This window comes from Rhizobium brockwellii (genome assembly GCF_000769405.2).
In the GTDB taxonomy this organism is placed as follows: domain Bacteria; phylum Pseudomonadota; class Alphaproteobacteria; order Rhizobiales; family Rhizobiaceae; genus Rhizobium; species Rhizobium brockwellii.
Map to the genome: position 1 here is coordinate 1,779,966 of NZ_CP053439.1, position 112,891 is coordinate 1,892,856.

Sequence of the window (112,891 nt, forward strand, 5' to 3'; positions counted from 1 at the left end):
CGAGGGTGACCGCACCAAGATCGATTCGATCAACTTCGTCGGCAATAATGCCTATAGCGCCGGCCGCCTGGCTGCCGTCATCAACACCAAGCGTTCGAACTTCCTGTCGTTCCTGACCCGCAAGGACGTCTACAACGAAGACAAGCTCCACGCCGACGAAGAAGCGCTGCGCCAGTTCTATTACAATCGCGGCTACGCCGACATGCGCATCGTCTCCTCCGATGCCACCTTCGACGACGCGACCAACAAATACACGCTCACCTTCAACATCGAGGAAGGCCAGCGTTACGACTTCGGACCAGTGACCGTCCAGTCGACCGTCGAAGGCGTCGGCTCCGACCAGCTGCAGCCGCTCGTGCGCACCCGGGAAGGCCAGGTCTACAACGCCAAGGAAGTGCAGAAGTCGATCGAAGCGATCTCCGATCAGGTGGCGTCTGCCGGTTATCCCTTTGCACGCGTCACGCCGCGCGGCAACCGCGACCTCAACAACAACACGATCGGTGTCGAATATCTGGTCGACCAGGGCGAGCGCGCCTATGTCGAGCGCATCGAGATCCGCGGCAACAGCCGCACGCGCGACTACGTCATCCGCCGCGAATTCGACATGAGCGAAGGCGACGCCTTCAACCAGCAGATGATCACCAAGGCCAAGCGTCGCCTCGAGGCGCTCGGTTATTTCTCCTCGGTCAACATCTCCACCCAGCCGGGCAGTTCGCCCGACCGTGTCGTGGTGGTCGTCGACGTGCAAGATCAGTCGACCGGTTCGTTCGGTGTCGGCGCGGGTTATGCCGCTGGCGGCGACGGCCTGTTGCTTGAAGCATCGATCGAGGAAAAGAACTTCCTCGGCCGCGGCCAATACATCCGCATCTCGGCCGGCGGCGGTCAGGAAGGCTCGCGCGCCTATGGCGTCAGCTTCACCGAACCCTATTTCCTAGGCTATCGCCTGGCGGCAGGCTTCGACGTCAACCGCAGCGAAACGTCGAGCAACGACAACTACGATTACGAGGAAACCAGCGTCGTCCTGCGCGTCACTGCGCCGATCACGGAGGATCTGGCGACGACCTTCCGCTATAACTACAAGCAGATGAAGTATGATGCGGACAACAACGATCTTTCCGACCTGTCCGCTCCATATCAGCACCTCGTTGAGGACAGCCCGTGGACACGTTCTTCCGTCTCGCAGACGCTGACCTACAACACGCTCGACGACACAGTCTTGCCGCGTGAAGGCATCTACGCCACGGCGACGCAGGAACTTGCCGGCCTCGGCGGCGACTCGCAATTCTACAAGATCTACGGCAAGGCCCGCTACTACCGCCTGCTCGCTGACGATGCCGATATCATTGGCTCGGTTTCGGCCTCGGCTGGTTATGTCGTCGGTTTCGGCGAGCACCTGAACGTCTTCGATCAGTTCACGCTGACCAATGGCGACATTCGCGGTTTCGAGAATAAGGGCATCGGCCCGCGCGTTTCGGGCACCAACGACGATCCGTTGGGCGGTACGACTTATTTCACGGCATCTGCCGAAGCGACTTTCCCGATGCCCGGCTTCCCGCGCGACTTCAACCTGCGCGGCGCGGTCTTCGCCGACGCCGGCACGTTGTTCGGCAACGACGTTGACCTGAGGGGCGACGGAATAGACGGCGAGGACGCCTCCCTGCGCGCTTCCGTCGGTGTCGGCGTCGTCTGGCAGTCTCCCTTCGGTGCATTGCGTCTGGACTACGCGATCCCGGTTCTCAAGGAAGACTTCGACAAGACGCAGAACTTCAAGTTTGGCATCAACAACCAATTCTGATATCGGCAGTCCGGAACTGTAAGACTCAATTCCGTTCTGGAGCATTGCCGATGGAGCAAAACGTTTTTTTTCTGCCCCATGAAGGTCTGAAGCTCGCTGAGCTGGCAGAGTTTCTTGGGGCGGAACTTGCTAGTTCCGACCATGCCGATCTTATCGTCAGGTCCGTTGCCCCCATCAGCCGGGCCCGGGCGGGCGATGTCTGTTATATCCTGTCGCGTCGTAACCGCGATGAGCTGGCGACATGCGAAGCCTCGGCAGTGATCTGCGACAAGGCGCTCGCCGATCTCGTACCCCCCCATATCCCGGTCATCCTGTCGTCCAATCCACATGCGGCTTTCGCGATGGCGGGCGGCCTGTTTTATCCCGCGGCGTTGCGCCCGGTCGTCTTTTCCGGTGAAAGCGAGATCGCGCCAAGTGCGGTGATCGATCCGAGCGCCAAGCTTGAAAAGGGCGTGATCGTCGAGCCGCTGGCCGTCATCGGAGCGCATGCCGAGATCGGCGAAGGGACGCGCATCGGCGCCCACTGCATCATCGGTCCGAGTGTCAAGATTGGCCGGGATTGTTCGATTGCGGCCGGCGCCAGCATTCTCTGCGCGCTGCTCGGTAATGGCGTCATCATCCACAACGGCGCCCGCATCGGCCAGGATGGTTTCGGTTATGCGCCGGGCCCGCGAGGCATGATCAAGATCGTCCAGATCGGCCGAGTGATCATCCAGGATAATGTCGAGATCGGCGCCAACACCTCGATCGACCGTGGCACCATGGACGATACGGTCATCGGCGAAGGCACCAAGATCGACAACCAGGTACAGATCGGCCACAACGTTCAGATCGGCCGCCATTGCGCCATCGTTGCGCAGGTCGGCATCGCCGGCAGCGCGAAGATCGGCAATGGCGTTCAGATCGGCGGCCAGGTCGGTATCAAGGGGCATGTGACGATCGGGGACGGCGTGCAGATCGCCGCCCAAAGCGGTATCATGACCGATCTTGCTGCCGGCGGACAATATGGTGGTACACCTGGGCGCCCGCTGAATGACTATCTGAGAGATGTCGCGCAACAGATGTCAAAGACGAAGCTGCGCGGGACGAAACCTGGAGGCAAGCAAAATGACTGAGGAAGCCACGACAACGCTTTCTTCGGCTGACATCATCGAGATCATGAAACTGCTGCCGCATCGCTACCCGTTTCTCATGGTCGACAAGATCATCGAGATTGACGGCGACAACACGGCGATCGGCATCAAGAACGTCACGGTGAACGAACCGCATTTCACCGGTCATTTTCCGGAATCTCCGATCATGCCCGGCGTTCTCTTGATCGAGGGCATGGCCCAGACTGCGGGTGCGATCTGTGCCAAGAAGGATGGCCAGCCAGGCAACCTCGTCTATTTCATGACCATCGAGAATGCGCGCTTCCGCAAGCCCGTCGTACCCGGCGATCGTGTTGAGTTCCATGTCAGGAAGCACAAGCAGCGCGGCAATATCTGGAAATTCCATTGCGACGCCAAGGTCGACGGCGCCCTTGTCGCCGAAGCCGATATCGGCGCGATGATCGTTCGTAAGGATCAGGCATGAGCACTATCGCCGAAAGCGCCCGCATTCATCCGATGGCTGTCGTCGAAGACGGCGCGACCATCGGTGAGGGCGTCAAGATCGGTCCCTTCTGCCATGTCGGGTCGCACGTCGTCCTCAATGCGAATGTCGAGCTTTTGTCGCATGCGGTCGTGACTGGCCGCACCGTGGTCGGCAAGGGCACACGCATCTTCCCGATGGCGGTCGTTGGTGGTGATCCGCAGAGCGTGCATCACGGTGGCGAGGAGACGACGCTGACGGTCGGCGCCAATTGCACGATCCGCGAGGGCGTGACGATGAATACGGGCACGGCCGATTTCGGCGGCCAGACGATCGTCGGCGACAATAACCTCTTCCTTGCCAATTCGCATGTCGCGCATGACTGCCGGGTGGGCAACCATGTGATCATGTCGAACAACGTCATGCTCGCCGGCCATGTCGTCATCGAAGATCGCGTCATCCTGGGCGGCGGCTCGGCCGTTCACCAGTTTACCCGCGTCGGCCGTCAGGCCTTCGTTGGCGGGCTCTCGGCAGTGAGTTACGACGTCATTCCCTACGGTATGCTGAACGGTAATCCCGGGCTGCTGAGCGGCCTCAACGTCGTCGGCATGACGCGCGCCGGCGTCGACCGCGCCGTCATTCACAGGGTGCGGCGCGCCTACAAGTCGATCTTCGAAGGACCGGGCTCCGTCCGCGAAAACGCCGCCACCATCCGCGAAGAATATGCCGATTGCGAGCAGGCGGTCCACATCCTCGACTTCATCGCCGCCGACAGCGACCGCGCCTTGTCCTCGCCAACCCGCGGGCAGAAGGGCTAGTCCGTGACTCTTTCCGGCGATACCGCTGCGGGCCGGCTGGCGATCATCGCCGGCGGCGGCCTTCTGCCTTCCTATGTCGCCGAAGCTGCGCGCGCGGCGGGCGAAAATCCCGTCATCGTCGCGCTGAAGGACGAAAGCGACCGGCGCTGGGAAGGGTATGACCATGCCGTCATCGGCGTCGGCGATTTTGCAGCTCTCGAGGGCCTCTTGAACCGCTACGGCATCGGCCGTGTCGTCATGTCCGGCAGCGTGCGGCGCCGGCCGGAATGGCGCGAGGTGCGCCCGACGCTGCGCACGCTGATGAAGATGCCGGCCGTGATCCGCACCTTGCTGTCCGGCGGCGACGATACGGTGCTGCAGATGGTGATCCGGCTGATCGAGGGAAACGGCCGCCGGGTCGTCGGCGCTCATGAGATCGCTCCCGACCTTCTTGCCTATGTCGGTCCGCTTGGCGCTGCAGCGCCTGGCGAGGAAGACCGACGCGATATCAGGCGCGCAGCCGATGCCGCTGAGATGCTGGGCCGGCTCGATGTCGGCCAGGGTGCTGTCGCCATCGGCGGGCGCATCGTCGCGCTGGAGGGTCTTGAGGGCACGGACGAGATGCTGGAGCGTGTCGCGGGTCTCAGAGCCGCCGGGCGCATCTCGCCGCGCCGCCGTGGCGCACTCGTCAAGCTCTGCAAGCCGCAACAGGATATCCGTGCCGACCTGCCAGCGATCGGCGTTTCCACGGTTCTGAACGCGAGGAAAGCCGGCCTTGCCGGCGTCGCCGTCGAGGCCGGCCGCTCGCTGGTGCTCGATCGCGCCGCCGTCATCAAAGCCGCCGATGAGGCTGGGCTCTTCGTCTGTGGCATCGACCGCGGCCTCCCGGCATGGGGGCTTGAATGAACGGGGCGCCGCTGAAGATCGCCGTCATTGCCGGCGAGGTGTCGGGGGATCTGCTCGGTGCCGATCTCATCGCCGCCTTGAAGCGAATTCATAGCGGACCGGTGGAGCTCGTCGGCGTCGGCGGCGAGGGGCTGCAGGCGGAAGGCTTGCGATCCCTGTTCGATTTCTCCGAGCTGTCGATCATGGGCATCACCCAGGTGCTGAGCCGGTTGCCAAAGCTCTATACCCTGATCCGACAGACGACGGCTGCCATCATCGCCGCAAGGCCGGATATTCTTCTTATCATCGACAGCCCGGACTTCACTCATCGCGTCGCCAAACGTGTCCGCACCGCGCTGCCCGATCTGCCGGTTGTCAATTATGTCTGTCCGAGCGTCTGGGCCTGGAAGGAATATCGCGCCACGCGCATGCTCGCCTATGTCGATCATGTGCTCGCCGTCCTGCCCTTCGAGCCGGCAACAATGCGTGCGCTCGGCGGGCCTGAGACCACCTATGTCGGCCATCGCCTGACCGCCGATCCGGCGCTGCTCGAAGCGCGGCGGCAGCGCGCCATGCGCACACCCGTCGAGGGAGCCGGCAAGGCGATCCTGATGCTTCCTGGATCAAGATCCTCCGAAATCGCCAAACTGCTTCCGTTTTTCGAGGATGCGGCCAAAGAACTTGTCGCCCGCAACGGCCCGATGCGATTCCTGCTGCCGACCGTGCCGCACAACGAAGCGTTGGTGAAGGGGCTCGTCGCCGGCTGGGCCACGCCGCCGGAGGTGGCGGTCGGGCCGGCGCAGAAATGGAAGGCCCTTGCCGAGGCGGATGCGGCGATGGCAGCTTCCGGCACGGTGATCCTCGAACTCGCCCTTGCCGGCGTGCCGACGGTGTCCGTTTACAAGACGGATTGGATTATCCGCCTGCTCGCCCGGCGCATTAAGGTGTGGACGGGCGCATTGCCCAATATCATCGCCGATTATGCCGTCGTGCCGGAATATCTGAACGAGATCGTCCGCGGCGCCAGCCTGGCGCGCTGGATGGAGCGGCTATCGGCCGACACGTTCCAATTAAAGGCGATGAACGAGGGTTATGATCTCGTCTGGCAACGCATGCAGACCGAAACACCGCCCGGCGAGCATGCCGCCGAGATCCTTCTCGACGTGCTGAAAAAGAAAAAACCCGGTCGTTTCTGACCGGGTTTTCTTTTTTAGGTTCCTTCTGAAGCAATCAGCGCTTCGAAACCGGAATGTAGTCGCGCTTCGGTTCGCCGACATAAAGCTGGCGCGGACGGCCGATGCGCTGTTCCGGATCCTCGATCATCTCGTTCCACTGCGCGATCCAGCCGACGGTGCGGGCGAGCGCGAAGAGCACGGTGAACATGGTCGTGGGGAAGCCCAGCGCCTTCAGCGTGATGCCGGAATAGAAGTCGATGTTCGGATAGAGCTTCTTCTCGATGAAATATTCGTCGGTGAGCGCGATGCGCTCCAGCTCCATCGCCACTTCGAGCAACGGATCGTCCTTGATGCCGAGTTCTCCGAGCACCTCATGCGTCGTCTTCTGCATGATCTTGGCGCGCGGATCGTAGTTCTTGTAGACGCGGTGACCGAAGCCCATCAGGCGGAATGGATCGTTCTTGTCCTTGGCGCGGGCGACATATTCCGGAATGCGGTCGACCGTGCCGATTTCCGTCAGCATGTTGAGGGCTGCTTCGTTAGCACCGCCGTGAGCGGGCCCCCAGAGGCATGCAATGCCGGCGGCGATGCAGGCGAACGGGTTGGCGCCCGACGAACCGGCGAGACGGACGGTCGAGGTCGAGGCGTTCTGCTCATGATCGGCATGCAGGATGAAGATGCGGTCCATGGCGCGGGCAAGCACCGGATTGACCACATATTCCTCGCAAGGCACGGCAAAGCACATGCGCAGGAAGTTCGAGGCATAGTCGAGGTCGTTCTTCGGATAAACGAAGGGCTGGCCGATATGGTACTTGTAGGCCATGGCGGCAAGCGTCGGCATCTTGGCGATCATGCGCAGGCTGGCGACCATGCGCTGGTGCGGATCGGTGATGTCAGTGGAGTCATGATAGAAGGCCGACAGAGCGCCGACGCAGCCGCACATGACGGCCATCGGATGCGCATCGCGGCGGAAGCCGGTGAAGAAGCGGCTCATCTGCTCGTGCACCATGGTGTGGTGCGTGACGCGGTAATCGAAATCCTTCTTCTGCACGGTGGTCGGCAGTTCGCCGTAAAGCAGGAGGTAGCAGACCTCGAGGAAGTCGCCGTGCTCAGCGAGCTGCTCGATCGGATAACCGCGATGCAGCAGGACACCTTCGTCGCCGTCGATGTAGGTGATTTTCGATTCACAGGATGCGGTCGAGGTAAAACCCGGATCGTAGGTGAAGGAAGCCGTGTTCTTGTAGAGGGCACCGATATCGATGACGCTCGGGCCGATCGTGCCGCTTTTGACAGCAAGGTCGACAGACTTGTCACCGATTTTTATTGTAGCGCTTTGATCCGTCATGCTGATCCTCCGAAATGGCGGTGGCGCCATAAAAGCGCCATAGGGGTTAAGCGTCCTCACCGATAGCTATATGATCGCGAAGCTAATGCCAAGTTACCGTGATGGCATTTTGTGCATTGCGGTATCACCTTTTAGGCACTGCAGCGATGAGCCGCACGCATATCGGAAGCCGATGATTCGACTGGTCTTTTGGCGCTCGCGATTTTCCCTCATATTTCAATCGATTATGCTTGCCGGATTTGATTGGTGGTTGCATTCTGCCTGCCTGAGCGGGTGACCTTGGGCGGCGCATGCAGGAGTTGACGACAGTCGAATTGCGGCCGGAAGCAGGCGCCAGCCTTGCCGACACCGCCGGTTTTTCTCCGCCTGCCGTGGTGACTTGGCCGGCAAGGACGCAGTCGGCGACACCGTGGCGCCACCGGCTGCCGGCAGCAGCCTCGCAATCGCTGCGTGCCGGCATGCGCATGCTGAGCGAAGAAGCGGACCATGGCCGCCTGCTGCTGTTCTCGCCGGTCTTCCTCGGCGCCGGCTCAGCCTTCTGGTTTCTTGCGGCATCGGACTTCCCCCTCGTTGCATCGCTGCTCTGCCTGTTGGTGCTGACCGTGGCGGTTCTCATCGCCAGCCGCAGCCGGGCGGCGTTGCGGGCAACGCTGATGGCGCTTTCGCTCGTGGCCTGCGGCATGGTCTCGGCGCAGTTCGAGAGCCGGCGGGCTTCGACCGTGATCCTCGATTCATCAGTGACGACGACGGTGACCGGCCGCGTCGAGCGGCGCGAAGGCGACGGTCGCGGGCGGTGGCGCTATATTCTTGCCGTCACCGGCACGGAGGCACCGGAGGTGAAGCGGCCGCCGGCGCGTATAACCGCGATAGCCCGCGGCGCGGACGCGGCCTTCGAGATCGGTGACATTATCACCGGCAGGGCACGGCTGACGCCGCCGGCAGGGCCAGCGCTTCCTGAGCTCAACGACTTCTCCTTCGGTGCCTATTTCGACGGCATCGGCGCCAACGGCTTCTTCTACGGTGCGCCGACCAAGGTCGATTTGCAGGCAGGTCCGCAGGCCGCCAGATCGACGGTGGAAGCGTTGCTTGAAGGGCTCTACCGGCTGCGCAGCGGCATTGGCGACCGGATAAGATCGATCCTGCCCGGCGACACCGGCGCTTTTGCCGCTGCACTCGTGACGGACGAGCGGCGCGCCATTTCGGATGCGACGACGGAGGCGCTGCGCCAGTCTGGTCTGGCTCATATCATCGCCATCTCCGGTCTCAACATGGCGCTGTCGGCCGGCATCTTCTTCGTCGGCTTCCGGATGCTGCTCAGCCTCTTTCCCGGCATTGCTGAAGCCTATCCGACGAAGAAGATCGCGGCAGCCGGCGCGCTCATCGCGGTCACCGCCTATTTCCTGATCTCCGGCTTTGCGGTCTCTGCCGAACGCGCTTTCATCATGATGGCCATCATGTTGATTGCCGTCTTCTTCGACCGGCCGTCGATCAGCCTGCGCAATGTCGCGCTCTCGGCGCTCGTCATCCTCGCCATTTCACCCTCCGAGGTCTTGGGGCCGAGTTTCCAGATGTCCTTTGCCGCGACATTGGCGCTGGTATCGGGCTATCAGCTGTGGAAGGACCGGCGCGTCCGCGAAAACGCCTTTCTAAAGCTGTCGATCATCAGGCCCTTCGTTACGGTTGCGGGCTTCTTCGGCGGCGTCTTCCTGACCTCGCTGATCGGTGGTTTTTCCACCGCGCTGTTTTCGATCGAGCATTTTCATCGCTTGACCGCCTATGGCCTGCCGGCAAACCTCGCGACAATGCCGATCATCTCCTTCATCATCATGCCGGCCGGCCTGCTGGCGATGCTGCTCATGCCCTTCGGTCTGGACGTTTTGCCTTGGAAGGTCGTCGGATTCGGCCTCGATCTGGTGATCGCGGTCGCCAAGACGGTGTCCGGCTGGGGTGGCAATATCGACGTCGGCCGCTTGCCCGCATGGTATTTCGCGGTCGCCGTGGCAGGCTTTCTGCTGCTGACGCTGCTCCGCACCCGGTTGCGCCATGCCGGCACATCGATCATCGCGGTCGCAACGCTCATCCTGCTGCTTCTACCGGTTCCCCGGCCGCCGGATCTGGTGATTTCGGAGGATGGCAGTCTCGTCGCGGTGGTCGAGGCGGCAGCAATGGCTTCCAACCGTGAAAGACCACCGGATTTCATCTTCGACCAGTGGCAGAGAGCGCTGGTCCTGCCGAAGCATGACCCGCCGAAGATGCTGGATGGTCCTGCTATCCCTCCGGTGGGAGAAGACCACCGCGTCAAGCTTTCCCGCGATCAGCAGAACGAAGCGAGGTCCGCGATGCGGGCGGCCGCAGCGGCCGGTGAAGCAAACCGCTTTTCCTGCGTCAAGAAGGCCTGGTGCACATCAAGGCTTGGCAATGGTCGTGTGGTTGCTGTCATCGACAATGCCGCCTATCTCGGCCCGGCATGCGACGCGGCCGATATCATCGTGACGTCGGTCCGCCTGCGTTTCAACAGCTGCCGCTCAGGTGCGACGCTCTTCACCGGCGAGACGCTGCGCAGGGCCGGATCCGTCGAGTTGCGCTTCACGGACGCCGGCCTGGAGGTCGCAACCGCATTCGACGCATTGTCGCGACCATGGATGCGCCATCGCGCCTATGACTGGCGCAGCAACAGCTTTACCGAATCCGGCCTAACCGATGTCAGTGATAGCGGCGAATGAGGCCGACGAGTTTGCCCTGCACCTTGACGCGGTCCGGCCCGAAAATCCGGGTCTCGTAAGCCGGGTTGGCCGCTTCCAGCGCGATCGAGGCACCCTTGCGGCGGAAGCGCTTCAGTGTCGCCTCTTCATCGTCGACGAGAGCAACGACGATGTCGCCAGGACTTGCGGTGCTGCCATTGCGGATGATCACGGTGTCGCCGTCGAAGATGCCGGCGTCGATCATCGAATCGCCCTTGACCTCCAGCGCATAATGTTCACCGGAACCGAGCATGTCGGCCGGAACGACGATGTCGTGGGTGTTGTTCTGGATCGCCGAGATCGGCACACCGGCAGCGATTCGCCCCATGACCGGCACGGAGACCGAGTTGCCGTTGTCGGCGACGGGTTTTGCGGGAGCAGGGGAGGCGATCGGCTGAGGTTTGCCGAGGCTGCCCTCGATGACGCTCGGCGAAAAGCCGCGCCGCGGCTGGATGCTGGGGCTGTAGGCCTCCGGAAGTTTGATGACCTCAAGCGCGCGGGCGCGGTTCGGTAGGCGGCGAATGAAGCCTCGCTCCTCGAGCGCCGTAATCAGGCGATGAATCCCGGACTTCGAGGCGAGGTCCAGGGCATCCTTCATTTCATCGAAAGATGGCGGAACGCCGGATTCTTTCATGCGCTCATGAATGAAAAGGAGAAGCTCCTGTTGTTTGCGCGTGAGCATCGACGTTGTGACCTCGTGATTGAAACAAATCCAGAACAGACACTATATGTTCCATATGTGTTCCGCAAGTAGCTAAATTTCCGTAAAACTTGGCGCCAACTCGTTGAGATTTTTATTTTCATTCGCCGGATTGGCAAACAAGTCTTGCCTTGGGCGGCACTCTCACACATCTCTGCCGTCTCAGGAGAGGGGATATCATGAACGAGCATTCCGCCAAACCGCACCCGCTGGATCATGTCGTACTGCCGGTCGTCAATATCAATTTGGCGCGCGAGAGGCTCGGCAAGCTCGGCTTCACCGTTGCCGCCGATGCGCGCCATCCCTTCGGAACGGAGAATGCCTGCGTCTTCTTCGCCGACAAGACCTATCTGGAGCCGCTCGGGATTGCGAGTGTCGAGGAGAGCGAGGCATCGGCGCGCCAAGGCAATGTCTTCACCGCCCGCAACCGGGCGTTCCGCTTCCGCTGCGGCGCGGAGGGGCTTTCGGGGCTGGCTTTCGGCAGCAAGGATGCCGGCATCGATCATCAGAATTTCGTCGGCAACGGATCGAGCGCCGGAGAGATTCTGCAGTTCACCCGGCCGATGACGATGCCGGACGGTACCGAGACGATTGCCGGCTTCAAGCTAGCTTTTGCCGGCGACCTGCGCGCGCCTGATCTCCTGCTATTTACCGTCGAGCGCGTCAATCCGCTACCGGCCGACCGCGCCGCGCTGGAGACGCATGCCAACGGCGTCACCGGCATAGTCGAGATCGCGCTTTGCGCGCCGGAACCGGCCGCCTTCGCCGCCTTCGTCAGCTTCGCCGTGGCGCAATCGGCAGTCGAGAAAACCGGTTTCGGCGTCAATATCGCGGCGTCGAATGCAAAAATCAACCTGATGACGCCGGAAGGGCTGGAGGCCTATTTCGACATCTCCGGATCATCCGCAGATCGCGGCCTGCGCGGCCGGGCAATCCTCTTCACTGTGGCCGATCTTGCCGTGACAGAAGCGCATTTGGCTGCTAACGGGGTGACATACGCGCGCAAGAACAATCGCATTCTGGTGAAGCCCGCGCCCGGGCAGGGCACGCTCTTCGCCTTCGAGGAAACACGATGAGCACTGATACGAATTCCGAAGTCAGGATCGGTGAAGGCGAAGGCCAGGTCACCTTTTCCAATACCGGCCGCCTGTCGCTGATTGCCGGTCCCTGCCAGATGGAGAGCCGCGACCACGCCTTCATGGTTGCCGGCACGCTGAAGGAGCTTTGCGGCAAGCTCGGCATCGGCCTCGTCTACAAGAGCTCCTTCGACAAGGCGAACCGCACCTCGCTGTCGGCCGAACGCGGTATCGGGATCGAAAAGGGCATGGAGGTCTTTGCCGACCTCAAGAAGGAATTCGGCTTTCCCGTCTTGACCGACGTTCATACCGCCGAGCAATGCGCGGAGGTGGCAAAGGTCGTCGATGTCCTGCAGATCCCTGCCTTCCTCTGCCGCCAGACCGACCTTCTCATCGCCGCCGCCAAGACCGGCCGCGTCGTCAATGTCAAGAAAGGCCAGTTCCTTGCTCCCTGGGATATGAAGAACGTTCTGAAGAAGCTCAACGCCAGCGGCAATCCGAACGTGCTGCTGTGTGAGCGCGGCGCCTCCTTTGGTTACAATACGCTGGTTTCCGACATGCGCTCACTGCCGATCATGGCGGCGATGGGCGCGCCCGTTGTCTTCGATGCCACCCATTCCGTGGCGCAGCCGGGCGGGCAGGGCGATTCCTCCGGCGGTCAGCGGGAATTCGTGGAAACCCTGGCGCGCGCAGCAGTGGCTGCCGGTATTGCCGGCGTCTTCGTCGAAACCCATCAGGACCCCGACAATGCCCCTTCCGACGGCCCGAACATGGTCTATCTCAAGGACATGCCGCGGCTTCTCGAAAAGCTGCTCGCCTTCGATGCGGTCGCCAAGGCTTGACGTTCAACAGTCTGACATGATCGTGCTATAGGCCAAATCCGAACGCTGGTGCGAAGGCTATTGCAGCATTGTAATTTGCACGCCTTCGACTAAGACAGGTTTCGAACCATTTATCACCCACCGAGCAGGAAGAACCCATGACTGCAATCACCGATATCATCGCCCGCGAGATTCTCGATAGCCGTGGCAACCCCACCGTCGAAGTCGATGTCTATCTCGAAGATGGCAGCATGGGCCGCGCGGCCGTCCCCTCGGGCGCCTCGACGGGCGCGCATGAGGCGGTCGAGCTGCGTGACGGCGGCAAGCGCTATCTGGGCAAGGGCGTCGAAAAGGCGGTCGAAGCCGCCAACACCGAGATCTTCGACGCGATCGGCGGCATCGACGCCGAAAACCAGATCCAGATCGACAACATCATGATCGAGCTGGACGGCACGCCGAACAAGTCGCGTCTCGGCGCCAACGCCATCCTTGGCGTGTCGCTCGCCGTCGCCAAGGCTGCTGCCCAGGCGTCCGGCCTGCCGCTTTACCGTTATGTCGGCGGCGCTTCCGCCAGCCTGCTGCCGGTGCCGATGATGAACATCATCAACGGCGGCGCCCATGCCGACAACCCGATCGATTTCCAGGAATTCATGATCCTGCCGGTCGGCGCCGATTCGATCGCCGAAGCCGTGCGCATGGGTTCGGAGGTGTTCCACACGCTGCGCAAGGAACTTGCCGCGCAGGGCCATAACACCAATGTCGGCGACGAAGGCGGCTTCGCACCGGGCCTGAAGAGCGCGCCGGAAGCTCTCGACTTCATCATGAAGTCGATCGAGAAAGCCGGCTACAAGCCGGGCGACGACATGTGCCTCGGCCTCGACTGCGCCTCGACGGAATTCTTCAAGGACGGCAAATACGTACTCGAAGGTGAAGGCCGCACGCTGGAATCGGGCGCCATGGCCGAATACCTGGCCGAGCTCGCCGCCAAGTATCCGATCATCTCTATCGAGGACGGCATGGCCGAAGACGACTGGGATGGCTGGAAGACGCTGACCGACCTGGCCGGCAAGAAGACCCAGCTCGTCGGCGACGATCTCTTCGTCACCAACTCCGCCCGTCTTCGCGACGGCATCCGCATGGGCGTCGCCAACTCGATCCTGGTCAAGGTCAACCAGATCGGCACGCTGACGGAGACGCTCGATGCCGTCAACACGGCGCACAAGGCGGCCTATACCGCCGTCATGTCCCACCGCTCCGGCGAGACCGAAGATTCGACCATCGCCGATCTCGCTGTTGCCACCAACTGCGGTCAGATCAAGACCGGCTCGCTGTCGCGTTCCGACCGTCTTGCCAAGTACAATCAGCTGATCCGTATCGAAGAAGGCCTCGGCCCGCAGGCCCAGTATGCCGGCCGGTCGATCATTCGCGGCTGATCGGATCTGATTTTCAACGGCTTGACCCGCGCCTCCCGGCGCGGGTTTTTTGTTGCCCGTTTTTTAGAGTCAACGAACGGTTAATCTCTGCGCGTTAGATTGAACGAATTGGTAATGCGTTCAAGAGCATGCGTGTATGTGGACAAAGCATCATAAGAAGAGAAAGATCGGTCGCTTCGTCATTCCGGCCATGACGGTCGCCTTCCTCTCCTATTTCGGTTATCATTGCATTCATGGCGATTACGGCCTGCGCGCGACGGAGGCGTTCGAGCATCAGCGTGTGGCGCGTGAAAAAGAGCTTGCAGTCTTGAAGGCGAAGCGCGAACATCTGGAAAATCAGGTCGCGCTCTTGAGTGACGGCTCGCTCGACAAGGATATGTTGGACGAGAAAGCGCGTTATCAGCTCAATATGTCGCGCGCCGACGAGATCGTCGTATTCAACCACTATTCCAATTAACCGGAAACAGGTTAATTGTAGTTTTCGTAGTTTTTCCAATAATTTAGCACCGAATACGAGCCATGCAATTATGGCATTGCTGTGGTCATATTTCTTCCCTATGGTACGCGCCACCAAGAAACGACAAACCCATAGGGAGGGTTGAATGGCGCCGCGAAAGACCGCGACCGTTTCCAGCCGCAAAACTGCAGCAAAACCGGCAGCCAAAGCATCGAATGGAGGCCCGGTAGCCGACTTCGATCGCAATGAAGAGCTGAAGGCTTATCGCGAGATGCTGCTGATCCGCCGCTTCGAGGAGAAGGCCGGCCAGCTTTACGGCATGGGCTTCATCGGCGGCTTTTGTCACCTCTACATCGGTCAGGAAGCTGTCGTCGTCGGCATGCAGATGGCGCAGAAGGATGGCGACCAGGTCATCACGGCCTATCGCGACCACGGCCATATGCTGGCAACCGGCATGGAAGCGCGCGGCGTTATGGCGGAACTGACCGGGCGCCGCAGCGGCTATTCCCACGGCAAGGGCGGCTCGATGCACATGTTCTCGAAAGAGAAGCATTTCTACGGCGGTCACGGCATCGTCGGCGCCCAGGTCTCGCTCGGAACGGGTCTTGCCTTCGCAAACCGCTACCGCGGCAATGACAATGTCTCCATCGCCTATTTCGGTGACGGCGCTGCCAACCAGGGGCAGGTCTACGAGAGCTTCAACATGGCTGCTCTCTGGAAGCTGCCGATCGTCTATATCGTCGAGAACAACCGTTACGCCATGGGCACCTCGACCGCCCGCGCCACCGCGCAGTCGAATTACTCGCTTCGCGGATCCGGTTTCGGCATCCCCGGCATTCAGGTCGATGGCATGGACGTCCGCGCAGTCAAGGCGGCGGCCGACGAGGCGCTCGAGCATTGCCGTTCCGGCAAGGGCCCGATCATTCTCGAAATGCTGACCTATCGTTATCGCGGTCACTCGATGTCCGACCCGGCGAAGTATCGCTCCAAGGACGAAGTGCAGAAGATGCGCTCCGAGCATGACCCGATCGAACAGGTTAAGGCACGCCTCGTCGAAAAGGGCTGGGCTTCCGAAGACGATCTGAAGGCGATCGACAAGGATGTTCGCGATATCGTCGCCGACAGCGCCGATTTCGCCCAGGCCGATCCGGAGCCGGATGCATCCGAACTCTATACCGACATTCTGCTCTAATCGGGGAGGGAACCCATGCCTATCGATATCCTCATGCCCGCCCTCTCTCCGACCATGGAAGAAGGCACACTGTCCAAATGGCTGAAGCAGGAAGGTGACAAGGTCACCTCAGGCGACGTCATCGCCGAAATCGAAACCGACAAGGCGACGATGGAAGTCGAAGCCGTCGACGAAGGCGTCATCGGCAAGCTTCTGGTTCCTGCCGGAACCGAAGGCGTCAAGGTGAACGCCAAGATCGCCGTTCTTCTGCAGGACGGTGAATCCGCATCCGACATGTCTGCGTCCGCTCCGGCAGCAGCGCCGGCTGCTGCACCGCAGGCCGCGCAGGAGGAAAAGCCGGCTGCCGCAACTCCGGCATCCGCATCCGTTCCCGCCGAGCCGAAAGCCCAGGTGCAGAACGATCCGGAAATCCCGGCCGGCACCGAAATGGTGTCGACCACCGTGCGCGAAGCGCTGCGCGACGCCATGGCCGAGGAAATGCGCGCCGACGAAAACGTCTTCGTCATGGGCGAGGAAGTCGCCGAATACCAGGGCGCCTACAAGGTCACGCAGGGGCTGTTGCAGGAATTCGGCCCCCGCCGCGTCGTCGATACGCCGATCACCGAGCATGGCTTTGCCGGCGTCGGCGTCGGTGCCGCAATGGCCGGCCTTCGCCCGATCGTCGAATTCATGACCTTCAACTTCGCCATGCAGGCGATCGACCAGATCATCAACTCCGCTGCCAAGACGCTCTATATGTCCGGCGGCCAGATGGGCGCTCCGATCGTCTTCCGCGGCCCGAATGGTGCAGCGGCCCGTGTCGGCGCCCAGCACAGCCAGGATTATGCAGCCTGGTACAGCGCCATTCCCGGCCTGAAGGTCGTCATGCCCTACACGGCATCCGACGCCAAGGGCCTGCTGAAGGCTGCGATCCGCGATCCGAACCCGGTCATCTTCCTCGAAAACGAAATTCTCTACGGCCAGCACTTCGATGTGCCGAAGCTCGATAATTTCGTTCTGCCGATCGGCAAGGCCCGCATCCATCGTCCCGGCAAGGACGTCACCGTGGTCTCCTTCGGCATCGGCATGACCTATGCGATCAAGGCTGTCGCCGAACTCGAAAAGCTCGGCATCGATGTCGAACTGATCGACCTTCGCACTATCCGCCCGATGGACCTGCCGGCTGTTATCGAATCGGTGAAGAAAACCGGACGTCTCGTTACCGTCGAGGAAGGCTATCCGCAGTCCTCCGTGGGCACCGAAATCGCCACCCGCGTCATGCAGCAGGCCTTCGACTATCTCGATGCGCCGATCCTGACGATCGCAGGCAAGGACGTTCCGATGCCTTACGCCGCCAATCTCGAAAAGCTCGCCCTTCCGAACGTCGGCGAAGTGGTCGATGCGGTGAAGGCTGTTTGCTACAAATAAGGGGAGGGTGTTTCGATGCCGATCAATATCACGATGCCCGCCCTCTCTCCGACCATGGAGGAAGGCAACCTTTCCAAATGGCTGGTCAAGGAAGGCGACAAGGTCAAGTCTGGCGATGTGATCGCCGAGATCGAGACCGACAAGGCGACGATGGAAGTCGAAGCCGTCGATGAAGGCACGGTCGCCAAGCTCGTCGTCGCCGCCGGCACCGAAGGCGTCAAGGTCAATGCGCTGATCGCGGTTCTCGCCGCCGATGGCGAGGATGTCTCCGCTGCCGCAAGCAGTGCGGGTTCCGCTGCTCCGGCACCGAAAGCTGACGGTGCAGCCGCGCCGAAGGCCGAAGCTGCACCGGCTCCGGCCCAGTCTACTCCGGCTGCGGCACCTGGAGCCGCCGCTGCACCCGCATCGGTGTCATCTGATGGCAGCCGCGCCTTCTCTTCGCCGCTTGCCCGCAGGCTGGCCAAGGAAGCCGGTATCGACCTTTCGGCAGTCGCAGGCTCCGGCCCGCACGGCCGCGTCGTCAAGAGCGACATCGAAGCCGCCGTTGCCGGTGGTGGCGCGAAGGCCGCAGCCCCTGCCGCTGCGGCTTCCGCTCCGCAAGCCTCCGCGGCTCCGGCTCCGGCCGCCGCTGCCCCGAAGGGCGCTTCCGAGGAGGCCGTGCTCAAGCTCTTCGAACCGGGCTCCTACGAGCTCGTGCCGCATGACGGCATGCGCAAGACGATCGCCAGGCGCCTGGTCGAATCCAAGCAGACGATCCCGCATTTCTACGTCAGCGTCGATTGCGAACTCGATGCGCTTCTGGCGCTGCGTGCCCAGCTGAACGATGCGGCTCCGCGCAAGGATAACGCTCCGGCCTACAAGCTCTCGGTCAACGACATGGTCATCAAGGCCATGGCGCTGTCGCTGCGCGACGTTCCGGATGCCAACGTCTCCTGGACCGACAACAACATGATCAAGCACAAGCATGCCGATGTCGGCGTTGCTGTCTCGATCCCCGGCGGCCTGATCACGCCGATCATCCGCAAGGCCGAGGAAAAGACCCTGTCGACGATCTCCAACGAGATGCGCGATCTCGGCAAGCGGGCCAAGGACCGCAAGCTGAAGCCTGAGGAATATCAGGGCGGCACCAGTTCGGTCTCGAACATGGGCATGATGGGCGTGAAGAACTTCGCAGCCGTGGTCAACCCGCCGCATGCGACGATCCTCGCGGTCGGCGCCGGCGAACAGCGGGTCGTCGTCAAGAAGGGCGAGATGGCGATTGCCACTGTGATGTCAGTCACGCTCTCGACGGACCATCGCTGCGTCGATGGCGCGCTCGGCGCCGAGCTGCTCCAGGCCTTCAAGGGCTACATCGAAAACCCGATGGGCATGCTTGTCTGATAGCGTCGCGGAGGCGGAAATGACCAAGACCGTTCTTTGCTATGGTGACTCGCTGACCTGGGGTTATGACGCCGAGACGATCGGCCGTCATGATTACAAGAATCGCTGGCCGAGCGTGCTTCAGGCAGCGCTCGGCAGTGAGGCCCGCGTCATTGCCGAAGGCCTGAACGGTCGCACCACCGCTTTCGACGACCACCTCGCCGATTGTGACCGCAACGGTGCGCGCATCTTGCCGACGATCCTGCAGACGCATGCGCCGCTCGACCTCGTCGTCCTTCTGCTCGGCACCAATGACATGAAGCCGGTCGTGGCAGGCTCGGCCTTTGCCGCATGCCAGGGCATCAGCCGGCTCGTGCGGCTGATCCGCAATCATGCCTGGCCCTTCGAATTCGATGGGCCGGAGATCCTGATCGTGGCGCCACCGGCGATCCGCGCGACGGGCAATGTGCCCTTCGCCGCGTCGTTTCCCGGCGGCATCGAGGAATCGGCAAAACTTGCAACGCTTTATCGTGATCTTGCCGACGAACTCGGTTGTGGCTTCTTCGACGGCAATTCTGTCGCCAAGACCACACCGATCGATGGCATTCACCTCGATGCGGAGAATACGCGTGCGCTCGGTCGCGGGCTGGAATCGATCGTGCGGATGATGCTGGGGATCTGACCATGACCTCCTTCATCGCCCTCCGGCAGGCCTCACGGCGGGATGCCTCGGAGCTGGCGATTCTGGCGGATATCGCATCGCGCGGTTTTGCCTCCTGGCTCTGGGTTGCCGGTGTGGAAAACGGCGTGAGCGACACGCCGCTGGAGCGGGGCCGGCTGAAGATGAGCGAGGAGGAAGCTGTCGGCAGCTGGCGGGATGCCGTCATTGCCGAGGCCTATGGCGAGGTCGCTGGTGTGGCGATCGGCCATGCGCTGGGTGAGGGGATAGGCGATATCGAGGCGACGATTCCGGCGACCGCACCGATGCTCGCCTTGCAGAAAACGGTGGTCGGAAGCTGGTTCATCGGCAGTCTCGGCGTCTATCGCCACCTGCGCGGCATCGGCATCGGACGCAGGCTGCTGGACGATCAGATCGAAAGGGCCGATCGGCGGCCCGTCAGTCTCATTACCGCAAGTGATAACGAAGCGGCTTTGTCGCTTTATGGAAGAAACGGATTCCTGGAGGCTGCGCGCGCCGATGCCGTGCCGCTCTTCGAAAACAGCAAAAGACATGCGTGGGTGCTCATGACCCGCAGCGCAGCGTAACAAAGGCAGGAAACACATGGCTGAATCCTACGACGTCATCATCATCGGCTCGGGTCCCGGCGGCTATGTCGCCGCCATCCGCGCCAGCCAGCTCGGCCTGAAGACCGCGATCGTCGAGCGCGAGCATATGGGCGGCATCTGCCTGAACTGGGGCTGCATTCCGACCAAGGCGCTGTTGCGCTCGGCCGAGGTGCTCGATCACGCCAATCACTTCAAGGATTTCGGCCTCGTTCTCGAAGGCACGGTCAAGCCGGATGCCAAGGCCGTCGTCGGCCGCTCGCGGGCCGTCTCCGCCCGCCTGAATGCTGGCGTCGGCTTCCTGATGAAGAAGAACAAGATCGACATCATCTGGGGCGAGGCAAAGATCACGAAGCCGGGAGAGGTCGTCGTCGGCAAGTCGTCGAAGGCCGTCGTCGAGCCGCAGCATCCGCTGCCGAAGAACGTCAAGAGCGGCGAGGGCACCTATACCGCCAAGCACATCATCATCGCCACCGGTGCCCGTCCGCGCGCGCTGCCCGGCATCGAGCCGGATGGCAAGCTGATCTGGACCTATTTTGAGGCGCTGAAGCCGGATGTTCTGCCGGAGTCGCTGATCGTCATGGGCTCGGGAGCTATCGGCATCGAATTCGCCAGCTTCTACCGCTCGATGGGCGTCGACGTCACCGTCGTCGAAGTCATGCCGACCATCATGCCTGTCGAGGATGCCGAGATAACGGCGATCGCCCGCAAGCAGCTTGAAAAGCGCGGCCTCAAGATCTTCACCAGCGCCAAGGTCTCGAAGGTCGACAAGGCCGCCAACAGCGTTACCGCCCATGTCGAGACGGCCGATGGCAAAGTGCAGCAGATCACCGCCGACCGACTGATTTCGGCCGTCGGTGTTCAGGGCAATATCGAAAACCTCGGTCTCGAGGCGCTCGGCGTCAAGACCGACCGCGGCTGCGTCGTCATCGACGGTTACGGCAAGACCAATATCGCCGGCATCTATGCGATCGGCGATGTCGCCGGCCCGCCGATGCTGGCGCACAAGGCAGAGCATGAAGGCGTCGTCTGCGTCGAAAAGATCGCCGGCCTGCCGAACGTTCATCCGACCGACAAGGGCAAGGTCCCGGGCTGCACCTATTGCAATCCGCAGGTCGCCTCCGTTGGCATCACCGAGGCCAAAGCCAAGGAACAGGGCCGCGACATCCGCGTCGGCCGCTTCTCCTTCGCAGCGAACGGCAAGGCGATCGCGCTTGGCGAAGACCAGGGCATGGTGAAGGTGATCTTCGACAAGAAGACCGGTGAGCTGCTCGGCGCCCACATGGTCGGCGCCGAAGTCACCGAGCTCATTCAGGGCTTCGTCGTCGCGATGAACCTCGAAACGACCGAGGAAGAGCTGATGCACACGATCTTCCCGCATCCGACCGTGTCGGAATCGATGAAGGAAGCGGTGCTCGATGCCTACGGCCGTGTCCTGAACGCTTGATAATTTCCAAGGCTGCCCTTTATGTCGGGGTGGCAACGCCATCCCCAAGGGGTGGCAAAGCCATCCCACCGGGGGTGGAAAAAACGAAAGGAAATCATCATGTCTATGGAGACGCAGGCGTTGCTGGTATTTTTGCTGATCGGCCTGGTCGCAGGCTTCCTCGCAAGCCTGGTCGTCGGTGGCGGCGGGTTGATAAGATGCCTGCTGAGCGGCATTATCGGCGCCTTCGTCGGCGGTTATCTGTTCAGCGCGCTCGGCATTTCGCTGGGCATTGAAAACGCGCTGGTGGTGCAGATCATCCACGCCACCGTCGGCGCCATCATCGTGGTTCTGATCGCCAGAGCGGTCGCTTGAGGCGTAACTGAGGGCCAACTTGAGGGTAGGGGCAGGCATGGAAAGCGTCGGCTGGATTTCGGCAATCATCATCGGTGGGCTTGCGGGCTGGCTCGCCGGCAAGCTGATGGAAGCGCGATACGGGATTTTTCTGAACATTGTGCTCGGCATCGTCGGTTCGGTCGTCGCAAGCGCCGTCCTTGCGCAGTTCCATGTCGAGGTGGTCGGCGGACGGCTCGGTTACTTCGTGACGGGTTTCCTTGGCGCCTGCCTGTTGATATTCCTTGCGCGGCTGGTGCGGCGCTAGATCCGAATGAGATTTGCCGCATAGGGGCGGTAGAAAGCTGAAACTGCAATGGTGACGATCCTCGATACGATCAATCCCGACGCCAAGCGCGTGCGGCATCCCGAGAAGGCGCATCGGCCTGATACGGAAGTCGTGCGCAAGCCGGACTGGATTCGCGTCAAGGCGCCGACCTCCAAGGGTTATGCCGAGACGCGCGCGATCGTGAAGGAGCACAAGCTCGTCACCGTCTGCGAGGAGGCCGGCTGCCCGAATATCGGCGAGTGCTGGGACAAGAAGCACGCGACGTTCATGATCATGGGCGAGATCTGTACCCGCGCCTGCGCCTTCTGCAACGTCGCCACCGGCAAGCCGAATGCGCTCGACATGGCCGAGCCGGAGAATGTCGCCAAGGCGGTCAAGGAGATGGGCCTATCCCACGTCGTTATCACCTCGGTCGACCGTGACGACCTGGAGGACGGCGGCGCCGAACACTTCGAAAAGGTGATCTGGGCAATCCGTGCGGCCTCGCCGATGACGACGATCGAGATCCTGACGCCCGACTTCCTGAAGAAGCCGGGTGCGCTGGAACGCGTCGTCGCCGCCAAGCCCGACGTCTTCAACCACAATATGGAAACGGTGCCTGGCAACTATCTGACGGTTCGCCCTGGCGCCCGCTACTTCCATTCCGTCCGCCTGCTGCAGCGGGTGAAGGAACTCGACCCCACCATGTTCACCAAATCGGGCATCATGGTCGGTCTTGGCGAAGAGCGAAACGAAGTCCTCCAGCTGATGGACGATCTGCGCACAGCCGATGTCGACTTCCTGACGATCGGCCAGTACCTGCAGCCGACACGCAAGCACCACAAGGTCGAAAGCTTCGTCACGCCCGACGAGTTCAAGTCTTATGAGACCGTCGCCTACAGCAAGGGCTTCCTGATGGTCGCCTCCAGCCCGCTGACCCGCTCTTCCCACCATGCCGGCGACGATTTTGCCCGGCTGAGAGCGGCGCGCGAAAAGAAGCTGCTGATCGCCACCGAGTAAGCGCCGGCACTTGCTTTTTGATTGAACCGCGGCGATTTTCGCCGCGGTTTTTCTTTGGGCTGTCGATGATGAACATCACCTCCGGATTGAAATCGCCGCTGATCGAAGCCAATCGTATCCTGGTGATCGGCTGCCCTGGCAGCGGCAAAAGCACGCTCGCAAAGCGGCTTTCGCGAGCGCTCGACCTTGACTACATCTCCATGGACCGTGACTTCTACTGGCAACCGGGCTGGAGAAAGAGACCGCGCGACGAGATCGACCGCCGGATCGCCAAGGCGGTGGCGGAACAGCGCTGGATCATGGATGGAACCGGCCTCAGCTCCTTCCATCTTCGCCTGCCGCGCGCCGACGCCGTCATCTGGCTTCGGCTGCCCAGATATGCATGCCTGTACGGCGCGGTCTCGAGAACATTCCGTTATTTTGGGCGCAACCGTCCCGAACTGCCTGCCGGCTGCCCCGAACGCCTCTCGCTGGACGCGCTTGGCTATATCTGGAATTTCGAGCGCGACGCCGCGCCTTTGATCGAGGCAGCACTCCAGGATCACGGGCTTGCAAATTCCACCGTCATCATAAGATCGCGTAAAGCAACTAACCGGTTCGCCGCTCTTAGCGCTTGAGTCGCGCCGGCGAAACGCACGTCTGGCTCGAGGGAGTTGCATGATGGATAAGAGAGTAGACTTGCCGCCGCATCAGCAGATCACCGATCTCGAACAGGCTGCGGAGCATATTCGCACAGCCCGCCGCATCCTCGTCATGGGTTGCTCGGGCGGCGGCAAATCCACGCTATCGCTGAAGATCGCCAAGCGCTTCGGGCTTTCCTACATTTCGCTCGATCGCGACGTATTTTGGCTTCCCGGCTGGGTGGTGCGCGACAGGGTCGAGCAGAGAAATATCATCGCCAGCCGGATTCTCGAAGAATGTTGGATCATGGACGGCACGAACCCGTCCTCCCTGGACATTCGACTGCCGCGCACCGATCTCGTCCTCTGGGTCCGCATGCCGCGGCTTCTCTGTATCTGGGGCGCAATCAGCCGGTGGGCGAAATGGATCGGCCGCACTCGCCCCGAAATGGCGCCGGGCTGTATCGAGAAGGTCGATTGGCAATTCCTCCGCTTCATCTGGACCTTCGAGGAGAAATTCGCGCCGCGCCTCGTCGCGGGCATCGCCGAGCACGGCCCTGACGTACCTATTCTTCAGCTAAAATCCCGCCACCAGATGCGCGAGCTTCTTGATCTTCTCGGCTGGCCCGATTAATTGCCGCTTATGCCGCAATTCGAAACGCACCGTCCCGTCCCGCACACGCCCGAGCAGATGTTCGATCTCGTCGCCGATGTCGAGCGCTATCCGGAATTCCTGCCGCTTTGCGAAGCCCTCGCCATCAGGAGCCGCAAGGAGCGCGACGGCAAGATCCTGCTCGTCGCCGACATGACGGTCGGCTATAAGGCGATCCGCGAGACCTTCACGACACAGGTGCTGCTGAACAGGGCCGAACACGTCATCGAGGTTAAATATATCGATGGTCCTTTCAAATATCTCGACAATCGCTGGCACTTTGCCGAGACGCCGTCTGGCGGCTGCACCGTCGATTTCTTCATCGATTACGAATTCAAGAGCCGCATCCTGGGCGCGTTGATGGGCTCGATGTTCGATCGCGCCTTCCGCATGTTCACCGAAGCCTTCGAGACGCGCGCAAACAGGATCTACACGCCGGCCTGATGAGCGAACCCGCGTCAGGCCGCATAGAGCGAGCGCACCATCTCCAGCGCCGTCCTGATCGTCGCCAGCCGGACCTCGCTGCGGCCGATATCGCCATAGAACATCTTTCGATGGATGATCGCGCCGGCGCGCGATTTGGCGGCGAGATGCACGAGGCCGACCGGTTTTTCCGCCGATCCGCCGCCAGGACCGGCAATGCCGGTGACGGCAACGGCGATCTCGGCGCCTGAGCGGAAGAGAGCGCCATGCACCATCTGCCGCGCCGTTTCCTCGGAGACCGCCCCGAAACGCAGTAGCGTTTCCGCCTGCACGCCGAGCATCTCCACTTTTGCGCTATTCGTATAAGTGACGAAGCCGCGGTCGACGACGGCGGACGAACCCGATATCTCCGTCAGCGCCCCGGCGATCAGCCCGCCGGTGCAGGATTCGGCAGTCGAGACCATCAGGCCTGCAGCCGTGAAGTCACGGATGATCGTCTCCGCCATCGAAATAATATCGTCGGGAAAAAGGTTCATCATTTCTTCCCGCGATAGACGACGGTGGCAGTCGCGATCGCCGCGATGCCTTCGCGCCGGCCGACGAAGCCGATCGTCTCGTTGGTCGTCGCCTTGACCGAGCAGCGCTCGATATCGATGCCGAGATAATCCGACAGTTTCGCCCGCATGGCGTCGCGATGCGGGCCGACCTTCGGCGCCTCGGCGATCAGCGAGACGTCGGCATTCATGATCGTGCCGCCGCGCTCGCGCACGATCCGGGCAGCATGCTCGATGAAGATCCGCGAAGGCGCGCCCTTCCATTGCGGGTCGGATGGCGGGAAATGATCGCCGATATCGCCGGCGCCGCAGGTGGCAAGCAGCGCGTCCGTTAGCGCATGCAGCGCGACGTCGGCATCCGAATGACCTTTCAGCTTCTGATCATGCGGAATGAACACGCCGCAGAGCGTCACGCCATCGCCGGCTACGAGCTGGTGCACGTCGTAGCCGTTGCCGGTGCGCACGTCCGGAAGCAGCGAAGCCGACAGCTTGTCGTCGGCCATGGCGATATCGTTCTTGACCGTCAGCTTGACGTTGTCGGCCGTGCCCTCGACGATCGTCACCGGAATGCCCAGCCATTCGGCGATCGAGGCATCGTCGGTGAAATCGCTTCGTCCGCTTGCCGCCGCCTTCTCATGCGCCTCGAGGATCGTTTCGAAGGCGAAGGATTGCGGCGTCTGCGCCGCGTAGAGATGCTCGCGTGAAACCGTCGTCAGCACGGTGCCGGCGCTGTCGGCGCGTTTCAGCGTATCGGTGACCGGGATCGCCGGCAGGACCGCCTGTGCGCCGGCATCAAGGCTCTCGGTGATGCGGTCCAGGAGATCATGGTCGAAGAACGGCCGCACGGCATCATGGATCAGCACATGGCTGATTTGCTTGTCCTTGAGGTATCTGAGGCCCGCCAGCACGGATTGCTGCCTAGTCGCACCCCCATGCACCGTTTCGATCGGCGTTGCCGAGATGATGTGGCGGAAGGCTCTCGCAAACAGCGCATCGTCATCGGGATGAATGACGACGACGATCTCAGTTGCCGCTTCCCATGTCATGAAGTTTTCAAGCGTATGCACGATAACCGGCTTACCGCCGATCATGCGATACTGCTTGGGGCCTTCCGTGGAGGATCCCGCGCGCTCGCCGCGGCCGGCGGCCACGATGACAATTCCAGCCGATATCGGTTGCTTAGAAGGCATTTGCAGCATAAATCCCCTAAAATATGCGGAATTGACCCGAGTGCTCTAACGTCTTGCTTTGGCCTTTTCCAGCATCTGCCCGAAAAATATCAATTCCCATCCCATCCCCCTTGGCAAGCCAGGGAATAGTGGCTAAAAATAATGCAGTTCTATTGTGTGCCCGAAAGATAATCATTTGATTTCCAAGGACCTCGCAGCGCCTTTCCGAATCGGACCCGTGTCCGTGCGGAACCGCGTTGTGCTGGCGCCGATGTCCGGCGTCACGGATATGCCCTTCCGCGAGCTTGCCTGGCGCTTCGGCGCCGGCCTCGTCGTCACCGAGATGGTGGCGAGCCGCGAACTGGTCAACGACACGGCCGAATCCTGGTCGCGGCTCAGTGCTGCGGGCTTCCGGCCGCATATGGTGCAGCTTGCCGGGCGCGAGGCGCACTGGATGGCGGAGGCCGCCAAGATCGCCGCCGATCATGGCGCCGATATCATCGACATCAACATGGGCTGTCCGGCAAAGAAGGTGATCGGCGGTTATTCCGGCTCGGCGCTGATGCGCGACCCCGATCACGCGCTCGGCCTCATCGAGGCGACGGTGAAGGCCGTCGACATTCCGGTGACGCTGAAGATGCGCCTCGGCTGGGACGAGAATTCGATCAACGCGCCTGATATCGCCCGCCGCGCCGAGGCCGCCGGGATCCAGCTTGTGACCATTCACGGGCGCACCCGCATGCAATTCTATGAAGGCCGCGCCGATTGGGATGCGATCCGCGCCGTCCGCGAGGTGATCTCCATTCCGCTGATCGCCAATGGCGATGTCGAAACCGCAGGCGATGCGCAGGAAATATTGCGCCGCTCGGGCGCCGACGCCGTGATGATCGGCAGAGGCTGCCAGGGCAGGCCGTGGCATGCCGGCGTCATATCAGGGGCGCCCGCACCGCTACCCCCTGACATCGCCGATATCGCCGTTGAACATTACCGGATGATGCTGGATTTCTATGGCGAGGCCGTGGCGATCCGCCACGGCCGTAAGCACCTTGGCTGGTATCTCCAGCGTTTCGCGCCTGATCTGTTGGGCGACGAAAAGGCTGCGATCATGACTTCGCGCGACCCGCGCGAAGTGGCCGCGCGTCTTTACGATGCATTGGCGGCCAGTGTTGTCGACAGCCGGGAGGCGGCATGACGAAAGATATGACATCTCCGTCCGATCACGCCGGCGGGACCGTCGCCATGGCCGTGCTGAACGCCATCCAGAACCCCGTCGTCATGGTCGACGAATCCGGCTTCGTCGTTTTCGCCAATTGGGAAGCGGAGGCCTTTTTCGGCGCCAGCGCCTCGCATCTGGCCCGTTACCGGATTTCGACCTTCATTCCTTTCGGCAGCCCGCTGCTTGCCCTGATCGACCAGGTGCGCGAGCGCAAGGCGCCGGTCAACGAATATCGCGTCGACCTGAGTTCGCCCCGCCTCGGACAGGACAAGCTCGTCGATCTCTACGTCGCCCCGGTGCTCAGCGAGCCCGGCGCCGTCGTCATCGTCTTTCAGGAACGCTCGATGGCCGACAAGATCGACCGGCAGCTGACGCATCGCGCCGCCGCCCGCTCGGTGACCGGCCTTGCTTCGATGCTGGCGCATGAGATCAAGAATCCGCTCTCCGGCATCCGCGGCGCCGCCCAGTTGCTCGAACAGTCTGCGGTCGACGACGATCGGGCGCTGACCCGGCTGATCTGCGACGAGACCGATCGCATCGTCTCGCTGGTCGATCGTATGGAAGTCTTTTCCGACGAACGCCCTGTCGACCGCATGCCGGTCAACATCCATTCGGTGCTCGATCATGTGAAGGCGGTCGCCAAGGCGGGTTTTGCGCGCAACATCCGCGTCACCGAGAGTTACGACCCGTCGCTGCCGGCCGTCTATGCCAATCGCGACCAGCTCGTCCAGGTCTTCCTCAATCTGGTGAAGAACGCCGCCGAAGCGGTCGGCGATCGGCCGGACGGCGAGATCATGCTGACGACGGCCTATCGCCCCGGCATCCGTCTTTCGGTCGCCGGCACGCGCGAAAAGATCTCGCTGCCGCTGGAATTCTGCGTCCACGACAACGGCCCCGGCGTCCCCCTCGATCTGGTGCCGCATCTCTTCGATCCCTTCATCACCACCAAGCCGAACGGCAGCGGCCTCGGACTGGCGCTGGTCGCCAAGATCATTGGCGATCACGGCGGCATCATTGAATGCGACAGCCAGAACAGCCGCACGACATTCCGCGTTCTCATGCCGGCGTCGAAGGACGCCTCGCTCGAAGACGCCTCTATAGCAAGCTCGACAGGACCTTCTCGATGACAGCCACGATCCTCGTTGCAGATGATGATGCGGCCATCCGGACCGTGCTCAACCAGGCTTTGAGCCGCGCCGGTTATGACGTTCGCATCACCTCCAACGCCGCTACCCTCTGGCGCTGGATTTCGGCAGGCGAGGGCGATCTGGTCGTCACCGATGTGGTGATGCCCGACGAAAACGCCTTCGATCTGCTGCCGCGCATCAAGAAGGCGCGGCCCGACCTGCCCGTCCTCGTCATGAGCGCCCAGAACACCTTCATGACCGCCATCAAGGCCTCGGAGAAGGGGGCTTACGACTATCTGCCGAAGCCCTTCGATCTCACCGAACTTATCGGCATCATCGGCCGGGCGCTGGCCGAGCCGAAGCGCAAGCCCGCCAAGCTCGAAGACGACATGCAGGACGGCATGCCGCTCGTCGGCCGCTCGGCGGCGATGCAGGAAATCTACCGCGTGCTCGCCCGCCTGATGCAGACGGACCTGACGCTGATGATCACCGGCGAATCCGGCACCGGCAAGGAACTCGTCGCCCGCGCGCTGCATGATTACGGCAAGCGCCGCAACGGCCCGTTCGTCGCGATCAACATGGCCGCGATCCCGCGCGACCTGATCGAATCCGAACTCTTCGGCCATGAGAAGGGCGCCTTTACCGGCGCGCAGACCCGCTCGACCGGCCGCTTCGAGCAGGCCGAAGGCGGCACGCTCTTCCTCGACGAGATCGGCGACATGCCGATGGACGCCCAGACACGGCTCTTACGCGTCCTGCAGCAGGGCGAATATACCACCGTCGGCGGCCGCACGCCGATCCGCACCGATGTGCGCATCGTTGCCGCCACCAACAAGGACCTCAAGCAGGCGATCAACCAGGGCCTCTTCCGCGAGGACCTCTATTACCGCCTCAATGTCGTGCCGCTGCGCCTGCCGCCGCTGCGCGACCGCGCCGAAGACATTCCCGATCTGGTGCGCCATTTCATCCAGCAGGCGGAAAAGGAAGGTCTTGGCTCCAAGCGCTTCGATCAGGAGGCGCTCGAACTGATGAAGGCCTATGCCTGGCCCGGCAACGTCCGCGAGCTGGAAAATCTCATCCGCCGCCTGATGGCGCTTTACCCGCAGGATGTGATCACCCGCGAAATCATCGACGCGGAACTGCGTTCCGACGTGCCCGACAGCCCGATCGACAAGGGGCCGATGCGCAGCGGCTCGATGACGATCGCGCAAGCCGTCGAGGAGAACATGCGCAGCTATTTCGCAGGCTTCGGGGACAATCTGCCGCCGCCCGGCCTCTATGATCGCGTGCTGACCGAAATGGAATATCCGCTGATCCTCGCCGCTCTGACGGCGACACGCGGCAACCAGATCAAGGCCGCCGATCTTCTCGGTCTCAACCGCAACACCTTGCGCAAGAAGATCAGGGAACTTGGCGTCTCGGTCTACAGGAGTTCCCGCACCGCCTGAGCCTGCTCCGGGGCGCAATTGAAAGAAGGCGGCGGGCCCTCATGTTGCCCACCGCCCACCCCTCCCGGCGTCCGCCGCCACGGTCGGGAGGAGAGGTGAGCCTATCTGAGCCAGGCCACGGTTTATATCCAAGCAGACAAACAAAGATGCGGTGTCATTCGACAGTCACATAAGCATTTGTGAAGATTGTTTTGCCGACAGGCAAATGTCATTGAAGTTGCTGCGATCATCGTCGCCGTGCCTGTGGATAAGCTGTGGATATCCGGTGGATGACAGGATCAATCAGCGGTCGATAATGTCGCAGATTCCAATCGCATGTTGCCTATCCGTTCCGAATCTAGTCATTCTGCCGTTGCTGCTGTCGACCTCCGCCGCAAACGTCGTCGATCGCATGCCACGGGGCGCTCCGACTGATGTCGTGGAGCGCCCTTTTTCTTTACGGTCGGGGGCTGACAGGAACTGCGACATCGTGTTTTGGTCAACTTGACGCGTTGAGCCTCGCATATCGTTACGCATGCCATAGATTACGCCAATCGGTGGTCGATCAATCGGGCGACGCCGACCCCGGTGACAGGCCGGCACATATTCATAATTTGCGGGAGTTGCATGATGGAATATCGACGTTTGGGAAAGTCGGGCCTGCAGGTGAGCGAGTTCTCCTTCGGTTCCTGGGTGACGTTCGGCAAGCAGGTCAGTGGAGGCGACGCCGTCGACCTCATGAGGCTTGCCTATGACAACGGGGTGAACTTCTTCGACAATGCCGAAGGATACGAGAGCGGCAAGTCCGAGATCGTGATGGGCGAGGCGCTCAGCAGGCTCGGCTGGAGCCGCGACAGCTTCATCGTCTCCAGCAAGGTCTTCTGGGGAGGCCAGAAGCCGACGCAGCGCGGCCTGTCGCGCAAGCATGTGACCGACGCCTGTCATGCAGCGCTCAAGCGGCTTCAGGTCGACTACCTCGACCTTTACTTCTGCCACCGCCCGGATATCGACACGCCGATCGAGGAAACGGTTCGGGCGATGCACGATCTCGTCGCCCAGGGCAAGGTGCTCTACTGGGGAACGTCGGAATGGTCCGCCCAGCAATTGACGGAAGCCTACGCCGTTGCCCGGGACTTGCGCATCACGCCGCCGACCATGGAGCAGCCGCAGTACAACATCTTCGAACGCCAGAAGGTCGAGTCCGACTATCTGCCGCTCTACGACCTGATCGGCCTTGGCACCACGATCTGGTCGCCGCTCGCCTCGGGCGTCCTGACCGGCAAGTACAATAATGGTGTGCCGGCCGACAGCCGTATGAACCTGCCGGGCTACGAATGGCTGAAGGAAAAGTGGTCCAGTGATGCCGGCCTTGCCCAGCTCAAACAAGTTGGCGAGCTCGCAAAGCTCGCCGACGAGATCGGCATGTCGATCACGCATCTCGCCCTTTTGTGGTGCCTCGCCAACCGGAACGTCTCGACGGTCATTCTTGGAGCCTCGCGCGCCAGCCAGCTGCAGGACAATCTCGCGGCCCTCTCACACCGAGACAAGATGACGTCTGACGTGTTGGAGCGGATCGACACGATCGTCGGAAACAAACCCGAAGGACCGCGTCGCTTCTAGAGGAAACAGACCTCCCCCGACGGATCAGATTAAGGCCCGTCGAGGGAAGCGCGGCTTGACAATGTGACGAGACGCGTTGCATTTTCGCCACAATGCGTTGCTTAAAGGTCACGCACGGGTTTTGGACATTCGCTCCCGATCGAGTCGTTGCAACGCTGGCTTCTTTAAGCCGGCGTTTCCTTGGTTTCGATCGGATGGCGAGGGCGGCAGGTGCCGTCCGAAGAGAGGCCGAATGACGCAGGATGGGGTATCGCCGGCGGCGGCGGGCGAGACGGTGACGACGGTGACCGATCGCCGCGCGCTTTTTGCCGTGCCCGGCCTCGTGCTCGCCGGCGGCGCGCTTCTCTGCGCCACGGCCACGCTTTTCGTGCTGCTCGGACTGACGCCGATCGCGCCGACGTCGCATGTCGTCATCACCTCGGTGATCGTCAATTCCTTCTTTGTCCTGACGCTGCTCGCCCTGATCGCTCGCGAGGTGGCAAGGCTGCTGAAGGCGCGCACCCGCGGCCGCGCCGCAGCCCGCCTGCATATCCGCATCGTCGTGCTCTTTTCGATCGTCGCGATCACGCCGGCGATCCTCGTCGCCATCTTCGCCAGTATCACGCTGAATGCCGGTCTTGACCGCTGGTTTGCCCTGCGCACCCAGTCGATCGTCAGCTCGTCGCGCAATATCGGCCAAGCCTACATGATGGAGAATGCCAGCTATCTGCAGGGGCAGACTGTCTCCATGGCCAACGACCTCGAGCGCAACCGCGCGCTCTACAGCCTCGACAGGACGGGCTTTGCCGACCTGATGACCCGCCAGGCGAGGGGCCGCGGCCTGCTCGGCGCCTTCCTGGTCGAGCGCGACGGCTCGGTGATCGTCCAGGCCGATATCGCCACCGAAAAGCCGCTGCCGGCCATTCCGCAGGACGCGCTGGAAAAGGCGGCGGCCGGCCAGCCGACGCTGATCCCGCCCGGCGTTACCAATCTCGTCGGCGCCATCATCAAACTCGATGCCATCCAGGGCACTTTTCTCTATACGGTGCGCGCCGTCGATCCCAAGGTCATGGGCGCCATGCGCATGATGGAGGAGAACGCCACCGAATACCGCTCGATGGAGGCCAACCGCTTCTCGCTGCAGGTCGCCTTTGCCGTGCTCTATATCGGCTTCGCGCTGATCGTGCTCCTGGCGGCGATCTGGACTGCGATCGCCGTCGCCGACCGTATCGTCCGGCCGATCCGGCTGCTGATCACGGCGGCCGACAGCGTTGCATCGGGCAATATGGATATCGTCGTGCCGGTGCATGCCGTCGATGGCGACGTCGCCAACCTCTCGCGCACATTCAACAAGATGATTTCGGAAATCCGCACCCAGCGCGACGAGATCCTGGAAGCCAAGGACGAGGTCGACGATCGCCGCCGCTTCATCGAGGCGGTGCTGTCGGGCGTCACCGCCGCCGTCATCGGCGTCGAGCAGGACCGCCGCATCGCCATCGTCAACAGTTCGGCCGAGACGCTGATGTCGCTGTCGGCCGACGAAATGCTCGGAAAGCAGCTGGTTGACATCGCGCCGGAGGTCGATCACGTGTTGACCGAGGCGGCGGTGCGTTATCGCGGCGATTTCCGCAAGCAGATCGCCCTTGTGCGCGGCGGCACGGTGAGGACGCTGAGCGTTCAGGTCACCCGCGAGGAAGTGCGCGACATGAGCGAATCCTACGTGATCACGCTCGACGACATCACCGATCTCGTCATCGCCCAGCGCTCGACCGCCTGGGGCGACGTGGCCAGGCGCATCGCCCATGAGATCAAGAACCCGCTGACGCCGATCCAGCTGTCCGCCGAGCGCATCCAGCGCCGCTACGGCAAGCAGATCGACCCGGATGACCGGACCGTCTTCGACCAGTGCACGGATACGATCATCCGCCAGGTCGGCGATATCGGCCGCATGGTCGACGAATTCTCAGCCTTTGCCCGCATGCCGAAGCCGACCAAGGAGCCGAGCGACCTGCGCAATATCCTGCGCGACGCGATCTTCCTGCGCGAGATGGGTAACCATCACGTCACCTTCGAGCAGGATTTCGGCGACCAGCCGCTGGAGGGCTTGTTCGATAGCCGCATGCTCGGCCAGGCTTTCGGAAATCTCATCAAGAATGCCGTCGAATCGATCGAGGCCGTTCCGAGCGACGAACGGGACGAACGCAAGGTTCTCGTCCGCGCAGCCCTCGATACCGGCCGCGACCGCTTCACCGTCGACGTCATCGACAATGGCCGCGGCCTGCCGGTGGAGAACCGCCACAGCATTCTGGAGCCCTATATGACGATGCGCGAGAAGGGCACCGGCCTCGGCCTCGCCATCGTCAAGAAGATCATCGAGGAACATGGCGGGCAGCTCGAGCTGCATGATGCGCCCGCCGATTTTGACCGGGGAAGAGGGGCCATGATCCGCGTGCATCTGCCACGCCTGGATCCGACGCCTGCTGCCCCCGCAGCCAATGACAAGGAAAGCGTTTATGGCCTCTGATATTCTCGTCGTCGACGATGAGCACGATATTCGCGAGATCGTTTCCGGCATTCTCTCGGATGAAGGGCACGAGACGCGCACGGCCCACGACAGCGACAGCGCACTGGCGGCGATTTCCGATCGCGTGCCGCGGCTGATCTTCCTCGATATCTGGATGCAGGGCAGCAAGCTCGATGGTCTGTCGCTGCTCGACGAGATCAGGACCCGCCATCCCGAACTGCCCGTCGTCATGATATCAGGCCATGGCAACATCGAGACCGCCGTCTCGGCGATCAAGCGCGGCGCCTTCGATTTCATCGAGAAGCCCTTCAAAGCCGACCGGCTGATCCTGATCGCCGAACGTGCGCTGGAGAATTCCAAGCTGAAGCGCGAGGTCTCGGATCTGAAGCGCCGCACCGGCGATGCGCTGGAGCTGATCGGCACCTCGGTCGCCGTTTCACAGCTGCGCCAGACGATCGAGAAGGTTGCACCGACCAACAGCCGCATCATGATCCTCGGCGCCTCCGGCTCCGGCAAGGAGCTGGTGGCGCGGATGATCCACAAGAAGTCGTCCCGCGCCAACGGCCCCTTCGTTGCGATCAACGCCGCCAACATCACGCCCGAACGCATGGAAGTGGCGCTGTTCGGCACCGAGGGCACGCCCGGCCAGGCGCGCAAGATCGGCGCGCTCGAGGAAGCCCATCGCGGCATCCTCTATCTCGACGAAGTCGGCGAAATGCCGCGCGAGACGCAGAACAAGATCCTGCGCGTCCTGGTCGACCAGCAGTTCGAGCGGGTCGGCGGCTCCAAGCGTGTCAAGGTCGATGTCCGCATCATCTCCTCGACCGCCTATAATCTTGAGAGCCGCATCGCCGAGGGCTGGTTCCGCGAGGATCTCTACCATCGCCTCGCCGTCGTTCCGGTGCGTGTGCCGGCGCTGGCCGAACGGCGCGAGGACATTCCCTTCCTCGTCGATCAGCTGATGCGCCAGATATCGGAGCAGGCCGGCATCCGTCCGCGCCGCATCGGCGACGACGCCATGGCGGTGCTGCAGGCGCATGACTGGCCCGGCAATATCCGCCAGCTGCGCAACAATATCGAGCGGCTGATGATCCTTGCCCGCACCGACGGCCCGGATGCGCCGATCACCGCCGACATGCTGCCGACCGATCTCGGCGATATGCTGCCGAAGGTGTCCGCCAAGAACGACTATCACATCATGACGCTGCCGCTGCGCGAAGCCCGCGAGATGTTCGAGAAGGATTATCTGATCGCCCAGATCAACCGCTTCGGCGGCAATATCTCGCGCACCGCGGAATTCGTCGGCATGGAGCGTTCGGCGTTGCACCGCAAGCTGAAGTCGCTCGGCGTCTGATTGTATCCGGCGCGGCCGACGCCGCGCCGCGTCCCATATTGCTTCCCGGAAGACCAGGTTTCCCATGCCGAGAATTGCCTATGTGAATGGCCGTTACGTCAAGCATTCCGATGCCAGCGTGCATATCGAGGATCGCGGCTATCAGTTTGCCGATGGCGTTTACGAGGTCTGCGAAGTGCGCCATGGTTATATCGTCGATCTCACGCGCCATCTGAACCGTCTCGACCGTTCGCTCGGTGAGTTGCGCATCGCCCGGCCGATGGGCCGGGCGGCGCTGACGCAGGTCATTCGCGAGACGCTGCGCCGCAACCATGTCCGCAACGGGCTTTTCTACATGCAGGTGACGCGCGGCGTCGCCCGCCGCGATCATGTCTTTCCGGCCGAGGGAACGCCGCCCTCGCTTGTCATCACCGCCAAGAGCACCGATGCCAGGATCATCGCCGCCAAGAACGCCAACGGCATCAAGGCGATCACCCTTGTCGACAATCGCTGGGACCGCGTCGACATCAAGTCCGTCGGCTTGCTGCCGAATGCCATGGCTCGCCAGCAGGCCAAGGAGGCGGGCGCCCAGGAAGCGATCTATGTCGACGGCGACGGCATGGTGAAGGAAGGGGCGGCGACCAATGTCTGGATCGTCGATCCTGATGGAACGCTGGTGACGCGCCCGGCCGAACACGGCATTCTGCGCGGCATTACCCGCACCACTCTGATGGATGTCGCAGCCAAGTTGGAGTTGAAAATCGCCGAGCGGAGCTTCTCCGTTTCGGAGATGCTCGCAGCCCGCGAGGTCTTCCTCACTGCAGCCACAAGCATTTGTTTTCCGGTCGTTTCCGTCGATGGCCAGGTCATTGCCAACGGCCATCCGGGCAGCGTTTCGCAGAAAGTCCGCGAGGCCTTTTTCGACGTTGCGGAAAAGATTGCGATTTGATACCAAGATTTGCTGGACAGGTGGAACGAGGATGCCGCCGGTCTTCGCATGGTGAGGTTGATTGATATTCTACCGGCCAGATCAGGTCGGCAATAAAGAAAGAAGCGGCGCGATGGCGGAACGTTCTCAGAATCTTCAGGACTTATTTCTCAATACTGTTCGCAAGCAAAAGATTTCCCTGACAATCTTTCTGATCAACGGCGTGAAACTCACGGGCGTTGTTACGTCTTTTGACAATTTCTGTGTTCTTCTTCGCCGTGACGGCCATTCGCAGCTCGTGTATAAGCATGCGATCTCGACGATCATGCCGGGCCAGCCCATGCAGATGTTTGAGAGCGAAGAAGCAGCGTCCTAACAGGATCAGCCGTCATTTCGACACGCGATACCAAGAACGATTCGATCATCCCTGAGGCCGCCAAGCACAGGGACGACATGCGCGCGACCGTCGTCGTGCCGGTTCTGAAATCGCGCAGTCGCGGCGGCCAGAGCGAATCGGCATCGACCCGCACGCCGGAAAGCCGGCTCGAAGAGGCGACGGGCCTTGCCCAGGCGATCGACCTCGATGTCGTCAATGGCCAGATCGTCCCGGTCAACGACCCGAGACCGGCCACATTGCTCGGCACCGGCAAGATTGAGGAGATCAAGGCGCTGCTCGACGAGCGCGATTCCGGTCTCGTCATCGTCGATCATCCGCTGACGCCGGTGCAGCAGCGCAACCTCGAAAAGGTATGGAACGCCAAGGTCATCGACCGGACGGGCCTCATCCTCGAAATTTTCGGCCGCCGCGCCTCCACCAAGGAAGGCACGCTGCAGGTCGATCTCGCTCATCTCAATTATCAGAAGGGCCGCCTGGTCCGAAGCTGGACCCACCTTGAACGCCAGCGCGGCGGCGGCGGTTTCATGGGCGGCCCCGGCGAAACTCAGATCGAAGCCGACCGACGGATGCTGCAGGACCGCATCATCAAGCTCGAACGCGAGCTGGAGCAGGTCGTGCGCACCCGCCAGCTCCATCGCGCCAAGCGCCGCAAGGTGCCGCACCCGATCGTGGCGCTGGTCGGTTATACCAATGCCGGCAAGTCGACGCTGTTCAACCGCATCACCGGCGCCGGCGTGCTGGCTGAAGACATGCTCTTTGCCACGCTCGACCCGACGCTTCGGCGCATGAAACTGCCGCACGGCCGCACCGTCATCCTGTCCGACACCGTCGGCTTCATCTCCGACCTGCCGACCCATCTGGTCGCCGCCTTCCGGGCGACGCTGGAAGAGGTGCTGGAAGCCGATCTCATCCTGCATGTCCGGGACATGTCCGATGCCGACAACCAGGCGCAGAGCTCCGACGTGATGCGCATCCTGAACGACCTCGGCATCGACGAGGCCGAAGCCGAAAAGCGACTGATCGAGGTCTGGAACAAGATCGACCGGCTGGAGCCCGAGGTGCACGATGCCATGGTGCAAAAATCGGCGGGCGCTAGCAACGTGGTGGCGGTTTCGGCCGTCAGCGGCGAAGGCGTCGATACGCTGATGGAAGAGATCAGCCGCAGACTGTCAGGCGTGATGACCGTGGCGACGATCCGCCTTCCGGTCGACAAGCTGGCGCTGCTGCCCTGGCTTTACGATCACGCGATCGTCGACGGCCGCGAGGATAATGAGGACGGCACGATCACCCTCGATCTGCGCCTTTCCGAAACCGAGGCGACCGAACTCGAACGGCGTATTGGCAATGGCTCGAGGTCTTCAAAGGAAGATTGGGAACGGTAGTTGGCGAGACCAGCCCCTCATCCGGCTGCCGCCACCTTCGTAAACGGGGCGAAGGGACAAGCCGCGAGCTCTCCATCCCCCGCATTCCCCTCGTATGGCACGTCCCCTCTACCCGTTTACGGGGAGAGGGTTGGGGTGAGGGGCAGCCATCTGCACGCACGGGTAGGCGATAAATCACTCCGCCCCAACCACGATCGCTCTCTCGATCGCCTTGGCCGCCTGCCAGATTTCTTCCATACGTTCGAGGCTGGCCGCTTCCAGCGTCTCGCCTCCTGCTTCAAGAACCTGTTCTATATGGCTGAAGCGACGACGGAATTTCGTATTCGTGCCGCGTAGCGCCTGTTCCGGATCGGCCTTGACGTGCCGGCCGATATTGACGACCGCGAAGATCAGGTCGCCGAGCTCGTCGCTGACCTTTGCCTGATCGCCTTCCTTAAGTGCCACCCGCAATTCGCCGATCTCCTCCTCGATCTTGTCGAGGATCGGCTCCGGCGCTGACCAGTCGAAGCCGACTTTGGCGGCGCGTTCCTGCAGCTTCAGCGCTTCCGTCAAAGCCGGGAAGCTGCGCTGTACGGAGCCGAGGAAGCCGCTGTTGAAGTTCTCGGTGATGCCACGCCGTGACCGCCGCTCGGCGCGCTCGCGTTTCTCCGCCTGCTTGATCTCGTCCCATTGTATCTTCACCGCGTCCGGCGTATCCGCCGCCGAGCGGGCAAAGACATGCGGGTGGCGGCGGATCATCTTGGCGGTGATGGCGTTGACCACGTCGCCGAAGGAAAATTCGCCGGCCTCCTCGGCCATGCGGGCGTGAAAGACCACCTGCAGCAGCAGATCGCCCAGTTCGTCGCAGAGATCGTCCATATCGCCGCGCTCGATCGCGTCGGAGACCTCATAGGCCTCCTCGATCGTATAGGGCTTGATCGTCTCGAAGTTCTGCACGATGTCCCAGGGGCAGCCGGTTTCGGGATGGCGCAGCGCCGCCATGATCTCGATCAGCCGCGAAATGTCTTTGGAAGGTTCCATGTTGCCTCGGTTCAGCAGGCTTCAGTTCAGAGGCCCTCAGTTCAGTGGCCCTCAGTTCAGGGGCCCTCAGTTCAGTGGCCCTCAGTTCAGGGGCCCTCAGTTCAAGGGGATGTCGTTGGCGCTCTTCGACGACTGATAGCTGGTCGACAGCGCGTCGTAGCGCGCCTTGATGCGGGCGGTCTGTGTCTTCAGCGCGGTCTTCAGCAGAGTCTCCTCGGTCTCGACGAGATCGGCGATGGCAAAGCTGTTCCAGAAGGCGTTTTGCCTGCGGTAGCCGCCGGGTTCAAGCCCGAAGACTTCCTTCAGGATCTTCAGGTCGTGCGGAATGGCGAAGGCGTCGCGCGAATCCTCGTGGCTGAAAAAATAGTAGAAATTGTCGAAGCCGGCCCAGGTGATCGCCGACATGCACATGGTGCAGGGTTCGTGCGTCGACAGGAAGATCAGATCCTTGGTCGGCGGCTTGTCGCCAAGCTCGTAGAAACGCTTCAGCGTATGCACCTCGCCGTGCCAGAGCGGATTTTCCAGCTCGTTATTGGTCTCTGCGACGACAAGCGAAAGATCGGATTTCCGTAGGATCGCCGCACCGAACACCTTGTTGCCAAGCGAAACGCCACGCTCCGTCAGCGGCAGGATATCGTCTTCCATGACCTGAAGCAGGCGGGAGGCAATGGTCTTATCAGGCATGAGGACACTCCAGTTTTCCTCAGTCTATCGCCTTGGCGGCGCGAGTGAAATGCGTCAAGCAGCGGTGGACGACTTTTGTCACAGGCTTTATACTGCGCTGCAGCAAGCGGGCTGGGAACATGCGGTTTTTGGGCCGCACGGGTGACTTTTCTCAAATCACGGACGGCACGAGCAAAAGAATACCTGCTTGCTTGGGCTTTCGAATTTCTGTTCCTTCAATCCCTTGTCGATCAAGGGCATATTCCGGCAACTTCGAAGTGGATTTATGATGCCTTCCAAGACTGAACAGCTTTCGGTATTTCCCGCCTTCTTTCGCGTGGAAGGCCAGAAGACGGCTGTCTTCGGCAATGGCGACGAAGCTTTCGCCAAGGTGCGGCTGCTGCTGAACACAAAGGCGCGGATCATTGCCTATGCCGACCGGCCAGAAGCCGATTACCATGCCTTCCTGATCGCCAACCGCATCGAGACCATGCGCGCTGCCTTCTCCGCCGAACAGGTCGAGGGTTCAGCACTCGTCTTCGCCGCAACCGGCAATGAAGCTTATGACCGCAGCATCGTCGATGCCGCCCGCGCTGCCAGAATTCCGGCCAATGCCGTCGATCAGCCCGATTACTGCGATTTCTTCACGCCGGCGCTGGTCAACCGCGCGCCCGTCGCCGTTGCGATCGGCACCGAAGGGGCAGGGCCGGTTCTGGCGCAGATGATCCGCGCGCAGATCGACCAGCTTCTTTCGCCCTCGCTCGGCCGTCTTGCCGGTCTGGCGACGAGCTACCGCAAGGCCGTCGAACAACTGGTTCCCAGAGGCGTCTCCCGCCGGGTCTTCTGGCGCCGCTTCTTCTCCGGTGCCGTTGCCGATGCGGTCGCCAACGGCAACCTGCCGCAGGCCTGCCATGCGGCTGACCGGTTGCTGCACGCGATGGACAAGGTCGCCGGCCACGTCTGGCTGGTCGGCGCCGGTCCGGGTGCCGAGGATCTTCTGACGCTGCGCGCCCAGCGGGTGATGATGGAAGCCGACGTCATCGTCTATGACGCGCTGGTGCCGCAGGCGATCGTCGATATGGGCCGCCGCGATGCCGAGCGGCTTTCCGTCGGCAAGCGCAAGGGCTGCCACTCCAAGTCCCAGGAAGAGATCAACGACCTGCTGGTCGATCTCGGCCGCCAGGGCAAGCGCGTCGTCCGTCTGAAATCCGGCGATCCGCTCGTCTATGGCCGGGCAGGGGAAGAGATGGCGGCACTGCGCGCTGCCGGCATCACCTATGAGGTCGTGCCTGGTATCACCTCGGCTTTCGCCGCCGCTGCCGATTTCGAGCTGCCGCTGACGCTGCGTGGCGTCGCCTCCTCGCTGGTCTTTACCACCGGCCATGATCTCACCGGCGACGTGCTGCCCGATTGGGCAAGTCTTGCCGTTTCCGGCGCGACGATCGCCGTCTATATGGGTCGCACGGTTGCCGCCTCCGTCGCCGAGCGGCTGATGCAGGCGGGCATTCCGTCTGAGACTACCGTTGCCGTCATCGAAAATGCCAGCCGCGCCGATCGTCGCCTGCTGCATGGCACGCTCGCCGATCTGCCCGATCTGCAGCACCGCGACGAATTGACCGGGCCTGTCATGGTCATCATCGGCGATGCGGTCGCCGGCGCCAATTTCGAACTGTCCGAGCCCCTGGTGCGCGCAAACGCCCGGCTCGAGGAACTTGCAAGGAGCTGAATATGGGTGACAAGGTTCTGACCGCCAACCGGCTGACCGACGGCATTGCCGTCTGGCTGGATGCGAACGGCAAGTGGTCCACCTCGCTGCAGGAGGCGCTCGTTGCCCGTCATGCCGAGGCCGAAGCGGCGCTGGAGGCGATCGGCAAGAAATCCTATGCCGACAACGAGGTGGTTGACGTGGCCGTCGTCGACGTTCAGGAAACCAACGGCATTCTCTGGCCGCTTCGCCTTCGCGAGCGCATCCGCGCGCAAGGCCCGACCATGGAATATGCCCCGGGCTACGCTCCTGCCGATCCCGAATTCATTGCAGTCTGAGGAAGACGATGTACCGTTACGACGAATTTGACCATGCCTTTGTTACCGAGCGCGTCGAGCAGTTTCGCGATCAGGTCGAGCGCCGCCTTTCCGGCGAACTCGCCGAGGACGCGTTCAAGCCGCTGCGCCTGATGAACGGCGTCTACCTGCAGCTCCACGCCTACATGCTGCGCATCGCCATTCCCTATGGCACGCTGAGCTCGCGCCAGCTGCGCATGCTCGCCCATATCGCCCGCACCTATGACCGCGGCTATGGCCACTTCACCACGCGCCAGAACCTGCAGTTCAACTGGCCGAAACTGTCCGACATTCCCGATGCGCTCGCCGATCTTGCCAGCGTCGAGATGCATGCGCTGCAGACCTCGGGCAACTGCATCAGAAACGTCACGGCCGATCACTTTGCCGGTGCCGCCGCCGATGAGATCGCCGATCCGCGTCCCTACGCCGAAATCCTGCGCCAGTGGTCGTCGGTCCACCCGGAATTCTCCTTCCTGCCGCGAAAGTTCAAGATCGCCGTCACCGGTGCCGAGCGCGACCGCGCCGCAATCCAGGTCCATGATATCGGCCTGCACGTAAAGACGAACGACAAGGGCGAGATCGGCTTTGCCGTCTATGTCGGCGGCGGCCAGGGCCGTACGCCGATGATCGCCAAGCTGATCCGCGACTTCCTGCCCGAGGAAGACCTGCTCTCCTACACCACAGCCATCGTGCGCGTGTACAATCTGCACGGCCGCCGCGACAACAAGTACAAGGCCCGCATCAAGATCCTCGTGCACGAAACCGGCACCGAGGAGCTGACGCGCCAGGTGGAAGCCGAATTCGCCGCGCTGAAGGATACCGAGCTCAAGCTGCCGGAAAAGGACGTGCAGTCGATCGCTGCCTATTTCGCGCCGCCTGATCTGCCCGAGCGCACCGAAGGCTGGGAAAACCTTGCCCGCTGGAAGAAGGCCGATTCCGGTTTCTCCCGCTGGGTCCAGCAAAACGTGCAGCCGCACAAGAACCCCGATTACGGCATGGTGACGATCTCGTTGAAGCCGATCGGCGGCATTCCGGGCGACGCCTCGGATGCGCAGATGGACGCGATCGCCGATCTTGCCGAGGAATATGCATTCGACGAAATCCGCGTCAGCCATGAGCAGAACCTGATCCTGCCGCATGTGGCGCTTGCCGATCTCGAAGCCGTCTATCGCGGCCTCGTCGCCATCAATCTGGCCGAAGCCAATGCCGGCCTGATCACCGATATCATTGCCTGTCCCGGGCTGGACTACTGCGCGCTCGCCAATGCGCGATCCATTCCGCTGGCGCAGGAAATCTCCCGCCGCTTCGGCGATGCCGAACGCCAGGCCGAGATCGGTGAGCTGAAGATCAAGATCTCCGGCTGCATCAATGCCTGCGGCCATCACCATGTCGGCCATATCGGCCTGCTCGGTGTCGAGAAGAAGGGCGCCGAACTCTACCAGATCACGCTTGGCGGCTCCGGCGACGAACATACCTCGATCGGCGAAATCATCGGCCGAGGCTTCGAGCCGGACCGGGTGACGGACGCGATCGAGACGATCGTCGACACCTATCTCGGCCTGCGCCTCGATCAATCCGAGAACTTCCTCGCCGCTTATCGCCGCGTCGGACCGCAGCCTTTCAAGACTGCGCTCTACGGCTCGGCCGCCGAAGCGGCATAAGGAGGGGATGATGACGAAGATCTGGAGAGAAACCGGTTTTGTCGAAAACGATCCCTGGGTGATCGAAACCGACGAGGTGAAGGCGACCGAGGAGCAGAAGCCGCTGCTCGGTCTCGACGAACTGATTGCCAAGGCCGACGAAAGCAACGATGTGGGCCTCGGCGTGCTGATCAAGCCGGCCGACGACGTGCGCCGGCTGGAGCCCTATCTCGATCGCCTCGAAATCGTCGCCGTCGCCTTTCCGGCTTTCAACGACGGCCGCGCCTTCAGCCATGCCTCGCTGCTGCGCCAGCGCCTCGGCTACACCAATGAGCTGCGTGCCGTCGGCGACGTGCTGATCGATCAGGTGCCGCTGATGCTGCGCGTCGGCATCGACAGCTTTTCCGTCACCAACGCCACGGCGCTGAAGCGGCTTTCCGAAAACCGTCTTCCCGCCATTCCCCATCATTATCAGCCGGCGGTGCGTGACGCCGAAGCCGGCAAGGGCTATAGTTGGCGCCGTCAGGCGAAGCCGGCCGCATAAGCGGCTGGTCAGCCGTTTTACCTTGACGGAACGGTAGCATGAAGAGATTCGAAGTAGCGGTGATCGGTGGCGGTCTCGCCGGCATGATCGCCGCAATCGCGCTGGCGCGTGGCGGTCGCAATGTCGCGCTGGTGGCACCCCTCGCTCCGAAGGAGGATCGGCGCACCACGGCGCTGATGGATCAATCGATCCGCTTCCTCGACCGGCTGGCGCTCTGGGAAAAGCTCCGTCCCGCAGCCGCTCCTCTGACCAGCATGCGCATCGTCGACGGTACCGATCGACTGCTGCGCGCGCCGACCACCACTTTCCGCGCGGCCGAGGTCGGCCTCGATGCCTTCGGCTACAATTTCCCCAACAAGGCGCTGAACGGCATTCTCGAAGAGGCTGCCGCCGGCGAGGGCAATATCACCCGTTTCACCGATATGGCCGAATCGATCGACATATCAGCCGAGGCTGTCTCGATCCGCATTACTGGCGGCGAGACACTGTCGGCCGATTTTGCCGTCGGCGCCGATGGCCGCGGCTCGAAGCTGCGCGAGACCTCCGGCATTGCCGTGCGCAACTGGTCCTATCCGCAATCGGCCATGGTGCTGAATTTCGCCCATTCGCTGCCGCACCAGAACATCTCGACCGAATTCCACACCAAACACGGCCCCTTCACCCAGGTGCCGCTGCCGGGAAGCCGCTCCAGCCTCGTCTGGGTGCAGGATCCCGCTGAGGCGGCGAGCCGCGCGGAGTTGCCGCTTGCCGAGCTCGGCGCCCTTGTCGAAGCGCGCATGCAGTCCATGCTCGGCAAGGTTGATGTCGAGGAGGGCGTCCAGGTCTGGCCGCTCTCCGGCATGATGGCGCATCGTTTCGGCAAGGGGCGAAGCGCGCTGATCGGCGAGGCCGCCCATGTCTTCCCGCCGATCGGGGCGCAGGGGCTGAACCTCAGCCTGCGCGATATCATGGCGCTCACCGATATCCTCTGCGACAGGGCGGAATTGCCGGTGCCGGCCGATGCCGGTGAAAGCTTCGACCGCAGGCGCCGCGCCGATATCATGACGCGCACGGCCAGTGTGGATATTCTCAACCGCTCGCTGCTTTCGGATTTCCTGCCCGTCCAGATGCTGCGGGCTGCCGGCCTGCATATCCTCTCGGCCATACCGCCGCTGCGCAACATCGTCATGCGCGAGGGCATCGAGCCCGGCGGCGGCTTTCGCGATATTCCGGATGCGCTACGGGAAAAGCTGAAGCGGAAGAAGGCCTGATCGGATCACGATCAACCAGAGCGAAACCGTCACCACCGAAAGCACCGTCGTGATCAGGATCGTCGCCGAGGCGCGCTCCTGCCAGACGCCGTATTGCTGGCCAATGACGAAGACGTTGGTCGCCGTCGGCAGCGAGGCGAGCAGCACGGCCGCCTGAATCCAGACCGGCTCGAAACCACCAATCGCCGTCAGCGCAACGAAAACCGCGATCGGATGCAGGATCAGCTTCGCCGGCACGATATAGGAGATCTCGGCCGGGATCCGCTTCAGCGGCCGGAGCGCCAGCGTCACCCCCATGGCAAAGAGCGCGCAGGGCGCCGCCGCCTGGGCGAGATAATCGACCAGGCGCTGAAACGCCTGCGGCTGGTCGATGTGCAAGGCGGCTACGGCAAAGCCCAGCGCTGTCGACAGGATGAAGGGATGCAGCGCGACCTTCCGGACGATATCGGCGACAAGTTGGCCTGTTGAACGCTTGTCGTCGCCGGCTGCTGCCATCAGCGCCGGCGCCACGATGAAATGCAGCGCGTTTTCGAAGCAGATGATCAGCGCCACCGGCACCGCCGCGCCATCGCCGAGCGCCAAGAGTGCCAGGCCCGGCCCCATATAGCCGATATTGCCATAGGCGCCGGCAAAGGACTGGATGGTGCAATCGGCAAGCGAATTGCCGCGCACGACGCGGCCGATGACGAAAAGCAGGATGAAGACCGCATAGGTCGCCGCGATGTCGGTGACAATGAAATCGACGCGCGTCAGCTCTTCGATCGGCGTGCGCGAGACGAGCTTGAAGAACAGAGCGGGCAGGGCGGCGTAAATGATGAAGGTGTTCAGCCAGCCGAGCGCTTCGGCCGGCTGCTTGGTTGCCTTGGCGGCGATGTAACCGATTAGGATCAGGCCGAAGAACGGCAATAACAGGCTGACGATATCGGCCAAGAGGTCTTCCAGTACGCGGGGATGATCGGCGGGTCAGGATCTGACTTAAGCAATTCCAGCAAAAGTGTGTAGCGGTTTTGCGTTCGGAATTGCGCAGAAACAAGAGCAATTCCAGCAAAAGTGTGTAGCGGTTTTGCGTTCGGAATTGCGCAGAAACAAGAGCAATTCCAGCAAAAGTGTGTAGCGGTTTTGCGTTCGGAATTGCTCAAAAAACAAACCGGTAGAGCGTGGACTCATTCACGCGATGAGTACACGCTCTAAGATCCCAACCCAACAACCGGTCAGTAGTCCCAGAAGGCCGCTACCCAGCGAAAGGCGTCGCCGTCGGCCGCCACCCGGCCGACGGACGGGAACGGCAGGTGAGTGGCCACCAGCTGCTCGCCGGTATCCGCCAATTCCCGCAGAAGACGCAGGCGAACGCGGACTGCCTCCTCGGGGTCGTGTTCGAAGCCATTGTACCAGTCGGGGTGTTCGAACCCGACCGCAAACACGGCGTCGCCGGCAAACATCAGCCTGTCGCCGCCGGACGCCAAGCGGATCACGCTGTGCCCGGGGGTGTGGCCGCCGGTGCGATGGACGACCACGCCCGGCGCCACCTCGTAGTCGTCATCGAACAGCCTGAAATGGCTGCGATACTCTTTGGCGAACCGCTTGGCGGTCGCCCGAAGCGCGTCCGGGAACCCCGGCGGCATGGAAACCCGGGAGAAATCGGGCGCCTCCCAGAACTTGACCTCGGCGGCGGCCACGTGGATCCGCAGGTCCGGACGCAGCTGGTCCTTCACCCCGTCGACGAGCAGCCCGCCAATATGGTCCATGTGCATGTGGGTCAGCACCACGTCGGTCACCGACGCAAGATCGATGCCGGCGGCTTCCAATCGCTTGATCAGCTGCCCGGCCCGTGGCAGGTGCAAGTCCGGGTCGATCCCCAGCCCGGCGTCGAGGAGTATGGTCTGATCGCCGCTGCGCACCACGACCACGTTCAGCGCCCAGTCGAAAGCGTCCACTGGCAGGAACATGTCTTTCAGCCAGGCCGCTCGGACGGTGGGATCGATGTTGTGTCCCAGCATCGCGGTTGGGAGCGGTAGCACGCCATCGCTGACCACCAGCACCTCAATTTCGCCGACCCGCACCGCGTAGCGCGACGGAACCAATTCGTCGAGCCGAGGTCTGCCGGTGTGTGCAGTGTTGTCCAGGCTCATCTTTGTCTCAAGGTTCATGTTCGTCTCCTTCTGACCGCCGCCTTAAACACGGCATCGACGACGCTACATGGAGGCGTGTTTGCGATCGATTGGGTCGAGGGATAAGAGCGGGTGGGGCCGAGGGACAGGGCAAGCCATACCACGGCATAGGTGCGGGCCGCGCTTTTTACTGCCGGCGGCGTGCTGATGAGCGCGGAGTCGATCAGCTCAGCGAACGCGGCAAGCCTATAAATGGGCTCGCCACAAATGTCACTTTTGAAAGTCGAGGCCGGACATGATGCCGTTTTCCACGCTGCCGGAAGGCACCTTGCCGGGCCAACGGACCATAGCGGGCGCGCGAAGCCGCTTCGGAAAGCTGCCAAATAGCCCGCCACTGCAGCGCATTGCGGAGACAACTTCCGACGAAGACGGTGCAGTGGCCGGTCGGTAGAGTCCGTCAGAGCGTGTCGATCAGGCCTCCGTCAACGCGCATCGAAGCTCCAGTCGTTGCGGACGCCAAAGGGGAGGCCAGATAGGTGACGAGATTGGCAATTTCCTCAACGCTCGCGGCGCGTTGGATGATCGAACCGGCGCGGTGCTTCTTGACGAAGTCCGCCGCCACCTCCTCGATCGGTTTCCCTGTCTTCGCACGTTCCTCGGCGAGCATCGCCTCGACGCCTTCCGACAGCGTGGGGCCTGGAAGGACCGAGTTCACGGTGACGCCCGTGCCGGCCATGCGCTTGGCAAGGCCGCGGGCAACCGCGATGTCTGCGGTCTTGCTGACACCGTAGTGGATCATCTCGACCGGAATGTTAAAGCCGGATTCCGACGCGATGAAGATGACGCGGCCCCAATCGAGCTTCTGCATGCCCGGAAGATATGCGCGCGAAAGCCTGACGGCGGACATGACGTTCACCTGCCAGTGGCGGTCCCAGACCTCGTCGTCCGCATCGAAGAAGTCTAGCGGCTGGAAGATGCCCGCGTTGTTGATGAGGATGTCCACGTGAGGAACTTGGGCGACAAGAGCGTCACATCCGCCAGCGGTTGCGAGATCCGCCGCCGCCGCGGTGACGCTTCCCTTGGCGCCTTCGCCTTTCAGACGGTCGGCGGCCTTCGCGGTCTTTTCCTCGGACCGGCCGTTGACCACCACGTCCGCACCCGCCCTCGCGAGCTGGCGGACGATTGCATAGCCAATGCCTTCGGTGGATCCGGTAACTAGAGCGGTCTTGCCTGTGAGGTCGATCTGCATCTTCTGCTCCTGTGGGTTGGATGACAGAACGTATGAACTGAAGACCGGTCTCGCAACAGCCCACGATGCGGATAATGCTTCCCCTTCGGCTGCGCGCCGCTGAGCCTAGAGCCTTTCCGGGTTAGATTGAAGCATTCTGCCGGAGCAGGTTTTCGTCAGGGCAGAGGCGATTGGCGAAGGGCATACCTTTTGGTACCTCCGAGCCGATCGCCTCTGATCCTGGCGGAAAGATGCCCGGCCCTTCGGGTTGGCTGAAACGGGCCGGCTGATCGACCGGCCGGCTTGGCCGTAGAGCTTGGCTACGACGCGCGCCGGCCGGTCGACCATCCGACTCCGTTTGAGCCAACAGAATGCTTCAATCTAACCCGGAAAGGCTCTAGAACCGGAGTAGCTCTCGCCAGGTCTAGTCGAAGTCGCCGATGCGGCCGCCTGGAAGACAACGATCGGATCACCGTCTTCACCACGGCGGGCTTTCTTGACGCTTCACGACGAGAACGCCAGCACCGCTCAGATCATCGCGGGTGGCGGGAAAAGCTACGATGGCCGCCAGTGCGGGGGTAGTCTGATCTGTGTCGTGGATGCGCCGATCGCCTCCACGACGTTCCGTTGCTTGAGGCTAGAGGCGCTTAGAATAGTTTGAGCGGCTCGGGAAGCAGATCTATCAGAAAGTCCTGATAGGAGACCGGGCGCAGGAAGCGATAGATGGCCAACGTGCCGACGGACGTCGATCTCCCGTCCGATGTGGCTGGATAGGGTCCGCCATGGACCATGGCCGGGGATACCTCGACCCCCGTTCCGAAGCCGTTGACCAGAAGTCGGCCGGCCAGAAGCTCCAACTGCGAGATCATCGGCTTGGCGGCCCCGATGTCCCCGGCATCCACGTGCAGGGCGATGGTCAACTGACCCTCCAGGGATCCCACGACCGTTCGCAACTCCTCATCGTCACGGCAGCGGACGATCAGTCCCGACGCGCCGAAAACCTCTTCCTGAAGTTCCGGATTCGCGAGGAATGCAGCAGCGGTCGTCTCGAAGAGCGCCGCCGCGGCCTGATTGGGCGTTCCGTCTTTTCCCGCGGCCACCTGCGAGACGGAAGGCGATGACGACAGCCTTGCGACGCCATTGCAGTATGCGTCAAAGATGCCACCAGTCAGCATGGTTTGAGCCTGTGATTCCGAAAGCGCTGCGGCGGCACTCCCGATGAAGGCATCGAGGCCCGCACCCTCGACGGCGATGATCAGGCCAGGATTGGTGCAGAACTGACCGGCGCCGAGGATCAGAGAGGATGCGAACGATTTTCCGATCTCCGCCCCTCTGCTGCGAAGTGCGTTGGGATAGAGGATGACAGGGTTGATGCTGCTCATTTCGGCGTAGACAGGTATCGGCTGCTTCCGCTCCGATGCGATCTTCATCAGCGCGGTGCCGCCACGGCGCGAGCCCGTGAAGCCGACGGCGCGTATGCGGTGGTCGGCGACCAGGGTCTGACCGACCTCGAATCCTGCGTCGAACAAAAGCCCAAACGTCCCCCGCGGAAGGCCGCATGCTGCGACCGCGTCCGCGACGGCTCTGCCGACCAGCTCGGACGTGCCGGGATGAGCGGAGTGCGCCTTGACGACAACCGGGCAGCCGGCGGCGAGGGCGGAGGCGGTGTCACCGCCAGCTACAGAGAAAGCGAGGGGAAAATTCGATGCTCCGAACACCGCGACAGGGCCGAGAGCAACGTTTCGCAGCCGAAGGTCCGGCTTTGCAACTGGCCTGCGCTCCGCATCAGCCGGATCGAAGCGAAGTTCCTGAAACCTGCCGTCGCGAACCTCCTTGGCGAACAGGCGAAGCTGGCCGACGGTCCTGGCGCGCTCTCCTTCGATGCGGCCGCGTGGCAGGCCAGTCTCGTCAATCGCTCGCATGACGAGATCATCGCCGAGTGCGACGATGCCTTCGGCGATTGCTTCCAGGAACCGAGCCCGATCATCGAGCGACGTCTCCTTGTAGACCGGGAAGGCGTCCCACGCCAAACTTGTGGCCTCTTCCACCTGCTCCTTCGTCGCGCCCGCGAAGCTCGGTTCCATCGGGTTGCCGTTGGCGGGATTGATTGCGGAGAATGCTGCGGCCGCGCCGCGTACGTTCGCGCCGCCGATAATAAGGTCGCCGGAGAGTGTCATCGTGGATCCTTTCAAAATGAGAAGCCATGGCCCTCGCATGCTGAATGGAGGCTTTGCGTAAACCGTCTGCGTATGGCTGTCTATCTCACATAGGCATCGACGGCAGGCATGCCAACCCTTCGCTCATTAAAAGTATTACTTTTCAAATCATGCCAAATTCGGCGCGCATTGCGACCGCCGGATGCTGACGGCCGTAGACCAGTCCCGCTCCGATTCCCTGCGAAGCCCCGGTGATAACCGCGGTTTTATGCACGCTCATGCCTGCCTCCGGCTCGGCGACGCGGGTAGCCTTCGTTCGCATTGCGGCGCGTGCTCCCTCGATTGATGCGTTGACCGGCTGCGTGCCGGAAGCAGCCGGACAGTCTGCGTCGTCCTCCGCTCTGCCGGGACAATCGCGCCGAAAACCGTGCCACGATATTGTACGAAGGTGTCTCCGATACCTTCGGATCGGGGTGCCGCCTTGGGCACACCAAGGTACAATAGACGTGAGGAATGGCCGGAGGTATCACCCCAGCAGCACCACGAATGATTGGAGTTCACATGACTCGCTGGCCGGATCGCCGCATCCTCGATCTGTTCGGGATCGAGCTTCCCATCATACAGGCGCCCATGGCGGGGGCGACGACCGTAGACATGGTGGTAGCCACCGCCAAGGCCGGAGGGCTGGGTTCGCTGCCGAGCGCCTTGTTGAACGTCGAGGGGCTCCGCAAGGCCTTGGGGGAGATCCGCGCGGCGACCAAGGCGTCCGTCAACGTGAACTTTTTCGCGCACCTTTCGCCGGCCGACGATCCGTCAGCGCAGGCGCGCTGGAGAGCACTGCTTGCACCATACTATGCCGAAGCCGATCTCGATCCGGCTACGATAGTCGCGGGAGGCGTGCGTGCGCCTTTCGACCCCGCCTTCTGCGATGTCGTGGAGGATTTGAGGCCTGAGGTGGTGAGCTTTCATTTCGGGCTTCCGGCAAGGGAGCTCGTACAGCGGGTGAAGGCCACCGGCGCCAAAGTCGTTTCCTCCGCGACCACCGTCGCCGAGGCAGTATGGTTGGAAGCAAACGGAGTCGATGCCGTCATTGCGATGGGTTTCGAGGCGGGTGGCCACCGAGGCAACTTTCTGACAGATAACATGGCGACGCAGGTTGGCACGATGGCGCTCGTACCACAGGTCGTCGACGCAGTTGATGTTCCGGTCATTGCAGCGGGCGGCATCGCCGACGGACGAGGGGTGGCTGCCGCACTGATGCTGGGCGCTTCCGCCGTTCAGATCGGAACGGCATACCTGTTCTGTCCGGAGGCGCGCATTCCCGACGTCCACGCTGAGGCGCTGGCCGCCTCGAGAGACGACAGCACTGCGATTACGAACGTGTTTACCGGTCGTCCGGCGAGGAGCGTGGTCAATCGGCTCGTGCGCGAGCTTGGCCCAATCTCGGAGGGCGTTCCTGCATTTCCAACGGCGGCCGCCGCGCTTGCCCCTATCCGAGCGAAGGCGGAGGCGGACTCGCGCGACGATTTCACGAATCTGTGGTCGGGACAGGCCGCAAAACTCGCTTTGAGGACAGGCGCAGAAACGCTGACTCGTGAGCTCTATTTAACGGCGCTTGACGTTCTCGATCGGCGCACGTCCTTCTGATGGGAACTTTTGTCAATTCTACCTATCCGCGGGGAGCGGTCTGCCGCAACGCAAACCTTCACCCGGCAGTTCACAACGACCAGTTTGATGAAGGCCGCCGCGTCTCCTCCCGGTCGAGCATTCGAAGATGCTGGCCGGTTACCAGAAACTGACCTTTGGGTAAGAAGCTGCGCCGATCAATGTAGGCGCCCTCAATGGCTCTAGCCGAGACGGTATGCGCGAACGATCGGTGCGACGTGGGTGCCAAGAAGTTCGATCGAACGGCGCATTGCTTCGGTCTCCAAGGCGGCGGTACTCATCTGGAAGGTGAGGCGAGAAACCCCTCCCAATGTCCTGTTAACATGCTCGATCTTTGCCGCAACCGTCTGCGGGCTGCCAACCAGAAACGCGCCGTTCGGACCGCACATGAAGTCGAATTGTGCCTGCGTTGGTGGGGGCCAACCCCGTTCCCGTCCAGCGTCGGTGAACATCTGGAACCAGCCGGGGAAGAACGCTTCCCTGGCTGCCTTGTCGGTCTCCCCGACAAAGCCGAGAGCGTGCACGCCGACCCTCTGTTCGTCGCTTGGATGGCCCGCGGCCAGCCCTGCACGTCGATAGAGTTCGACCAACGGCTGAAACCGCTCGAAGCTACCGCCGATGATGGCGACCATCAGCGGCAAGCCAAGTGTTCCGGCGCGGATGAAGGATTCGGGCGTCCCGCCAACACCCAGCCAGATTGGCAAGGTTGGCTGGTGCGGACGGGGAAAGACACCCTCGCCACTGAGGGACGGTCGAAAGCGGCCCTGCCACTCGATCCTGGGTTTTTCCCTGATCTTCAGCAACAGGTCCAGCTTCTCCGCGAAGAGGGCATCGTAGTCTCGCAGGTCGAATCCGAACAGGGGATAGGCCTCCACGGACGACCCGCGGCCGACTACGATTTCCGCTCGTCCGCGCGATATCAAATCCAGTGTGGCGAATTCCTGAAAGAGCCGCACGGGGTCGGCGGCGCTGAGGACGGCGACAGCGCTTGTCAGCCTGATCGACTTCGTGCGCGCGGCGGCGGCCGCAAGGATCACGGCTGGCGCTGAATCAAGCGCGTTCTCTCGATGATGTTCTCCCATGCCAAAGACGTCGAGACCGACTTGATCGGCCAGCTCGACCTCTGCAAGTACGCTCTCCATGCGATCGATGGCCGACTGCAGTCGTCCCGTAGCCGGGTCGTTCAGCAGCATCGCAAAACTATCGATACCGATTTCCAACGAAGGATCCTTTCGAGGCACTGTTGCCACCCAACAGCGGTGGTCGCGGAGTTTCGGCACTCCAGCTTCTAAATGACTCGTCTTGGCGCTGGGGTGGAGCGGACACGACGGTGTCTATCTGACAAAAAGCGCCTCCCGCTTCATCACACAACTGACAGGCGTCCCACTACCCGTCATTTTCCGATGGATACCATCCGAATATTCGATAGGTGAGTTTGTTTGTGCCGAGGCACAATGCAGGCGCTGGTCCGGCCTTCCGCACGTACTGGACTGCAGGCTGGCAATCCTCGGAAGAGCCGTCCACCAATGCCGGTGGTCATGCCCATGCGTCCACGTCGATAACGGCCTGAGCGAAAGCCTCTGGTGACTCCTGCGGGAGATTATGGCCTATACCGCCCTTGATCAGCCGGTGTTCGTATTTTGCCTTGAATTTTCCGGCATAGGCCTTCGGATCAGGATGCGGTGCTCCGTTGGCATCGCCTTCCATCGTGATCGCAGGCACGTGGATTTCGGGAGCGGATGCGAGCTTGGTTTCGAACTCGTCGAACCGCTTCTCTCCCTCCGTCAGTCCGAGCCGCCAACGGTAGTTGTGGACGACGATCGCGACATGGTCCGGATTGGCGAATGCCGCGGCGCTTCGTTCAAACGTCTTGTCATCGAATTTCCACTGAGGAGAGGCGAGTTGCCAGATGAGCCTGGCGAAGTCGTTCGTGTATTTTTCATAGCCGTCGCGACCGCGTTCTGTCGCGAAATAGAACTGATACCACCACTGCAGTTCGGCGGGTGGCGGCAACGGCACCTTTCCGGCGGTCTGGTTCCCGATGAGATAGCCGCTGACGGAGACCAAGCCCTTGCATCGTTCCGGCCAGAGCGCGGCGACAATGCCGGCGGTCCGCGCGCCCCAGTCGAAACCTGCGACGGTGGCTCGCTCGATCCTCAGAACGTCCATCAGCTTGATGGCATCGACTGCCAGCGCCGATTGTTGGCCGTTGCGCATCGTGTCGTCGGCGAGGAACTTCGTGCTGCCGTATCCTCGCAGATGGGGGACGATGACACGATGGCCCTGGTCTGCGAGCAACGGGGCGACCTCGGCGAACGCATTGATGTCATAGGGCCAGCCGTGGAACAGAAGGACGGGCGATCCGTCGCTGGGGCCGAGTTCGGCGTATCCGACACTGAGGTCTCCCGCGTCGATTTGTCCGTCCGCGACCAGCCCATGGCCATTCTTTCGGGCAACCTTCTTGCCCTGGCCAGCACCCGCGGTATGTCCCGCGAGGATCCCCGCCGCCGTCAATCCGAGTGCGATCCCGCCGAAGGACCGACGTGTGAGGCTCCCATTTCTAAGATTGCTCATGATTGCTTCTCCGATAATGGACGATGAATGGACGCCTCGAGATCATGCTCAGAGAACGTTGGCATCGGGAGTTTGAGACTGATGACCGGGGTCCGCTAGTGGACGAAGGTATTGGGCATACCAAGGTGTCGTCGATACCTAGGTGCAACAGCCGCCTCTTCTGCCGTTAGCCATACTGTTCTCCAGGCCGCGGGCGTTCCGCCGACGAGCTTTAGGAGAGGATGATGAGCTACCGAGACAACGAGACGTCGGGGAGGCTTTTTCCCTGCGTCGCAATCCTTCTTGCGATGGCGGCCTTGGCCGGTGCCTTGGTATCGGTCAGACAACCCGTCGTGCCAGCCCGCGTCTGGGTACCCGTTCAGTCAGTCGGATCCTCGACCGTTAAGTCGGCGGCGGCGTGCTCCCCGGCATGGGCGGGCTGCAATCCGACTGAGCCGATTTGAAACGGTGCGCCGAGGCGCGCAAATCAATGATCTGGCACAACAACATCTGCGGGGCTGCTGCGCTCCAACCCGAAGACGTAGCAATGATACGAAACCTCGTCCGGGAGCGTTGCAAAAATCGCCAGGACCGACGGTCACGATCCCTCGTCCGGTATGTTCAAGACGTCTCCGCACGCCTTGCAATGAACGGCGTCGGCGTCATGACGCTGAAGGCCGCATCGGTGGCAGGAATAGGTCACTTTGTGAGGGCGGACCACGGCCTGAGCAAGCCTGACGAATAGGGAAATGCCGACGATCATCGTCACAACGGAAGTGAGCTTGCCCAGCGTTCCCGGAAGCGTAATGTCTCCGAATCCCGTCGTCGTCACCGTCGCGACTGTGAAGTACAGCGCATCGACGAACCCTTCGCTTCCCTCCCTGTTGTAGAAGAAGGACGTATAGACGAACCCGGTTGCCATGAAGAGGAACACAAGGAGATTGATCACCGCCCGCACAACGTCGAGAAGGTATAAATAGCCGGCCTTGCGTAGCAAGTCCTTGAGCAGCGGACTGGTGCCGATCGCCCAGAACCGCATGATCCGCAGGAAAGCGAAATTGAAGAGCAGGTCCGGCAGCAACAGCGTGGCCAGCACCACGAAGTCGATCCAGGTCATCGGTCGCCGAATCCACTCGCGCACAGAGGATGCGGCGACCGCCCGGCCGACCATCTCGGCGGCGATCCACACTGCTATCGCATAGTCGATAATCAGATAGGAAGGACCGGATCGCAGGTACGGGCCGAGCAGGAAGAAGGCGAGAATGGCGACGTCAATGGCAGCAAATACCAGCCGAATGGCGACCGCCCGCCTGCCGTCGGCCCTGTCGAGCTTTCGCAGCACCTGACGAAGCGTATTCTGCCGAGAGCCGTTGTCGGATTCGAAGGTTTTCATCCAGGGAATGTAGATCCCTCATTGGCGTCCGCAAGTCGCCGAAGAGATCCTTCAGGGGGAATCGTTGTTCTCGTCTGGATAAGATTTGCGCTGCAGGTTGCGCCTCGCCTCAGGCGACGGACCATCCACCGTCCACCAGCAGGTTCGCGCCGGTGATCAGGCTCGCAGCCGGTGATGCAAGGAAGACTACGGCACCCACCACATCATCGGTTTCGCCGATCCGGCCGAGTGGAATGTGACCAAGCGTCGCTTCGCGATTGTCGGCATCGGATAGAAAAGGTGCTGTGCCATCGGTGTGAATGAACGTCGGCGATACGGTATTTACCGTGACATCGTAGCGTGCCCATTCGGCTGCAAGGCAGCGCGTGAGGTGATTGATGGCCGCCTTGCTCATGCAATAAATTGCCTCGCCGCGCAGTGCCACGGTACCGGCCTGTGAGCTGATGTTGATGATCCGGCCACCATTGCGCTTGATCATGTGCCGGCCCACAGCCTGCGTCATAAGAAAGGTGCCCTTGATGTTGACATCGAGAATCTCGTCGAGATCCTTCTCCTCGACGAGTTCCGCGAGATTGCCCGGAGCCACGCCGACATTGTTGACGAGGATGTCGATCCGACCGAACGTCGCAAGCGCCGCGTCGACGGCTTGCGCGATATGGGCCTTGTTGGGAATGTCCAGTTCAACGGGCAGAACTTTTCGTCCCGCGCCCTCGAGTTCGGCAACCAGGCCCGCCGATGCTGCGACATCGCGGACTCCCAAAACAATATCGGAACCTGCCGCGGCACAGGCAAGTGCGCAAGCTCGACCGATGCCACGGCTCGCTCCCGTCACCAAAGTCACTTTGCCCTCAAGGCTGAAGTCCGGCGCATTCTTCTGCATCACGATGCCTCCCCCGATGAAGCTCATTTATGGCAGCGTCGGCGTGCGGATGCCAGATATTCTGCGAGTGCTGACCCTTGACCAATGGGCTATCCCGCAACGTGGGATGTTTTTCCCGATACGCCCCGCAAAAAGCCGCATTGCCGGTCGGTTCCTGCACACGACGAGCGACGGCGCGGGAGGAGGTGGAGGAGCCCACGCACCTGCTGAATGGCCTGGAACATCGGCAACCGGTGGCCTAGGAGGTGTGGACAGTTATCTGATCCATAGAACGATTGCGGCGATAGTGATGATTGCGAGGTAGTTTTCGGCAGTTTTTTCGAAGCGAGTAGCGACCCTTCGGAACTGCTTAAGTCTCGAGAAGCAGCATTCGATCAGGTGGCGCTGGGCATAGAGATGCTTGTCCAGCGGGTATTTTTGTGCGCGGGAAGGATTGTTGGGGATCACCGCGACTGCGCCTTTATCAGCGATGGCATTGCGCAGGCGATCGCTGTCATAAGCGGTGTCTGCCATGACGATGTCGGCGGGCAGGCCCTCAATCAGGGCATCGGCTTGCGGCGCATCGCCCTTCTGGCCTGCGGTCAGCCTGAAGCGGACCGGGCAGCCGAGACCACGCACAGCCATGTGGATTTTGGTGCTTAGGCCGCCGCGAGAACGGCCAAGGGCTTGATCTTCAGCCCCTTTTTTGCGCCGGCAGCGTGCTGATGGGCGCGGATGATGGTGGAATCAACAATCAGGTATTCGAAGTCCGGATCGTCTGACATCGCGGCGAACATGCGCCACCAGATGCCCTTCCGGCTCCAACGGCTGAAACGGCGGAAGACGCTGTTCCACTCCCCGAACACTTCCGGCAGGTCACGCCAGGGCGAGCCGGTACGCACAATCCAAAGCACCGCCTCCACAAACATGCGGTTGTCGCGGCCAGACGAACCGCGCGTGCGCTCGTCACCAATGATGTGATGCGATATCCGCTCCCACTGCTCGTCCCGAAGGATCAGACGATCCAAAACACCCATGACTGCCTCCAAAAGACAGTCTTGAATCTGATTTGCTCAGCCTTGGAAACCCAAGCCCTAGAGCATGATGCCGAAAAGTGTGGGCGGTTTTCGGATGACATCATGCTCTAACTATATGATGTAGAACAGGATTCAGATTTTAGGCCGACCCGGCCTAAAATCATCCTGTTCTAGCCGATCTGCATCAGGATCGGAAAGGTTTGCTGGAACCAGATCGCCACATTGCTGACCCATCCGAACAGGAAGGCGAGGCCGGTCAGCACGAGGAAAAGACCCATCACTTTTTCCACCGTGCCGAGATGGCGGCGGAAGCGCGACAGGAAGCGCATGAAGGCGCCGGAAAAGCCGGCGGCGATCCAGAAGGGGATGGCAAGGCCGAGCGAATAGATGGCGAGCAGCCCGGCGCCGGAGCCGACCGTCTCGCGCGAGGCGGCAACGCCGAGGATGGCGCCGAGCACCGGGCCGATGCAGGGCGTCCAGCCGAAGGCGAAGGCAAGGCCCATGATATAGGCGCCCGTCAGCGTCGCCGGCTTGCCGCTGCCCTGGAAGCGCGCTTCACGCGCCAGCACCCCGATTCGAAACAGGCCAAGGAAGTTCAGCCCCATGACAATGATGATCAGCCCGCCGATCTTCGACAGGAGGTCGAGATGTTGGCGAAGCGCCATGCCGATGCTGGAAGCCCCGGCGCCGAGCGCCACGAAGACGGTGGCAAAGCCGAGCGTGAAGAAGAGTGCGGAGAAAAACACGCCGCGCCTGACGTCGGGCGCCACCGTCACCGCACCGCCGCCGCGGAACTGCTCGACTGAAATGCCGGCCATATAGCAGAGATAGGGCGGGACGAGGGGAAGCACGCAGGGCGACAGAAAGGAAAGCGCCCCGGCAATCAGCGCGCTCCACAGGGAAATATCGGCAATCGACACGCATTCTCTCCGGCTGCAATCTGCGTGATGTTCCTAGCTTTGCAGCCAAGCGATTGCCAATCACCTTTTTGCGCATACGCAAGACAAGATGCCTTTGCACGCAGGACATTTGTCTTTGCGCGCGCAAGAAATGTGCCGACCGCCGGAAAAAGGCAAATTTTCGGTTGACCGCAATGGGTCGCCTGCCTATGTTCCGCCCACTTCCGGCCGGGGTGGTCACACCCGCGGAGAGGGAGAGCGTAGCTCAGCTGGTAGAGCAACTGACTTTTAATCAGTAGGTCTCGGGTTCGAACCCCGACGCTCTCACCATTTCTAATCTTCAAGAGAGCCGCCGCGATCTTAGATCAGCAATCGCAGTAACGCGCCCTCGTCCTTCACCCCATGCTGGTACGAATGGATAACCCGCTGAGCCAGATCTTCACGCTCGGTGTCTGTTGTAATTCGTCGCACCGAACTGATGCGGTCGAATACTCTCTGGCAGAGGGCAACTTCTTCGTCGCCCAACACGGTTTGTGCGTCAGCTATCTGGGATCGGATCATGATCGCCCTCGCTTCCTTCGGATCGATAGGAGGGTGGAACATCTGCTTTTTAAGCGAATGAAGGGAGACACAAGGTCGTGAGGTCTCGCGTCTATTTTCGAGATGGGTCTTTGTCCCATCTGACAACTAGTTCTCGTTCGGCCCGCTCCACACATAGGCAGAAGCCGGCTTTCTCTGGGCATTCCAGACCACTTCATACCCTATCTTCTCAAGTGAGAGTAAAGCGCCAAGCCTTTCGTCATCCGGCAGGCTTCGCAGAGAAACGTTAAGCGCGTCCAGGCCACCTAAATTGTAGAGGTTCACGAATACATCGAGTGCCATTGCTCTTCTCCCCGTGGAACAGTATAACACAAGAACAGGGGAATATTTGCTTCATACATAAAAAATATTTTATACATCTATTCGTTCTTCACGAATTATTTATGATTTTCTTCATTGGGGTGTGGATATTTGACATGGGCAGCGCCTTGCGTCTTTGCCGCAGGAATTGAGCTTCGCGGAAATCCGCTGAGACATAGGAACCAACTTCCATTGCGATCCGTTTTCTCCTCATCATCAACAGGAGAAATCGACCATGGATTGGAATCGCATCGAAGGAAACTGGAAGCAGGCGAAGGGCAAGATCAAGGAGCAGTGGGGCAAACTCACCGACGATGATCTTGACCAGATCGCCGGCAAGCGCGACCAGCTGGAGGGCAAGATCCAGGAGCGTTATGGCATCGAAAAGGACCGCATCAAACGAGACATCGATGACTGGAGCGGTCGCCAGACTTGGTAGTGCCTGAACAAAAGCCCGGTGAAAGCCGGGTTTTTGCTGTCGACGGATCTAACGCCGTCAAGACTGCGCGATGTCACGAAGATCCACCAAAAGCCAATAGAAGTGCGCCGATTGCGATAACGGCCAGCGGCTGCCAGTTTGCGATATCTCGAGGAATCTGAGGCCTTGGCGCCGTGGTTCCAGCGTGGTGCCGCCTTGCGTCATTTGATGTGGATTACTCGGTCTTCGACCAAGCGCCGAGGCAAAGAGAAAAACAAGTCCGCCGATGCTGATCGTTCCTTGAGTGACTGCTTGCTTGAACAACCTCCGCGTCGGAACCAGAAGCGCTTGCATGGAATTTGACCGCTGAGCAATGCTGGAGATCCCTGATGGACAAGACACCGAAGACGGCCATCCGCGGAATGATGTTGTACGTGCTCGCTCTTCTCGTCCTCGGGGTGCTGGCAGGCGCCGCCTACACAATCTATGGCCATCCCGCCGATCCGTCCGAGCGACCAGCGGCCGAGACGATTCCGCAAAAAGCTCCAGCTCCGCAGTGAGATACGTCTTTCCGAGTAATTGATTGATCCCTTCGAGAGGAACGACCCCGGACGGCGCCTGCCACATTCGGCGCCCACCCGGTCAGGTCGTATTGAAAAGCTTGGGCTCCACAGCAAGAGACCCGCAAGTCGCGGCGAATAGGGCTTTGGAGAGCAAGCCTGAAATCCTGTCGCAAGTCCTTCCAACCAGTATGGAGCTTACATTTATAGGGAGAACAACCTGCGACAGAGAAAATCGGTATCTGCGCAGGGCCGATTGGATGGGCCGATTGGATGGGAAAAAGCAGTGGGGCCAGGTTTCTGGAACCCAGAGATATTGCGTTGGAACAATTGAAATAAGGGAGTTTGCGGATGAGGGAACATGCGGTCGTGATATCAGGGGCAGGGCCGACGGGCCTGATGCTGGCCGGCGAGCTGGCCTTGGCGGGCGTCGACGTCGCCATTGTCGAGCGCCGCCCTGACCAGGGGCTTGCCGGTACGCGGGCCGGCGGACTGAGCGCACGCACGCTCGAGGTTCTCGATCAGCGCGGCATCGTCGACCGATTCCTCGCGGAAGGGCAGGTAGCCCAGGTCACGGGGTTTGCGGTCACGCGTCTGGATATCAGCGATTTTCCCACCCGGCACAATTACGGGCTGGCGCTGCGGCAGAAGCATATCGAGCGCATTCTGGCCGGCTGGGTCGGCGAGTTGGCGGTGCCGATCTATCGCAGCCTTGAGGTAACGGGTTTCGCGCAGGACGATACCGGCGTCACCATCGCACTCTCCGATGGCGTCTCGCTCAGGGCGCGCTATGTCGTCGGCTGCGATGGCGGCCGCAGTCTGGTTCGCAAGGCTGCCGGCATTGAGTTTCCAGGATGGGATCCGACGACTGGCAACATTCTCGCCGAGGTGGAGATGGAAGAGGAGCCGCCATTGGGCATCCATCGCACGGCCCTCGGTATCTATGCCTTCGGCAGGGAGGAGTATGAAATCCAATACGGCAAGATCGTCTTTGCCAAAGAGGGTCCGATCGGCCTGATGGTGCCGGAGAAGAATGCCGGCGCCACGACCGAACCGACGCTCAGTGATCTCAAAGAAGCGCTCATTGCCGCATTCGGAACCGATTACGGCATCCATCACGTCAACTGGATTTCCAGGTTCACCGACATGTCCAGGCAGGCAGCGGCCTACCGCAAGGGCCGGGTATTCCTCGCCGGCGATGCCGCCCATGTGCATTCTCCGGTCGGCGGGCAGGGCCTGAATACCGGTGTGCAGGATGCCGTCAATCTCGGTTGGAAATTGGCCCAGGTGGTGAAAGGCACGTCGCCTGAAGCCTTGCTCGACACCTATCATGCCGAACGGCATCCGGTTGCCGCCCGCGTGTTGCGCATGACGATGGCGCAGGTGGCATTGCAGCGGACCGACGATCGCACCGAAGCCTTGCGTGATATTGTGACGGAACTGCTTGGCATGGCGGAGCCGCGCAAACACATCGCGGCCGAAATGTCCGGACTTGGTATCCGTTACGATCTCGGCGACGGGCATCCGCTGCTCGGCCGCCGCATGCCGGACCTCGATCTCACCACGCCCGAGGGTCCTCAGCGTCTCTTTACGCTGCTCCAGGATGCGCGGCCCGTGTTCCTGAACCTCGACGCGCCCGGCAGCTTCGACATGGCGGCGTGGTCGGACCGCATCAAGTTGGTCGACGCCGGATATGACGGCGCATGGGAACTGCCTGCGCTGGGCTTGGTCTCCGCGCCGACGGCAGTGTTGATCCGGCCCGATGGATATGTGGCGTGGGTGGGCGACAGGACGCAGGATGGTCTGCAAGAGGCGATGAATAGCTGGTTCGGACCACTCGGCTAAAAGCCGAGAAAGCTTTGACCTAAGCGGCGAGCGAGATCGGATCGCAATCCGATATCGTCGCGGCATCCGGTATCGGCTTGCCGCGGCGTTCCCACGTCCGGCGGCTGATGCCGAAAGCCTCCCAGGGGCGTGCTTGGCTGAAAGAATTAGCGAGATAGTCGGCTCTGGAAAGGGCGCCGGCGGCACGGCGCTGCTCCTCTTTTCGAGCTCGGTCCCGCTGGCGCCGCTTTTCCTTTTGAAGTTTTGCCCTTTTCCGCTTCGGCACATCGAATGCACCGATGGTGCGGATATCGAGGGCGCTCCGTTCTGCGTAGCTTAAGTGCAGAGCGTGGCCGAGCGCGTCGGCGGACAACGGAGAAAAGCGCACTTTCGTCCGCTCGTAGATGATCTCCTCAATGTCGGCTTTCCCAGCCCAGGGAAGCCATCGCGCCCCCCAGCCGAGGACCACCTCGACGAACTCTTCCTTGAATTCGACCAAGGCGAGGCCGGCGATCACCTCGACATAGATCAATGCGTCATCAGCCTCGGGCACGATGTCTCCATGGCGATGCCGGATCAATTTTTCGATCTCGCGCATCCGGCCGCGGAAATGGTTCCAACGGCTGGCCCGCACACGGCGCTGGACGGCCTTGTAACCGAGCAGACAGTCGCCGACCTTGATGGCCGTAACATCCCGCGCCAGGCCATCCGGCCAATCCGCTTTCTCAGCCCGCTTCTCCGATTGCGTCGCTTCATCTGCACCAACGAGACGATCCATCGATTTTCCCATGCATTGGCTTGAGAGGCCGAAACGACTGATTGTAAAGGAAGACCGAGGGGGTGATCATCCACTTTTCGCGCTGTTCACACGTCATTCTGCGGATAGTCGAGGACATGGCGGTCGATCTCGAATCGACCCGACGCTGCTCAAAAATGGCAAATGCGATAGCAAAGGAGTCGCTCAGGTGCCGAGTGTGCGGCGGCGACCGGCATTGCTTTGCCGATGGCCTGTTCCACACTTATGATGCGGGGGCGTCCGTGGACTGGCCAGCGGACTTACGGAACGGAGAAAGAGATGCGAAATTGGCTGGGCCTATGCGCGGTAGGCGCTCTTGTCCTGCAACCACTCACCTTCTCACAGGCGCAAGCAGCGAATGCGCTGGAGCGGGCCATCGGAGACGCCCAACCTTGCAGGTCGCTCAAGGCGAAGGTCTCGAGTTTTGGGATCACCGTGCAGGTAGGCGTCGACAAGCTCGATTCAGTGAAGATCGAAAACCTCCAGGTATCGGTGAATGGCGACGTCGCGGAGGCCCGTGCCCGAGGCACGCTGGCCTGCAAGACATCGGACGAAGCTCTCGTCAAAGGCGGGTTCTCGGCGACCGCTGAAGTCCATCTGCAGGTCGACCTTGCGACATGCAAGACCGCCGAGAGTTCGATCGAGATCGTAAAGACTGGCGGTCGCTTCGGCGATGTTGTCAAAGGACTACAGACCGAGATTACCGACGCACTGCGCCGAAGCCTCGAGAAGAACCTCGTGAAGCTTTGCGAGAGGTGATCGAAGGCTTTTAAGCCGTTTAAGGCTTTCGCGGTTGGAGGCGCTCCCAATCCCTATCGATCCATCGGCGCGGATGAATTTATCGTCCATCCGATCGCCGGGAAGGGAAGGTGCGGTTCATTCGCCACATTCCATCAGCACGTTCGCAATCAGCGGAAGCCGAAGAAACTCAAAATCGCGAGCACGATAACGACAGCGCCGACAAGCCAGATCAAATTGTTCATGGGAAACCGTTCTCCAGTTAGTGTCGGGCCATTGTGACCCGATCACTTAACGGTGAGGCAGGGCTTGGAGTTCCCAACCAGTCCAATTGCTGCAGCATGCTGCCCAATTTACGGCTCTAAACCTTTCAATAGCTGCACGAGCGAGCATTGCTGGGTCTGAACCCATCTGCGCATGCCGGGTTTACCGATGTATTCCGCTGATATTGAAAATCCTGGTGATCCTGCCTTGCAGGCGACGTGCAGGAAGACGTCAATGCGGACACAGAGATCAGCACTCCCGCTACCAATGGAAAAAATCGGCTCATCTGAACGTCTCTTCGCAAGGTTGTCATGGTGGCAATCTACCATGCCCACACGAGAATATACGAAAACTTCTGGCCTGCTAGATCATGCTCACCAGAACCGAAACATTCCCACGATTGATCAATCAATCTATAATCGTGATACGCCGACCCTCAACCGATGATCAAATACGATTAAGTCTAACCTGGCCGGGCTATTCTGTCGTTATGGAAGTAGTTGAGCGACGTTAATAGTCAAGCTGACGCGATTTTGACTTGAATAGATTGCGGTTTTTGAGTAAAATTACACCATAAAAAGTAATATAAATGGGAGGATACTATGTCGTCAACTCGGTTTGATCCGATTCTGCTTCATCGCCAACATTTCATCGATGAGGTCACGTGCCTCGATGAAATCTTCGATGTTCTGGACGGGTGGCCGGAGGACAAACGGGGTTTGGCATATGACACGCTGTTGAAGGCGTGCAGGGATACGGCCAACGGGCGTTTCCCGTTGAGCGCTGCGCGCGAGAATTTCCGACGGTTCCTGAAGATGGCCGGCGTGCTGGCGAAGGTCGAGGGTGGCCCCAAATTCGACGGACTGATGAATCATCAAATTGGTAATGCATAGTCAGATTATAGGCCTGTTGGGGACCGTCTGCATGGCAGGGAGGGCGCGCCGTCACATTAGTTGCGGCGCGTTCTGGTTTCGATATCTGCTGATCCGATGATCGCCTATTTCTTGGCCGCAAAGCGCCGCGGCAAGCCCTGGCAAGAGGCAGTCGGCTATTCGGGTGTCGGATTTAGCAGATCTTAGTTTACGCCGGCATCGGCCCAATCGCATCGGAAGACCAGCATGGGCTTCGAGAACCCCTTGAACCGTCGGCGCGTTGCGTGAGTGAAGAGATCGGCAGCACCGTATTCCCGAAAAATATTCTCTGAGACCAGGATCTGGTCGCTGGAGGCTGCCGCGCAGAGACGTGCGGCAAGCTGCACGGTCGAGCCGAAGAGGTCGTTGCTGTCCTCGACCGGTTCGCCGCAATCCACTCCGATGCGGATATGGATAGGCTCGGTGTTTCCGCCGTTGTAACGCTGAAATTCCTGCTGGATCGCCATGGCGCATTCGACGGCTGCCGTTGTCGCGGCGAATGCCGCCATGATGCCATCGCCGGTGTGTTTCACTTCTCGGCCTGAATTCTGGCTGAGGCATCGGCGCACGACAGCGTCATGGGCCCTGACCATTTCGGTCGCAATGCGGTCGCCGAGGCGCGATGTCATCGCTGTCGATCCGACGATGTCGGTAAAGAGGATTGCCCGATGACCGGGATCGACGTCGCTGAACGACTGACCAGGCGCCGGCTCAGGATCGTGAATTCGGCCAAGAAAAGCCTCAACCGCCGACAAGGCAACCTCGACGATCTCACCGGCGACGAAGCCGTGCGCTTCACGATGCACACATTGCGCGGTTTCTGCATCCGGCGCATCCACGAGGCAAAATGCGGTCCCGCGCCGCTGGTCGAACCAATAGGTCAGGAACTTGACGCCGTACTTGTCCTGAATGTCGAGATCCATGCGATGCGCCTGAGCAACGTCAGCCGCTGACGTTCCCTCAAGAAAGTGCCGGTCCATGAAAATAGGCATCGCGCGCTCCTCCCAGATCCGCCGCGTGCAGGATAGATCGCATTGTACGACCCGGATGAAACGCCGTCCACCTTTGGCACAATCCATGAATGGTTAGAGAGGTTCTTGCTTCGAGAAAAGCATATGAGTTGCTGTAATCCCTATAGAGTATAAAAGGAAAGACTGCGTTTTAACCAGCAGGCGTGGGATGGGAGGCCCGATATTTACCATAATCAGTCGCTTAAAGACTGATCGCAGGACTCCACTTCAAGCTATATGTTCTCAAACGCACCGGCTGCAGGGGGTCTGGAGGGGAGGAAGAGGAACGTCTACACTGCGAGCATCCAATCCCGTGAAGCCAGTCTTCGGCTGGTGAAGCGACCTGCCAACGGCACGCAAATTGCATCGTACCCATTAGCTCCACCGAAATTGGAAAAAGCTGTAGCAAAGTGAGACAGACGGCACATTTTCGACCGGTTGGCTTGGCCTCAATGGGGCTCGGCCATTATGCAGTTGTTAACTCTGTGTGGGACGCCGCGCGCACGCTCCTGCGCGACTGGCCGGTAGACGACGGCGAAGAGTATTTCGAGGCCGTCAAGTCGTGCCTGGATGCGATTATCGGCGATCTCCCACCGGAACATGTGCGGGCGGCCTTCATCAGGGCGGCACAGGAGGCTGGCATCGCCGTCATAGAAGCGGCGGACTGAATACTCTCCGCGCTTCCACACTTATTCCTCAAAGCCAGATCGTCCCGACGCTTGACTTTTCCTGCCGAAGTTCTAAAATAGAACAAAACAGGAACATTGGAGATGATCATGACGCATACGGAACAGGTGATCGCCAACGCCCTCGCGCTTGTCGAAGCCTCCCGCGCAGCCCGCGAGCGGGATCAACAGCGGCGTGCCGCCTGGCAGAGAAAGGTCGAACTCAGCCGGCCGCTGCCGCCCTTGCCGCGCCCGGTTCAATTGCCGTTGGCGCTGAACTGATGCAGCCGGCAAAAGCCTTGGAACCCCATCGGGCACGCCCCGAACAAGCTGGGCTCGATCAAGCCTGGCCCGATCAAGCTTGGCCCGATCAAGCTTGGGAAGTCGAAGCCGTGCTTGCCTGGCATGACGACAATGCCAAGGCGGCGATACGCTCGCTGCTTGATGACTGCAAACATCTCCGCCAGCAACTGGCGCTGGCGGAAAGCGTGATGAGCCGCGGGATGGCCCGCGGGTGGGCGCCGCGATACGAGCGGGATGCTCTCTGAAAGATCGATGCTGCCTGGTCTATAGTGCGGCATCCTTCAATGCTCCTCATCCTTGTGCATAGCCCATCGGGCGGAGCCTCGACGGATCTGTCGCTGGGCTGCTTCTTGTCATCTCACATCTGGCGCCGAACACCCGCCTCGTCCTTCGAGGCTTCGGCCTATGGCCAACGCACGTCAGGATGAGGCTCTCTTGGGCCTTGTGCGGCGGCTGACAACGAAAGTGACCTACTCGCAGTGGCGATTGGCTCCGGCGCGCGGTGGTGCTTTGCGTTGCCGCTTATGCAGCAAGGCCGACATTTGCGAGATAGGCTTCCAGAGCCCAGGCGTGAGCAGACGCAATGATAGCGCCGACATAGCCGTCCGGACGCACGAGCACCCAGTCGCCCGATGCCAGACCGTAGGCATCATGGAAATGCCCGCCTTCGTCGATCACATCTCCGCGCCGGCCGATCCAGTGGATATGCAGGCCCGGGCGCGACGGCACGGCAGCTTGCTCGGCCTCATAGCCCAGCAGCGTCCAGTGCGGCCCCTTGAACAGTTCGAACAGACGCGTCGGCTGGCCGGCGACACCTCTAAGCGGCGCATCGGGCGCACGGTCGCCCGCAAGCAGGCCGGCGCTCCGCTCCGGCTTTTCCAGCGCGAAGGAGGAGGCATAGCCGATATCGAGTTGATGGACCTCGCGGCCGCGCCGCATATCGCCTCGCTTCATGGCGTCGAGAAGATTGGTCGCCAGCCCGAGCACGGCGGCGGCGACTGGACGACGCTCTTCCTCATAGCTGTCGAGCAGCGCGTCGGGAGCGCCGGCAGTGACTGCGGCCAGTTTCCATCCGAGATTATAGGCATCCTGAACGCTGGTATTCAGACCCTGTCCGCCGGTCGGCGGATGCGTATGGGCGGCATCGCCGGCCAGGAACACGCGGCCGAGCCGGTAGCGATCGGCAAGCCGGGCGTTCATGTGGAAGGCTGACGCCCAGGAGACCGATTGGACCTCGATGTCGTCGCGGCCGCTGCGCTCCTTCACCAGCGCAGTCAAGCCTGCCGCGGAGAGATCGACTTCGCCTTCGAGCGGGATGGGTCCCTGGATCTGGAACAGATCCGTTCCCGCCAGCGGGCAAATGGCGGTCTGTCGCTGCATGTCGCCATCGCCGAAGCGATGCCAAGCGTCGCGGTCCAATCCGGTCAGAATGACATCAGCGACGACGGCGCGCACGCCGAGCGTCTTGCCGGGAAAGCCGATATCGAGCGCATGGCGCACGAAGCTGCGGCCGCCATCGGCGCCGACGAGCCAGCGCACGCGGACGGTCTCTTCGCCGGATGTGCCTTTAAGCCGCGCAGTCACGCCCGCCTCATCCTGTTCGAAGCCGATGAGTTCGCTGGCGAATTCGGGCCGGTGCCCCAGCTCGAGCAGGCGCTCGCGCATCACCCCCTCGGTCAGGAACTGCGGCACCATCAGGGGAAGATGATAAGGCTCGGCCGGCGTCGGCTCCCCACCTACCACGGCGTCGGATTCGCTGAAGCTGCCGTCGTCGCGATATTCCCGCTGCCGGGGATAGGCGCCGCCCAGCGCGACGATCCGGTCGAGAATGCCGAGATCCTCGAACACCTCCTGGCTTCGCGGCTGAATACCCTTGCCACGGGAACCGCGGAACGGGTCGTTCAATTTTTCGATCAGGCGGAAGGAGACGCCCCGCCGCGCCAACTCGATTGCCAGCGTCAGGCCGGCAGCCCCGGCGCCCGATATCAGCACGTCGACTGTGGAATTCTCTGTCATTGATTTCTCCATATGTGTATTATGCACATAACAGGAGAATCGGCATGGCGTCAACAAAGAATGTGCAAAATACACATATATCCGCAAAACTGCGCGAACTGCATGGGGCCTTGATCGAGATCGTCAGCGTCATGAACCGCCCGCAGCGTGACGAGCAGATGGTCCGCGAGGCGGGGATTTCGCTCGATCGCGCGCTGTTTCCGCTGCTCGTCACGATAGAACGGCTCGGTCCCATCGGGGTGGTCGAACTCGCCGACCGCGCCGGCCGCGACTACACCACCGTCAGCCGCCAGGTCGCCAAGCTCGAAAGCCTCGATCTGGTGGAGCGCCGCGGCAATGCCGCCGACCGCCGCGTGCGCGAGGCGGTCATCAGCTCGAAGGGCAAGGCAATGACCGATCGCATCGACGTCGCCCGCGAGCGGATGGGCTGCGCCATCTTCGAGAGCTGGGAGGAACACGACTTCAATGAACTCGTGCGGCTCATGCGGAAGTTTGCGGAGGATATCAGTGGCGATATCGGCAATGGTGCAGGAGAAACTGAGGGCGAGGGCGGACCGCAGGCGGATTAGCCACTGAATCACTCCGGAATATGGCGGGTGAATTCACCGCAGCCATTGCGCCGGCGCCTCTGCGATGATTTTGTAGCGTCCTGCAATCGCAACGTTTTCCGGTGATTCCCAATGTTCGATATTCTGTGGCGCGGCCTGGTGATCGGCGCCGGCGCAACCATCCTCATGGACCTCTGGGCGATCCTGCTCACCCAGTTCGGCCAGTCGGCGCCCAACTGGGCTCCTGTGGGACGCTGGTTCTGGCACCTTCGCCGCGGCAAGGTCTTTCACGACAGCATTGCCGACGCCGAGCCTTACGCTCATGAACTGGCGCTCGGCTGGATCAGCCATTACGCCGTCGGCATCCTCTATGGGGTGATCTTCGCCATCATCATGGGCTCGCCCTGGCTGGTGGCACCGACATTTCTTCCCGCCTGGATCTTCGGCATCGTCACCGTCGGGGCAGGGTGGTTCCTGCTGCAGCCCGGCCTCGGCATCGGCTGGGCCGCTTCCAAACACCCGACCCCGAACAAGGTTCGGTGCTTCAATCTGCTGGCTCATACGGTGTTTGCATTGGGGCTCTACGGCACGGCGTTGATCATCTGATCCTGAGGTCGGTCGGCTTCGCTCCATGAGATCGCCGCCTGCCCCTCATCCGGCTGCCGCCACCTTCTCCCCGCAGGCGGGGAGAAGGGGACATGTCGTGACCTCTCCGTTCCCCACTGGCCTCTCGCAGGGCACGTCCCCTCGCCCCGTTTACGGGGGTCCGCAGGACGGGTCGAGACCAGTGGCTCGACCCCGGCAAGGTTAGGGTGAGGGGCAGCCACCGCACGAACTGGATTGAGTTAGGGTGAGGGGCCACGTCTAGGCCTTACCGCGCAGCCCAGTTGGCGCCGCGGCGGAAGATGGTTTTCATCTGGGGAACGTCGAATTCCTTGGCCTGATGGCCGAGCGAGGAATAGAAGACGCGGCCCTTGCCGTATTTCCGCTTCCAGACAACAGGCATGACGACGCCGTCGATCCAGTAGGCGTGATCGCCGGTGAATTTCGTCGTCGCCAGAACCTCGTTCGAGGGGTCGACATGCATGTAATATTGCTCTGACGTATAAGGGAAATCGGCGATTCCTTCCATGAGCGGATCGTCGGGCCGGGTGATGTTGACGGTGTAGTCGATGATGTTGCCCGGATGAGCCACCCACTGGCCGCCGATGATGAACTGGTAGTCGACGGAGTCGCGGAAGGCATCGCCCGCGCCGCCGTGATAGCCGGCGATGCCGACGCCGCTTTCGATCGCCGTGGCGAGGTTCTTGACCTCCTCCTTCTCGATCTTCGACATCGTCATGATCGGCACGACAAGGCTGAGATCATGGACGGAAGGGTCGGCAAGGGCCTCGGTGCCGTGTTCGAGATAGACCTTGAAGCCGTCTTCCTCCAGCATAGTCTTGATGATTTCGGCGCACTCCTGCGGTTCATGCCCGCTCCAGCCGCCCCAAACGATTAGTGCTTCACGCATAGTCTTTCCTCCTGAAACTTATTTCGCCAGCCGTCCGTCGACGATGGAATCGGACAGCGGGGCAGGGCGCTCCGTTGCCGTGGTGATCGCGACCGTCCGGCCGGTCGCGGCAGCGGTGTGGAACGCTTCCATGACTTCGAGCACATGTAGCGCCAGATCGCCATTGGCGCGGTGCGGCCGGTTGGAGCGGATCGCATGCGCCATGTCGGCAACGCCGAGCGAGCGATAATTGCCGTCGGCATAGGGTGACGTGACCGGCTGGTCCTCGAACGAACCGCCCTTCTTCAGATATTCCACCGGGCCGGCGAACTTGTTCGGATCGGGAACGATCAGCGTGCCCTCGGTTCCGTAGACTTCCAGCGGCACATGCTTGTGGCCGGCGACATCGAAGCTCATGGCGATCTGGACGACGGCGCCGTTGGCAAAGGCCATCATGCCGGTGACATGGGTCGGCACATGCACGGGAATGCGTTCGCCGTTTCGCGGTTCGCTGGTGATCAGCCGTTCCGCGCGCGGCGTCGTTGCAAAACCCGCAACTTGAGAAACCGGCCCGAGAAGATTGACGAGATCGGTGATGTAATAGGGACCCATATCGAGCATCGGCCCGCCGCCGACTTCATAATAGAAGGCCGGGTTCGGATGCCAGCGCTCATGGCCCGGGCACATGAAGGTCGCCGAGCCGCCGACCGGCTGGCCGATGACGCCATGGTCGATCAAGGCACGCGCCGTCTGGTGGCCGCCGCCGAGGAAGGTGTCGGGGGCAGCGCCGATGCGGAGATTCCTCGCCTTGGCGGCTTCCGCCAATTTTTTCCCTTCCGCGAAATTAATCCCGAGCGGCTTTTCCGAGTAGGTATGCTTGCCGGCCTCTAGCGCCTGCAGCGCCACGGCAACATGGGCCTTGGGGATCGTCAGATTGACGATGATCTCGACCTTAGGGTCGGCGAAAAGCTCCTCGACCGTCTTGACGGGAACATTGAATTCCGCAGCCTTCGCTTCCGCCAGCTCCCGGTTGAGATCGGCGACGCCGCGAATGTCGAGAATGGGAAAGGATGCCATCGCCGTGAGATAGGCGCCCGAAATATTGCCGCATCCGATGATGCCGATACCGACCTTGTCCATGAATTCCTCCATTGATCGTGCCATTGATTTTAATTGTGCCGCCCGTCAGAGCGCCGGCCCTGTCGTGCTCCAGGGCGATTCGTAGAGTTCGTAGAGCGCCACCGCAGCGGCACCCTGAGCCCAGAAATCGTCGGTCGAATCGTCGAAGACGAGTTCGCTCACGCCGCGCAGTGACGGCGGAATGGCGAGCGCATAAGCATCGCGCAGGCTGTTGAGAAAGGGTTCGCCGAGCGCCAGGCTCGACCCCACAAGAATGACCCGCGGCGGCGCAAACAGCGTGACGATATTGGCAATGGTCAAACCGACCGCTTCGCCGGCGCGGATGGCGGCACTGATCAGCCGGTCGTCATCGGCCTTGATCAGCGCCTGGGCATGGTTCATGCCTCGCCCGAGGCGGATGGCCTCGGCAAAACGCCCATCAGCCTGTTGTTCTCCGAGGATCGCGCTTTCGCCGGCCTGGCTGAAAAGCCGGACGACGCCGTTCGGTCCCATGCCGAGCACGAGGTCGCCGAGATTGTGGCTGAGGCCGCCGGCGCCGCGAAACAGGCTGTTGCCGTGCAGGACACCCAGCCCGAGCGTCTGCTCCAGCGAAATCAGCACCATATCTTCGAGATCGCGGGCCTTTCCGAACCAGTGATGGCCAAGCGTAATAGCGTGGGCGTCGCTTTCGACAATGGTCGGCGTTGCCAGCCGCGTCGACATCTCGGCGGCGAAATCGACATTGGTGTCGCGAAAGATCGGGCTGCTTCTGATGTAGCCGGTGCGGTGCTCGATGACGCCGGGAAAGCCGAGGCAGACGCTGTCGACATCCTCCAGCGAAAGCCCGGCATCGACAACGCAACGCCTGACCCCATCCTCGACGAGATCGGCGATGACGCCGATCGGCTGCCGGTCGATGCGGATCGGCAAGGCGAGCTTCGACAGCACGTCGCCGCGGAAATTGGTGACGACGAAGACCATCCTGTTGGCGGCGATCTTGGCGCCGACCACGCGGGCAGCATCCGGATTGAGCTCCAGCATCACCCGCGGCCGTCCGCGCACCGCCTCGTTGCGGATATCGCCTTCGTGACGCGGCAGGATCAGCCCGTCGTCGAGCAACGAAGCGGTGATTGCTGAAACGGTCGTGGTGGAGAGTTCGGTACGCTCGCTGATCTCTATCCGCGAGATCGGGCCATGGCGCCTGACGGTATCGAGCACGTTCAAGCGATTGATCGCGCGCATTAATTCTGGATCTGCGGTCTTCATGGGAACTAGCCAGGCGAGCGTTTCGTTGGGGCGGAACCCAAATATTTTTAACGGGTTACGAAATAAATAGCAGGGAATTCAGTGGTCATGTCAAGCGCATTTGATAAAAATAGAGGCATTGGGTTGACAATATACCAAAGCTCCGTTGAATTAATCCGCATAGGGGAAAAATTGTGAGGATAGCCCCCTCGGAGGAGAAATCATGACTTTTAGGTTCAAGAGCGCCGCTTTTGGCGGCAGGCGTATCGCATCCATGGCCGCGGCCGCCGGCATGTTGCTGGCTGGGGCAGGTGCCGCTTCGGCAACGACGGTGGTCAAGTGGCTGCATCTCGAGCTCGACCCGAAATATGTCGCGGCCTGGGAAGACATCGTCAAGAAATACGAAGCCCAGCATCCCGACGTCGATATCCAGATGCAGTTTCTCGAAAACGAGGCCTTCAAGGCCAAGCTTCCGACATTGCTGCAATCTAACGACGTGCCGGATTTCTTTTTCAGCTGGGGCGGCGGCGTCTTGAAGCAGCAGTCCGAGACCGGCGCGCTCCAGGATGTGACGCCGGCGCTGGATGCCGATGGCGGCAAACTGCGCGGCGCCTATAGCCCGGCTTCGGTCAGCGGCCTGACATTCGAGGGAAAGACCTGGGCTATTCCCTATAAGGTCGGTCTGGTCAGCTTTTTCTACAACAAGGCGCTGTTTGCCAAGGCCGGTGTGAAGGCCGAGGACATCAAGAACTGGGCTGATTTTCTGGGTACCGTGAAGAAGATCAAGGCAGCCGGCATCGTGCCGATCGCCGGCGGCGGCGGTGAGAAATGGCCGATCCACTTCTATTGGAGCTATCTCGTCATGCGCGAAGGCGGACAGAAGGTCTTCGAAGCGGCAAAGACCGGCCAGGGCGAAGGTTTCCTCGATCCCGCGATCATCAAGGCCGGCGACGATCTCGCCGAACTCGGAAAGCTCGAACCGTTCCAGCCCGGCTATCTCGGCTCGACCTGGCCGCAGGCGCTCGGCGTTTTCGGCGACGGCAAGGCCGCGATCATCCTCGGCTTTGAAAATACCGAGGCCAACCAGCGCAAGAATGCCGGCGACGGCAAGGGACTCGCACCCGAAAATATCGGCCGTTTCGCCTTCCCGGCGGTCGATGGCGGCGCCGGCAAGCCGACCGATACGCTTGGTGGTCTGAACGGCTGGGCCGTTACCAAGAAGGCATCCAAGGAAGCGCTCGATTTCCTCGCCTTCCTGACGAATGCCGACAATGAGCAGGCGATGGCCAAGGCCGGCATGCTTCTGCCCGTTGCCGTCGGCGCCGGTGACGGCGTCACCAACCCGCTGCTGGCCGAATCGGCCAAACAGCTGGCCGGTTCGACCTGGCATCAGAACTATTTCGACCAGGATCTCGGTGCGGCAGTCGGCCGTGTCGTCAACGACGTGTCGGTGGAAATCGTCTCCGGGCAGATGAATTCCAAGGACGGCGCCCAGATGATCCAGGACGCTTTCGAGCTGGAACAATAACCAGCGCCTGCAGACCTCTCCTGGCGCTCCAGAGCGGAGCGCCAGCATTGCTGCCGACGAGATGCGAAAGCAGGACCCATGGCCAATATTTCAGTCCCATCGATAACCACGGCCGCCAGGCCGGCAAAAAGAGCCGCAAACAGCAAGAGCTCGGTCGCCCATGACCGGCTGGCGGTACTGTTGATCTTCCTGCCGCCGGCGCTGCTGCTTTTCACCCTCTTCGTCATCATGCCGATGGGCGAGGCGGCCTGGTACAGCCTCTACAAGTGGAATGGCTACGGCACGCCGACCGAGTTCATCGCGCTGCGCAATTTCCAGGTTCTGTTCCGCAATGCGGCTTTCACGCAGGCGCTGGTCAATAACGGCCTGATCATCGTGATCTCGATCTGCATCCAGGTGCCGCTTGCCATCTGGCTGGCGACCATGCTGGCGCACCGCATTCCGGGTGTCGTCGGTTACCGCCTGATCTTCTTCCTGCCCTATGTGCTGGCGGACGTTGCTGCGGGCCTTATCTGGCGCTTTGTCTATGATGGCGACTATGGCCTGTTTGCCGCCGTTTCCAACTTCTTCGGCTTCGCCAACCCTTACGTGCTCGCCGACAAGGACGTGGCGATCTATGCCGTGCTCGGGGTCATCGTCTGGAAATATTTCGGCTTCCACATGATGCTGTTCATCGCCGGCCTGCAATCTGTCGACAAGAGCGTGCTGGAGGCAGCCGAAATCGACGGCGCCACCGGCTGGCAGAAGTTCCGTTACGTTACGCTGCCACTGCTCGGCTCGACCTTGCGTCTTTCCATCTTCTTTGCCGTCGTCGGCTCGCTGCAGCTCTTCGACATGATCATGCCGCTGACCGGCGGCGGGCCGTCCAACTCCACCCAGACGATGGTCACCTTCCTCTACACCTATGGCGTCATGCGCATGCAGGTCGGTCTCGGCAGCGCCGTCGGCGTCGTACTCTTCATCATCTGCGTGACGCTCGCCTTCGGTTACAAAAGGATATTCATGCGCCATGACTGATATGAGCTCTTCCATCCGCATGAGCACGTCTACACGCGTTTATCTCTACGTGTCGCTGAGCCTGATTGCCGCAATCGTGCTCGTGCCGCTGCTGACGACGGCGCTCGGCGGCTTCAAGACGCTGGGCGACCTGCGCACTAATCCCTTCGGCCTGCCGACAGAGTGGCAATGGGCGAACTATACCGATATTCTCTTCGGCGAGCGCTACTGGCTGCAGATCGGCAATTCGCTGGTGATTGCGTCGCTCACCGTCCTCCTAACACTGATCGTCTCGTCCATGGCGGCTTTCGCCTTTGCCCATGTCCGGTTTTTCGGATCGTCGTTCCTGCTCAATTATTTCTTGCTCGGCCTGATGTTTCCGGCGGCGACCGCGATCCTGCCGCTGTTCATCCGCATCCGCGATCTCGGCCTGCTCGATACCTATTGGGGCGTGGTGCTGCCGCAGGTGGCTTTCGGCCTTGGCATGAGCATCCTGCTGTTTCGAAACTATTTCCGCAACCTTCCGGAAGAATTGTTTCAGGCGGCCTTCGTCGACGGTTGCGGTTATCTCCGCTTCTTCTGGCATATTTCGCTGCCGCTTTCCCGGCCGATCGTCGCCACCGTCAGCATCATTTCCTTTGTCGGCAGCTGGAACAGCTACATCTTGCCGCTGATCATGCTGAACTCGGAATCGAAATATCCCTGGCCGCTCGGCATCATGGTCTATCGCGGCGAGTACGGCACGGAGTGGCAGCTGGTGCTGGCCTTCATTACGCTGACCATTCTTCCCACCATCATCGTCTTTTTCGTCGCCCAGAGACACATCATCGCCGGTCTGACCGCCGGTGCCGTGAAGTCCTGAGCCCGAACCATTGGAGTGCAATCATGGCATCCGTTGAACTCACCGATATCAGCAAGACCTATGGGGCCGTCGACGTCATCCACGGCATTTCGCTTCATATTGAGGATGGCGAATTCGTCGCCCTCGTCGGCCCGTCCGGTTGCGGAAAATCGACACTGCTGCGGATGATCGCCGGCCTCGAGGAGATCACCGACGGCGACATCTCCATCGGCGGCAAGGTCGTCAACGCCATGACGCCGCGCGAACGCAACATCGCCATGGTCTTCCAATCCTACGCGCTCTATCCGCACATGACGGTCGCCGAAAACATGGGTTTCAATCTGAAGCTCGCCGGCGTTGCCAAACCGCAGATCGAGACCCGGGTGGCCGAAGCCGCCCGCATGCTGGATCTCGCCGAACTCCTCGACCGCAAGCCGGCCCAGCTTTCCGGCGGCCAGCGCCAGCGCGTCGCCATGGGCCGCGCCGTCGTGCGCAATCCCGCCGTCTTCCTGTTCGACGAGCCGCTCTCCAACCTCGATGCCAAGCTGCGCGTGCAGATGCGCTCGGAAATCAAGACGCTGCACCAGAAGGTCAGGACGACCTCGATCTATGTCACCCATGACCAGATCGAAGCGATGACGCTTGCCGACCGCATCGTCGTGCTCAATCAGGGCAGGGTGGAGCAAGAGGGCACGCCGCTCGAACTCTACAGGAAACCCGCCAATCTCTTCGTCGCCGCCTTCATCGGATCGCCGGCGATGAACATGCTTGAAGGCACGGTCGACGGCGAAAATGGTGGGCCCGCTGCTCGTCTCAGCGACGGCACGGCGATCCGCATCGCGCCCGACCGCAAGGTCAAGGCCGGCCAGGCCGTCACCATCGGCCTGCGCCCCGAACATCTCGTTCCCGGTGTCGCCGCTGGCACGCCGCTCGCCGGCCGGACGATGCTGGTGGAGCCGACAGGCGCCCAGACCCATGTGGTCTTCGATCTCGCCGGACAACAGGTGACCGCCATCGTCGACGGCGAATACCCCGCCCGTTATGGCGCCGTGTTCGAGGCGAGTATTACGAGTGATCAGGTGCACGTCTTCGACCGCGGTACTGGTGTGGCGCTGTAGACGGGGCGGTTTGTCCCACGGCTGTCTGATTCGCGGCGACGAGCGGGAACCGGGGAGGGTGCGGCATATCCTCTTCTCCCTGAGGAGAGAAGAGGGAGTCGAGAGATCGCGCGATGCCCGTTTGCGCGCAAGCCGAGTTAGAAGGACGGGCGAGATACATGGCTCCAGCTAATCAATGCTGTGATTTGTCTTGCCATTTCGCGAGCCGTTCTCGGCGCGTTTTCGAAAATTGAATAACATCGAATATAAAACTGTCTTCTTCCGGAAAGTCTTTCTTGATCTGCTCGATTTCCTTGCCATCGCGGATGCGCCAGGATCGCCGCTGTCGCCCGTGCCTGTGCGGTTCCGGCATGATCTTTCCATCGAACCGTGTGCTGGTGTCCAAATACGCCGATCATCTGCCGCTTTACCGGCAGGCCCAAATCATGAGCCGCCAAGGTATCGATCTCGACCGCTCAACACTCGCCGACTGGGTCGGTGGTGCAGCATTCGAACTGCGCCCCGTCTTCGATGCGCTGATTGCCGACCTGAAGCGCTCGACCAAGCTCTTCATGGACGAGACCCGTGCGCCAGTTCTTGATCCCGGCTCCCGCAAAACCAAAACAGGATACTTCTGGGCGCTGGCTCGTGATGACCGACCGTGGGGCGGTGGTGTTCCACCTGGCGTCGCCAGACAGAGACCCATTGGATGAAGGCGGAACTCATCCCAAACCGCTTGGCTGAAATCTAACGACGGCTTCTGGCGCAGAGTTGCCTGCCATCAAATCGAAAGTCTACCCGACAACGTGCGAGTGGCACACCGCTTCGTTGCACTTCATTCTAGCTTTGCATCAGAGCCATCTGAGTACATGATGAGGCCGTCAAGATAGGGGCGATTCATGAAGTGCATCTCTGAACTTTTGATGGGATTGGCGGGAGCGACGCTGGTCGTTATTAGCGCAGTTCACCCGGCGGAAGCTAACAGTGACAATGGCGAAGACCCATCTTGTGAAATCGTCAACTTTGCATACGCGGCAACCATGAACGCTACCCGGTCGAGCGTGACGGCTTATGCCGAGCAGGACGATGGATCTTTAGTGTTTATTGCCGATTTGCGAACCCAGTTAGGTACTAATTATCTGAAAGATTCAACGCGAAAGCAATGGATCCGTTACCCACAGACAAAGTGGGTTCCAGCGGACCGATTTGGTCCAAAAATAACTGACTGTGTATTTAAGGGTGATGAAAGTCACCCGGATCTCGCAGCAAAGCACTATTCAGCTATCCGTCATGAGGCACCGCATGTCTCTAAAGTGGATTTTTGGATTACGCATGACGATGGACGAATTGTAAAAATGCGAATTGGGCCGTGGGGGGTCAAGCTTAAGTCCGGACTAGGAGTAATTGAAATCCGGAAGTTCGATGATGAGGCATTGACCCCTCCGCTTTGATCCGCAGCCGCAACAGAGTTGCGCTTCCATTCGAACGGTATGTCCGATGCTTTTGTCGAAATCCTGAAGCGGAATTACACGCGAATATCAGTTCCACAGGACGCTGAAACAGCGCTCTAATCGCGCCGACGTCCAGTTTCCGTGAAAACCTTAAACCGCTGCGCCGGCACGTCTGAACTGGTGCTATGTGTAAATCATGTAATCGTCATATGTCGAAGCCCCGTTCGGCAACAACATCAACAATCACACGCTGATCCGGAAGGTGGGGCCATAACACCGCTTACAGTGCGGAAGTTGATCGTTCATCAAAATGATCACTATTCATCTGCGGCCTTTATTGTGCTGTCGCTTCCGGAATTTCGATCAAAAGACCGAAACGGACGGATGAGCGGCTAAGCCATTTGGTTTCTCAACCATATCCGCCGCCACCGGACGTTGCCAATGCCACAAGTTGCACTATTGTCTGTCCGGCACGCGAAAACCTGATGGTGGTTATGCCGGTAGTAACTCGATATCTCATTGACCGGGGTGACGGAGCCAAGGTCGAGCTTTTTCAAGCTCAAGCCGCAAGCGAAACGCCCGCAGGAGCAATCCTATTCGTCCACGGCAATCAGGGTGGCCGTCTGCTTGGAGGGATAGAGGCGGTCGACAGCGGCGCGTTGCTTCGGTTCTGTTCTGGTCTGAATATCACTGCTGCGGCAGTCTCGCAGCCTGGTTTTGGGGCGTCAGATGGTCCTCCAGATTTCTGCGGTCCCAAAACCCAGCAAGCGATCATAGCTGCTCTCGCTTTCTTGCGGGGCCAGCCTTCCGTCGATCCTGACCGAATTGTTCTTTATGGAAACAGTCGTGGCGCCGTTGCATCGGCCATGGTCGCCACCCAGGTTTCTGATCTGCGTGCAGTCATTCTATCCAGCGGCGTCTACGATCTTGAAGTCGCTTGTCACGAGAGTTCAGACGGTTTGCGGTGGGCTATCGAGAAAGAGGCGGGCCTATCGAGAGAGGCCTTTCTGGCTCGCTCTGCATTGCATTATGCGCCCGAAGTTCGGTCTGAGACGCTGTTGCTGCATGGAAAGCATGACGACCGTGCTCCCGTTGCCCAAGCCGAACTCTTCTCAAAAGCTCTGTCCAATGCCGGAGTCCTGGCGACGCTTCACGTCTTTGACTGTGGACATCAAATTCCGAGGAACCACATGCAGGGAGTTCTCAGGCCCTTCCTGCAAAGGGTGTTCAATCCCGTCGTAACGTACCACTAAGGCAGCGTGACAGCTTCGGGCAGCGGGAAAGTGGCGAAAACCCAAAAGAGATCAAGCCCAAACCCGCCTCTTGAAGGAGAAGAAAAAATGAAACGCATCGAGATGGAGGTGAGCGGCGGCTGCCAGTGCGGTGCCGTGCGCTACCACGCGACCGCTGTGCATGACAATTCGCATCTCTGCCATTGCCGCATGTGCCAGAAAGCCGCGGGCAACATCTTTGCCGCGCTCGTCGCCGCGCCCGATGATGCGCTCAGCTGGACACGCGGCAAGCCGAGCGTCTGGAAGAGCTCGGAGCTTGTCGAGCGCGGCTTCTGCGCCAATTGCGGCACGCCATTGTTCTTCCACCACCTCGAAAACGGTCGCACCAACCTGATGATCGGTTCGCTTGACGATCCACACGCCTTCGCGCCGCTTGCCAATACCTGCACCGAGAACATGGTGGCATGGTTCGATACGATCACGGGCATAGAAAATACCGGTGCGACCGAAGACAACGGCGCCGACTGGGCCGCGGCGATCACGGAGAGCAACAACCAGCACCCCGATCACGACACCACCTCATGGGCGGTGAGGGGGCGTGATGGCTGAGTCCTATTCCGGGAGTTGCCAGTGCGGCGCTGTCCGAGGCCATGGCGCGTGGGCAGTAGTGTTGCCGGTGATATGGGGTCAGCGCTGCGAGTGCGACCCTGCGGGATCGTTGCACATCGATGCTACCGACCACCGCTAGGCGGGCGATAGCATCGGTTGACGAGGGCTACTTTGCTCCTGCGGCCGCTTCTATGACCGCAGCCACTTCCTTGGCGTGCGAGGCCAGCGAGGCGTGGCTACCCTCGACCGTCGTCACCTTGGCCTTCATCCGTTCGGCAAAGAAAGCCTGTGCGTGGGGATCAAGCACGAGGTCCTTGGAGCTCAGGACGTACCAGCTTGGCTTGTCGTGCCATGCCGCGACCTCAGCAGGCGCATCGAAGGCAGTGTGGTTGATCGGCATCTGGTGCGCTGCCAGATGTTCACCGATCTTCTTGGGCAGGTCGCCCGCCACTGCACTGGGGAATACTGCAGGATCGATGGTCAAGTAACCCTTTGCGTCGGGCCGAATGGCTGCCGCTCCGGGGGTTGCCGGACCGCTGGCTGCCAATGCTGTGATGGTTTCACCTTTCTCGGGCGCAAAGGCCGAGACATAGACGAGTGATGCCACCTTGGCGTTGTCACCCGCCTCGCCGATCACCACGCCACCCCAGGAATGGCCCACCAGGACAACCGGGCCATTTTGCGCATCCAGCACCGCATTGGTGGCAGCGACGTCGTCAGCAAGCGAGGTCAATGGGTTCTTTACCGCAGTCACCTTGTAGCCCTTGGCGGTCAGGATTGCAGCGACGCCGTCCCAACTGGTTTCGTCGACGAAGGCGCCGTGAACAAGAACGATATTCTTGATTGTTTGATCCGGGAGAGCCGGCTGGGCCCCTGCGGGTGCAGCACCAAGCATGGCGGTCGTTAACATTAGGGCGGACATAAGAATAGATTTCATTTGGAGCTCCTACAGGGCGCATCAGCGCGATTGCTTAATTCGGATAATCTGCAATGCTGTCGGCTACGCGACCGCAGGAAGACCAGGATGGCCTTGCCTTCGCGGAAACACTTGAACCGCCAGATAATTCCTCGTTGAAGACAAACCAAACTAGGGCTTACCGAGATGGATCACCATGACCAGAGCCCCGCAATGCATGCTCCGTCGTCCAAAAATGCGATCATGCTCGCCTCTCGGGTGGATCTGCTCTCCCAGATTTTGGCCATGGTCAGCCTGCATGGCGAAATCGTCTTTACAGTCGAGCTCAGCCAACCATGGGCGCTACGCTTTCATCCAGGAGCGGCTTATTTCTTCATCGTGCTCGAAGGGGGCCTGACGGTCGTGAACGATCAGGGCCATGCCTTGCAGGTGGCAACTGGCGATCTGATCATGCTGCCGCGAGGCCTTGGGCACGGCTTGAGCGATGGCGAGTGTGCAACTGAGGCTGACTTGGCAGCCCTGATGGCGGCGCAGGTTACCGCCGAAAAACTCAATGTCTCCCACGGCGGAGGCGGCCAACAGACCAAGCTTATCGCTGGAGCCTTACGGTTCGAAAGCGCTTCCGTGCCCTGGCTCGTATCGGCACTGCCGTCGGTCATTCACATTCCAAAAGCCAGCGGCGAGACCGCCGGATGGGCCGAGGGTCTTGGCTACTTCATGATGAAGGAAGCCCAGGAGGTGTATCCCGGCGCGTCCATCATGATTTCACGGCTGATCGACGTGCTGGTGATCAGTATCCTGCGTAGCTGGGTGCGGATGGAGCGGGGCGGCAATGTCGGCTGGCTTGGAGCGCTCGGGGATACGCGCATCAGCCGCTCGCTCAAGGCCATCCACGACGAACCTTATCGGCGCTGGACCGTGCTCGATCTGGCTCGCGTGGCGGGCCTGTCCCGGTCCGGCTTCGCGGCGCGATTTACAGCATTGGTGAAAGAAGCGCCACTTTCCTACCACAGCCGCTGGCGGCTGACGCTCGCCTTGGGCTTGATGCGCCAGCCTGATGCCAAGGTTGGGTCGGTCGCCAGGCAAGTGGGCTATGATTCCGAAGCAGCCTTCAGCCGAGCCTTCAAGGCGCAGTTTGGTTTTGCGCCCATGAATGCCAAATCGACAACTATTCAGGATCGATGATGGTGTAGATCCGGCGCAATGCATACCAGATTATAACGCGCAAATGTCGGACGTGGGGTCGAATGCCGAATGGCAGCTTCTGCTGAACTCGCTCCGATAACAGACGCGCCGCTTCCGGCCCCGTAGCAGTCGTCTATCCAAGCCGAGCCGATGTCCGTGCGAACCGGACAGCCGCCGGGCCACCCCAGCGGCCTACTGCCGCGATATATTATTCCGCCGCGATCCGTGTGACGCCGTTGGCCTGAACGATCTTTTCCAGCAGCGCGAGCTCGTCCTGGGTAAGATCCGTCAGAGGCGGGCGCACGGGGCCCGGGTTCTGCCCGAGGACACGAAGGCCGGCCTTGATGATCGAGACGGCATATCCCTTCTTGCGGTTGCGCAAGGCGACGAAGGGGAAGAAGAAGCTCTTCAGGATCTCGTCGACCGTTGCCTGATCGCCGGTGCGCAAGGCGCCGTAAAAGCGCTGGGCAAGCGCGGGCACGAAGTTGAAAACGGCCGATGAATAGGTCGTCACGCCTGCGGCGAAATAGGCCTGGGCATAAACCTCATGCGTCGGCATGCCGCCGACATAGACGAGACGGTCGCCAAGCAGGGTGGTGATCTCGATCACCTTGTCGACATCGCCGACGCCGTCCTTGAAGCCGATCAGGTTCGGGCATTCCTCTGCTAGGCGCGCGATGCTGTCGGCGGTCAGGACGGCATTGTCGCGATTATAGACGATGACGCCGGTGCCGACCGATTGGCAGACTGCCTTGACGTGAGCGATGAGTCCCGCCTGTTCGGCAAACATCAGATAGGGCGGCAGCAGCAGCAGTCCGTCCGCTCCGGCCTTCTCGGCCGCGACTGCGATCTCGATGGCGAGCGACGTGCCGTAGCCGGTTCCCGAAATGATCGGCGTCTTGCCGGCCGATGCCTTGGCGGCCCGGATCACCTGCGGAATCTCGGCCGGATTAAGTGAGAAGAATTCACCGGTGCCGCCGGCGGCAAACAGTGCAGCGGCGTCATAACCTGCAAGCCACTCGACATGGCGGCGGTACTTCGCTTCGTCAAATTTCAGTTGATCGTCGAAATGCGTAACCGGAAACGACAGGAGACCACTACCGACGGCCTTCTTCAATTCAATCGGGTTCATCATCAAGTCCTACTTCTTACGTGTTGAAAACCGGGTCACTCGCTGTCGAGCACTTGCAGAAGTGCGGCGATATAGCCGTAGCAGAAGGCAAATGCGGTGGCGGTTGGATCCTTGCCGCTGACGGTCGGCACATGGTCGGGCATCAGCATGTATTTGAAGCCCACCTCCTTGTAGATTCTGGCGGAGCGGACCATGTCCATGTCGCCTTCTTCAGGGAAGGTTTCCATGAAGGACAGCTTGCCGCCGCGAATATTGCGGAAGTGAACATTGAAGATCTTGCCGCGCTGGCCGAACCAGCGGATGACATCGTCGATTTCCTTGCCGGGATTTTCCAGCATCTCGCCGATCGAACCCTGGCAGAAATTGAGGCCATGATAAGGGTTTTCGCGCATCAGCACGAATTTCTTCAGGCCTTCCACCGTACCGAGCACACGCGTGACACCGCGATAGCCCGGCGGCGTATAGGGATCGTGCGGATGGCAGGCGAGCCGGACGCGGTTGCTTGCAGCGACAGGAACGACGCGTTCCAGGAAATAGTCGATCCGTTCCCAGTTTTCGTCTTCGGAAAGCACGCCGGCAAGGCCGGGCTCGGCCTGCTGATCCGTCTTATCCCAGCGGAAGCTTGCATTCAGCGATCCGCCGCGTCCCGGTTCATCCGGCGTACGGGGAATGCCGATCAGGTTGAGATTGTACTTCACCGCAGGAATGCCGGCGGCGGCGGTATTCTCGATCAACTTGCAGACGGCGTCGATCTGTCTGTCGCGCTCGGGGCCGGCAAGCAGGATATCAGGATAGGAAGCCTTCTCGATCGGCTGCGAGGGCAGCGGCAACTGGATCATGTCGAGGATCAGGCCGAAGCTTTCGACCTTGTCGCGATGGCGCTCGAGATCGGAGAGCGTCCAGCTGCTCGGTTTCCCCGGCGGGTCGGCATTGATATGCTTCACGCCCAGTTGCGCGAAGATACGATAATCGTCGTCATCCAGCGCTGCGACCTGTGTTCCCAGATACATTTGAGTCTCTTTCAAAATTATCCAATGTCATATGACATAATATGAATTTCGTAGAGTGTCGAGCCCTATTGCTGCTCGGCGAGCATGCGATAACGGCGTTGGCTGGCCAGCATATGCGCCCGCATTGCCTGTCTCGCCCGCTCCGGATCTTGATCGGCGATCGCTGACAGGATCTCGACATGTTCGGCATAGACCTTCTGAAGATAGTCGCGGTCATTGGCTTCGGGAAGCGTCGGAAATTGGCCGCGGGGAATGGCTTTTGGGCCGAATTGGCGCAAGACGGCAACATAGAATCGGTTGTTCGTGGCGGCGGCGATTGCCATGTGGAAGGCATAATCCGCCTCCACCGTCTGCTGTCCCGTCTCGATCAGGTTCGCCATCCTGCGGTTGGCATCGCGGATCGCCGCTTCCTGCTCGGCGGTGCGGCGATAGGCGGCGATCGCCGCCGCTTCACCCTCGGCGGCCATGCGAAACTCCAGCAATTCCAGGGTTTCCGGAATGCTCTTGATTTCCACTGGTGTTAAGGAAAGCATTGAATGCGACTTCGGATCCGCGACGAAGACGCCTTTGCCCTGGATCGGCTTGACGAAGCCAGCCGACCTCAGATCGGCTATCGCCTCGCGCACCACGGTGCGGCTGACGCCGAATGACGCTTCAAGCTGCGGCTCGGTCGGCAGCTGGTCGCCGACGCGCAGCTTCCCCGTTTCGATTTGCGCCCGCAGCTGATCGATAACCTGTTGCGCCAGTCTTTGCCGGCCCCGGCTGAGTGTCGTCATTTCGGCTCCCCCAATCCCTTCGCATCAAGTCTCTGTCGCCCGGGACTTGTCAATCTTATCGGACTTCGTTAAATCATAATACGACATACGGACGACATAATATGTTTCCTATAGTAATCCAGGGAGGAGTGACAATGAAGCATTTTTCTAAGAGCTTGTTCGTCGGCGCTGTCATCGGCGCCCTGACGATATCGGCAGCACAGCTGCAGGCCGCCACGCCGCAGGATCAGCTGGTGATTGGCACTTCGCTGGCCCAGGTTTTGTCGCTCGATCCGCAGCAGGCGACCGAAGGCAAGGCGGTCGAGATCATGTCGAATCTGTACGATCGGCTGGTCGCCAGTACGGCTGACGGTAAGATCCTTCCGCAACTGGCGGAAAGCTGGAAGATCGACGACAAGGGCATCACCTTTACGCTGCGCAAGGCCAATTTCGCCTCCGGTAACCCGGTGACCTCGAAGGATGTCGTCTATTCACTGGCGCGGCTCCTGAAAATGGACCAGGCCGCCGCCGCTAACCTCAAGCGCGTCGGCTACGACAAGGACAATGTCGAAAAGCTCGTCAAGGCGGTCGACGATCAGACGGTGCGGATCGATCTCTCCGACCAGGTGACGGCAGAGCTTCTGCTCTATCGGCTGACAACGACGACGACCAGCGTGGTCGACAGCGTCGAGGTCGAGAGCCACGCCGTCGATAACGACTACGGAAATGCGTGGATGCGAACGCATTCTGCCGGCTCCGGTCCGTTCACCCTCAATCGCTGGTCTCCGAACGAACTGGTGATCCTCGACGCCAACAAGGACTATATGGCAGGCACGCCGAAGATGCGTCGCGTCATCGTCCGGCATGTGCCTGAAAGCCAGGTCGAGCGGCTGATGCTTGAACGCGGCGATATCGATATTGCCAGCGCCTTGACCGCATCGGATCTCGCGACGTTCCAGACCAAGAAGGGCTTTGCCATCCAGCGTATTCCGACGGGCGGTTTCTACGTGCTGTCGATGAATGCCGGCAACAAATACCTCGCCAATCCGAAGGTTCGCGAAGCCATCGCCTACGGCATCGACTACAAGGGCATCGAAAAGACGATCATGGGCCCTTACGGCCGGGCGAGAAACGTCCCCGTTCCGGAGAATTTCGAATATGCCATCCCGAACCCCGATTGGCATCTCGACGTCGAAAAGTCGAAGCAGCTGCTGAGCGAGGCAGGCTTCAAGGACGGCTTTTCGCTGACGCTGAAGACCATCGCGCAAACGCCGCGCATCGATCTTGCCACCGCCATCCAGGCATCGCTTGCTCAAGTTGGCATCAAGATCGACATCCAGCAGGGCAACGGCTCGGAAATCATCGCCGCCCATCGCGCCAGGGATTTCGATCTGCTGATCCCGCAGACCAGCGCCTATATGCCGAACGTGCTCGGCTCGATGGAGCAGTTTTCCTCCAATCCCGACAATTCGAAGGAAGCCAACAATGCCGGCAATTTCGTCTGGCGCTCGGCCTGGGATATTCCGGAACTCACGGCGCTGACGGCGAAAGCATCGATGGAGCCGGACGCCAAGAAGCGTGGCGAACTCTATGTTCAGATGCAGAAGATGTTCGTCGAACAGAAGCCGGCGGTGCTTCCGCTCTTCGAGCGCTTTGAGCCGATCGTCCTCAATAGCAAGGTCGAGGGATATGTGGGGCATCCGTCTCAGCTGACGCGTCTCGAGAACGTCACCAAGGTCGAAACCCAGTAATACTCCCAGGACAGCCGATCATGAAGGAACTCTCCGTAGCCGAATTTGGCCGACGCCTGGCGCATTTGCTGGTCAGCCTGTTCATCCTCTTATGTGTGACCTTCGTGATCGGCCGTATCCTGCCCACCGATCCGGTCGGCGCGATTGTCGGCGAGCTCGCCGATCCCGCTGCCTATGCTGCGATGCGGGCGCGTCTCGGGCTCGATCTGCCGATCTACCAGCAGTTTTTCCTCTATCTGAACGGGCTGGCCCACGGTGATTTCGGCACCGCCGTCCTCACCGGCAATCCCGTCTCTTCGGATCTCGCTCAAGCCTTTCCCGCGACATTCGAACTGGCGACGCTGGCGGTGATCATTTCGACCTTCGTCGGTGTCCCGCTCGGGCTGGTCGCAGCACTCTTTCGAGATAGCTTCATCGACAAGACGGCCCGCGTGGTCGCGCTCGTCGGTCATTCGATCCCGGTTTTCTGGTTCGGCATCGTCGGGCTCGTCATCTTCTATGCCGGCCTCAACTGGGTCGGCGGGCCGGGCAGGATCGATGTGTTTTACGAGGGTCTCGTCACGCCGCGCACCGGGCTGTTGTTGATCGACAGCCTGCTGCAGGGCGAGACGGAAATCTTCTGGAATGCACTCGGCCATATCATTCTTCCGGCCGTCATTCTCGCCTACGCGGCGATGGCCTACATCACCCGCATGACCCGCAGCTTCACCCTGGAGCAGTTGAGCCAGGATTATGTCATCGCGGCCCGAGCCAAGGGTGTGAGCCCGCTCGGCACGATCTGGCACCACGTCCTGCCGAACATTGCGGTGCAGCTGATCACCATCCTGGCCATTTCCTATGGCGGTCTGCTCGAAGGCGCTGTCGTGACCGAGATCGTTTTCTCCTGGCCGGGCATTGGCCAGTACATGACAAACGCCCTGATGATCGGCGACATGAACGCTATCGTCGCCGGCACCATCATTGTGGGATTCATTTTCATGTTGTTGAACTTCCTGGCCGACGTCGCTTACGCCGTCTTTGATCCTCGCATGCGGGAGGCGGCCCGATGAGCGATGTCATCCGCAGCGAAATAGAGATCCGCCCTCCAAGTGTGTCGACCCGTATCGCGGCGTCGTTTGCGCGCGCCGGCCGCAAATTGGCCCACGAGCCGCTTGGTCTTGCCGGTTTCGTCATCCTTGGTCTGCTTTGTTTGATCGCGATCTTCGCGCCGCTCCTGGCGCCCTACGATCCGGTCATACAGTCGCTTGGCGATGCCTTGCAGCCGCCGAGCCTCGCGCACCTGGCAGGCACGGACGAATTCGGCCGGGACATCTTGAGCCGCCTCATCTTCGGCACGCGCATCACCATCCAGACCGTGCTGTCGATCTCCTTGATCGTCGGCCCGATCGGCCTGTTGATCGGCGTCGTCGCCGGTTTCTTCGGAGGGCGCACCGATGCGCTGCTGATGCGCGCCACCGATATCGTTCTGTCTTTCCCGTCGCTGATCCTGGCTTTGGCTTTTGCTGCGGCACTCGGCGCCGGCTTGACCACGGCAATCATCGCGATCTCGTTGACCGCATGGCCGCCGATTGCGAGACTCGCGCGCGCCGAGGCCCTTGTCGTCAGAAACGCCGACTATGTGGTCGCCGCCCGCCTTTATGGCGCCTCGCCGATGCGCATTCTTCTTCTCTATATCGCGCCGATGTGCGTTCCCTCCGTCATCGTTCGGCTGACGCTCAACATGGCGGGCATCATTCTGACGGCAGCTTCGCTTGGCTTCCTCGGGCTTGGCGCCCAGCCGCCGGCGCCGGAATGGGGCGCGATGATCTCCAGCGGCCGCAAGTTCATGCTCGATTATTGGTGGGTCGCCGTGATGCCGGGTATCGCCATCCTCCTCACCAGCCTTGCCTTCAACATCGCCGGAGATGCTCTGCGCGACCTTTTGGATCCCCGCCATGCAAGATCGTGATCTGCAGCCCGTTCTTTCCGTCGAAGGATTGACCGTCCGTTTCGGCCGAGGCGCCGTACCCGCCGTCTCCAATGTCAGTTTCGACGTCGGGCGCGAACGCGTCGGGATTGTCGGCGAATCCGGTTCCGGCAAATCGACGACAGGTCGCGCCATCATGCGCCTTTTGCCGCCGGCCGCGGTGGTCTCGGCCGAACGCATGGATCTTAGCGGCGATCCGTTGCTTTCAAAGAGTGAGCGTCAGATGGGCGCGCTGCGCGGCAAGGACATCGCGCTGATCATGCAGGATCCGCGCTATTCGCTGAATCCGGTGCTTTCGATCGGTAAGCAGATCGCCGAAGCCGCCCGCCTTCACCTCGGTCTTCATAAGAAACAGGCGCATGAGGCTGCCCGCGCCATGCTGGAGCGCGTGCGCATCAGCGATCCGGAGCGGGTCATGGCGCTTTATCCGCACCAGATATCGGGCGGCATGGGCCAGCGCGTGATGATCGCCATGATGCTGCTGGCGCGGCCGAAGCTTGTCATCGCCGACGAGCCGACCTCGGCGCTTGATGTCAGCGTCCGCAAGGACGTGCTGCTGCTGCTTGATGAACTGGTGCGCGAGAACAATTCCGGACTGCTGTTGATCAGCCACGACATTCGCATGGTGGCAGCTTTTTGCGAGCGCATCATCGTCATGTATGCCGGCCGGATCGTGGAAACGCTGACCCGTCTCGAGGAGGCGCGCCATCCCTATACCCGCGGGCTGATCGCTGCGCTGCCCGACCCCAGGAATCCGGTTCGCCGGCTTGCAGTCCTCGACAGGACGAAACTCGATCTGGAGACGGCGCAATGATCAATGTGCGTGACCTCGATGTCGTCTTTGCCTCTGGCAAGACTAGCAACCATGTCGTCAGGGGCATCAGTTTTCAGGTCAACCAGGGGGAGACCCTTGGCATTGTCGGTGAATCCGGATGCGGCAAATCGACGGTGCTGCGTTGCCTCGCCGGCATGGAGGCCGGTTGGAGCGGTCACATCGAGCTTGGCGGCAAACCGATCGGCAAGAAGCGCTCCCGCGAGGAGCTGAAATTTGCCCAGATGGTGTTTCAGGACCCTTACGGATCCCTGCATCCGCGCCATCGTATCGGCACCGCCCTGGCGGAACCGCTGCGCGCGATGGGCCATTCCGATATCTGGTCGAAGGTCGAAAGGGCTTTGATCCAGGTCGGTTTGCCGGCGAGCTTCGCAAACCGTTTTCCCCACGAACTTTCCGGCGGCCAGAGGCAGAGGGTGGCAATCGCCCGGGCCCTGATCCTGTCGCCGCCCATCCTGTTGCTCGACGAGCCGACATCGGCGCTCGACGTCTCGGTCCAGGCCGAAATCCTCAACCTGCTGGCCGATCAGCGCGAGGAAAAGGGCCTGACCTATCTGCTTGTCAGCCACGACCTCGCAGTCATCGCCCATATGTGCGACCGGGTGCTGATCATGAAGAACGGTTGCTTTGTGGACGAGCTCACCAAAGCGGATCTGCAGGCCGGCACCACGCATGATGCCTATGCGCGAGAACTGTTTGAGGCGAGTTTTATCGAGGCTTGATATCCTCGATCGCGGTGTGGGGTCAGCGGCCCGCCGTTGCGGCAGGAATGCGGACAGCCGCAACGCTGCCCCTTTCGACAAGATGGCAGGCAAGCTCGACCCGCCGCCGTGGGGCCGCAAGGCCGAGCATCATGTCGCGCAAAAGATCGAGCGCGGTAGCGCCGAGTTCGCGCATCGGAATATGCACCGTCGAGAGCGGTGGATTGAGAAAGGCCGACTGCGGCAGGTCGTCTATGCCCATCACCGAGATGTCCTGCGGTACGGCATAACCCATCGCCTGCAATCCGCGCACCGCACCATTGGCAAGGCTGTCGCCCGCCGTCAGGATGGCGGTGAAGGTGAGGCCTTTCTTGCGGACAAGACGGGTGACGGCTTCGGCGCCGAGTTCCGGCAGCCAGTCGTCGACCTCGAGTACCAGATCGGTATCGGCCGTCAGCCCGTGATGCTGCAGGGCATCGCGCCAGCCCTCCAGACGCCGCTCGATCGTCCGTCGCCCCGGCCTCAGCATGAACAGGATTCGTTCATGCCCGGCCTTGATCAGCCGCTCGGCGGCGATGAAGGCGGCCGAGCGGTTGCAGGGCGTAACACTCGAAAGCCGCATATAGGGATCGTCGCTGTTGACGAGCACGACGGGTTTTCCGAGATCGGCGGCCGCTGCCAACATATCCTCTTCGTCGACGGTCAGGATCAGCATGCCGCCAAAGCTCGGATCATCACGCATCTCGGCGACGACCCGGGCTTCATCCCCCTTGTCGGCGATAGGACGCATCGCCAGTTCGATGCCAAGGGCGGTTGCGCGCGCATTCAATCCTTCGAGCACGTAGAGCGTGAACTGGTTGCGGACATAGTCGATCATTGCCGCGCCGGAGGCGACGAGCATGACCTTCTTGCCGGCAACGCTCGCCGGCAGCGCGTAGCTGACCGCACTTGCCGTTTCCAGCACCAGCTTGCGGATCTCCGGCCTGACGCCCTTTTCGCCGGCCAGCGCACGCGACACCGTGCTGATCGAGACGCCGCATCGGGCGGCAATGTCGTCGAGGCGCGTACGCCTGCCTTTTTTCTCTTCCGCCGCCATCTCATCTCCTCATGCCCACTCCATCATGCAAAAATCTTTCAGATTGCGCAAATGGAATGCCTATGCACAATTGTTGCCTGAGGAGTCCGCGACAAGCGGCAGAGCAGGGAGGCTTTGAAGATGCGGCTTGACGGCCAGTCCATGCGTCGGCGTTTTACCCGGCGTCTCAAGGATCGAGCATGATGCCGAAAAGTGTGAGCGGTTTTCGGACGACATCATGCTCTAGCTGTTCTAGGCGCACTGAAATATGACCACCGAGCAGCAATCCCATCTCCGCCGTACAACGGCGAAGGATAGCCCGATCGTCTACTGGCAGCTCGCCAACCTGTGGCAGGAGCGCTACGACGTCGCCGACCGTCCGATGGAAGGCAGCATGGATCCGTTTTTCTTCGTCACCAAGACGAAGAATTTCATCCCGCATGAATATCCCTGCCGCGCCGAATTCAAAAAATCCTTCTCCGGCCGGCGGCCGCAACCGGCTGCCGAATTCGAGGCTGTCCGCTGGTGGCTTCCCTTTGCTTCCCCGCGTGTCGATCTCTCCGGCTTCTGGTTCCGCCCGACACGCATCGGCTGCTGGGCGCGCACCTTCCTCGATGTCCAGTCTGCTGGGGCCGCGACGCTCCGCCTGTCGACCTGCGGTGGCGCGATCCTCTTCGTCAATGGCCGCGAGCAGGGCTTCATGGCGCCTTACCAGCGCAATCTCGAAGCCGAGCAGCTGTTCGAGGTCGAGCTGGCAGCTGGCCTCAACGAGATCCGCGTCTATTTCGACGATCTCGCCGAGCGCGACGCCCGTTTCTACTTCCAACTGGATTATGTCGAAGGACCGGAAGTTGAAACCGCCGTGCCCGTTCCCACCGCCGCCGGCGATGCGGATGCGCTGGAGGTCATCCTCGAAGGCATGCGCTTCGACCGCACTGCCTATCTCGGCGAAGATGTGACGATCCTCTTCCCCGCGCCGCTGCCGGTGGCGCTGAGCTGCCATGTCGAGATCGAAGGCGACTTCATGTCGATCGAGCGCTTCGACTATGATTTCGAGCTGGAAGCGGGAGCGACCAAGCTGGAACTCGGAACTTCGGCGGCTATGCCCGCCGATTTCCGCCATTTCCGGATCACGTTCAAAACAGGCGAGCTTTCGCTCGGTCGCACGCTCGGCGTCGAGATCTGTCATCCCCAACGTCAGGGGGAAGCGCCCGCCGCTCTGGGGGACCGCGTCGCCGAGGCGCTGGCAGAGGTCGCCGCCCATTCCGAGCCCGATACGGTCTGCGCTTTCGCGCGCCTTGCGCTGGGGAAGGGCGGCGAGGAAACGGAGGCGATGATCTCAGCGATGCTGCCGGTTATCGAGGATTGTCACGACTGCGCCGATTTCGTGCTGGTGCCGCTGCTTTTTGCCTATACGCGCTGGAGCGATCTGCTGTCACCTGCGCTGCGCGACAGGATCGAGCACGCCGTCCTCAATTACCGCTACTGGATGGATGAGCCCGGCAACGACGTTCAGTGGTATTTTTCGGAAAACCACGCGCTTCTCTTCCATACCGCCGCCTATCTCGGTGGCAGGCTTTTCCCCGATGCTGTCTTCGTCCGTTCCGGCCGCACCGGCGCGGAGCAGATGCAGGTCGGCGAAGAGCGTGTCCGCGCCTGGCTCGATCATTTCAAGCGCTGGGAAATGGCCGAGTGGAATTCCGTTCCCTATTTCCCGATCGACCTCAAGGGGCTGACGGCGCTGGCCGCCTGCGCGCCGGATGAGACGATCCGCAACCGGGCGAGCGCCAGCATCGTCCGCCTGATGGAGATCGTCGCCCGCTCGGCCCATCATGGCATGCTGACCGGTAGCCAGGGCCGCTCCTACGAACATACGCTGCGCCCCGGCCGCTCGGTCGAACTCTCCGCCATTGCCCGGCTGCTCTGGGGCCGCGGCTGGTACGGCCGGCGTGTCCACGCTTTGCCGCAGCTTGCCGTCTGCATCCGCGACCACGGCCTGCGTTTTCCAGAAGCGCTTGCGGCGATTGCGGCGCATCAGTCCGACGACGCGCAGGAATGGACCTTTTCCCAGGGCGAAAACCGTTTCGCTGCCCTCTACCACTATAAGACCCGTGACACCGCGCTCGGTACCATCGCCCATTATCGTCCCGGCGCCTGGGGCTACCAGGAGACGGTGCTGCATCTGCGCTTGGGCGACCGGCCGGAAGCGCAGATCTGGATCAATCATCCCGGCGAAACCATCCAGTTCGGGTATGGCCGGCCGAGCTTCTGGGGCGGCTGCGGAACGCTGCCGCGCGTGCATCAGTATCGCGATCTGGCGATCCTCGATTTCGACATCCATGAGGGCCAGCCGGATTTCACCCATGCCTGGTTCCCGCTCGAGGCCTTCGACGACACGGTGGTCGACGGCAATCTGGCGCTCGCCCGTTCCGGCAACGGCATTGCGATGCTGATCGGCAACGGCGCGCTGGAGCCGGTGAAGCAAGGGCCGACAACGGATATCGAGCTGCGGCTGGCCGGCCGCAAGGGCCGCTGGATCGTCCGTCTCTCCGATGTCGGGCGCGAGGTTGACCTTGACGGTATGCAGGCGCGTTTCGCCACGCTTTCGGCCCGCCGCGACGACGAGGGCGCCTTGATCGTTATCGATCCGGATTATGGCCGGGTCGTCTTCGAAGAAGACGGCACCGTGCGCGCCGAAGGCCGTATTCTTCGCCCGGCGGACTGGTCGGTGCGGGGAGACGCGGTACATCTGAAGATACCGGGCAGGCAGCCTCGGCGCGCGGCTTCGTAGACGACGTGTCCGGCAGGTGGAGGACCGGCCGGACGCAGATATTGATCGATCAGAGGAGGAAAAAATGACCAGAATGAAATCGATCGGCGCGGCTTTTGCTGCAGTTCTCTTGAGTTCCGTTGCCGCCCATGCCGGTGACGTGCGCATCATGTGGTATTCCGACGGCAGCGAAGGCGAGGTGATCAAGGACCTGCTCTCGCGCTTCTCCAAGGCCAATCCTGACGTCAACGTTATCCTCGACGAGGTCTCCTATGACGTCGTCAAGGAACAGCTGCCGGTTCAGCTCGAAGCCGGGCAGGGGCCGGATATCGCCCGCGTCACCAATCTGAAGGCGCCGGCCCAGCACTGGCTCGATCTTCGCCCTTATCTCACCGACGCGAAATATTGGGAGGACAATTTCGGCGCCCAGGCCGACTGGATGCGTCCCGACGGCTCGAACGCCATCACCGGCTTCATGACGCAGCTGACGCTGACCGGCGGCTTCGTCAACAAGACGCTCTTCGAGCAGGCCGGCGTCGAGATCCCCGGCCCGAAAGCCACCTGGGACGACTGGGCGGCCGCCGCCAAGAAAGTCGCCGACAGCCAGAAGGTCTTCGCCATGGCAATCGACCGCTCCGGCCACCGGGTCTCCGGCCCGAACATCTCCTACGGCGCCAACTATATCGCCGCCGACGGCAAGCCGGCGCCGATCGATCAGGGCGCCAAGGACTTCCTCAGCCGCTTCGTCAAGTGGAACGAGGACGGCACCATCAACAAGGATGTCTGGGTGAGTGCTGCCGGCACCACCTACCGCTCGGCCGCCGAGGACTTCATCAATGGCGGCCTTGCCTATCTTTATTCGGGCAGCTGGCAGATTTCGGGCTTCGCCCAGAAGATCGGCGACAATTTCGACTGGGTGATGGCGGGCAGCCCCTGCGGTTCGGTTGCATGCTCCGGCATGCAGGGCGGCGCCGGTCTGGTTGCCGTCAAATACACCAAGAACCCGAAGGACGTCGCCAAGGTGATGGATTACCTGGCAGGTGCCGACGTGCAGAAGGAATTTGCCGAACGCAGCCTGTTCATTCCGGCGCATAAGGGCGTCGCCGCCGGTCAGATGGACTTCAAGACCGACAATCCGCATGTGCAGGCGGCGCTGAAGGCCTTCGTCGAAGCGGCCGGTCAGACGGCAGCACCCGCCATGAAGCTGCCGGGCTGGAAGTGGTCGGATGCCTATTACAGCGCCATCGTCGCCCGCATCAGCCAGGTGATCGCCGGCGAAATGAAGCTCGACGACGCCTATGCCCGCATCGACGAGGACATCAAGGCCAAGGTCGCCGGCAACTGACGGAAGAACAGATGACGGCGAAGACGGTTTCTTCTGAACCACCTGTCAAAACCGGTCTGCGGCAGGCGCTCCTTGCGCCTGTCCGGCTCGTCATGGGGCTCGTCGATATTCCCATGCGCGGCTGGCAGAAACTGACGGGGCTGAACGGCATGGCGGGCGTTTTCCTGGCGCCCAACATGCTGATCTTCACCGTCTTCGTGCTGCTGCCGCTGGTGATCAACTTCATCTATTCGACGACGAGCGGCAGCGCCATCTTCCTGCAGAACAGGACCTATGTCGGCGCCGACCAGTACCGCATCCTCTTCGATTGCGGCAGCTATCTCGACCCTTCGACGTGTGCTGCCGACACCTTCTGGGCTGCCGTGCGCAACACCGCCGTCTTCGTCGTCTTCCAGGTCACGGTGATGCTGATCGCGGCGCTCGCAACGGCGCTGATCCTCAACCGCGAGCTTTCCAATCGCGGCTTCTGGCGCGCCGTCTTCTTCTTCCCGGTGCTGCTGTCGCCCGTCGTCGTCGGCCTGATCTGGAAATGGATCCTGCAGCGCGAGGGCCTGTTGAACTATGCGCTGAGCCCCTTCGGCTTCGAACCGTTTTCCTGGCTCAGCGATCGTTTCTGGGCCTTTTTCTTCGCCGTCTTTGTCTCGGTCTGGGCGCATATGGGCTTTTATGCGCTGATCCTGCTCGCCGGCCTGCAGGCGATCCCGCGGGATCTCTACGAGGCGGCGGCAATGGACAGCGCCCGTCCGATCCGCATCTTCCGGCGCATCACCCTGCCGCTGCTGATGCCGAACCTCATCGTCGTTCTGGTCTTGGCGCTGATCCGCGCCGTGCAGATCTTCGACGAGGTCTTCGTGCTGACCGGCGGCGGCCCGGGCACCAGCACCATGTACATCACCCAGTATATCTATGAGACCGGTTTTGCGAGTTCGCTGCGCAATCCAGGGCTGGCGTCGGCTGCCTCGATCCTGATGGGCATCGTGCTCGTCATCCTGACCCTGGTCCAGCTCGGCGTCAGTAACCGCAACGAGAAGAAGGGAGCACGCCATTGAGCGCTGTCTCTGCCTTTCTGCTGCGCCGGCGCGGCCGCGGCTGGCACTGGACGGATGTCGTCACCTGGATCTGGCTGATTTCAGGCGTCTTCCTGATGTTCGGCCCGGCCGTCTGGCTTGTCTTTTCTTCCTTCAAGACGCCGGCGGCCCTTGCCGAGTTCCCACCGTCCTTCCTGCCCTATGTCACCGAACAGGCCGTGGTGCCGGGCTACGACAAGCCGTTGCCGCTCTATAATGTCGCGATGCCGGATGGCAGCACGCGTGTGCTCGCCGAAGTCCGCCGCATCGGCATCATCGGCCAGATGGTCGATCCGAAACAGCCGGGCGAAATCGTCAAGGCGAATATCAAGGACCGCACACCGGTGCGTCAGGTCGAATTCGCCCGCGGCAACTACACCGAACCGTTTCAGCGCTTCGATTTCTTCCTGTTCCTGCGCAACTCCGTCTTCGTCACCGTCGTGGCGACGGCCATTACGCTGCTCGTCAATTCCATGGCCGCCTTCGCGCTGTCGAAATACCAATTCCCCGGCCGCACCGCCGTCATGCTGATGATCCTGGCGACGCTGATGGTGCCGCTCTCGGTCATCGTCGTGCCGCTCTATTCCGTCATCGGCACGCTGAACCTCTTCGACAGCCTCTGGGGCGTCATCCTGCCGACGGTCGCTACTCCGACAGGGGTCTTCCTGCTCAGGCAATACATGCTGACGATCCCCGACGAATTGCTCGACGCCGCGCGTATGGACAAGGCCAGCGAATGGCAGATCTACTGGCGCATCATCCTGCCGCTGTCGGCGCCGGCTCTGGCGGTGTTGGCGATCTTTTCGGTCGTCTGGCGCTGGAACGACTTTCTCTGGCCACTGATCGTGCTCTCGCGCAAGGAACTCTATACGCTGCAGGTCGGCCTCAACGTCTATGCCGGCGAGCTCAATGTGCAATGGCACTACATCCTCGCCATGACCGTCGTCTCAATGATCCCGGTCGTGCTGATCTTCGTCTTCCTGCAGCGCTTCATCACCACGGGCATTGCCGGCTCGGGGCTCAAATAGGCCATCTTAAAAGAAGAAAACAGGAGAGTGCATGAGCGGGCTCGAGCTCAGGAACATCGTCAAGAATTTCGGCGCCGTCGAGGTCATTCGCGATGTCTCGCTTCATGTCAATGACGGCGAGTTCGTCGCTTTCGTCGGCCCTTCCGGCTGCGGGAAATCGACGCTGCTGCGCCTGATTGCCGGCCTCGATAAGCCGACAGACGGCAGCATCGCCATCGACGGCAAGGATGTTACCGCTATCAGCGCTGCCGATCGCGGCCTGGCCATGGTCTTCCAGTCCTATGCGCTTTATCCGCACATGAGCGTCCGGGAAAACCTCGCCTTCGGTCTCGAAAACACCAAGGTGGCGAAGGCCGAAATCGAAGCGCGCATCACGGACGCCGCGCGCATGCTGGAGATCGAGCCTTTTCTGCAGCGCCGCCCGGGCCAGCTCTCCGGCGGCCAGCGCCAGCGCGTGGCCATCGGCCGCGCCATCGTGCGGCGGCCGGATGCCTTCTTGCTCGACGAGCCGCTGTCCAATCTCGACGCCGAACTCAGGGTCAGCATGCGAGCCGAACTGGCGGCTCTTCACGCCCGCCTGAAGGCGACGATGATCTATGTCACCCATGACCAGGTCGAGGCGATGACGCTAGCCGACCGCATCGTCGTGCTGAGAGGCGGCAGGATCGAGCAGGTGGGAACGCCGCTGGAACTCTATAACAAGCCGGCCAACCGCTTCGTCGCCGGCTTCATCGGCGCGCCGCACATGAATTTCCTCGAAGGTGCGATTGTCGGTCACGAGGGCGGTTTCGCTGAGGTCGAAACCGTCGGCGGCCATCGTCTCTCGGTGATTGCCAAGGAGGCACGCCCGGCGGGCGAAAGAGTCAGCATCGGCATCCGGCCGCAGCATATCACCCTTGCCGATGAGGGCTCGGCGGGCAGTCTGGACACCCGCGTTACCCTCGTCGAGGAACTGGGCTCGGAGACCGTCGTCCACGCCGACGCAGCCGGGAAGAAATTGATTGCGGTCTTTGCCGGCCAGCAGCGGATGAAATCTGGCGACAGCCTGCCGCTGCACCTCGACCCCGCCGTCCTGCACCTTTTCGGCGAGGACGGCGGGCGTCTGTCCTGATGTCCTTTGAGACCTCTTGTCATTTCGCCGGGACTATCACTCGCGATGAGGCAACCGGTCGATAAACTTCTCCAGTGTGATCGGATATTGCCGCACCCGCACGCCGGTTGCATTGTAGACCGCATTTGCGACGGCCGGCGCGACACCGGTCAGCCCCAGTTCCCCGACGCCTTTCGCTTTCACCGGCGATATCGCTGGATCTACTTCGTCGAGGAGCACGGCCTCGAGATGAGGGATGTCGGCGTGGACCGGAACCTCGTAGCCGGCGAGATCATGATTGACGAAGAAGCCGGATCTCTTATCGACCACCATCTCTTCCATCAGGGCCGCCCCGATCCCCATTGTCATCCCGCCGATCACCTGGCTGCGCGCCGTCTTGGGGTTGAGGATGCGGCCGGCGGCGCATACGGCGAGCATGCGGCGAACGCGGATTTCGCCGGTATAGACGTCGACGCCGACCTCGGAAAAATGCGCCCCGAAGGTCTGGATCGCGAAGCGCTTCGCCAGATCGCCGAATTCCATGATGTCTTCGGCGACGAGATCGCCATCGGCGGCAGCGCTGGCGAGCAGCGCCCTTCGATTTCCGGACCGAACCTCACCGCCAATGAACTCTGCCTCTGCGGTGTTGAAGCCCAGCCGCTGGGCGACCATCGCCCGCAGCTTCGAGCAGACAGCATAGACGCCTGCGGTGACCGAAGACGCACCCTGTTGTCCTCCAGATCCCGGCGTCTCCGGAAAGCTCGAATCCCCGAGCTTTGCCACCACGCGCTCAACCGGCAGCCCCATCATCTCGGCCGCCGTTTGCTGCACGATCGTGTAGCTGCCGGTGCCGAGGTCCGTCATATCGGTCTCGACCGTCAGCATGCCCTGGCGATCGAGACGCACCCGCGCTGCGGCCTTTGAAATCGGTGCCCCGCGGATCGCACCCGCTATGCCCATGCCGATCAACCAGTCACCGTCGCGGACTTGACCTGTCTGAGATTTGCGCATGCTCCATCCGAAGCGTTCGGCGCCCGTGCGCAGGCATTCGACGAAGGGACGCGAGGAAAAAGGCCGATCGGCATTTTCCGGATCGACCTGGGTATCGTTCAGGATGCGGAACTCGACCGGATCCATGCCGAGCTTCTCGGCCATCTCGTCCATGGCGATCTCGAGCGCCATCAAACCGGGTGCCTCTCCCGGCGCACGCATGGCATTGCCCTCGGCCAGGTCGAGCGTCGCCAGCCGGACAGCTGTCATCCGGTTCGCCCCGGCATAGAGCGACCGTGTCGAAAGGGTGGTCGGCTCGGTGCGGCCGCCGGCGAGATTGCCGGACCAGCTCTCATGACCGACCGCCGTCAGCTTACCGTCGCGCGAGGCGCCGAGCCGGATGCGTTGGATCGTCTTCGGCCGATGGATCGTATTGTTGAACATTATCGGACGTTGAAGCGCGATCTTTACCGGTCGCCGCACCATTCGCGCGGCAACGGCCGCCAGCACCAGATCTGACTGCACCGTGCCCTTGCCGCCGAAGCCGCCGCCGATGAAGGGTGAGATCAGCCGAACGTTTTCGCGCGGAATGCCGAGAATGAGTCCGAGATCGCGGGTTCCCCAATTCATCTGCTGAATTGAGGTCCAGCACGTCACGCGATCGCCATCCCAGGTCGCGATCGTCGCATGCGGCTCCATCATTGCATGCGCCTGGTCGGGAACAGTATAGGTCTCGTCAACCTTCACCTCCGCGGCTGCGAAAGCCTGGTCGAAGTCTCCGACCTGCGTCTCGGTCGGTCCACCAAACTCCATCTGCGGTGCAACCGGGGCACTGTCCAGTTGCTCGGCGAGATCGAAGCGGCCCGGGCTGCGCGCATAGTCGACGCGGATCAGCGAGGAAGCCGCGCGTGCCTGTTCGAAGGTTTCGGCCACCACGACGGCAACCGGCTGATGGTAGTGATCGACATCAGGGGCAGCCAACATGCGCTGGACATAAAATTTTCCGACACCAAGCGGACCGGCATTGCGATGAGTAATGACGGCCAGCACGCCGGGCGCGGCCTCGGCGCGCCGGGTGTCGATCGATGAGATCCGGCCCTTGGCAATTGCCGCGCCAAGGATATAGCCGTAGGCGGCGTTTGGTGCGACGTTGTGATATTCATAGGCGTAAGTCGCCGTCCCAGTCGTCTTGAGCTCTGCCTCGAAGCGGTTGTGAGGCTGGCCGACAACGGTCATCCGGTCAATCGGGTTCGGTTCTGCAGGTGTGTCGAACTTCATGGATCGCTCCTCGCTTGCGCTATCACGTCGCTGAGAGTCCGCTCCACCAACAACAGCTTGAACGGGTTCTTGACTCGCGGCTCCGCGCCTTCAGTAGTCCGTCAGCCGGAATAGTCGATGCTGGGACCGGTGCTCAGGGGCGAAGCAGCGGATCGCTCACGTGAGTAAATGGGTCACGCATCGGAAAGGATTACCGGCGGCAAATTGCAAGACCTTATGAGTCTGCCTCACGAACGGAAGCTTTCTGCCGAGATCAGGCGAGCACGCGGCCTGCGGTGAGGCGCTCCCAATTCGCATGCGCGAACTTCGCCCTGTCGGCGGCGTCGAGCTGAAGATCTTCGACAAATCGCCGCGCATCGCCTCCAGGGCGATACTGGTATGGGTAGTCCGTCGAGAACAGGATGCGGTCCACGCCGACGGTATCGATCGCCTGCCGCAAATAGGCGGGGCTGAACATGCCGCTGGCCGTCAGATAGAGATTGTTGCGGACATAGTCGAGGAATGGCCGCTGGAGTTTGGACACCCGATCCAGCATGACGAGCCGCTCGAGATAAAACAGCACCAGCTCACCCCAGTGCCCGAGGATGACCTGGAGGTTCGGGTGACGGTCAAAGACGCCCCCCAGGATCAGACGCACGAACTGGATGCCTGCCTCGAAATGCCATCCGAGGGCAAACGTCGACAAGGCGAGATCGACGGGCGCGCCGAAGCCCGCATAATAAGTGTCGCGAATGCTTGTCTGCGGGATCTGCGGGTGAATCAGAAGTGGGACATTGAGTTCCGCTGCGCTGGCGAATGTCGGCTCGAAGATCATGTGATCGAGATTCCTGTCGCCGACCCTGCCGAACAGAACGGCACCTTTGCAGCCGAGTTCCTCGACGGCTCGGCGTAGCTCCCGCGCCGCCTCGTCCGGCTGCGCAAAGGAGAGAGCCGCCATCGCCTGGAAGCGGGATGGGTGAGCCGAAACAGCGCCGGCCAGAATGTCGTTGGCGCGACGAGCAAGATCGACGCCGTGATGGCCGAGATTGTTGAGACCCGGGGTGGTCAAGGAGAGAACCTGCACATCGACGCCGGTCTCGTTCATCAGAGCCAGCCGCTGCTCTCCAACATCCGCCAGCCGTTCGCCAAGCAGACCCGGATTGAGCCCAAGCGTTCCGTCGTCGGCGCCAGGTATCGTGTTCCACCCATGCTTCACCTCATCAGGCAGGACATGCTCTTCGATTGCGATGATCTTCATTGGTGAATTCCCTCGGTCAGGACTTCCGGGTGAGGTAATCGACGATCGCCTGGCCGACGCCGTGTGCAGAAGCCGGGTTCTGGCCTGTGATCAGACGGCCATCGACCACCACCTTCTCCGTCCAGTTCGGCGCTGGCTGATGCAGCGCGCCTCGCTCCTTGAGGGTCGTCGCCAGCAGATAGGGCACGACCTCAGTGTACTTGACCTCCGCCTCTTCCTCGTCCGTGAAGGCGGCGAGCTTCTTGCCCGCGACCAAATGGCTGCCGTCCGAGAGCGTTGCGTTCACCAATGCAGCGGGACCGTGGCAGACCGCCGAGACGATGCCGCCGGTTTCGTAGATATCGCGGATGACGCGTTGCACAGCCGGACTGTCGGCGAAATCCCACATCGTGCCATGACCGCCGGCGAAGAACACCGCGGAGTAGCGAGAGGGATCGAGTTCGTCGAGGATGAGCGAGTGGGCGAGCGCGTCGCGGAACTCGCGGTTCTTCCAGAAGCGGGCGTTGACCGGATCAGTGAGGTCGAAGAAGTCGATTGGCGGATGGCCGCCCCGGATCGAGGCGATCTCGACCGGGATGCCGGCCGCGCGGAAAACCTCGAGCGGATGCGTGAGTTCGACCATCGCAAAGCCGGTCGGCTCGCCGGTGTCACCTCTGATCGGATGGCTGGTGACCACGCAAAGGATGGGCTTGATGTTATTTGCCATTGTCTTGGCTCCTCAGGAATTGAGCGAGGCCATGTCGATGACGACGCGGACTTCATATCGCTCTTCAACATGCGCTCGCAGGCTCTGCTGCGCCCGCCGCATTCGCGATCGGGCGCAAACTGTTCCGTTGTATCGCGGACGGGGAATCTCAGGCGTTGCCTGAAGCAAACAGCGATTCCCAGTTGAGGAAGGGGCCAAGCGGGATGACCTCCCAGTCGATGAGCCCGGCCTTGGCCAGCGGGAATTCGCTCAGGGCCTGCTTGGCGGCTTCGACCGACTCGCATTCGGCGATGATGGCGACACCCGGACGGTCCTGGCGAAAATAGATGTCGCGGATGATGCCGCCCTTGTACATCTGCCAGGCGTGTCGGGCTTCATCCGTCATATGCGGCAGGTACTTTTCCAGACTAGCGCCAGGCTGGGGAATATCGAGGCAAAGCAGTTTCATGGCAGGATTCCTTGGTTGGAAAAGATGGATCAGGCGGGTTGAAACCTGCGCACGGTCTCGGCCACGCGACGACCGAGGTAGCCCGCGGTGTTGAGGTCGCTTCCGGCCGGCGTGATATCCGGCGCCTGATCAACATTCGATTGGGTCATGACGCCAAGCCAGCTCCCGAGCCGGTTGAGGTCGTCTGTGCTGCCGGTGCTGCTGCTGTTGCCCGGCATCAGATCGAGACCGACCCAGATCATGCCGTGTTGCGCGGCAAACAGCGCCATCGATACGAGCGAGTTCAGCTTGTCGCCGTGCTGGGCTCCGGAGTTGGTGAAACCGGCAGCGATCTTGTTGCGCCACTTCAGCTCCGACCAGACCGCTTTGGTGGAGTCCTCGAAGAACTGCTTGAGCTTGGCGCTAATGAGGCCGTTATAGGTCGGCGACCCGAAGATAATGGCGTCGCTCCGTTCCAGCGCATTCCAGTCCATCGCGCCATCCGCGACGGCAACCAGCTTCGCTTCGGTTCCTTCCACTTCCCGTACGCCCTCGGCAACCGCCTCGGCGACACGCGCGGTATGGCCGTAGCCGCTGTCATAGACGATGGTTACCAGCAATTGCCGTCCTTCCGTTGATGAGATGGCGCGCGAACGTGGGCGATGTTTGCGATGTGTCCGGCCTGCTCAGGTTGCGGTGGCCATGAAATATCGATTGCTTGGCCAGCCTTATATCGTAGAATGCAGCTGACGATTAGAGATCGTTTTTCTCTTCTTTGGTTCCTGGTGTTCTCCAATCTCAGGACCGTTCTTTGCGAGGATCAGCACGGTGCGAGACAGGTTTGATGGGGTGCAAGTCTTTGTCGAGGCAGTCGAGACGGGCGGCTTCGCCAAAGCGGCCGAGCGATTGTCGTTGACGCGCTCCGCGGTCGGTAAGGCCATCGCGCGTCTCGAAGAGCGCCTGGGCGTCCGGTTGTTTCACAGGACCACGCGGACGCAGTGCCTGACCGAGGATGGTCAGCAATATTACGAGCGCTGTGTGCGTGCCATCGAGGAATTGCGCGCGGGCGAGTCTCTTCTGGAATCGGGCCAGCGCGAGGTCGTCGGCAGGTTGCGCGTGTCGCTGCCCGTCTTGTTTGGCCGCTACTGCGCCGCACCCATCTTGCGTGCCTATGCGCGCCAGCACAAGAAGCTCGAGCTCGAACTCAGCTTCAGTGACCGCCAGATCGATCTGATCGCCGACGGCTTCGATTTGGCGGTGCGCAACGGCGCCCTTGGCAACGGAACCGCGCTCCACGCCCGGCGACTGGTCAGCCCACGCAAGGCGCTCTGCGCCTCTCCAGCCTATCTTGCCGCACGAGGGGAGCCGCGTTCTCTGGGGGATCTCTCAGAACATGACACCCTCGTATACTGGCGCAACGATTATGGCCTGACCTGGCAGCTTCCCGATGCGACCGGTGCTCTCATCGACCTGTCGGTCACTTCAAGACTGCGGTTTGACGATCTCGAAGTGATCGCCGATGCCGCCGTCGATGGCATGGGCCTTGCTTGGCTTCCCTACTGGCTGATCCATGACCGCGTGCAGGCAGGCGAACTGATCGAACTCTGGACCGATCGACCGAGGGCGGCGATGGAATGCTACGCCGTGTGGCCAACCACGCAGTATCTGCCGTTGCGGTCGCGACTGGCGATCGATGCGCTTGCCACTGAATTGCCGAAGCGTTTCGTTGTCTGAAGCGGATCCCTTTGCGCTTCATTTCCCGCAGGAGCCGCGCAACGGTGCCTAAGGTGGCTCTCCACGTCGCAGCCGCTCACGTTGAATAACGCAACGCGTTCACGAGAAGGGAAAAAGCGGGCGAAGACTGGCGTCGGCTTGGGTAGTAGAGATGGAAGCCCTCCCAATAGGGCGAAAAATCTTCCAGAAACCGGTGGAGGCGACCGGTTCCGAGATGGAGCTTGGCGATATCCTCCGGGACATAGGCAAAGCCGAAGCCGTCGAGAGCCGCCTCAAGAACGTTGTAGATCGTGTTGAAGACCAGCTGTCCGTCCACCCGAACCTTGATCTCGCGGCCGTTCTCTTCGAACTCCCAGGCATAAAGACCGCCATAGGTGGGCAGGCGCAGATTGATACACCTGTGCTGCATGAGATCCTTCGGATGTTTTGGAATATCGCGTGAGGTAAAATAGGATTCTGCGGCGACGACCGCGAAACGAACATCCGGCCCGATCCTCACCGAAATCATGTCCTTGGCGATCTGTTCGCCGAAGCGCACGCCCGCGTCGTAGCCTTCGCTGACAATGTCCTGCAGACCGTAGTTCACGTCCAGTTCGAGCCTTATGTCGGGATATTGTTGGAGAAAGGTTCGAAGCTTCGGCCATATGTAGCACTGGATCTGATAGTCGCCGGCGGTCAAGCGGACGGTTCCGGCCGGCTGGTCCCGAAGAATGTTGAGCCCATCGAGCGCAGATCCGATCTCGTCGAAAAGCGGACCGATGCTCTGCAACATCCGTTCGCCGGCCTCGGTCGGCGAGACGCTGCGCGTCGTCCTCGTCAGCAGCCGCACGCCCAGCCGCTGCTCGAGCTGCCGGAGCGTATGGCTCAGCGCCGACTGCGAGACGCCGAACTTGGCGGCGGCTTTGGTGAAACTGCGCTCCCTCGCAACCACCAGGAACACCATCAGGTCGTTGATATTCTGGCGCTCCACTGATGATTCCTCCTCATAGACCGGCGCTCATCATAAACGCCTGCCTATGAAATGGTAGCAATGAAGCCTTGGAGCTTTGGAGCAGCAAGTACGCCGGACCCCTTTGCGCCGGACCGGCGTGCTTTTACTGCAGGCCGGAGCTTCACTTCGCCCGGCTGCGCAGCACCTCCCCGACAACCGACGATGCAGAGAAGGCGTTCGGCCAGCCGGCGTAGAAGGCCGTATGGGCAACGACCTCGCCGGCTTCGTCGGCGGTCAGGCCGTTATCCATGGCGCGGTTGAGGTGATAGGTGATCTGGGCGCTCTGGCCAGATGCGATCAGCGAACTGACCGTCACGAGGCTGCGGTCTCGCGGTGCAAGGCCCGGCCGTTGCCAGAGATCGAGGAACAGCGGGTCGGTCGTAAACTGCACCAGCCCCGGAGAGATCGGGCCGACATTCTTCTCGACGCCGCTGGCGCGTTGGCGCTCGACCTCTTCGTTGAGCGGCAGCAGTTGCGGAGAGGTCGCAGGCAGCTGGTCGGCCGTGATGCCCCGGTCTTTGAAGACGTCCTTGGTCTCGGCGACTGCGGACATCGCGTTCGACCAGCCTGCGTAGAAAGCCAGATGCGTGATGATCTCGGAAATCTCCGTCGGGCTCACCCCGTTATCGAGGGCGACGTGGACGTAGTGCTTCAGATCGATTGCCTGGTTTCGGGCGATCAGCACGGCCAGAGTGACGATGCTGCGATCTCGACGTGACAGTTGCGGCCGCTGCCACAGATTTCCGACCACGTCCTCTTCAGCGTATCGGCCAAGAGCCGGGGATACGGACTGGATGTCGCTGACCGACAATGATGAAGCACTTGCCGGCATGGCTCCGCCTCCACTTCCTTCCTGGGCCATGAGAGGCTCGCCCATCGTGAGCGAGATTGCCGTTGCGGCCAAAATTCGTTTCATGATGATATCCTTCCAACTTGCTTGTTTTGGCATCGCTTGGACTGGGCCCGTAACGGCGCAACGACGAAAGCTGCAAAGCGCCGTCGTCAGCGTCGAAGCAGGGGGCTGTGGTATCGGCTGCTGCAGAATGTGACGCTAGAGACCTGTGGCGCTAGAGACCGGATCGGCGCAGCATTTCTTCGGGGTAACGAGCTCCCTGAACGACGATGTTGGCATGCTCGATCTCGTCAAGATCGGCCTTGTCCAAGGTGACGTTCAGCGCCCCGATATTCTCCTCGAACCGTTCGAGCTTGCGTGTGCCGAACAGCGGAACAATCCAGGGCTTCTGCGCCAGCAGCCAGGCTAGCGCGACCTGCGCCGGCGTCGCACCATGCTTCTCGCCGATCTTGCCGATCAGCTCCACCAGCTTCAGATTGGCAAGACGCGCTGTCTCGGAGAAGCGGGGGATTCCCGCTCGGATATCAGAACTGTCGAATGTGGTGTTGAGGTCGATCTTACCGGTCAGAAAGCCCTTGCCGAGAGGGCTGAAAGGCACGAGCCCGATGCCGAGCTCCTCGATCGTCGGGATGATTTCGGCCTCCGGCTCGCGGGTCCACAAGGAATATTCGCTCTGCAGCGCGGTAACCGGCTGCACCGCATGCGCCCGGCGTATCGATTGGGCACCGGCCTCGGACAGACCGAACCACCGCACCTTGCCCTCGGCGATCAGCTCCCCGACCGTCCCGGCCACATCTTCCATCGGCACGTCCGGATCGACCCGATGCTGATAGTAGAGGTCGATGTGGTCAGTGCGCAGGCGCTTTAGGCTACCCTCGATGGCACTGCGGATCTGCGCTGGCTTGCTGTTGACGCCACCGCGGTGCTCGCCCGTCTCCTGATCGATGTCCCAGCCGAACTTCGTGGCGATCTTGACCTTGTCGCGAACCGGAGCAAGCGCCTCGCCCACCATCTCCTCGTTCGTCCAGGGACCGTAGACTTCGGCGGTGTCGAAGAAATCCATGCCGCGTTCGACGGCTGTGCGAAGCAGGTCGATCATCTCGGCCCGGTCGGGAAGCTCGCGGGCCTTGCCATAGCCCATGGCGCCCAGCGACAAGGCGGAGACCTCCAGGCCCTGGCCGAGTGTGCGCTTGATCATTTGCTTCTCCTCTTTTCAGGGTGATTTGAAGAGCTATCGACGACGCGCGCCCTGAGGCGATCGCATGCCGATCTCATGCGATCCGACCGCCGTCAGGTATTTTCGTCGCGTGGCGTGATCCGGACGGTTGCCGCGCGTGCTCGGGCGCTGACCATTGGCGGTAGATACTGGCTCTTGCGGTATTTGGCGCGGTAGGCGTCGTCGATGCGATCGTTCATCGGGCCGTCGACAGGCTCGAAGGCGACGGTGCGCGTCATGCCGGCGGCAATGATCCGTCCAGCCTGCTGCTGGACCGCCGCCTGATACCAGCGGGACTTCTGACCATGGTAGCCGCGCACGTAGAGCGAGCCATCGACGACAACCTCCCAGATCCAGGTCGGGGTGCCATAGGTGGCGCCATCGTCCCTGAACGGCGCGATTTTCAGATCGTCGGCCTGATCGATTTTGCTAAGCTCGTCATCCGACCAGTTCATCGTCGCTCTCCGCTCAGTTTGGCTACAGTCGTGGTAGCGCTTCCCGATCTCATGCTTTGAATATAGAGCGCGTACCCAACTATGATTAGGCGCCGCAAATCGCATGAACTTATGAGCATGAATCATCAATGCAGGCCGGTCACAGGCGGAGGTTCGACCTGCGATGCAGCCTCTTGCTACTACGGCGCTCTGGTGGAAAAGGTTGCTGAAACGCACATCCGTCATCGCTCACGTCAACAAGCGGCGTAACCCGGCGCAAGGGAACATGGCGACTAATTGCGGTATGATCGGCATTCTGCTATGAAGCGCCCGTCGAAAGAGTGCTGACCGGATGGTAGCCCGGTCGCCGTCTCAAGGGACGGCAATTCTCCCTCCAAGGGTATCCGCGACACCCGAGACCGGCTTGCCGGTCGATAAGGTGTGTCCGCTGATAACCACGTCATCGTCGGCGCACCTTCTCAATTGTTGGAAGGATGGACGACCTTGAATCTCACAGGAAACACAATTCTCATCACTGGCGGCGCAACCGGCATCGGCTTTGCGCTCGCGCGGCGCCTTTCCGAAAGGGGCAATCACGTCATCATTTGCGGCAGAAGCGAAGCCGCGCTCCGCAAGGCACAGGAGGACGTGCCTGCGCTGATCACCCGCATTTGCGACGTTGCCAACGGCGAGAGCCGCCGTTCTATGGTCGAATGGCTGAAGGCGAAGCATCCGGCACTCAACGTCGTCGTCAACAACGCCGGCGTTCAGCATCGGCGCGATTTCAATACCGATCCGGCGATCGACACTCTCGATCAGGAAGTGGCGATCAATCTTACGGCGCCGATCCATCTGATCGCTGAGCTGCTCGCTACCTTGCGGCAGCAAGAACATGCGTTCATCATCAACGTCAGCTCGGGCCTTGCTTTTTCGCCGATGGCCGATGTGCCGGTCTATTGCGCCACGAAGGCCGCGATCCACTCCTTTACGCTCAGCCTGCGCCATCAGTTGAAATCGACCGCAATTCGGGTGATCGAGGTCGCGCCACCGATCGTCGATACCGCTCTCGGCGGTGGTACGCGCAGCGAAGGCACCGCAAGCCGCATGATGGTCTCCTCGGAAGAGTTCGCTGCCAATGCGCTGGCGCAGCTTGAAGCGGATAAGGATGAGATCCTCATCGGCATCTCCGCCGACACACGGCGGATGGGTGAAGCCCTGTTCGAGCGCATGAACAGCCGCTCCTGATGGGTGTGGATTGCCGTGACCGGTCGCGGCAATCCCTCCCGAAGATCGCTGCTCGGCCGCTAGATCTGCAAGCGGACGACGTCACACCAACGATGGTGCCAGAATCTGGCACCATGGTGGTCTAAACCTGCATCGACGTTACGGAATTCAGGAAAGCAACGGTCATCAGACTTCGCGGCGACGCCGGAAATTGCCTCTGCGGATGTCCATGCGATCCCCAAGTATTCACGTCAAACGCGGGCAGGGGAGGTCGCCTGGTCATCGGGCGGCTAGCGCAGCCCGGGCTTACGGCCGCTGCCACTGTCACAGTCGTGCCTTCAGCAAAACAGGAAGAATGGCCCACTATGAAACGCATTCAATATCACCAGTACGGCGGCCCCGATCTGATGCGGCTCGAGGAATTGGCAGTCGTTGTTCCTTAATCGCACAACTCATGGAGCAAGCTCTGCGCCGAGCGTACGTCGAAGCCCGGGACGCGCTCGCGGTTGTCGTTGTCGTGCTCAGGCAGCCCCTTGTGTCCGCACGGTAGAGTTTTTGTGCGGCACGCAGCACAGGCTGACACCGCCGCGTCTGCTTGGTGCGGCCCGCAACCTTGAGCAAAAAAATGCGCATGTCGGCGAAAAAGGTTCCGGGAAAACAACCGCATCCCATCCGCGCCGGAAGCCTTGATGCGGCTCGCGGGCTCTTTCCAAATCGTCAGGTCGCTCTAACTTAAAGGGTACCTGACGAAAAGGAGAAGACTATGACCGACGCACCGAATACGGCGACCCCGGCGCGGAGAGTGTTGCGTGGCCGCCCCTACAGCATCGGCGAATTTGCCAGGAAATACCGGCTCGACGACAAGGAGGCAAAGCGCCTCTACGAGAAGTTCGGCCCGTCGGCCACCGAACTCGACCTGTTAATGGCGGCAAAGCGGCGCCCGCCGGGCCTGCCGACCAATTTCGACGCCTGACGGGCGCCATGGGGATCCGAACCGGAAGCTGCCTTTGCGGGGCGGTGGCCTACAGGGTGGAAGGCGAGC

The 112,891-nt window shown here is 61.3% G+C and carries 109 protein-coding genes, 1 tRNA gene and 2 pseudogenes (2 of these 112 only partly in view); 72 read left to right on the plus strand and 40 right to left on the minus strand.

Annotated elements, in window-relative coordinates:
- The 6 genes in view from bamA to lpxB are tightly spaced (at most 50 nt apart) and all read left to right on the plus strand, a layout consistent with a single transcriptional unit that may run on beyond the window.
- A protein-coding gene (bamA, locus tag RLCC275e_RS09065; protein ID WP_033182762.1) for an outer membrane protein assembly factor BamA crosses the window boundary here: on the plus strand, positions 1–1,795 show its 3' portion. Its footprint begins 545 nt before the window's first position; only the last 1,795 of its 2,340 coding nucleotides appear in the window; its start codon lies beyond the left edge, outside the window; the stop codon is at positions 1,793–1,795.
- 50 nt (positions 1,796–1,845) lie between these two features.
- Complete coding sequence (gene lpxD, locus RLCC275e_RS09070) at positions 1,846–2,910, plus strand: UDP-3-O-(3-hydroxymyristoyl)glucosamine N-acyltransferase (protein WP_033182542.1); 1,065 nt, start codon at positions 1,846–1,848, stop codon at positions 2,908–2,910.
- Positions 2,903–3,370, plus strand: coding sequence for a 3-hydroxyacyl-ACP dehydratase FabZ (fabZ, locus tag RLCC275e_RS09075; RefSeq protein WP_003539296.1), 468 nt, complete (start codon positions 2,903–2,905; stop codon positions 3,368–3,370). The genes lpxD and fabZ overlap by 8 nt, the downstream gene beginning before the upstream one ends.
- A complete protein-coding gene (gene lpxA, locus RLCC275e_RS09080) occupies positions 3,367–4,185 on the plus strand; it encodes an acyl-ACP--UDP-N-acetylglucosamine O-acyltransferase (protein ID WP_033182543.1) in 819 nt (272 codons plus the stop codon). Before fabZ ends, lpxA begins: the two co-directional genes overlap by 4 nt.
- 3 nt (positions 4,186–4,188) lie before the next feature.
- Positions 4,189–5,070 carry an LpxI family protein gene (locus tag RLCC275e_RS09085; RefSeq protein ID WP_003559080.1) on the plus strand — a complete coding sequence of 294 codons (882 nt, stop codon included), beginning with the start codon at positions 4,189–4,191 and terminating at the stop codon, positions 5,068–5,070.
- Complete coding sequence (gene lpxB, locus RLCC275e_RS09090; RefSeq protein WP_033182544.1) at positions 5,067–6,245, plus strand: lipid-A-disaccharide synthase; 1,179 nt, start codon at positions 5,067–5,069, stop codon at positions 6,243–6,245. The genes RLCC275e_RS09085 and lpxB overlap by 4 nt, the downstream gene beginning before the upstream one ends.
- Before the next feature lie 34 nt (positions 6,246–6,279).
- On the opposite strand, the gene gltA is transcribed toward lpxB, so the two are convergent.
- Positions 6,280–7,569, minus strand: coding sequence for a citrate synthase (gene gltA / locus RLCC275e_RS09095; protein ID WP_003559084.1), 1,290 nt, complete (start codon positions 7,567–7,569; stop codon positions 6,280–6,282).
- 290 nt (positions 7,570–7,859) lie between these two features.
- Here gltA and RLCC275e_RS09100 point away from each other — a divergent pair, with 290 nt between their 5' ends.
- The gene (locus tag RLCC275e_RS09100) at positions 7,860–10,292 is read left to right on the plus strand and encodes a ComEC/Rec2 family competence protein (RefSeq protein WP_033182546.1); all 2,433 of its coding nucleotides are present in this window, start codon (positions 7,860–7,862) and stop codon (positions 10,290–10,292) included.
- On the opposite strand, the gene lexA is transcribed toward RLCC275e_RS09100, so the two are convergent.
- Complete coding sequence (gene lexA / locus RLCC275e_RS09105; protein WP_003559089.1) at positions 10,273–10,992, minus strand: transcriptional repressor LexA; 720 nt, start codon at positions 10,990–10,992, stop codon at positions 10,273–10,275. The genes RLCC275e_RS09100 and lexA overlap by 20 nt on opposite strands.
- Positions 10,993–11,189: 197 nt before the next feature.
- Between lexA and RLCC275e_RS09110 the strand changes: the two genes are divergently transcribed.
- From RLCC275e_RS09110 to RLCC275e_RS09185, 16 genes are all read left to right on the plus strand, one after another.
- Entirely contained in the window at positions 11,190–12,086 is an 897-nt protein-coding gene (locus tag RLCC275e_RS09110; RefSeq protein ID WP_033182547.1) for a VOC family protein, read from the plus strand.
- Entirely contained in the window at positions 12,083–12,928 is an 846-nt protein-coding gene (kdsA, locus tag RLCC275e_RS09115) for a 3-deoxy-8-phosphooctulonate synthase (RefSeq protein WP_033182548.1), read from the plus strand. Before RLCC275e_RS09110 ends, kdsA begins: the two co-directional genes overlap by 4 nt.
- Positions 12,929–13,065: 137 nt before the next feature.
- On the plus strand, positions 13,066–14,340 hold the full coding sequence (gene eno / locus RLCC275e_RS09120; RefSeq protein WP_033182549.1) for a phosphopyruvate hydratase: 1,275 nt from the start codon (positions 13,066–13,068) through the stop codon (positions 14,338–14,340).
- Between the two features lie 136 nt (positions 14,341–14,476).
- Positions 14,477–14,797 carry an FtsB family cell division protein gene (locus RLCC275e_RS09125; protein ID WP_003559098.1) on the plus strand — a complete coding sequence of 107 codons (321 nt, stop codon included), beginning with the start codon at positions 14,477–14,479 and terminating at the stop codon, positions 14,795–14,797.
- A 145-nt stretch (positions 14,798–14,942) separates the two neighbouring features.
- Positions 14,943–15,989 (plus strand): pyruvate dehydrogenase (acetyl-transferring) E1 component subunit alpha, encoded by a 1,047-nt coding sequence (pdhA, locus tag RLCC275e_RS09130; protein WP_012757327.1) that lies wholly within the window; start codon positions 14,943–14,945, stop codon positions 15,987–15,989.
- A 15-nt stretch (positions 15,990–16,004) separates the two neighbouring features.
- The gene (locus RLCC275e_RS09135; protein WP_033182550.1) at positions 16,005–17,396 is read left to right on the plus strand and encodes a pyruvate dehydrogenase complex E1 component subunit beta; all 1,392 of its coding nucleotides are present in this window, start codon (positions 16,005–16,007) and stop codon (positions 17,394–17,396) included.
- Positions 17,397–17,411: 15 nt separating this feature from the next.
- A complete protein-coding gene (locus RLCC275e_RS09140; RefSeq protein WP_033182551.1) occupies positions 17,412–18,776 on the plus strand; it encodes a pyruvate dehydrogenase complex dihydrolipoamide acetyltransferase in 1,365 nt (454 codons plus the stop codon).
- A gap of 19 nt (positions 18,777–18,795) precedes the next feature.
- The gene (locus RLCC275e_RS09145) at positions 18,796–19,437 is read left to right on the plus strand and encodes an SGNH/GDSL hydrolase family protein (RefSeq protein WP_012757330.1); all 642 of its coding nucleotides are present in this window, start codon (positions 18,796–18,798) and stop codon (positions 19,435–19,437) included.
- Positions 19,438–19,439: 2 nt separating this feature from the next.
- Positions 19,440–20,021 (plus strand): GNAT family N-acetyltransferase, encoded by a 582-nt coding sequence (locus RLCC275e_RS09150; protein WP_012757331.1) that lies wholly within the window; start codon positions 19,440–19,442, stop codon positions 20,019–20,021.
- Positions 20,022–20,037: 16 nt separating this feature from the next.
- On the plus strand, positions 20,038–21,486 hold the full coding sequence (lpdA, locus tag RLCC275e_RS09155; protein ID WP_033182552.1) for a dihydrolipoyl dehydrogenase: 1,449 nt from the start codon (positions 20,038–20,040) through the stop codon (positions 21,484–21,486).
- Positions 21,487–21,585: 99 nt separating this feature from the next.
- A complete protein-coding gene (locus RLCC275e_RS09160) occupies positions 21,586–21,840 on the plus strand; it encodes a GlsB/YeaQ/YmgE family stress response membrane protein (protein WP_003539329.1) in 255 nt (84 codons plus the stop codon).
- A gap of 37 nt (positions 21,841–21,877) precedes the next feature.
- Positions 21,878–22,126, plus strand: a complete 249-nt coding sequence (locus tag RLCC275e_RS09165) for a GlsB/YeaQ/YmgE family stress response membrane protein (protein ID WP_012757333.1) — start codon at positions 21,878–21,880, stop codon at positions 22,124–22,126.
- Positions 22,127–22,174: 48 nt separating this feature from the next.
- Positions 22,175–23,146: a lipoyl synthase gene (lipA, locus tag RLCC275e_RS09170; protein WP_171891359.1), complete on the plus strand. Its 972-nt coding sequence runs from the start codon at positions 22,175–22,177 to the stop codon at positions 23,144–23,146.
- A 68-nt stretch (positions 23,147–23,214) separates the two neighbouring features.
- Positions 23,215–23,763 carry an AAA family ATPase gene (locus tag RLCC275e_RS09175; protein ID WP_033182763.1) on the plus strand — a complete coding sequence of 183 codons (549 nt, stop codon included), beginning with the start codon at positions 23,215–23,217 and terminating at the stop codon, positions 23,761–23,763.
- Positions 23,764–23,803: 40 nt separating this feature from the next.
- Positions 23,804–24,400: a P-loop NTPase family protein gene (locus RLCC275e_RS09180; RefSeq protein WP_082229813.1), complete on the plus strand. Its 597-nt coding sequence runs from the start codon at positions 23,804–23,806 to the stop codon at positions 24,398–24,400.
- Positions 24,401–24,409: 9 nt separating this feature from the next.
- Positions 24,410–24,862 (plus strand): type II toxin-antitoxin system RatA family toxin, encoded by a 453-nt coding sequence (locus RLCC275e_RS09185; RefSeq protein ID WP_003559123.1) that lies wholly within the window; start codon positions 24,410–24,412, stop codon positions 24,860–24,862.
- A gap of 14 nt (positions 24,863–24,876) precedes the next feature.
- Here the strand turns inward: RLCC275e_RS09185 and RLCC275e_RS09190 are convergent, their stop codons facing one another.
- Both RLCC275e_RS09190 and RLCC275e_RS09195 read right to left on the minus strand, forming a co-directional pair.
- Complete coding sequence (locus tag RLCC275e_RS09190) at positions 24,877–25,380, minus strand: CinA family protein (protein WP_171816956.1); 504 nt, start codon at positions 25,378–25,380, stop codon at positions 24,877–24,879.
- Entirely contained in the window at positions 25,377–26,594 is a 1,218-nt protein-coding gene (locus RLCC275e_RS09195; RefSeq protein ID WP_033182555.1) for a bifunctional 2-C-methyl-D-erythritol 4-phosphate cytidylyltransferase/2-C-methyl-D-erythritol 2,4-cyclodiphosphate synthase, read from the minus strand. The genes RLCC275e_RS09190 and RLCC275e_RS09195 overlap by 4 nt, the downstream gene beginning before the upstream one ends.
- 145 nt (positions 26,595–26,739) lie before the next feature.
- On the opposite strand from RLCC275e_RS09195, the gene dusB reads away from it, so the two are divergent.
- From dusB to hflX, 9 genes are all read left to right on the plus strand, one after another.
- Complete coding sequence (gene dusB / locus RLCC275e_RS09200; protein WP_171816957.1) at positions 26,740–27,756, plus strand: tRNA dihydrouridine synthase DusB; 1,017 nt, start codon at positions 26,740–26,742, stop codon at positions 27,754–27,756.
- Positions 27,753–28,907 carry a two-component system sensor histidine kinase NtrB gene (locus tag RLCC275e_RS09205; RefSeq protein ID WP_033182557.1) on the plus strand — a complete coding sequence of 385 codons (1,155 nt, stop codon included), beginning with the start codon at positions 27,753–27,755 and terminating at the stop codon, positions 28,905–28,907. Before dusB ends, RLCC275e_RS09205 begins: the two co-directional genes overlap by 4 nt.
- The gene (ntrC, locus tag RLCC275e_RS09210) at positions 28,904–30,355 is read left to right on the plus strand and encodes a nitrogen regulation protein NR(I) (RefSeq protein ID WP_003539347.1); all 1,452 of its coding nucleotides are present in this window, start codon (positions 28,904–28,906) and stop codon (positions 30,353–30,355) included. Before RLCC275e_RS09205 ends, ntrC begins: the two co-directional genes overlap by 4 nt.
- Before the next feature lie 609 nt (positions 30,356–30,964).
- The gene (locus tag RLCC275e_RS09215) at positions 30,965–31,954 is read left to right on the plus strand and encodes a potassium channel beta subunit family protein (protein WP_033182558.1); all 990 of its coding nucleotides are present in this window, start codon (positions 30,965–30,967) and stop codon (positions 31,952–31,954) included.
- A gap of 232 nt (positions 31,955–32,186) precedes the next feature.
- On the plus strand, positions 32,187–34,457 hold the full coding sequence (locus RLCC275e_RS09220) for a sensor histidine kinase NtrY-like (RefSeq protein ID WP_033182559.1): 2,271 nt from the start codon (positions 32,187–32,189) through the stop codon (positions 34,455–34,457).
- A complete protein-coding gene (gene ntrX, locus RLCC275e_RS09225) occupies positions 34,447–35,811 on the plus strand; it encodes a nitrogen assimilation response regulator NtrX (protein ID WP_033182560.1) in 1,365 nt (454 codons plus the stop codon). Before RLCC275e_RS09220 ends, ntrX begins: the two co-directional genes overlap by 11 nt.
- A 64-nt stretch (positions 35,812–35,875) precedes the next feature.
- The gene (locus RLCC275e_RS09230; RefSeq protein WP_033182561.1) at positions 35,876–36,739 is read left to right on the plus strand and encodes a D-amino-acid transaminase; all 864 of its coding nucleotides are present in this window, start codon (positions 35,876–35,878) and stop codon (positions 36,737–36,739) included.
- A 112-nt stretch (positions 36,740–36,851) separates the two neighbouring features.
- On the plus strand, positions 36,852–37,094 hold the full coding sequence (gene hfq / locus RLCC275e_RS09235; RefSeq protein WP_003539403.1) for an RNA chaperone Hfq: 243 nt from the start codon (positions 36,852–36,854) through the stop codon (positions 37,092–37,094).
- 77 nt (positions 37,095–37,171) lie between these two features.
- Positions 37,172–38,497 (plus strand): GTPase HflX, encoded by a 1,326-nt coding sequence (gene hflX, locus RLCC275e_RS09240; RefSeq protein ID WP_033182562.1) that lies wholly within the window; start codon positions 37,172–37,174, stop codon positions 38,495–38,497.
- Positions 38,498–38,671: 174 nt separating this feature from the next.
- Here hflX and mazG read toward each other — a convergent pair whose 3' ends face one another.
- Together mazG and RLCC275e_RS09250 are read right to left on the minus strand one after the other, a co-directional pair.
- On the minus strand, positions 38,672–39,517 hold the full coding sequence (gene mazG, locus RLCC275e_RS09245) for a nucleoside triphosphate pyrophosphohydrolase (protein WP_033182563.1): 846 nt from the start codon (positions 39,515–39,517) through the stop codon (positions 38,672–38,674).
- A gap of 96 nt (positions 39,518–39,613) precedes the next feature.
- The gene (locus RLCC275e_RS09250; protein ID WP_033182564.1) at positions 39,614–40,201 is read right to left on the minus strand and encodes a deaminase; all 588 of its coding nucleotides are present in this window, start codon (positions 40,199–40,201) and stop codon (positions 39,614–39,616) included.
- Between the two features lie 268 nt (positions 40,202–40,469).
- Here RLCC275e_RS09250 and cysG point away from each other — a divergent pair, with 268 nt between their 5' ends.
- From cysG to RLCC275e_RS09275, 5 genes are read left to right on the plus strand one after another with little or no spacing between them, the layout of a single operon-like run.
- Positions 40,470–41,906, plus strand: coding sequence for a siroheme synthase CysG (gene cysG, locus RLCC275e_RS09255; RefSeq protein WP_033182764.1), 1,437 nt, complete (start codon positions 40,470–40,472; stop codon positions 41,904–41,906).
- 2 nt (positions 41,907–41,908) lie between these two features.
- Positions 41,909–42,223 carry a DUF2849 domain-containing protein gene (locus tag RLCC275e_RS09260; RefSeq protein WP_003539416.1) on the plus strand — a complete coding sequence of 105 codons (315 nt, stop codon included), beginning with the start codon at positions 41,909–41,911 and terminating at the stop codon, positions 42,221–42,223.
- Between the two features lie 8 nt (positions 42,224–42,231).
- A complete protein-coding gene (locus RLCC275e_RS09265) occupies positions 42,232–43,902 on the plus strand; it encodes a nitrite/sulfite reductase (protein WP_033182565.1) in 1,671 nt (556 codons plus the stop codon).
- A gap of 10 nt (positions 43,903–43,912) precedes the next feature.
- A complete protein-coding gene (locus tag RLCC275e_RS09270) occupies positions 43,913–44,425 on the plus strand; it encodes a DUF934 domain-containing protein (RefSeq protein ID WP_003539420.1) in 513 nt (170 codons plus the stop codon).
- A gap of 38 nt (positions 44,426–44,463) precedes the next feature.
- On the plus strand, positions 44,464–45,675 hold the full coding sequence (locus tag RLCC275e_RS09275) for a UbiH/UbiF family hydroxylase (protein ID WP_033182566.1): 1,212 nt from the start codon (positions 44,464–44,466) through the stop codon (positions 45,673–45,675).
- On the opposite strand, the gene RLCC275e_RS09280 is transcribed toward RLCC275e_RS09275, so the two are convergent.
- The 4 genes from RLCC275e_RS09280 to RLCC275e_RS09295 all read right to left on the minus strand — a co-directional run bounded on the left by RLCC275e_RS09280 (position 45,643) and on the right by RLCC275e_RS09295 (position 51,188).
- Complete coding sequence (locus RLCC275e_RS09280; RefSeq protein WP_033182567.1) at positions 45,643–46,605, minus strand: AEC family transporter; 963 nt, start codon at positions 46,603–46,605, stop codon at positions 45,643–45,645. The genes RLCC275e_RS09275 and RLCC275e_RS09280 overlap by 33 nt on opposite strands.
- A 281-nt stretch (positions 46,606–46,886) precedes the next feature.
- Positions 46,887–47,822, minus strand: coding sequence for an MBL fold metallo-hydrolase (locus RLCC275e_RS09285; protein ID WP_033182568.1), 936 nt, complete (start codon positions 47,820–47,822; stop codon positions 46,887–46,889).
- A gap of 418 nt (positions 47,823–48,240) precedes the next feature.
- On the minus strand, positions 48,241–49,032 hold the full coding sequence (locus RLCC275e_RS09290; protein WP_003559189.1) for an SDR family NAD(P)-dependent oxidoreductase: 792 nt from the start codon (positions 49,030–49,032) through the stop codon (positions 48,241–48,243).
- A 626-nt stretch (positions 49,033–49,658) separates the two neighbouring features.
- Positions 49,659–51,188: an aldehyde dehydrogenase (NADP(+)) gene (locus RLCC275e_RS09295; RefSeq protein WP_033182569.1), complete on the minus strand. Its 1,530-nt coding sequence runs from the start codon at positions 51,186–51,188 to the stop codon at positions 49,659–49,661.
- A 540-nt stretch (positions 51,189–51,728) separates the two neighbouring features.
- Between RLCC275e_RS09295 and RLCC275e_RS09300 the strand changes: the two genes are divergently transcribed.
- On the plus strand, positions 51,729–52,814 hold the full coding sequence (locus RLCC275e_RS09300; protein WP_033182765.1) for an NAD(P)H-dependent flavin oxidoreductase: 1,086 nt from the start codon (positions 51,729–51,731) through the stop codon (positions 52,812–52,814).
- A gap of 200 nt (positions 52,815–53,014) precedes the next feature.
- Here RLCC275e_RS09300 and RLCC275e_RS09305 read toward each other — a convergent pair whose 3' ends face one another.
- The 6 genes from RLCC275e_RS09305 to RLCC275e_RS09330 form a co-directional block, all read right to left on the minus strand.
- A complete protein-coding gene (locus RLCC275e_RS09305; RefSeq protein ID WP_033182570.1) occupies positions 53,015–54,052 on the minus strand; it encodes an LLM class flavin-dependent oxidoreductase in 1,038 nt (345 codons plus the stop codon).
- Positions 54,053–54,368: 316 nt separating this feature from the next.
- Positions 54,369–55,406, minus strand: coding sequence for an alpha/beta fold hydrolase (locus RLCC275e_RS09310; protein ID WP_033182571.1), 1,038 nt, complete (start codon positions 55,404–55,406; stop codon positions 54,369–54,371).
- 577 nt (positions 55,407–55,983) lie between these two features.
- Complete coding sequence (locus RLCC275e_RS09315) at positions 55,984–56,778, minus strand: potassium channel family protein (RefSeq protein WP_033182572.1); 795 nt, start codon at positions 56,776–56,778, stop codon at positions 55,984–55,986.
- Positions 56,779–56,887: 109 nt separating this feature from the next.
- Positions 56,888–57,658, minus strand: a complete 771-nt coding sequence (locus RLCC275e_RS09320) for an SDR family NAD(P)-dependent oxidoreductase (RefSeq protein ID WP_033182766.1) — start codon at positions 57,656–57,658, stop codon at positions 56,888–56,890.
- Between the two features lie 255 nt (positions 57,659–57,913).
- Positions 57,914–58,674, minus strand: a protein-coding gene (locus RLCC275e_RS09325; protein ID WP_130707605.1) for an IS5 family transposase whose coding sequence is annotated in 2 segments (ribosomal slippage) — positions 57,914–58,347 and positions 58,347–58,674 — 762 coding nt in all. Because the reading frame shifts where the segments join, the coding sequence is not laid out codon by codon here.
- 170 nt (positions 58,675–58,844) lie between these two features.
- Positions 58,845–59,594 carry a cytochrome c biogenesis CcdA family protein gene (locus tag RLCC275e_RS09330; RefSeq protein ID WP_033182575.1) on the minus strand — a complete coding sequence of 250 codons (750 nt, stop codon included), beginning with the start codon at positions 59,592–59,594 and terminating at the stop codon, positions 58,845–58,847.
- A gap of 233 nt (positions 59,595–59,827) precedes the next feature.
- Here RLCC275e_RS09330 and RLCC275e_RS09335 point away from each other — a divergent pair.
- Positions 59,828–59,903: transfer RNA gene (locus RLCC275e_RS09335), tRNA-Lys, on the plus strand.
- A 30-nt stretch (positions 59,904–59,933) separates the two neighbouring features.
- Here RLCC275e_RS09335 and RLCC275e_RS09340 read toward each other — a convergent pair.
- Both RLCC275e_RS09340 and RLCC275e_RS09345 read right to left on the minus strand, forming a co-directional pair.
- Positions 59,934–60,134, minus strand: coding sequence for a hypothetical protein (locus RLCC275e_RS09340; protein WP_033182767.1), 201 nt, complete (start codon positions 60,132–60,134; stop codon positions 59,934–59,936).
- 126 nt (positions 60,135–60,260) lie between these two features.
- Entirely contained in the window at positions 60,261–60,455 is a 195-nt protein-coding gene (locus tag RLCC275e_RS09345) for a hypothetical protein (RefSeq protein WP_033182576.1), read from the minus strand.
- A gap of 253 nt (positions 60,456–60,708) precedes the next feature.
- Here RLCC275e_RS09345 and RLCC275e_RS09350 point away from each other — a divergent pair, with 253 nt between their 5' ends.
- Positions 60,709–60,912: a CsbD family protein gene (locus RLCC275e_RS09350; protein ID WP_003559213.1), complete on the plus strand. Its 204-nt coding sequence runs from the start codon at positions 60,709–60,711 to the stop codon at positions 60,910–60,912.
- Positions 60,913–60,985: 73 nt separating this feature from the next.
- Here RLCC275e_RS09350 and RLCC275e_RS34230 read toward each other — a convergent pair.
- Positions 60,986–61,185 (minus strand): annotated as a pseudogene (locus RLCC275e_RS34230) (hypothetical protein).
- Positions 61,186–61,280: 95 nt separating this feature from the next.
- On the opposite strand from RLCC275e_RS34230, the gene RLCC275e_RS09355 reads away from it, so the two are divergent.
- Positions 61,281–61,451, plus strand: coding sequence for a hypothetical protein (locus tag RLCC275e_RS09355; RefSeq protein ID WP_012757375.1), 171 nt, complete (start codon positions 61,281–61,283; stop codon positions 61,449–61,451).
- A 351-nt stretch (positions 61,452–61,802) separates the two neighbouring features.
- The gene (locus RLCC275e_RS09360; protein WP_033182577.1) at positions 61,803–63,296 is read left to right on the plus strand and encodes an FAD-dependent monooxygenase; all 1,494 of its coding nucleotides are present in this window, start codon (positions 61,803–61,805) and stop codon (positions 63,294–63,296) included.
- 19 nt (positions 63,297–63,315) lie between these two features.
- Here RLCC275e_RS09360 and RLCC275e_RS09365 read toward each other — a convergent pair whose 3' ends face one another.
- Positions 63,316–64,053 (minus strand): hypothetical protein, encoded by a 738-nt coding sequence (locus tag RLCC275e_RS09365; RefSeq protein WP_033182578.1) that lies wholly within the window; start codon positions 64,051–64,053, stop codon positions 63,316–63,318.
- Between the two features lie 297 nt (positions 64,054–64,350).
- On the opposite strand from RLCC275e_RS09365, the gene RLCC275e_RS09370 reads away from it, so the two are divergent.
- Together RLCC275e_RS09370 and RLCC275e_RS09375 are read left to right on the plus strand one after the other, a co-directional pair.
- Positions 64,351–64,830 carry an LBP/BPI/CETP family protein gene (locus RLCC275e_RS09370; RefSeq protein ID WP_033182579.1) on the plus strand — a complete coding sequence of 160 codons (480 nt, stop codon included), beginning with the start codon at positions 64,351–64,353 and terminating at the stop codon, positions 64,828–64,830.
- Between the two features lie 845 nt (positions 64,831–65,675).
- Positions 65,676–65,966, plus strand: a complete 291-nt coding sequence (locus RLCC275e_RS09375; protein ID WP_011651894.1) for a DUF982 domain-containing protein — start codon at positions 65,676–65,678, stop codon at positions 65,964–65,966.
- A gap of 182 nt (positions 65,967–66,148) precedes the next feature.
- Here RLCC275e_RS09375 and RLCC275e_RS09380 read toward each other — a convergent pair whose 3' ends face one another.
- Positions 66,149–66,976, minus strand: a complete 828-nt coding sequence (locus tag RLCC275e_RS09380; protein WP_033182580.1) for a nickel-binding protein — start codon at positions 66,974–66,976, stop codon at positions 66,149–66,151.
- Positions 66,977–67,404: 428 nt separating this feature from the next.
- Between RLCC275e_RS09380 and RLCC275e_RS09385 the strand changes: the two genes are divergently transcribed.
- The 3 genes from RLCC275e_RS09385 (at position 67,405) to RLCC275e_RS09395 (ending at position 68,207) form a co-directional block, all read left to right on the plus strand.
- Positions 67,405–67,662, plus strand: a complete 258-nt coding sequence (locus RLCC275e_RS09385) for a DUF982 domain-containing protein (protein WP_003559229.1) — start codon at positions 67,405–67,407, stop codon at positions 67,660–67,662.
- A gap of 108 nt (positions 67,663–67,770) precedes the next feature.
- Positions 67,771–67,941, plus strand: coding sequence for a hypothetical protein (locus tag RLCC275e_RS09390; protein WP_162039352.1), 171 nt, complete (start codon positions 67,771–67,773; stop codon positions 67,939–67,941).
- Positions 67,941–68,207 carry a hypothetical protein gene (locus RLCC275e_RS09395; RefSeq protein WP_033182581.1) on the plus strand — a complete coding sequence of 89 codons (267 nt, stop codon included), beginning with the start codon at positions 67,941–67,943 and terminating at the stop codon, positions 68,205–68,207. The genes RLCC275e_RS09390 and RLCC275e_RS09395 overlap by 1 nt, the downstream gene beginning before the upstream one ends.
- A 277-nt stretch (positions 68,208–68,484) precedes the next feature.
- Here the strand turns inward: RLCC275e_RS09395 and RLCC275e_RS09400 are convergent, their stop codons facing one another.
- Entirely contained in the window at positions 68,485–69,978 is a 1,494-nt protein-coding gene (locus RLCC275e_RS09400) for an FAD-dependent oxidoreductase (RefSeq protein ID WP_033182582.1), read from the minus strand.
- 44 nt (positions 69,979–70,022) lie between these two features.
- Here RLCC275e_RS09400 and RLCC275e_RS09405 point away from each other — a divergent pair, with 44 nt between their 5' ends.
- Positions 70,023–70,547 (plus strand): MarR family winged helix-turn-helix transcriptional regulator, encoded by a 525-nt coding sequence (locus RLCC275e_RS09405; RefSeq protein WP_033182583.1) that lies wholly within the window; start codon positions 70,023–70,025, stop codon positions 70,545–70,547.
- Between the two features lie 111 nt (positions 70,548–70,658).
- The gene (locus RLCC275e_RS09410) at positions 70,659–71,132 is read left to right on the plus strand and encodes a DUF2938 domain-containing protein (protein ID WP_033182584.1); all 474 of its coding nucleotides are present in this window, start codon (positions 70,659–70,661) and stop codon (positions 71,130–71,132) included.
- A 265-nt stretch (positions 71,133–71,397) separates the two neighbouring features.
- Here the strand turns inward: RLCC275e_RS09410 and RLCC275e_RS09415 are convergent, their stop codons facing one another.
- The 3 genes from RLCC275e_RS09415 to RLCC275e_RS09425 are packed head-to-tail and all read right to left on the minus strand — an operon-like array spanning position 71,398 to position 74,403.
- Entirely contained in the window at positions 71,398–72,039 is a 642-nt protein-coding gene (locus tag RLCC275e_RS09415; protein WP_033182585.1) for a ThuA domain-containing protein, read from the minus strand.
- Positions 72,040–72,057: 18 nt separating this feature from the next.
- Positions 72,058–73,158: a Gfo/Idh/MocA family protein gene (locus RLCC275e_RS09420; protein ID WP_033182586.1), complete on the minus strand. Its 1,101-nt coding sequence runs from the start codon at positions 73,156–73,158 to the stop codon at positions 72,058–72,060.
- Positions 73,159–73,203: 45 nt separating this feature from the next.
- A complete protein-coding gene (locus RLCC275e_RS09425; RefSeq protein WP_003559245.1) occupies positions 73,204–74,403 on the minus strand; it encodes an ROK family transcriptional regulator in 1,200 nt (399 codons plus the stop codon).
- Positions 74,404–74,605: 202 nt separating this feature from the next.
- Between RLCC275e_RS09425 and RLCC275e_RS09430 the strand changes: the two genes are divergently transcribed.
- The 4 genes from RLCC275e_RS09430 (at position 74,606) to RLCC275e_RS09445 (ending at position 78,865) form a co-directional block, all read left to right on the plus strand.
- Positions 74,606–75,910: an ABC transporter substrate-binding protein gene (locus RLCC275e_RS09430; protein ID WP_033182587.1), complete on the plus strand. Its 1,305-nt coding sequence runs from the start codon at positions 74,606–74,608 to the stop codon at positions 75,908–75,910.
- 78 nt (positions 75,911–75,988) lie between these two features.
- The gene (locus RLCC275e_RS09435) at positions 75,989–76,927 is read left to right on the plus strand and encodes a carbohydrate ABC transporter permease (RefSeq protein ID WP_003559249.1); all 939 of its coding nucleotides are present in this window, start codon (positions 75,989–75,991) and stop codon (positions 76,925–76,927) included.
- Positions 76,920–77,768, plus strand: coding sequence for a carbohydrate ABC transporter permease (locus RLCC275e_RS09440; protein WP_003539503.1), 849 nt, complete (start codon positions 76,920–76,922; stop codon positions 77,766–77,768). The genes RLCC275e_RS09435 and RLCC275e_RS09440 overlap by 8 nt, the downstream gene beginning before the upstream one ends.
- Positions 77,769–77,791: 23 nt before the next feature.
- Positions 77,792–78,865: an ABC transporter ATP-binding protein gene (locus tag RLCC275e_RS09445; protein ID WP_033182588.1), complete on the plus strand. Its 1,074-nt coding sequence runs from the start codon at positions 77,792–77,794 to the stop codon at positions 78,863–78,865.
- A 172-nt stretch (positions 78,866–79,037) separates the two neighbouring features.
- On the opposite strand, the gene RLCC275e_RS09450 is transcribed toward RLCC275e_RS09445, so the two are convergent.
- Positions 79,038–79,217 (minus strand): hypothetical protein, encoded by a 180-nt coding sequence (locus RLCC275e_RS09450; RefSeq protein ID WP_033182589.1) that lies wholly within the window; start codon positions 79,215–79,217, stop codon positions 79,038–79,040.
- Between the two features lie 19 nt (positions 79,218–79,236).
- Here RLCC275e_RS09450 and RLCC275e_RS09455 point away from each other — a divergent pair.
- The 4 genes and pseudogenes from RLCC275e_RS09455 to RLCC275e_RS09470 form a co-directional block, all read left to right on the plus strand.
- Positions 79,237–79,536, plus strand: a pseudogene (locus RLCC275e_RS09455) (IS66 family transposase); the annotation flags it as partial.
- 207 nt (positions 79,537–79,743) lie between these two features.
- Positions 79,744–80,295 (plus strand): hypothetical protein, encoded by a 552-nt coding sequence (locus RLCC275e_RS09460; RefSeq protein ID WP_082229815.1) that lies wholly within the window; start codon positions 79,744–79,746, stop codon positions 80,293–80,295.
- 485 nt (positions 80,296–80,780) lie between these two features.
- Positions 80,781–81,548 (plus strand): alpha/beta hydrolase family protein, encoded by a 768-nt coding sequence (locus tag RLCC275e_RS09465; protein WP_033182591.1) that lies wholly within the window; start codon positions 80,781–80,783, stop codon positions 81,546–81,548.
- A gap of 87 nt (positions 81,549–81,635) precedes the next feature.
- On the plus strand, positions 81,636–82,136 hold the full coding sequence (locus RLCC275e_RS09470; RefSeq protein ID WP_033182592.1) for a GFA family protein: 501 nt from the start codon (positions 81,636–81,638) through the stop codon (positions 82,134–82,136).
- Positions 82,137–82,302: 166 nt separating this feature from the next.
- Here the strand turns inward: RLCC275e_RS09470 and RLCC275e_RS09475 are convergent, their stop codons facing one another.
- Positions 82,303–83,073, minus strand: a complete 771-nt coding sequence (locus RLCC275e_RS09475) for an alpha/beta hydrolase (protein ID WP_033182593.1) — start codon at positions 83,071–83,073, stop codon at positions 82,303–82,305.
- A gap of 165 nt (positions 83,074–83,238) precedes the next feature.
- Between RLCC275e_RS09475 and RLCC275e_RS09480 the strand changes: the two genes are divergently transcribed.
- Positions 83,239–84,237 carry an AraC family transcriptional regulator gene (locus RLCC275e_RS09480; protein ID WP_245494063.1) on the plus strand — a complete coding sequence of 333 codons (999 nt, stop codon included), beginning with the start codon at positions 83,239–83,241 and terminating at the stop codon, positions 84,235–84,237.
- Between the two features lie 208 nt (positions 84,238–84,445).
- Here the strand turns inward: RLCC275e_RS09480 and kdgD are convergent, their stop codons facing one another.
- The 3 genes from kdgD to RLCC275e_RS09495 form a co-directional block, all read right to left on the minus strand.
- Positions 84,446–85,372: a 5-dehydro-4-deoxyglucarate dehydratase gene (gene kdgD / locus RLCC275e_RS09485; RefSeq protein ID WP_033182594.1), complete on the minus strand. Its 927-nt coding sequence runs from the start codon at positions 85,370–85,372 to the stop codon at positions 84,446–84,448.
- A 32-nt stretch (positions 85,373–85,404) separates the two neighbouring features.
- Positions 85,405–86,379, minus strand: coding sequence for a mannonate dehydratase (locus RLCC275e_RS09490; protein WP_033182595.1), 975 nt, complete (start codon positions 86,377–86,379; stop codon positions 85,405–85,407).
- A 65-nt stretch (positions 86,380–86,444) separates the two neighbouring features.
- Complete coding sequence (locus tag RLCC275e_RS09495) at positions 86,445–87,155, minus strand: FadR/GntR family transcriptional regulator (protein ID WP_033182596.1); 711 nt, start codon at positions 87,153–87,155, stop codon at positions 86,445–86,447.
- A gap of 134 nt (positions 87,156–87,289) precedes the next feature.
- Between RLCC275e_RS09495 and RLCC275e_RS09500 the strand changes: the two genes are divergently transcribed.
- From RLCC275e_RS09500 to RLCC275e_RS09520, 5 genes are read left to right on the plus strand one after another with little or no spacing between them, the layout of a single operon-like run.
- Positions 87,290–88,885 (plus strand): ABC transporter substrate-binding protein, encoded by a 1,596-nt coding sequence (locus RLCC275e_RS09500; RefSeq protein WP_003559263.1) that lies wholly within the window; start codon positions 87,290–87,292, stop codon positions 88,883–88,885.
- A gap of 20 nt (positions 88,886–88,905) precedes the next feature.
- Positions 88,906–89,934, plus strand: coding sequence for an ABC transporter permease (locus RLCC275e_RS09505; protein ID WP_003559265.1), 1,029 nt, complete (start codon positions 88,906–88,908; stop codon positions 89,932–89,934).
- Positions 89,931–90,833 carry an ABC transporter permease gene (locus RLCC275e_RS09510; protein WP_003539529.1) on the plus strand — a complete coding sequence of 301 codons (903 nt, stop codon included), beginning with the start codon at positions 89,931–89,933 and terminating at the stop codon, positions 90,831–90,833. Before RLCC275e_RS09505 ends, RLCC275e_RS09510 begins: the two co-directional genes overlap by 4 nt.
- On the plus strand, positions 90,820–91,665 hold the full coding sequence (locus RLCC275e_RS09515) for an ABC transporter ATP-binding protein (protein ID WP_033182597.1): 846 nt from the start codon (positions 90,820–90,822) through the stop codon (positions 91,663–91,665). Before RLCC275e_RS09510 ends, RLCC275e_RS09515 begins: the two co-directional genes overlap by 14 nt.
- The gene (locus tag RLCC275e_RS09520; protein WP_033182598.1) at positions 91,662–92,405 is read left to right on the plus strand and encodes an ABC transporter ATP-binding protein; all 744 of its coding nucleotides are present in this window, start codon (positions 91,662–91,664) and stop codon (positions 92,403–92,405) included. Before RLCC275e_RS09515 ends, RLCC275e_RS09520 begins: the two co-directional genes overlap by 4 nt.
- A gap of 22 nt (positions 92,406–92,427) precedes the next feature.
- On the opposite strand, the gene RLCC275e_RS09525 is transcribed toward RLCC275e_RS09520, so the two are convergent.
- Positions 92,428–93,480 carry a LacI family DNA-binding transcriptional regulator gene (locus tag RLCC275e_RS09525; RefSeq protein ID WP_033182599.1) on the minus strand — a complete coding sequence of 351 codons (1,053 nt, stop codon included), beginning with the start codon at positions 93,478–93,480 and terminating at the stop codon, positions 92,428–92,430.
- 247 nt (positions 93,481–93,727) lie between these two features.
- Between RLCC275e_RS09525 and RLCC275e_RS09530 the strand changes: the two genes are divergently transcribed.
- The 5 genes from RLCC275e_RS09530 to RLCC275e_RS09550 all read left to right on the plus strand — a co-directional run bounded on the left by RLCC275e_RS09530 (position 93,728) and on the right by RLCC275e_RS09550 (position 100,780).
- Positions 93,728–96,250, plus strand: coding sequence for a hypothetical protein (locus RLCC275e_RS09530; protein WP_033182600.1), 2,523 nt, complete (start codon positions 93,728–93,730; stop codon positions 96,248–96,250).
- A gap of 64 nt (positions 96,251–96,314) precedes the next feature.
- Positions 96,315–97,574 (plus strand): ABC transporter substrate-binding protein, encoded by a 1,260-nt coding sequence (locus RLCC275e_RS09535; RefSeq protein ID WP_033182601.1) that lies wholly within the window; start codon positions 96,315–96,317, stop codon positions 97,572–97,574.
- 11 nt (positions 97,575–97,585) lie between these two features.
- Positions 97,586–98,623: a carbohydrate ABC transporter permease gene (locus tag RLCC275e_RS09540; RefSeq protein ID WP_171891360.1), complete on the plus strand. Its 1,038-nt coding sequence runs from the start codon at positions 97,586–97,588 to the stop codon at positions 98,621–98,623.
- Positions 98,620–99,669 carry a carbohydrate ABC transporter permease gene (locus tag RLCC275e_RS09545; protein WP_033182602.1) on the plus strand — a complete coding sequence of 350 codons (1,050 nt, stop codon included), beginning with the start codon at positions 98,620–98,622 and terminating at the stop codon, positions 99,667–99,669. The genes RLCC275e_RS09540 and RLCC275e_RS09545 overlap by 4 nt, the downstream gene beginning before the upstream one ends.
- Before the next feature lie 31 nt (positions 99,670–99,700).
- Positions 99,701–100,780, plus strand: a complete 1,080-nt coding sequence (locus tag RLCC275e_RS09550) for an ABC transporter ATP-binding protein (RefSeq protein WP_033182603.1) — start codon at positions 99,701–99,703, stop codon at positions 100,778–100,780.
- Positions 100,781–100,816: 36 nt separating this feature from the next.
- Here RLCC275e_RS09550 and paoC read toward each other — a convergent pair whose 3' ends face one another.
- From paoC to RLCC275e_RS09575, 5 genes are all read right to left on the minus strand, one after another.
- Positions 100,817–103,027, minus strand: a complete 2,211-nt coding sequence (paoC, locus tag RLCC275e_RS09555; protein WP_033182604.1) for an aldehyde oxidoreductase molybdenum-binding subunit PaoC — start codon at positions 103,025–103,027, stop codon at positions 100,817–100,819.
- Positions 103,028–103,280: 253 nt separating this feature from the next.
- Positions 103,281–104,264 (minus strand): amidohydrolase family protein, encoded by a 984-nt coding sequence (locus RLCC275e_RS09560; protein WP_033182605.1) that lies wholly within the window; start codon positions 104,262–104,264, stop codon positions 103,281–103,283.
- 16 nt (positions 104,265–104,280) lie between these two features.
- Complete coding sequence (locus RLCC275e_RS09565) at positions 104,281–104,970, minus strand: type 1 glutamine amidotransferase domain-containing protein (protein ID WP_033182606.1); 690 nt, start codon at positions 104,968–104,970, stop codon at positions 104,281–104,283.
- A gap of 148 nt (positions 104,971–105,118) precedes the next feature.
- Positions 105,119–105,418, minus strand: a complete 300-nt coding sequence (locus tag RLCC275e_RS09570) for a YciI family protein (RefSeq protein ID WP_130679692.1) — start codon at positions 105,416–105,418, stop codon at positions 105,119–105,121.
- A 29-nt stretch (positions 105,419–105,447) separates the two neighbouring features.
- Positions 105,448–106,017, minus strand: coding sequence for a flavodoxin family protein (locus tag RLCC275e_RS09575; RefSeq protein ID WP_033182607.1), 570 nt, complete (start codon positions 106,015–106,017; stop codon positions 105,448–105,450).
- Between the two features lie 208 nt (positions 106,018–106,225).
- Here RLCC275e_RS09575 and RLCC275e_RS09580 point away from each other — a divergent pair, with 208 nt between their 5' ends.
- Positions 106,226–107,131, plus strand: coding sequence for a LysR family transcriptional regulator (locus RLCC275e_RS09580; RefSeq protein ID WP_033182608.1), 906 nt, complete (start codon positions 106,226–106,228; stop codon positions 107,129–107,131).
- A gap of 76 nt (positions 107,132–107,207) precedes the next feature.
- On the opposite strand, the gene RLCC275e_RS09585 is transcribed toward RLCC275e_RS09580, so the two are convergent.
- From RLCC275e_RS09585 to RLCC275e_RS09600, 4 genes are all read right to left on the minus strand, one after another.
- On the minus strand, positions 107,208–108,101 hold the full coding sequence (locus RLCC275e_RS09585) for a LysR family transcriptional regulator (RefSeq protein WP_033182609.1): 894 nt from the start codon (positions 108,099–108,101) through the stop codon (positions 107,208–107,210).
- 142 nt (positions 108,102–108,243) lie between these two features.
- Positions 108,244–109,038, minus strand: a complete 795-nt coding sequence (locus RLCC275e_RS09590) for a carboxymuconolactone decarboxylase family protein (protein WP_033182610.1) — start codon at positions 109,036–109,038, stop codon at positions 108,244–108,246.
- Between the two features lie 151 nt (positions 109,039–109,189).
- Positions 109,190–110,173, minus strand: a complete 984-nt coding sequence (locus RLCC275e_RS09595; RefSeq protein ID WP_033182611.1) for an aldo/keto reductase — start codon at positions 110,171–110,173, stop codon at positions 109,190–109,192.
- Between the two features lie 92 nt (positions 110,174–110,265).
- Positions 110,266–110,646, minus strand: a complete 381-nt coding sequence (locus RLCC275e_RS09600) for a DUF2255 family protein (protein ID WP_033182612.1) — start codon at positions 110,644–110,646, stop codon at positions 110,266–110,268.
- Between the two features lie 483 nt (positions 110,647–111,129).
- Between RLCC275e_RS09600 and RLCC275e_RS09605 the strand changes: the two genes are divergently transcribed.
- The 3 genes from RLCC275e_RS09605 to RLCC275e_RS09615 all read left to right on the plus strand — a co-directional run.
- Positions 111,130–111,870, plus strand: a complete 741-nt coding sequence (locus RLCC275e_RS09605) for an SDR family oxidoreductase (protein ID WP_033182613.1) — start codon at positions 111,130–111,132, stop codon at positions 111,868–111,870.
- Between the two features lie 742 nt (positions 111,871–112,612).
- Positions 112,613–112,822, plus strand: a complete 210-nt coding sequence (locus tag RLCC275e_RS09610; protein ID WP_033182614.1) for a hypothetical protein — start codon at positions 112,613–112,615, stop codon at positions 112,820–112,822.
- A gap of 8 nt (positions 112,823–112,830) precedes the next feature.
- On the plus strand, positions 112,831–112,891 hold the 5' end (the start) of the coding sequence (locus RLCC275e_RS09615; protein WP_033182615.1) for a GFA family protein. 314 nt of this gene lie beyond the right edge of the window; the window shows 61 of its 375 coding nt (coding positions 1–61); its start codon is at positions 112,831–112,833; its stop codon lies beyond the right edge, outside the window.

Coding starts and splice junctions, on each gene's coding strand:
- lpxD (WP_033182542.1), top strand. CDS start 1,846: ATGGAGCAAAACGTTTTTTTTCTGCCCCATGAAGGTCTGAAGCTCGCT.
- fabZ (WP_003539296.1), top strand. CDS start 2,903: ATGACTGAGGAAGCCACGACAACGCTTTCTTCGGCTGACATCATCGAG.
- lpxA (WP_033182543.1), top strand. CDS start 3,367: ATGAGCACTATCGCCGAAAGCGCCCGCATTCATCCGATGGCTGTCGTC.
- lpxB (WP_033182544.1), top strand. CDS start 5,067: ATGAACGGGGCGCCGCTGAAGATCGCCGTCATTGCCGGCGAGGTGTCG.
- gltA (WP_003559084.1), bottom strand. CDS start 7,569: ATGACGGATCAAAGCGCTACAATAAAAATCGGTGACAAGTCTGTCGAC.
- RLCC275e_RS09100 (WP_033182546.1), top strand. CDS start 7,860: ATGCAGGAGTTGACGACAGTCGAATTGCGGCCGGAAGCAGGCGCCAGC.
- lexA (WP_003559089.1), bottom strand. CDS start 10,992: ATGCTCACGCGCAAACAACAGGAGCTTCTCCTTTTCATTCATGAGCGC.
- RLCC275e_RS09110 (WP_033182547.1), top strand. CDS start 11,190: ATGAACGAGCATTCCGCCAAACCGCACCCGCTGGATCATGTCGTACTG.
- kdsA (WP_033182548.1), top strand. CDS start 12,083: ATGAGCACTGATACGAATTCCGAAGTCAGGATCGGTGAAGGCGAAGGC.
- eno (WP_033182549.1), top strand. CDS start 13,066: ATGACTGCAATCACCGATATCATCGCCCGCGAGATTCTCGATAGCCGT.
- RLCC275e_RS09125 (WP_003559098.1), top strand. CDS start 14,477: ATGTGGACAAAGCATCATAAGAAGAGAAAGATCGGTCGCTTCGTCATT.
- pdhA (WP_012757327.1), top strand. CDS start 14,943: ATGGCGCCGCGAAAGACCGCGACCGTTTCCAGCCGCAAAACTGCAGCA.
- RLCC275e_RS09135 (WP_033182550.1), top strand. CDS start 16,005: ATGCCTATCGATATCCTCATGCCCGCCCTCTCTCCGACCATGGAAGAA.
- RLCC275e_RS09140 (WP_033182551.1), top strand. CDS start 17,412: ATGCCGATCAATATCACGATGCCCGCCCTCTCTCCGACCATGGAGGAA.
- RLCC275e_RS09145 (WP_012757330.1), top strand. CDS start 18,796: ATGACCAAGACCGTTCTTTGCTATGGTGACTCGCTGACCTGGGGTTAT.
- RLCC275e_RS09150 (WP_012757331.1), top strand. CDS start 19,440: ATGACCTCCTTCATCGCCCTCCGGCAGGCCTCACGGCGGGATGCCTCG.
- lpdA (WP_033182552.1), top strand. CDS start 20,038: ATGGCTGAATCCTACGACGTCATCATCATCGGCTCGGGTCCCGGCGGC.
- RLCC275e_RS09160 (WP_003539329.1), top strand. CDS start 21,586: ATGTCTATGGAGACGCAGGCGTTGCTGGTATTTTTGCTGATCGGCCTG.
- RLCC275e_RS09165 (WP_012757333.1), top strand. CDS start 21,878: ATGGAAAGCGTCGGCTGGATTTCGGCAATCATCATCGGTGGGCTTGCG.
- lipA (WP_171891359.1), top strand. CDS start 22,175: ATGGTGACGATCCTCGATACGATCAATCCCGACGCCAAGCGCGTGCGG.
- RLCC275e_RS09175 (WP_033182763.1), top strand. CDS start 23,215: ATGAACATCACCTCCGGATTGAAATCGCCGCTGATCGAAGCCAATCGT.
- RLCC275e_RS09180 (WP_082229813.1), top strand. CDS start 23,804: ATGATGGATAAGAGAGTAGACTTGCCGCCGCATCAGCAGATCACCGAT.
- RLCC275e_RS09185 (WP_003559123.1), top strand. CDS start 24,410: ATGCCGCAATTCGAAACGCACCGTCCCGTCCCGCACACGCCCGAGCAG.
- RLCC275e_RS09190 (WP_171816956.1), bottom strand. CDS start 25,380: ATGATGAACCTTTTTCCCGACGATATTATTTCGATGGCGGAGACGATC.
- RLCC275e_RS09195 (WP_033182555.1), bottom strand. CDS start 26,594: ATGCTGCAAATGCCTTCTAAGCAACCGATATCGGCTGGAATTGTCATC.
- RLCC275e_RS09205 (WP_033182557.1), top strand. CDS start 27,753: ATGACGAAAGATATGACATCTCCGTCCGATCACGCCGGCGGGACCGTC.
- ntrC (WP_003539347.1), top strand. CDS start 28,904: ATGACAGCCACGATCCTCGTTGCAGATGATGATGCGGCCATCCGGACC.
- RLCC275e_RS09215 (WP_033182558.1), top strand. CDS start 30,965: ATGGAATATCGACGTTTGGGAAAGTCGGGCCTGCAGGTGAGCGAGTTC.
- RLCC275e_RS09220 (WP_033182559.1), top strand. CDS start 32,187: ATGACGCAGGATGGGGTATCGCCGGCGGCGGCGGGCGAGACGGTGACG.
- ntrX (WP_033182560.1), top strand. CDS start 34,447: ATGGCCTCTGATATTCTCGTCGTCGACGATGAGCACGATATTCGCGAG.
- RLCC275e_RS09230 (WP_033182561.1), top strand. CDS start 35,876: ATGCCGAGAATTGCCTATGTGAATGGCCGTTACGTCAAGCATTCCGAT.
- hfq (WP_003539403.1), top strand. CDS start 36,852: ATGGCGGAACGTTCTCAGAATCTTCAGGACTTATTTCTCAATACTGTT.
- hflX (WP_033182562.1), top strand. CDS start 37,172: ATGCGCGCGACCGTCGTCGTGCCGGTTCTGAAATCGCGCAGTCGCGGC.
- mazG (WP_033182563.1), bottom strand. CDS start 39,517: ATGGAACCTTCCAAAGACATTTCGCGGCTGATCGAGATCATGGCGGCG.
- RLCC275e_RS09250 (WP_033182564.1), bottom strand. CDS start 40,201: ATGCCTGATAAGACCATTGCCTCCCGCCTGCTTCAGGTCATGGAAGAC.
- cysG (WP_033182764.1), top strand. CDS start 40,470: ATGCCTTCCAAGACTGAACAGCTTTCGGTATTTCCCGCCTTCTTTCGC.
- RLCC275e_RS09260 (WP_003539416.1), top strand. CDS start 41,909: ATGGGTGACAAGGTTCTGACCGCCAACCGGCTGACCGACGGCATTGCC.
- RLCC275e_RS09265 (WP_033182565.1), top strand. CDS start 42,232: ATGTACCGTTACGACGAATTTGACCATGCCTTTGTTACCGAGCGCGTC.
- RLCC275e_RS09270 (WP_003539420.1), top strand. CDS start 43,913: ATGACGAAGATCTGGAGAGAAACCGGTTTTGTCGAAAACGATCCCTGG.
- RLCC275e_RS09275 (WP_033182566.1), top strand. CDS start 44,464: ATGAAGAGATTCGAAGTAGCGGTGATCGGTGGCGGTCTCGCCGGCATG.
- RLCC275e_RS09285 (WP_033182568.1), bottom strand. CDS start 47,822: ATGAACCTTGAGACAAAGATGAGCCTGGACAACACTGCACACACCGGC.
- RLCC275e_RS09290 (WP_003559189.1), bottom strand. CDS start 49,032: ATGCAGATCGACCTCACAGGCAAGACCGCTCTAGTTACCGGATCCACC.
- RLCC275e_RS09295 (WP_033182569.1), bottom strand. CDS start 51,188: ATGACACTCTCCGGCGACCTTATTATCGGCGGCGCGAACGTACGCGGC.
- RLCC275e_RS09300 (WP_033182765.1), top strand. CDS start 51,729: ATGACTCGCTGGCCGGATCGCCGCATCCTCGATCTGTTCGGGATCGAG.
- RLCC275e_RS09310 (WP_033182571.1), bottom strand. CDS start 55,406: ATGAGCAATCTTAGAAATGGGAGCCTCACACGTCGGTCCTTCGGCGGG.
- RLCC275e_RS09315 (WP_033182572.1), bottom strand. CDS start 56,778: ATGAAAACCTTCGAATCCGACAACGGCTCTCGGCAGAATACGCTTCGT.
- RLCC275e_RS09320 (WP_033182766.1), bottom strand. CDS start 57,658: ATGCAGAAGAATGCGCCGGACTTCAGCCTTGAGGGCAAAGTGACTTTG.
- RLCC275e_RS09340 (WP_033182767.1), bottom strand. CDS start 60,134: ATGATCCGATCCCAGATAGCTGACGCACAAACCGTGTTGGGCGACGAA.
- RLCC275e_RS09345 (WP_033182576.1), bottom strand. CDS start 60,455: ATGGCACTCGATGTATTCGTGAACCTCTACAATTTAGGTGGCCTGGAC.
- RLCC275e_RS09350 (WP_003559213.1), top strand. CDS start 60,709: ATGGATTGGAATCGCATCGAAGGAAACTGGAAGCAGGCGAAGGGCAAG.
- RLCC275e_RS09355 (WP_012757375.1), top strand. CDS start 61,281: ATGGACAAGACACCGAAGACGGCCATCCGCGGAATGATGTTGTACGTG.
- RLCC275e_RS09360 (WP_033182577.1), top strand. CDS start 61,803: ATGAGGGAACATGCGGTCGTGATATCAGGGGCAGGGCCGACGGGCCTG.
- RLCC275e_RS09365 (WP_033182578.1), bottom strand. CDS start 64,053: ATGGATCGTCTCGTTGGTGCAGATGAAGCGACGCAATCGGAGAAGCGG.
- RLCC275e_RS09370 (WP_033182579.1), top strand. CDS start 64,351: ATGCGAAATTGGCTGGGCCTATGCGCGGTAGGCGCTCTTGTCCTGCAA.
- RLCC275e_RS09375 (WP_011651894.1), top strand. CDS start 65,676: ATGTCGTCAACTCGGTTTGATCCGATTCTGCTTCATCGCCAACATTTC.
- RLCC275e_RS09380 (WP_033182580.1), bottom strand. CDS start 66,976: ATGCCTATTTTCATGGACCGGCACTTTCTTGAGGGAACGTCAGCGGCT.
- RLCC275e_RS09390 (WP_162039352.1), top strand. CDS start 67,771: ATGACGCATACGGAACAGGTGATCGCCAACGCCCTCGCGCTTGTCGAA.
- RLCC275e_RS09395 (WP_033182581.1), top strand. CDS start 67,941: ATGCAGCCGGCAAAAGCCTTGGAACCCCATCGGGCACGCCCCGAACAA.
- RLCC275e_RS09400 (WP_033182582.1), bottom strand. CDS start 69,978: ATGACAGAGAATTCCACAGTCGACGTGCTGATATCGGGCGCCGGGGCT.
- RLCC275e_RS09405 (WP_033182583.1), top strand. CDS start 70,023: ATGGCGTCAACAAAGAATGTGCAAAATACACATATATCCGCAAAACTG.
- RLCC275e_RS09410 (WP_033182584.1), top strand. CDS start 70,659: ATGTTCGATATTCTGTGGCGCGGCCTGGTGATCGGCGCCGGCGCAACC.
- RLCC275e_RS09415 (WP_033182585.1), bottom strand. CDS start 72,039: ATGCGTGAAGCACTAATCGTTTGGGGCGGCTGGAGCGGGCATGAACCG.
- RLCC275e_RS09420 (WP_033182586.1), bottom strand. CDS start 73,158: ATGGACAAGGTCGGTATCGGCATCATCGGATGCGGCAATATTTCGGGC.
- RLCC275e_RS09425 (WP_003559245.1), bottom strand. CDS start 74,403: ATGAAGACCGCAGATCCAGAATTAATGCGCGCGATCAATCGCTTGAAC.
- RLCC275e_RS09430 (WP_033182587.1), top strand. CDS start 74,606: ATGACTTTTAGGTTCAAGAGCGCCGCTTTTGGCGGCAGGCGTATCGCA.
- RLCC275e_RS09435 (WP_003559249.1), top strand. CDS start 75,989: ATGGCCAATATTTCAGTCCCATCGATAACCACGGCCGCCAGGCCGGCA.
- RLCC275e_RS09440 (WP_003539503.1), top strand. CDS start 76,920: ATGACTGATATGAGCTCTTCCATCCGCATGAGCACGTCTACACGCGTT.
- RLCC275e_RS09445 (WP_033182588.1), top strand. CDS start 77,792: ATGGCATCCGTTGAACTCACCGATATCAGCAAGACCTATGGGGCCGTC.
- RLCC275e_RS09450 (WP_033182589.1), bottom strand. CDS start 79,217: ATGCCGGAACCGCACAGGCACGGGCGACAGCGGCGATCCTGGCGCATC.
- RLCC275e_RS09460 (WP_082229815.1), top strand. CDS start 79,744: ATGAAGTGCATCTCTGAACTTTTGATGGGATTGGCGGGAGCGACGCTG.
- RLCC275e_RS09465 (WP_033182591.1), top strand. CDS start 80,781: ATGGTGGTTATGCCGGTAGTAACTCGATATCTCATTGACCGGGGTGAC.
- RLCC275e_RS09470 (WP_033182592.1), top strand. CDS start 81,636: ATGAAACGCATCGAGATGGAGGTGAGCGGCGGCTGCCAGTGCGGTGCC.
- RLCC275e_RS09475 (WP_033182593.1), bottom strand. CDS start 83,073: ATGAAATCTATTCTTATGTCCGCCCTAATGTTAACGACCGCCATGCTT.
- RLCC275e_RS09480 (WP_245494063.1), top strand. CDS start 83,239: ATGGATCACCATGACCAGAGCCCCGCAATGCATGCTCCGTCGTCCAAA.
- kdgD (WP_033182594.1), bottom strand. CDS start 85,372: ATGATGAACCCGATTGAATTGAAGAAGGCCGTCGGTAGTGGTCTCCTG.
- RLCC275e_RS09490 (WP_033182595.1), bottom strand. CDS start 86,379: ATGTATCTGGGAACACAGGTCGCAGCGCTGGATGACGACGATTATCGT.
- RLCC275e_RS09495 (WP_033182596.1), bottom strand. CDS start 87,155: ATGACGACACTCAGCCGGGGCCGGCAAAGACTGGCGCAACAGGTTATC.
- RLCC275e_RS09500 (WP_003559263.1), top strand. CDS start 87,290: ATGAAGCATTTTTCTAAGAGCTTGTTCGTCGGCGCTGTCATCGGCGCC.
- RLCC275e_RS09505 (WP_003559265.1), top strand. CDS start 88,906: ATGAAGGAACTCTCCGTAGCCGAATTTGGCCGACGCCTGGCGCATTTG.
- RLCC275e_RS09510 (WP_003539529.1), top strand. CDS start 89,931: ATGAGCGATGTCATCCGCAGCGAAATAGAGATCCGCCCTCCAAGTGTG.
- RLCC275e_RS09515 (WP_033182597.1), top strand. CDS start 90,820: ATGCAAGATCGTGATCTGCAGCCCGTTCTTTCCGTCGAAGGATTGACC.
- RLCC275e_RS09520 (WP_033182598.1), top strand. CDS start 91,662: ATGATCAATGTGCGTGACCTCGATGTCGTCTTTGCCTCTGGCAAGACT.
- RLCC275e_RS09525 (WP_033182599.1), bottom strand. CDS start 93,480: ATGGCGGCGGAAGAGAAAAAAGGCAGGCGTACGCGCCTCGACGACATT.
- RLCC275e_RS09530 (WP_033182600.1), top strand. CDS start 93,728: ATGACCACCGAGCAGCAATCCCATCTCCGCCGTACAACGGCGAAGGAT.
- RLCC275e_RS09535 (WP_033182601.1), top strand. CDS start 96,315: ATGACCAGAATGAAATCGATCGGCGCGGCTTTTGCTGCAGTTCTCTTG.
- RLCC275e_RS09540 (WP_171891360.1), top strand. CDS start 97,586: ATGACGGCGAAGACGGTTTCTTCTGAACCACCTGTCAAAACCGGTCTG.
- RLCC275e_RS09550 (WP_033182603.1), top strand. CDS start 99,701: ATGAGCGGGCTCGAGCTCAGGAACATCGTCAAGAATTTCGGCGCCGTC.
- paoC (WP_033182604.1), bottom strand. CDS start 103,027: ATGAAGTTCGACACACCTGCAGAACCGAACCCGATTGACCGGATGACC.
- RLCC275e_RS09560 (WP_033182605.1), bottom strand. CDS start 104,264: ATGAAGATCATCGCAATCGAAGAGCATGTCCTGCCTGATGAGGTGAAG.
- RLCC275e_RS09565 (WP_033182606.1), bottom strand. CDS start 104,970: ATGGCAAATAACATCAAGCCCATCCTTTGCGTGGTCACCAGCCATCCG.
- RLCC275e_RS09570 (WP_130679692.1), bottom strand. CDS start 105,418: ATGAAACTGCTTTGCCTCGATATTCCCCAGCCTGGCGCTAGTCTGGAA.
- RLCC275e_RS09590 (WP_033182610.1), bottom strand. CDS start 109,038: ATGAAACGAATTTTGGCCGCAACGGCAATCTCGCTCACGATGGGCGAG.
- RLCC275e_RS09595 (WP_033182611.1), bottom strand. CDS start 110,173: ATGATCAAGCGCACACTCGGCCAGGGCCTGGAGGTCTCCGCCTTGTCG.
- RLCC275e_RS09600 (WP_033182612.1), bottom strand. CDS start 110,646: ATGAACTGGTCGGATGACGAGCTTAGCAAAATCGATCAGGCCGACGAT.
- RLCC275e_RS09610 (WP_033182614.1), top strand. CDS start 112,613: ATGACCGACGCACCGAATACGGCGACCCCGGCGCGGAGAGTGTTGCGT.